118 protein-coding genes, 1 tRNA gene and 1 riboswitch (1 of these 120 only partly in view) are annotated in these 115343 nt (G+C 32.1%); of the genes, 19 read left to right on the top strand and 100 right to left on the bottom strand.

The window, feature by feature from the left end:
* The 16 genes from HMPREF9943_RS06925 to HMPREF9943_RS06850 all read right to left on the bottom strand — a co-directional run.
* Positions 1-194: the 5' portion of a prealbumin-like fold domain-containing protein gene (locus HMPREF9943_RS06925; RefSeq protein WP_425244743.1), read on the bottom strand. It extends 145 nt beyond the left edge of the window; only the first 194 of its 339 coding nucleotides appear in the window; the start codon lies at positions 192-194; its stop codon lies beyond the left edge, outside the window.
* Positions 195-910: 716 nt separating this feature from the next.
* On the bottom strand, positions 911-2341 hold the full coding sequence (gene glgA, locus HMPREF9943_RS06920) for a glycogen synthase GlgA (protein WP_004803382.1): 1431 nt from the start codon (positions 2339-2341) through the stop codon (positions 911-913).
* The gene (gene glgD / locus HMPREF9943_RS06915; RefSeq protein ID WP_004803381.1) at positions 2341-3456 is read right to left on the bottom strand and encodes a glucose-1-phosphate adenylyltransferase subunit GlgD; all 1116 of its coding nucleotides are present in this window, start codon (positions 3454-3456) and stop codon (positions 2341-2343) included. The genes glgA and glgD overlap by 1 nt, the downstream gene beginning before the upstream one ends.
* Before the next feature lie 13 nt (positions 3457-3469).
* Complete coding sequence (locus HMPREF9943_RS06910) at positions 3470-4597, bottom strand: glucose-1-phosphate adenylyltransferase (RefSeq protein WP_004803380.1); 1128 nt, start codon at positions 4595-4597, stop codon at positions 3470-3472.
* Positions 4598-4739: 142 nt separating this feature from the next.
* The gene (locus tag HMPREF9943_RS06905; RefSeq protein WP_004803379.1) at positions 4740-5951 is read right to left on the bottom strand and encodes a bifunctional folylpolyglutamate synthase/dihydrofolate synthase; all 1212 of its coding nucleotides are present in this window, start codon (positions 5949-5951) and stop codon (positions 4740-4742) included.
* Positions 5951-6607 carry a uracil-DNA glycosylase gene (locus tag HMPREF9943_RS06900; RefSeq protein ID WP_026624551.1) on the bottom strand — a complete coding sequence of 219 codons (657 nt, stop codon included), beginning with the start codon at positions 6605-6607 and terminating at the stop codon, positions 5951-5953. The genes HMPREF9943_RS06905 and HMPREF9943_RS06900 overlap by 1 nt, the downstream gene beginning before the upstream one ends.
* Positions 6594-7427, bottom strand: a complete 834-nt coding sequence (locus HMPREF9943_RS06895) for a Cof-type HAD-IIB family hydrolase (RefSeq protein WP_004803377.1) — start codon at positions 7425-7427, stop codon at positions 6594-6596. The genes HMPREF9943_RS06900 and HMPREF9943_RS06895 overlap by 14 nt, the downstream gene beginning before the upstream one ends.
* Positions 7417-8247: a Cof-type HAD-IIB family hydrolase gene (locus HMPREF9943_RS06890; protein ID WP_004803375.1), complete on the bottom strand. Its 831-nt coding sequence runs from the start codon at positions 8245-8247 to the stop codon at positions 7417-7419. The genes HMPREF9943_RS06895 and HMPREF9943_RS06890 overlap by 11 nt, the downstream gene beginning before the upstream one ends.
* A 2-nt stretch (positions 8248-8249) precedes the next feature.
* On the bottom strand, positions 8250-8546 hold the full coding sequence (locus HMPREF9943_RS06885; protein ID WP_004803373.1) for an FtsB family cell division protein: 297 nt from the start codon (positions 8544-8546) through the stop codon (positions 8250-8252).
* Positions 8521-8808 (bottom strand): RNA-binding S4 domain-containing protein, encoded by a 288-nt coding sequence (locus tag HMPREF9943_RS06880; RefSeq protein WP_004803370.1) that lies wholly within the window; start codon positions 8806-8808, stop codon positions 8521-8523. The genes HMPREF9943_RS06885 and HMPREF9943_RS06880 overlap by 26 nt, the downstream gene beginning before the upstream one ends.
* 9 nt (positions 8809-8817) lie before the next feature.
* Positions 8818-9501 (bottom strand): glycerophosphodiester phosphodiesterase family protein, encoded by a 684-nt coding sequence (locus HMPREF9943_RS06875; protein WP_004803367.1) that lies wholly within the window; start codon positions 9499-9501, stop codon positions 8818-8820.
* A gap of 265 nt (positions 9502-9766) precedes the next feature.
* Complete coding sequence (locus HMPREF9943_RS06870; RefSeq protein ID WP_004803365.1) at positions 9767-11407, bottom strand: putative manganese-dependent inorganic diphosphatase; 1641 nt, start codon at positions 11405-11407, stop codon at positions 9767-9769.
* Between the two features lie 13 nt (positions 11408-11420).
* A complete protein-coding gene (locus tag HMPREF9943_RS06865; RefSeq protein WP_004803363.1) occupies positions 11421-12086 on the bottom strand; it encodes a helix-turn-helix transcriptional regulator in 666 nt (221 codons plus the stop codon).
* Between the two features lie 510 nt (positions 12087-12596).
* On the bottom strand, positions 12597-12950 hold the full coding sequence (locus tag HMPREF9943_RS06860; protein ID WP_004803361.1) for a zinc-ribbon domain-containing protein: 354 nt from the start codon (positions 12948-12950) through the stop codon (positions 12597-12599).
* A gap of 2 nt (positions 12951-12952) precedes the next feature.
* Positions 12953-14344 (bottom strand): NADPH-dependent glutamate synthase, encoded by a 1392-nt coding sequence (gene gltA / locus HMPREF9943_RS06855; protein ID WP_004803360.1) that lies wholly within the window; start codon positions 14342-14344, stop codon positions 12953-12955.
* Position 14345: 1 nt separating this feature from the next.
* The gene (locus HMPREF9943_RS06850; RefSeq protein WP_004803358.1) at positions 14346-15197 is read right to left on the bottom strand and encodes a sulfide/dihydroorotate dehydrogenase-like FAD/NAD-binding protein; all 852 of its coding nucleotides are present in this window, start codon (positions 15195-15197) and stop codon (positions 14346-14348) included.
* A 410-nt stretch (positions 15198-15607) separates the two neighbouring features.
* Here HMPREF9943_RS06850 and HMPREF9943_RS06845 point away from each other — a divergent pair, with 410 nt between their 5' ends.
* The 3 genes from HMPREF9943_RS06845 to HMPREF9943_RS06835 all read left to right on the top strand — a co-directional run bounded on the left by HMPREF9943_RS06845 (position 15608) and on the right by HMPREF9943_RS06835 (position 20032).
* Positions 15608-16396: a Cof-type HAD-IIB family hydrolase gene (locus HMPREF9943_RS06845; RefSeq protein WP_004803357.1), complete on the top strand. Its 789-nt coding sequence runs from the start codon at positions 15608-15610 to the stop codon at positions 16394-16396.
* Between the two features lie 70 nt (positions 16397-16466).
* A complete protein-coding gene (locus tag HMPREF9943_RS06840) occupies positions 16467-18971 on the top strand; it encodes a ribonucleoside-diphosphate reductase subunit alpha (protein ID WP_004803354.1) in 2505 nt (834 codons plus the stop codon).
* Positions 18972-18985: 14 nt separating this feature from the next.
* The gene (locus tag HMPREF9943_RS06835) at positions 18986-20032 is read left to right on the top strand and encodes a ribonucleotide-diphosphate reductase subunit beta (RefSeq protein ID WP_004803352.1); all 1047 of its coding nucleotides are present in this window, start codon (positions 18986-18988) and stop codon (positions 20030-20032) included.
* Positions 20033-20064: 32 nt separating this feature from the next.
* Here HMPREF9943_RS06835 and HMPREF9943_RS09735 read toward each other — a convergent pair whose 3' ends face one another.
* The 11 genes from HMPREF9943_RS09735 to HMPREF9943_RS06785 all read right to left on the bottom strand — a co-directional run bounded on the left by HMPREF9943_RS09735 (position 20065) and on the right by HMPREF9943_RS06785 (position 28687).
* Positions 20065-20706 (bottom strand): VanZ family protein, encoded by a 642-nt coding sequence (locus tag HMPREF9943_RS09735; RefSeq protein WP_004803350.1) that lies wholly within the window; start codon positions 20704-20706, stop codon positions 20065-20067.
* Between the two features lie 309 nt (positions 20707-21015).
* Entirely contained in the window at positions 21016-21666 is a 651-nt protein-coding gene (locus HMPREF9943_RS06825) for a cell wall hydrolase (RefSeq protein WP_004803349.1), read from the bottom strand.
* Between the two features lie 233 nt (positions 21667-21899).
* Positions 21900-23180, bottom strand: a complete 1281-nt coding sequence (locus HMPREF9943_RS06820) for an aspartate aminotransferase type Ic (protein ID WP_004803348.1) — start codon at positions 23178-23180, stop codon at positions 21900-21902.
* Positions 23181-23216: 36 nt separating this feature from the next.
* Positions 23217-23582, bottom strand: coding sequence for a hypothetical protein (locus tag HMPREF9943_RS06815; RefSeq protein ID WP_040402729.1), 366 nt, complete (start codon positions 23580-23582; stop codon positions 23217-23219).
* Positions 23583-23945 carry an alpha/beta hydrolase gene (locus HMPREF9943_RS06810; RefSeq protein ID WP_004803344.1) on the bottom strand — a complete coding sequence of 121 codons (363 nt, stop codon included), beginning with the start codon at positions 23943-23945 and terminating at the stop codon, positions 23583-23585.
* A gap of 8 nt (positions 23946-23953) precedes the next feature.
* Positions 23954-24106 (bottom strand): hypothetical protein, encoded by a 153-nt coding sequence (locus HMPREF9943_RS10090; protein ID WP_155957285.1) that lies wholly within the window; start codon positions 24104-24106, stop codon positions 23954-23956.
* 123 nt (positions 24107-24229) lie between these two features.
* Complete coding sequence (locus tag HMPREF9943_RS06805; protein ID WP_004803343.1) at positions 24230-26152, bottom strand: ATP-binding response regulator; 1923 nt, start codon at positions 26150-26152, stop codon at positions 24230-24232.
* A gap of 15 nt (positions 26153-26167) precedes the next feature.
* The gene (locus HMPREF9943_RS06800; RefSeq protein WP_004803342.1) at positions 26168-27490 is read right to left on the bottom strand and encodes a response regulator; all 1323 of its coding nucleotides are present in this window, start codon (positions 27488-27490) and stop codon (positions 26168-26170) included.
* Positions 27491-27665: 175 nt separating this feature from the next.
* Positions 27666-28028 carry a desulfoferrodoxin family protein gene (locus HMPREF9943_RS06795; RefSeq protein WP_004803340.1) on the bottom strand — a complete coding sequence of 121 codons (363 nt, stop codon included), beginning with the start codon at positions 28026-28028 and terminating at the stop codon, positions 27666-27668.
* Positions 28029-28118: 90 nt separating this feature from the next.
* Positions 28119-28388 (bottom strand): helix-turn-helix domain-containing protein, encoded by a 270-nt coding sequence (locus tag HMPREF9943_RS06790; RefSeq protein WP_004803338.1) that lies wholly within the window; start codon positions 28386-28388, stop codon positions 28119-28121.
* A gap of 5 nt (positions 28389-28393) precedes the next feature.
* On the bottom strand, positions 28394-28687 hold the full coding sequence (locus HMPREF9943_RS06785) for a hypothetical protein (protein ID WP_004803337.1): 294 nt from the start codon (positions 28685-28687) through the stop codon (positions 28394-28396).
* 65 nt (positions 28688-28752) lie between these two features.
* On the opposite strand from HMPREF9943_RS06785, the gene HMPREF9943_RS06780 reads away from it, so the two are divergent.
* A complete protein-coding gene (locus HMPREF9943_RS06780) occupies positions 28753-28968 on the top strand; it encodes a hypothetical protein (RefSeq protein ID WP_035582166.1) in 216 nt (71 codons plus the stop codon).
* A 236-nt stretch (positions 28969-29204) separates the two neighbouring features.
* On the opposite strand, the gene HMPREF9943_RS06775 is transcribed toward HMPREF9943_RS06780, so the two are convergent.
* On the bottom strand, positions 29205-32384 hold the full coding sequence (locus tag HMPREF9943_RS06775) for a DEAD/DEAH box helicase (RefSeq protein ID WP_004803335.1): 3180 nt from the start codon (positions 32382-32384) through the stop codon (positions 29205-29207).
* Between the two features lie 75 nt (positions 32385-32459).
* Positions 32460-33638 (bottom strand): phosphoribosylaminoimidazolecarboxamide formyltransferase, encoded by a 1179-nt coding sequence (locus HMPREF9943_RS06770; protein ID WP_004803333.1) that lies wholly within the window; start codon positions 33636-33638, stop codon positions 32460-32462.
* Between the two features lie 40 nt (positions 33639-33678).
* Positions 33679-33759: riboswitch (ZMP/ZTP riboswitch) on the bottom strand.
* 189 nt (positions 33760-33948) lie between these two features.
* Here HMPREF9943_RS06770 and HMPREF9943_RS06765 point away from each other — a divergent pair.
* Positions 33949-34353 (top strand): Hsp20/alpha crystallin family protein, encoded by a 405-nt coding sequence (locus HMPREF9943_RS06765; protein ID WP_004803331.1) that lies wholly within the window; start codon positions 33949-33951, stop codon positions 34351-34353.
* Positions 34354-34364: 11 nt separating this feature from the next.
* Positions 34365-34763 (top strand): Hsp20/alpha crystallin family protein, encoded by a 399-nt coding sequence (locus HMPREF9943_RS06760; RefSeq protein WP_004803329.1) that lies wholly within the window; start codon positions 34365-34367, stop codon positions 34761-34763.
* Positions 34764-34777: 14 nt separating this feature from the next.
* Here HMPREF9943_RS06760 and HMPREF9943_RS06755 read toward each other — a convergent pair whose 3' ends face one another.
* The 16 genes from HMPREF9943_RS06755 to HMPREF9943_RS06680 all read right to left on the bottom strand — a co-directional run bounded on the left by HMPREF9943_RS06755 (position 34778) and on the right by HMPREF9943_RS06680 (position 48897).
* On the bottom strand, positions 34778-35584 hold the full coding sequence (locus HMPREF9943_RS06755) for a hypothetical protein (protein ID WP_004803327.1): 807 nt from the start codon (positions 35582-35584) through the stop codon (positions 34778-34780).
* A 192-nt stretch (positions 35585-35776) separates the two neighbouring features.
* Entirely contained in the window at positions 35777-37114 is a 1338-nt protein-coding gene (gene mgtE, locus HMPREF9943_RS06750) for a magnesium transporter (RefSeq protein ID WP_004803325.1), read from the bottom strand.
* Between the two features lie 82 nt (positions 37115-37196).
* Positions 37197-38348: a cation diffusion facilitator family transporter gene (locus HMPREF9943_RS06745; RefSeq protein ID WP_004803322.1), complete on the bottom strand. Its 1152-nt coding sequence runs from the start codon at positions 38346-38348 to the stop codon at positions 37197-37199.
* A gap of 33 nt (positions 38349-38381) precedes the next feature.
* A complete protein-coding gene (locus tag HMPREF9943_RS06740; RefSeq protein WP_004803321.1) occupies positions 38382-38735 on the bottom strand; it encodes a hypothetical protein in 354 nt (117 codons plus the stop codon).
* A gap of 36 nt (positions 38736-38771) precedes the next feature.
* Positions 38772-39557, bottom strand: coding sequence for a histidinol-phosphatase HisJ family protein (locus tag HMPREF9943_RS06735; RefSeq protein ID WP_004803320.1), 786 nt, complete (start codon positions 39555-39557; stop codon positions 38772-38774).
* Positions 39550-41022, bottom strand: a complete 1473-nt coding sequence (locus HMPREF9943_RS06730; RefSeq protein ID WP_004803319.1) for a UDP-N-acetylmuramoyl-L-alanyl-D-glutamate--2,6-diaminopimelate ligase — start codon at positions 41020-41022, stop codon at positions 39550-39552. The genes HMPREF9943_RS06735 and HMPREF9943_RS06730 overlap by 8 nt, the downstream gene beginning before the upstream one ends.
* Positions 41023-41040: 18 nt before the next feature.
* A complete protein-coding gene (gene ndk / locus HMPREF9943_RS06725; protein WP_004803316.1) occupies positions 41041-41445 on the bottom strand; it encodes a nucleoside-diphosphate kinase in 405 nt (134 codons plus the stop codon).
* Between the two features lie 79 nt (positions 41446-41524).
* A complete protein-coding gene (hisIE, locus tag HMPREF9943_RS06720; RefSeq protein WP_004803315.1) occupies positions 41525-42166 on the bottom strand; it encodes a bifunctional phosphoribosyl-AMP cyclohydrolase/phosphoribosyl-ATP diphosphatase HisIE in 642 nt (213 codons plus the stop codon).
* Between the two features lies 1 nt (position 42167).
* Entirely contained in the window at positions 42168-42926 is a 759-nt protein-coding gene (hisF, locus tag HMPREF9943_RS06715) for an imidazole glycerol phosphate synthase subunit HisF (RefSeq protein ID WP_004803313.1), read from the bottom strand.
* Positions 42895-43635: a 1-(5-phosphoribosyl)-5-[(5-phosphoribosylamino)methylideneamino]imidazole-4-carboxamide isomerase gene (gene hisA, locus HMPREF9943_RS06710; protein ID WP_004803309.1), complete on the bottom strand. Its 741-nt coding sequence runs from the start codon at positions 43633-43635 to the stop codon at positions 42895-42897. The genes hisF and hisA overlap by 32 nt, the downstream gene beginning before the upstream one ends.
* A complete protein-coding gene (gene hisH / locus HMPREF9943_RS06705) occupies positions 43629-44237 on the bottom strand; it encodes an imidazole glycerol phosphate synthase subunit HisH (protein ID WP_004803301.1) in 609 nt (202 codons plus the stop codon). The genes hisA and hisH overlap by 7 nt, the downstream gene beginning before the upstream one ends.
* On the bottom strand, positions 44234-44821 hold the full coding sequence (hisB, locus tag HMPREF9943_RS06700) for an imidazoleglycerol-phosphate dehydratase HisB (RefSeq protein WP_026624532.1): 588 nt from the start codon (positions 44819-44821) through the stop codon (positions 44234-44236). Before hisB ends, hisH begins: the two co-directional genes overlap by 4 nt.
* Positions 44822-44823: 2 nt before the next feature.
* Positions 44824-46122, bottom strand: a complete 1299-nt coding sequence (gene hisD / locus HMPREF9943_RS06695; protein ID WP_004803296.1) for a histidinol dehydrogenase — start codon at positions 46120-46122, stop codon at positions 44824-44826.
* Entirely contained in the window at positions 46122-46745 is a 624-nt protein-coding gene (hisG, locus tag HMPREF9943_RS06690; RefSeq protein ID WP_004803295.1) for an ATP phosphoribosyltransferase, read from the bottom strand. The genes hisD and hisG overlap by 1 nt, the downstream gene beginning before the upstream one ends.
* A complete protein-coding gene (locus HMPREF9943_RS06685; protein ID WP_004803291.1) occupies positions 46738-47700 on the bottom strand; it encodes an ATP phosphoribosyltransferase regulatory subunit in 963 nt (320 codons plus the stop codon). The genes hisG and HMPREF9943_RS06685 overlap by 8 nt, the downstream gene beginning before the upstream one ends.
* 258 nt (positions 47701-47958) lie before the next feature.
* Positions 47959-48897 carry an AEC family transporter gene (locus tag HMPREF9943_RS06680; RefSeq protein WP_004803290.1) on the bottom strand — a complete coding sequence of 313 codons (939 nt, stop codon included), beginning with the start codon at positions 48895-48897 and terminating at the stop codon, positions 47959-47961.
* Positions 48898-49043: 146 nt separating this feature from the next.
* Between HMPREF9943_RS06680 and HMPREF9943_RS06675 the strand changes: the two genes are divergently transcribed.
* The gene (locus HMPREF9943_RS06675; RefSeq protein ID WP_004803288.1) at positions 49044-50495 is read left to right on the top strand and encodes a sucrose-6-phosphate hydrolase; all 1452 of its coding nucleotides are present in this window, start codon (positions 49044-49046) and stop codon (positions 50493-50495) included.
* 54 nt (positions 50496-50549) lie between these two features.
* On the opposite strand, the gene HMPREF9943_RS06670 is transcribed toward HMPREF9943_RS06675, so the two are convergent.
* From HMPREF9943_RS06670 to HMPREF9943_RS06660, 3 genes are all read right to left on the bottom strand, one after another.
* Positions 50550-51143 carry a hypothetical protein gene (locus tag HMPREF9943_RS06670; protein WP_004803285.1) on the bottom strand — a complete coding sequence of 198 codons (594 nt, stop codon included), beginning with the start codon at positions 51141-51143 and terminating at the stop codon, positions 50550-50552.
* Positions 51144-51404: 261 nt separating this feature from the next.
* Positions 51405-51617 (bottom strand): hypothetical protein, encoded by a 213-nt coding sequence (locus tag HMPREF9943_RS10085; RefSeq protein ID WP_155957284.1) that lies wholly within the window; start codon positions 51615-51617, stop codon positions 51405-51407.
* Positions 51618-52027: 410 nt separating this feature from the next.
* Positions 52028-52101 (bottom strand) — tRNA-Trp (locus HMPREF9943_RS06660).
* A 91-nt stretch (positions 52102-52192) separates the two neighbouring features.
* Between HMPREF9943_RS06660 and HMPREF9943_RS06655 the strand changes: the two genes are divergently transcribed.
* The 6 genes from HMPREF9943_RS06655 (at position 52193) to HMPREF9943_RS06630 (ending at position 56747) form a co-directional block, all read left to right on the top strand.
* Entirely contained in the window at positions 52193-52564 is a 372-nt protein-coding gene (locus HMPREF9943_RS06655) for a rhodanese-like domain-containing protein (protein WP_004803282.1), read from the top strand.
* Positions 52557-53351, top strand: coding sequence for an HAD-IIB family hydrolase (locus HMPREF9943_RS06650; protein WP_004803280.1), 795 nt, complete (start codon positions 52557-52559; stop codon positions 53349-53351). Before HMPREF9943_RS06655 ends, HMPREF9943_RS06650 begins: the two co-directional genes overlap by 8 nt.
* Positions 53344-53595: a hypothetical protein gene (locus HMPREF9943_RS06645; RefSeq protein ID WP_004803278.1), complete on the top strand. Its 252-nt coding sequence runs from the start codon at positions 53344-53346 to the stop codon at positions 53593-53595. Before HMPREF9943_RS06650 ends, HMPREF9943_RS06645 begins: the two co-directional genes overlap by 8 nt.
* Positions 53592-54545 (top strand): dipeptidase, encoded by a 954-nt coding sequence (locus tag HMPREF9943_RS06640; protein ID WP_004803276.1) that lies wholly within the window; start codon positions 53592-53594, stop codon positions 54543-54545. Before HMPREF9943_RS06645 ends, HMPREF9943_RS06640 begins: the two co-directional genes overlap by 4 nt.
* Positions 54546-54714: 169 nt before the next feature.
* On the top strand, positions 54715-55776 hold the full coding sequence (locus HMPREF9943_RS06635) for an NAD(P)-dependent alcohol dehydrogenase (protein ID WP_004803270.1): 1062 nt from the start codon (positions 54715-54717) through the stop codon (positions 55774-55776).
* 47 nt (positions 55777-55823) lie between these two features.
* Positions 55824-56747 (top strand): GTP-binding protein, encoded by a 924-nt coding sequence (locus HMPREF9943_RS06630; protein ID WP_004803269.1) that lies wholly within the window; start codon positions 55824-55826, stop codon positions 56745-56747.
* 66 nt (positions 56748-56813) lie between these two features.
* Here HMPREF9943_RS06630 and adhE read toward each other — a convergent pair whose 3' ends face one another.
* The 38 genes from adhE to HMPREF9943_RS06445 all read right to left on the bottom strand — a co-directional run bounded on the left by adhE (position 56814) and on the right by HMPREF9943_RS06445 (position 97029).
* Positions 56814-59552, bottom strand: coding sequence for a bifunctional acetaldehyde-CoA/alcohol dehydrogenase (gene adhE, locus HMPREF9943_RS06625; RefSeq protein WP_004803268.1), 2739 nt, complete (start codon positions 59550-59552; stop codon positions 56814-56816).
* A gap of 156 nt (positions 59553-59708) precedes the next feature.
* Positions 59709-62984: an ABC transporter ATP-binding protein/permease gene (locus HMPREF9943_RS06620; protein ID WP_004803266.1), complete on the bottom strand. Its 3276-nt coding sequence runs from the start codon at positions 62982-62984 to the stop codon at positions 59709-59711.
* A 595-nt stretch (positions 62985-63579) separates the two neighbouring features.
* On the bottom strand, positions 63580-64320 hold the full coding sequence (locus HMPREF9943_RS06615) for an alpha/beta hydrolase family protein (RefSeq protein ID WP_004803264.1): 741 nt from the start codon (positions 64318-64320) through the stop codon (positions 63580-63582).
* A 98-nt stretch (positions 64321-64418) separates the two neighbouring features.
* Positions 64419-65165 (bottom strand): triose-phosphate isomerase, encoded by a 747-nt coding sequence (gene tpiA / locus HMPREF9943_RS06610; RefSeq protein WP_004803261.1) that lies wholly within the window; start codon positions 65163-65165, stop codon positions 64419-64421.
* Between the two features lie 16 nt (positions 65166-65181).
* A complete protein-coding gene (locus HMPREF9943_RS06605) occupies positions 65182-66369 on the bottom strand; it encodes a phosphoglycerate kinase (protein ID WP_004803260.1) in 1188 nt (395 codons plus the stop codon).
* 112 nt (positions 66370-66481) lie between these two features.
* Positions 66482-67375, bottom strand: coding sequence for a DUF7916 family protein (locus HMPREF9943_RS06600; protein ID WP_004803257.1), 894 nt, complete (start codon positions 67373-67375; stop codon positions 66482-66484).
* 154 nt (positions 67376-67529) lie between these two features.
* Positions 67530-68348, bottom strand: a complete 819-nt coding sequence (locus tag HMPREF9943_RS06595) for an RsiV family protein (protein ID WP_004803256.1) — start codon at positions 68346-68348, stop codon at positions 67530-67532.
* Entirely contained in the window at positions 68338-68823 is a 486-nt protein-coding gene (locus HMPREF9943_RS06590; RefSeq protein ID WP_004803255.1) for an RNA polymerase sigma factor, read from the bottom strand. Before HMPREF9943_RS06590 ends, HMPREF9943_RS06595 begins: the two co-directional genes overlap by 11 nt.
* Positions 68824-68924: 101 nt before the next feature.
* Positions 68925-69956 (bottom strand): D-alanine--D-alanine ligase family protein, encoded by a 1032-nt coding sequence (locus HMPREF9943_RS06585; protein WP_004803254.1) that lies wholly within the window; start codon positions 69954-69956, stop codon positions 68925-68927.
* Complete coding sequence (locus HMPREF9943_RS06580) at positions 69956-71302, bottom strand: UDP-N-acetylmuramoyl-tripeptide--D-alanyl-D-alanine ligase (protein WP_004803253.1); 1347 nt, start codon at positions 71300-71302, stop codon at positions 69956-69958. Before HMPREF9943_RS06580 ends, HMPREF9943_RS06585 begins: the two co-directional genes overlap by 1 nt.
* 9 nt (positions 71303-71311) lie before the next feature.
* Entirely contained in the window at positions 71312-72736 is a 1425-nt protein-coding gene (locus HMPREF9943_RS06575) for a DUF5050 domain-containing protein (protein WP_004803252.1), read from the bottom strand.
* Positions 72736-72984, bottom strand: a complete 249-nt coding sequence (locus HMPREF9943_RS06570; protein ID WP_004803251.1) for a hypothetical protein — start codon at positions 72982-72984, stop codon at positions 72736-72738. The genes HMPREF9943_RS06575 and HMPREF9943_RS06570 overlap by 1 nt, the downstream gene beginning before the upstream one ends.
* Positions 72985-72996: 12 nt before the next feature.
* Positions 72997-73209, bottom strand: a complete 213-nt coding sequence (locus HMPREF9943_RS06565; protein ID WP_004803250.1) for a helix-turn-helix domain-containing protein — start codon at positions 73207-73209, stop codon at positions 72997-72999.
* Between the two features lie 3 nt (positions 73210-73212).
* Positions 73213-74151 (bottom strand): DNA-binding protein WhiA, encoded by a 939-nt coding sequence (gene whiA, locus HMPREF9943_RS06560; RefSeq protein WP_004803249.1) that lies wholly within the window; start codon positions 74149-74151, stop codon positions 73213-73215.
* An 11-nt stretch (positions 74152-74162) separates the two neighbouring features.
* Positions 74163-75011: an RNase adapter RapZ gene (gene rapZ / locus HMPREF9943_RS06555; RefSeq protein WP_004803248.1), complete on the bottom strand. Its 849-nt coding sequence runs from the start codon at positions 75009-75011 to the stop codon at positions 74163-74165.
* Between the two features lie 105 nt (positions 75012-75116).
* Positions 75117-76175, bottom strand: a complete 1059-nt coding sequence (hisC, locus tag HMPREF9943_RS06550) for a histidinol-phosphate transaminase (RefSeq protein WP_004803247.1) — start codon at positions 76173-76175, stop codon at positions 75117-75119.
* Positions 76144-76914, bottom strand: a complete 771-nt coding sequence (locus HMPREF9943_RS06545) for an HAD family hydrolase (RefSeq protein WP_040402724.1) — start codon at positions 76912-76914, stop codon at positions 76144-76146. Before HMPREF9943_RS06545 ends, hisC begins: the two co-directional genes overlap by 32 nt.
* A 29-nt stretch (positions 76915-76943) precedes the next feature.
* The gene (locus HMPREF9943_RS06540; RefSeq protein WP_004803245.1) at positions 76944-77450 is read right to left on the bottom strand and encodes a DUF6568 family protein; all 507 of its coding nucleotides are present in this window, start codon (positions 77448-77450) and stop codon (positions 76944-76946) included.
* A 38-nt stretch (positions 77451-77488) separates the two neighbouring features.
* Positions 77489-78103, bottom strand: coding sequence for a C39 family peptidase (locus HMPREF9943_RS06535; RefSeq protein ID WP_051053887.1), 615 nt, complete (start codon positions 78101-78103; stop codon positions 77489-77491).
* A 93-nt stretch (positions 78104-78196) separates the two neighbouring features.
* Positions 78197-78370 carry a hypothetical protein gene (locus HMPREF9943_RS10080; protein WP_004803243.1) on the bottom strand — a complete coding sequence of 58 codons (174 nt, stop codon included), beginning with the start codon at positions 78368-78370 and terminating at the stop codon, positions 78197-78199.
* A gap of 187 nt (positions 78371-78557) precedes the next feature.
* Positions 78558-80105: a 2,3-bisphosphoglycerate-independent phosphoglycerate mutase gene (gene gpmI / locus HMPREF9943_RS06530; RefSeq protein WP_004803242.1), complete on the bottom strand. Its 1548-nt coding sequence runs from the start codon at positions 80103-80105 to the stop codon at positions 78558-78560.
* Positions 80106-80194: 89 nt separating this feature from the next.
* The gene (locus tag HMPREF9943_RS06525; RefSeq protein WP_040402722.1) at positions 80195-80590 is read right to left on the bottom strand and encodes a hypothetical protein; all 396 of its coding nucleotides are present in this window, start codon (positions 80588-80590) and stop codon (positions 80195-80197) included.
* Positions 80583-81155, bottom strand: a complete 573-nt coding sequence (locus HMPREF9943_RS06520; RefSeq protein ID WP_004803240.1) for a CDP-alcohol phosphatidyltransferase family protein — start codon at positions 81153-81155, stop codon at positions 80583-80585. The genes HMPREF9943_RS06525 and HMPREF9943_RS06520 overlap by 8 nt, the downstream gene beginning before the upstream one ends.
* Positions 81156-81159: 4 nt before the next feature.
* The gene (gene ftsX, locus HMPREF9943_RS06515; protein ID WP_004803239.1) at positions 81160-82068 is read right to left on the bottom strand and encodes a permease-like cell division protein FtsX; all 909 of its coding nucleotides are present in this window, start codon (positions 82066-82068) and stop codon (positions 81160-81162) included.
* Positions 82065-82748: a cell division ATP-binding protein FtsE gene (gene ftsE, locus HMPREF9943_RS06510; protein ID WP_004803238.1), complete on the bottom strand. Its 684-nt coding sequence runs from the start codon at positions 82746-82748 to the stop codon at positions 82065-82067. The genes ftsX and ftsE overlap by 4 nt, the downstream gene beginning before the upstream one ends.
* 69 nt (positions 82749-82817) lie before the next feature.
* Complete coding sequence (locus HMPREF9943_RS06505) at positions 82818-83696, bottom strand: YitT family protein (RefSeq protein WP_004803237.1); 879 nt, start codon at positions 83694-83696, stop codon at positions 82818-82820.
* The gene (gene prfB / locus HMPREF9943_RS06500) at positions 83689-84804 is read right to left on the bottom strand and encodes a peptide chain release factor 2 (protein WP_004803236.1); all 1116 of its coding nucleotides are present in this window, start codon (positions 84802-84804) and stop codon (positions 83689-83691) included. Before prfB ends, HMPREF9943_RS06505 begins: the two co-directional genes overlap by 8 nt.
* Positions 84804-87446: a preprotein translocase subunit SecA gene (gene secA, locus HMPREF9943_RS06495; RefSeq protein ID WP_004803235.1), complete on the bottom strand. Its 2643-nt coding sequence runs from the start codon at positions 87444-87446 to the stop codon at positions 84804-84806. Before secA ends, prfB begins: the two co-directional genes overlap by 1 nt.
* A gap of 114 nt (positions 87447-87560) precedes the next feature.
* Positions 87561-88202: a ComF family protein gene (locus HMPREF9943_RS06490; protein WP_004803234.1), complete on the bottom strand. Its 642-nt coding sequence runs from the start codon at positions 88200-88202 to the stop codon at positions 87561-87563.
* Positions 88148-89296, bottom strand: coding sequence for a DEAD/DEAH box helicase (locus HMPREF9943_RS06485; protein ID WP_004803233.1), 1149 nt, complete (start codon positions 89294-89296; stop codon positions 88148-88150). Before HMPREF9943_RS06485 ends, HMPREF9943_RS06490 begins: the two co-directional genes overlap by 55 nt.
* Before the next feature lie 374 nt (positions 89297-89670).
* A complete protein-coding gene (locus tag HMPREF9943_RS06480; RefSeq protein WP_004803232.1) occupies positions 89671-89910 on the bottom strand; it encodes a DUF1292 domain-containing protein in 240 nt (79 codons plus the stop codon).
* A gap of 76 nt (positions 89911-89986) precedes the next feature.
* Positions 89987-90475 (bottom strand): hypothetical protein, encoded by a 489-nt coding sequence (locus tag HMPREF9943_RS06475; RefSeq protein ID WP_004803231.1) that lies wholly within the window; start codon positions 90473-90475, stop codon positions 89987-89989.
* 658 nt (positions 90476-91133) lie between these two features.
* The gene (locus HMPREF9943_RS06470) at positions 91134-91637 is read right to left on the bottom strand and encodes a hypothetical protein (protein ID WP_004803229.1); all 504 of its coding nucleotides are present in this window, start codon (positions 91635-91637) and stop codon (positions 91134-91136) included.
* Positions 91638-91640: 3 nt separating this feature from the next.
* Positions 91641-93074: a 6-phospho-beta-glucosidase gene (locus tag HMPREF9943_RS06465; RefSeq protein WP_004803228.1), complete on the bottom strand. Its 1434-nt coding sequence runs from the start codon at positions 93072-93074 to the stop codon at positions 91641-91643.
* Positions 93075-93273: 199 nt separating this feature from the next.
* On the bottom strand, positions 93274-93558 hold the full coding sequence (locus HMPREF9943_RS06460; RefSeq protein WP_004803227.1) for a hypothetical protein: 285 nt from the start codon (positions 93556-93558) through the stop codon (positions 93274-93276).
* A 19-nt stretch (positions 93559-93577) separates the two neighbouring features.
* On the bottom strand, positions 93578-95161 hold the full coding sequence (locus tag HMPREF9943_RS06455) for a DUF438 domain-containing protein (protein WP_004803226.1): 1584 nt from the start codon (positions 95159-95161) through the stop codon (positions 93578-93580).
* A 463-nt stretch (positions 95162-95624) separates the two neighbouring features.
* On the bottom strand, positions 95625-96371 hold the full coding sequence (gene aroD / locus HMPREF9943_RS06450) for a type I 3-dehydroquinate dehydratase (protein WP_004803225.1): 747 nt from the start codon (positions 96369-96371) through the stop codon (positions 95625-95627).
* Complete coding sequence (locus HMPREF9943_RS06445; protein WP_004803224.1) at positions 96352-97029, bottom strand: alpha/beta fold hydrolase; 678 nt, start codon at positions 97027-97029, stop codon at positions 96352-96354. Before HMPREF9943_RS06445 ends, aroD begins: the two co-directional genes overlap by 20 nt.
* 84 nt (positions 97030-97113) lie before the next feature.
* Between HMPREF9943_RS06445 and HMPREF9943_RS10375 the strand changes: the two genes are divergently transcribed.
* A complete protein-coding gene (locus HMPREF9943_RS10375) occupies positions 97114-97584 on the top strand; it encodes a methylated-DNA--[protein]-cysteine S-methyltransferase (RefSeq protein WP_004803223.1) in 471 nt (156 codons plus the stop codon).
* Here the strand turns inward: HMPREF9943_RS10375 and HMPREF9943_RS06435 are convergent.
* A complete protein-coding gene (locus HMPREF9943_RS06435; protein ID WP_004803222.1) occupies positions 97568-98131 on the bottom strand; it encodes a GNAT family N-acetyltransferase in 564 nt (187 codons plus the stop codon). The two genes, HMPREF9943_RS10375 and HMPREF9943_RS06435, sit on opposite strands and share 17 nt — an antisense overlap.
* A 104-nt stretch (positions 98132-98235) precedes the next feature.
* Here HMPREF9943_RS06435 and HMPREF9943_RS06430 point away from each other — a divergent pair, with 104 nt between their 5' ends.
* Positions 98236-99432, top strand: coding sequence for an OFA family MFS transporter (locus tag HMPREF9943_RS06430; protein WP_004803221.1), 1197 nt, complete (start codon positions 98236-98238; stop codon positions 99430-99432).
* 2 nt (positions 99433-99434) lie between these two features.
* Here HMPREF9943_RS06430 and HMPREF9943_RS06425 read toward each other — a convergent pair whose 3' ends face one another.
* Genes HMPREF9943_RS06425 through HMPREF9943_RS06380 form a run of 10 tightly spaced genes read right to left on the bottom strand, consistent with a single transcriptional unit; the run spans position 99435 to position 108476 of the window.
* Entirely contained in the window at positions 99435-100007 is a 573-nt protein-coding gene (locus HMPREF9943_RS06425; protein ID WP_004803220.1) for a uracil-DNA glycosylase family protein, read from the bottom strand.
* 34 nt (positions 100008-100041) lie between these two features.
* Positions 100042-100656: a V-type ATP synthase subunit D gene (locus tag HMPREF9943_RS06420; protein WP_004803219.1), complete on the bottom strand. Its 615-nt coding sequence runs from the start codon at positions 100654-100656 to the stop codon at positions 100042-100044.
* Positions 100656-102095, bottom strand: coding sequence for a V-type ATP synthase subunit B (locus HMPREF9943_RS06415; protein ID WP_004803218.1), 1440 nt, complete (start codon positions 102093-102095; stop codon positions 100656-100658). The genes HMPREF9943_RS06420 and HMPREF9943_RS06415 overlap by 1 nt, the downstream gene beginning before the upstream one ends.
* Positions 102096-102105: 10 nt before the next feature.
* Positions 102106-103851 (bottom strand): V-type ATP synthase subunit A, encoded by a 1746-nt coding sequence (locus HMPREF9943_RS06410; protein WP_004803217.1) that lies wholly within the window; start codon positions 103849-103851, stop codon positions 102106-102108.
* Between the two features lie 11 nt (positions 103852-103862).
* Positions 103863-104453, bottom strand: a complete 591-nt coding sequence (locus HMPREF9943_RS06405; RefSeq protein WP_004803216.1) for a V-type ATP synthase subunit E — start codon at positions 104451-104453, stop codon at positions 103863-103865.
* A gap of 9 nt (positions 104454-104462) precedes the next feature.
* On the bottom strand, positions 104463-104771 hold the full coding sequence (locus tag HMPREF9943_RS06400) for a V-type ATP synthase subunit F (RefSeq protein WP_004803215.1): 309 nt from the start codon (positions 104769-104771) through the stop codon (positions 104463-104465).
* 9 nt (positions 104772-104780) lie between these two features.
* A complete protein-coding gene (locus tag HMPREF9943_RS06395) occupies positions 104781-105203 on the bottom strand; it encodes an ATP synthase subunit C (protein WP_004803214.1) in 423 nt (140 codons plus the stop codon).
* 10 nt (positions 105204-105213) lie between these two features.
* Positions 105214-107127, bottom strand: a complete 1914-nt coding sequence (locus tag HMPREF9943_RS06390; RefSeq protein ID WP_004803213.1) for a V-type ATP synthase subunit I — start codon at positions 107125-107127, stop codon at positions 105214-105216.
* A gap of 13 nt (positions 107128-107140) precedes the next feature.
* Positions 107141-108166: a V0D/AC39 family V-type ATPase subunit gene (locus HMPREF9943_RS06385; protein ID WP_004803212.1), complete on the bottom strand. Its 1026-nt coding sequence runs from the start codon at positions 108164-108166 to the stop codon at positions 107141-107143.
* Position 108167: 1 nt separating this feature from the next.
* A complete protein-coding gene (locus HMPREF9943_RS06380; RefSeq protein WP_004803211.1) occupies positions 108168-108476 on the bottom strand; it encodes a hypothetical protein in 309 nt (102 codons plus the stop codon).
* A gap of 177 nt (positions 108477-108653) precedes the next feature.
* Between HMPREF9943_RS06380 and HMPREF9943_RS06375 the strand changes: the two genes are divergently transcribed.
* From HMPREF9943_RS06375 to asd, 3 genes are all read left to right on the top strand, one after another.
* A complete protein-coding gene (locus tag HMPREF9943_RS06375) occupies positions 108654-109397 on the top strand; it encodes an HAD-IIB family hydrolase (RefSeq protein WP_004803210.1) in 744 nt (247 codons plus the stop codon).
* A 68-nt stretch (positions 109398-109465) separates the two neighbouring features.
* The gene (locus HMPREF9943_RS06370; RefSeq protein WP_004803209.1) at positions 109466-110620 is read left to right on the top strand and encodes a homoserine dehydrogenase; all 1155 of its coding nucleotides are present in this window, start codon (positions 109466-109468) and stop codon (positions 110618-110620) included.
* 9 nt (positions 110621-110629) lie between these two features.
* A complete protein-coding gene (gene asd, locus HMPREF9943_RS06365) occupies positions 110630-111727 on the top strand; it encodes an aspartate-semialdehyde dehydrogenase (protein WP_004803208.1) in 1098 nt (365 codons plus the stop codon).
* Positions 111728-111837: 110 nt separating this feature from the next.
* Here the strand turns inward: asd and HMPREF9943_RS06360 are convergent, their stop codons facing one another.
* The 3 genes from HMPREF9943_RS06360 to HMPREF9943_RS06350 form a co-directional block, all read right to left on the bottom strand.
* Complete coding sequence (locus HMPREF9943_RS06360; RefSeq protein WP_004803207.1) at positions 111838-112800, bottom strand: helix-turn-helix transcriptional regulator; 963 nt, start codon at positions 112798-112800, stop codon at positions 111838-111840.
* A gap of 7 nt (positions 112801-112807) precedes the next feature.
* Positions 112808-113395, bottom strand: a complete 588-nt coding sequence (locus tag HMPREF9943_RS06355) for a hypothetical protein (protein ID WP_004803206.1) — start codon at positions 113393-113395, stop codon at positions 112808-112810.
* A 125-nt stretch (positions 113396-113520) separates the two neighbouring features.
* Positions 113521-114381, bottom strand: coding sequence for a DegV family protein (locus HMPREF9943_RS06350; RefSeq protein WP_004803205.1), 861 nt, complete (start codon positions 114379-114381; stop codon positions 113521-113523).
* A 113-nt stretch (positions 114382-114494) separates the two neighbouring features.
* Here HMPREF9943_RS06350 and HMPREF9943_RS06345 point away from each other — a divergent pair, with 113 nt between their 5' ends.
* Positions 114495-115088: a YigZ family protein gene (locus HMPREF9943_RS06345; RefSeq protein WP_004803204.1), complete on the top strand. Its 594-nt coding sequence runs from the start codon at positions 114495-114497 to the stop codon at positions 115086-115088.
* Positions 115089-115343: the final 255 nt, after the last annotated feature.

Genomic DNA, 115343 nt, shown 5'->3' with positions numbered 1-115343 from the left:
TCTCTCATAATATATGTTGCTGCTCTTAATCCTTTGATATTAGCAATTCCATCTTTATCTGTTGTTAGTGTGATAGATTTTCCTTTATTTACAAAAGTATTATTTTCTTTTACCTCTATATCGCGATTATCTTTTCTTTCAAGAATAAACTCTACCACTTTGATTGGTATATTTTTATTTTCAATCTTCTTAATAATTTTTAATTCACCTGATTTTCTACAACTCTTATTCCATTACCGCCTAATTTTACATTAACCGGAAAATGCTATCCTTGCCTGATCTCTGTTCTATCAACAAATAAATCACTAATAATATTTTTGTGCATGCACTGTTTTATTCATTCCTGCTATCCCTATGAAACTGCTTAATGCCATTAATAACATTAAAAGAATAAAACCGGTTTTTTGTATTTTATTTTTCACTATTCATTTCGCCTTTACTCTGTTATCTTTGTTTTTCTGTTCTTTAACAAATAAAGATATTCTATAGATAATTCGCTTACCATAGCCATATAACATAGTCTAATTAACTTAAAATATCATAAAATTATATTCTGTCAATTATAATTGCAATACATTCGCATTTTAGAATAAAAGAGTTTTAGCTATAATCGATCAAGAAACATATTTTATTGTATAGTGCTCCTTCATGAAGTTTCCAAACTCCAAACATATAAATATTATTCCCTAACTAAAACATATTACTTTGATCATTACTGCATATTTATCATAATTTTTTACTAAGCCATTGTAAAAACAGAATGATTTGATTTAAAAACACAAAAACAATACTCAATTTTTTTAACTTTAAATCTCATATTCATATAAAAAAGCAGATTCCGAGTGTCTTCCGAAAAAGTCCTCAGAATCAGCCTTTTTTGTTTTCTAAACATGAGTCTGATAAATTCAATTTAATATAGTAATGCATTAAATACATTAATGTATTCATCGCTTGAACGATCCCAGTCAAGCTTAGCCTTCATAGCTCTTTGTACCATCCGATCCCAAGCTTCTTTATTATTGTAATAAACACTTAAAGCATAATCAATAGTATGCTCCATTTCATGAGCATTGTAATTAGCAAAACTAAAGCCGGTGCCTGTATCTTCATATTCATTATAAGGCTCTACTGAATCTTTTAATCCGCCGGTTTCCCTAACAATAGGTATTGTCCCATAACGTAATGACATCATCTGTGATAAACCGCATGGTTCAAATAACGAAGGCATCAAAAACATATCACAAGAAGCATAAATACGACAGCTTAAGCCAAAATCATATTTTAATTGTAGACTAATTTTCGGATTATCAATACCTGCTATTTGTTTAAGAGGTTCTTCATATTTTGCATCTCCGGCCCCCAAAATAACAAGCTGAACTTCTTTCTTAAGCAATTCTTCAAGCCTGTTAATAATAAGATCTAAGCCTTTCTGCCATGTCAGTCTTGTTACTATTCCGATTAAAGCAACATCAGGATTCTCCGGTAATCCGACCTCTCTTTGTAAAGCAAGCTTATTTTCCATTTTCTTAGCTTTAACATTAGAAACATCAAAGTTAACAGCAATATTTGGATCAGTAGCCGGATCATTTACATCATAATCAATACCATTTAAAATACCGAATAAATCATGCCTTCTCATATTAAGAATAGACTGCAGTCCTTCACCATAAGCATCTGTCAATATCTCATTGGCATAAGTAGGTGAAACAGTCGTAATAATATCACTATAAACAATAGCAGCCTTCATCATATTCATACATCCGTCATTACGACAGTTACCGTTATAATAAAGATAATTATCTAATCCAAATAAATCCTGAAGCAAATTAGGATCACATTTTCCCTGATAGGCAATATTATGAATAGTAAAAGTAATCTTTACATCTCCATAAAAATCATAATAGCAATATCTCTCTTTATATAACGGTGCAATCATAGCTGCCTGCCAATCATGAAGAGACAGAATATCAGGCATAATATCTAAACGAGAAAGACATTCTAAAACCGCAAAATCATAGAATGCAAATCTCTCATAGTCATCATCATAGCCATAAAGTCCAGGTCTTCTGAAATATTGCTCATTATCTACAAAATAATAAGTTACGCCTTCATAAACGGCTTTAAAAACACCACAATAGCATCTTCTCCAGCCAACCCAAAGATAAAAATTAGTGACATACTCTAATGTATCAGAAAGCTTAATATCTTCATATTTTGGCAAAAAAACATAACATTCATGTCCTTTTTTAGCTAATTCTTTTGGCAAAGACCCCAATACATCAGCCAACCCTCCGGATTTAATATAAGGAAGTGCTTCACCTCCTGCAAAGGCAATTCTCATCAAACAATATCTCCTTCTTTAATAAAAGTCGGGCTCTTTGAATCACCGATAAGAGTCTTAATATTTTTAACTCTGGCTTCTTTATCCACAATAACATTTTCAACATGAGCACCCGGATCAATGACTGAATCAGACAGAATAATACTATTTTTAACAATAGCTCCCTTACCAATCTTTACATTACGTCCTAAAATACTATGCTCTACCGTTCCATCCACAATAACACCGTTTGCTATAAATGCACTTACCACTTTTGCATCATCAAGATACTTAGTTGGCGGTGTATCATTAGTGTTAGTAAATATAGGCCAATTAGATTTAAAGACCTGAGTAGAATTCTCAAGAGACAGGAAGCCCATTGAAACTTCATAATATGATTCATAAGAATTAATTGCTTTCGCAAATCCTTTATAATCATAAATATTAATACTTCTTTCATTGACGCTGTATGCAAGCATATCACGAAGATCAAAGAAAGCAGAAATTTTCTGAGCATCCTTTAAGAACTTAGCAAATACCTTAGCAGAGAAAACATATGTTTCTAAAGATACAACTCTGTTTTTAGCAGTTCCCATATTCTTCTCAATGCCGACAACCTCTCTCGTATCACTATCTATCTTAATATAATCTCCACCAATAAACTCTTCATGTGCATTCTTTGTTTTCATTGCAACAATAGTAATATCCTTACCTGAAGCAATATGATTTTCAACAAGTTCGCTATAATCCATAGTTGTTACAATATGATTCGGTGCCACAACAACATAATCCGGATTCTCTTTTTCAAAGAACTTAATATTTTCAAGAATATTATTAATATCATGATTATACATCGTATTAACATGCTTCTCATTATAAAGCAGATTAATACCGCCATTTTTAGAATTAAAATTCCATGCATTTCCATTACTCATATGCTTTAATAAAGATCTTGGCTTCTCTTTAATTAAAACACCAACACTATCAATCATTGAATTAGAAAAATTCGATAATACAAAATCAATAATGCCATAACGACCCAGGAAGCTGACTGAAGCAACTGGTCTTTTCTCTGTTAATCCATTAAGCGATACATCTGAATGTAAATTGACATATCCGATTACTTTATTAGCCATTTCTTCATCCTCCCTACTTTATATTTTTCGCAACAAGTGCGACCTCTTTGGCATCTTTATTTACAACGGCACCGGCTTTAACAGTAATGCCTTCATCAACAATAGATTTATAAACTTCAGCACCTTCCTCAACTAAAACTCCCGGCATTAAAACTGAATCAATAACTTTTGCATTCTTTCCCACTGATACATTATTAAATAAGACAGATCCCTGAACAGTTCCATCAATAATACATCCTTGATTAATCATAGAATGTTTAACAGAAGCATTCTCACCAAGAAGCTGCGGCTTACTTAAAGTATCTTCAGAATAAATTTTCCAATCCTTCTTAGTATTATAAAGATCCAACTGACGATCATCTAATAAATCCATATTTGCTTCCCATAGACTATCTACTGTTCCGACATCTTTCCAATAGCCTTTAAATTCATAAGCAAATAAACGCTTATTGTCAGCAAGCATATCCGGAATAATATTCATGCCGAAATCATGTTTACTGTCTTTTTTCTTAGCATCAGCTATTAGATATTTCCTTAATTCTTTATAAGTAAAAATATAAATACCCATAGATGCCAGTGTAGACTTCGGCTCTGCCGGCTTCTCTTCAAACTCATAAATAGATAAATCTTCATTTGTATTCATGATCCCAAAGCGGCTTGCTTCTTTTTTAGATACATTTAAAACTGCAACCGTTAAGTCAGCATTCTTTTCTTTATGTGCAGCCAGCATTTCCGTATAATCCATTTTATAAATATGATCACCTGATAAAATAAGAACATATTCAGGATCATACTGATCCAAGAAACTGATATTCTGATAAATAGCATCAGCGGTTCCTGCATACCATGTAGCGCCTACTTCACCTCTCTCACGAGCCGGTAAAATAGCTGCCAATGAGTTATTTCCATCAAGACCCCACTTGCTTCCTGCACCTACATATGCTCCTAATAAAACTGACTCATACTGTGTCAGTACACCAACAATATCAATGCCCGAATTTGCACAATTACTTAAAGGAAAATCGATAATACGATATTTTCCCCCAAAATATACAGCTGGTTTAGCGACTTTAGCAGTCAATTCTTTTAAACGTGTTCCACGTCCGCCGGCAAGAATCATTGCTACTAACTCTTTTCCCATATTTTATCTCCTCCTTCTATATGTAATCGCTTTCTATGTTTCTATTTTATCATAATAAAGAGAGGAGTCATAGTAAAATTTTCTCTTTTTTATTTTTCTTTTAATTTATTTGTATATCTAAAAAACAGGAGAAGAAATAAACTCATTTTCCCTCCTGTTTTTGTATTAATTTTCTAACTGCTGAAATAAAATGCAATGATCCTGTAATAAGAATTTCATCATATTTCAGATAGGCGGTTTTAATAGCCTCCTGATAATCCTTAATATATTTCATATGATCGCCCATTACATGATCTTTCAGTTCCACGCTTCTTTCATCCTGAAAAGATGTAAGAATGACAGGATAAGGTGTCAAATCAAGAAGCTCTATCATCTCAATATCATCTTTGTCTTTTAAACATGCAAAAATAACTGCTAAATTTTCATGAGGCTGTGAAGTAATAGATTTCATTAAAGCTGCTAATCCGGGCTTATTATGTGCTCCATCAAGAATAATCTTTTTTCCTTTATATTTCATGACTTCAAAACGTCCGGCCCAATGTGTATTTTCAATAGCTGATATCGTTTTCTGGGAATTCAATTTAATAAACTGATTACATATGGTTAAAGCTAATCTGGCATTAGAAACCTGATAAATGCCTTGATCAATGAGCTTAAAGCACATATCGCGATAATAAAACTCATATGGATAGTGAGTAACCAGATATTCCGGTACAACAACCATTTTTGTTTCCATAACATCACATTGTTCTTGCAGACGTGCTAAAAAGGTACCGCTTGTCTCACTGGTAACAAATGTCTGGTGAGGCTTAATAATACCCATTTTCTCATTAATAACATCATAAATGCTAGGTCCAATCAGATTCAGATGATCATCTCCAATATTAGTAATAGCCGACAAAATAGGATCAATTACATTTGTCTTATCATTAAGTCCGCCAATACCGCATTCAATAATCCGATAATCCAAAGGCAGAGAAGAAAAATAATCAAGCATAATTAATACATCTATCTCAAACATCGATAAATGCTTCTCTTTAATAGTCTGATAATGTTTATTAATATAAAATAATAAATCTTCATCACTGATTGGCTGATCATCTATCCGAATACGATCATTATGACTGACTATATAAGGTGAAGTAAAGGTACCTGTTTTATAACCATGCGCATTTAAGATGGCTCTAATATAATTTACTGTTGATCCTTTCCCATTAGTCCCTGCAATATGAATCATATTCTTTTGTTTCATAGGAATATGCAAATGTCTTAAAATCTGTCTAAACTCATCTACAGTATGCTTAGATCTCTGTGATTCAATATATTGTATGGCTTCATTAATATTCTTAAACACTATTTAATCCTCCAGTCAATCGGATCAATACCCCGACTTTCTAAAAAAGCATTAGTTTTAGAAAAAGGTCTACTTCCAAAAAAGCCTCTGGACGCACTTAAGGGTGAAGGATGTGCACTTTTAACAACAAAATGTTTTGTTGTATCTATCATCTCTTCTTTATTTTGCGCCTGTCTGCCCCACAAAATAAATACCAGTGGCTTATCTCTTTGATTCATTGCTTCAATAATATGATCAGTAAAAATTTCCCAGCCCTGCATCTTATGAGAATTTGCAAGTCCTTCCTGAACAGTTAAAACAGTATTAAGAAGTAATACTCCCTGTCTTGCCCAGTCGCTTAAATCACCATGTGAAGGAATATCTATTCCAACATCATCATGAGCTTCTTTATAAATATTTCTTAATGATGGAGGAATTATAACACCTTTATTTACCGAAAAGGCTAATCCGTTAGCCTGATGCAGTTCATGATAAGGATCCTGCCCTATAACAACAACTTTGATATCTTCATAATCACAGAAATTAAAAGCATGAAAAATCATTTTATAAGGCGGAAAAACAGTATATGATGCATATTGTTCATCTACAAAGCTATGTAATCTCCGATAATATTCTTGCTTGCTTTCTTGTTCTATAATCTCTCTAAATGTCTTCATGATAAATGAACTTTCTAATAAGTTCTGCAACAACTCCTTCATTATTATTTGCCTTAGTAGTATAATCACAGGCCTTCTTAACATCTTCAACCGCATTACCGGCTGCAACAGATAAGCCGGCCATATCAAGCATAGTTAAATCATTATAGTTATCTCCAACAGCTATAGTTTCCTCAATAGAACATCCTAATTTTTGAGCCAGATTTTTTAAGCCGGCTCCTTTATCAACACCTAAAGCATTAAATTCCATATAACGATTACTAGAATAACTAACTGAAACACACCCATCTGTAATATCTTTCAACTGATCTTCCAAACTCATCAGATAAGGAACATCAATATTCTGATATAGTATTTTAGCAATAGGTTCATCCTTTAAAAAATCAACACTATCTTCATCAGGATAAATAGCTTGAAGCTTCTGATGCTTGATACGCTCTCTTTCACTCTCACTTAAATGATAGATATATAATACGGTATTTGTATAAACATGTATACAGACATCCTGTTTTAATCCAAATTCAAATAATTCTTTCATCTTATTAAAATCTAAGCCATGCCAGTCAATCAAATGATAATCTTTATTCTCAGTTAAAGCCCCGCCATTAAAAGAAAGAACATATTCATCTTTTTGCTTATCAAGACCCAACTGCCGTAATTCAGGAAGAATCTGCATATATCCCCTGCCTGTTGCCGGCACAAATTTAATATTATGTTCTTTTCTTGCTTTCTGAATCCAGTAAATATTACTTTCAGGTACAATATGATCATCATTGAGTAAAGTCTCATCAAGATCACAGGCAATTAATTTATAGTTCATTTGTTGTCTCCTGTAAAATAAATTTTTCAATCACTTCTTTAACAGCACCATCTCCATAATCATGTCTGCATACATAATCACTGATGGCTTTAACATCATCACGACTACTTCTTACACAGCATCCAAGCCCTGCTTCTTTGATCATAGACACATCATTATAATTATCACCAATGGCGATAGTTTCACTCTCTTTAATTCCTAAATAATGACAAAGCCAATGTAATCCTACACCCTTATTAACTCCTTTTGCATTCATTTCAATATAACGATTACTTGAAAAAGCAAATGAAACATTTTCAAAAACAGTCTCCATCCGATTTTTTAATTTCATCAAAAAATCCATATCTCTCTTCATAAAAAGTATTTTAGCAATCTGATCACCCTTAAGAAAAGACATATCATAATTTTCTATTATCTTAAATGGAGCTTTCTGAGCAGTTTTTCTCTCCACTTCATCACTATCTGCATGAAAGATATAACAACAATCTAAAGTAAATATCAATACACAAACATCCAAAGATCTTCCATATTCAAATAATTTGGAACACAGATCATAATCCAGACCGTTAAAATAGATAATATTCTGATCCTTATGTTCAACAATCAAAGCACCATTAAAACAGATAGAATATTCATCTTCTTGATTATATGTTCCCAGCTCTTCTAAAATTTCAGGAATCATATTAAAAGCTCTCCCTGTAGCAACCGCAAACTTAACTCCTTTTTTCCTTGCCCGGGATATTGCATTTCTATTAAAATCAGGAACATGATGATTAACCAGTAAGGTTTCATCTAAATCAGATAATATCAGTTTGTACATATTTATTGCTCCTTATTACCATCAGGCAGTACAACCGCTTTTTCTCCATCTTTAGAAAAAATATAATGATCTCTTGCATACCTGACAATATAATCATCTTCTTCTAATTCTTTAACCTCTTTATTTAAAGAAGCCTTTTCCTTAACCAGCTTTTGCCGCTGTTTTTCTAATACTGCAAGCTCTTGTTTACGATGATGAATTCTTATCACCTGTGAAACAACACTAAAAATAAGACCACATGAAACAGCAATCGCAATTAAAGATAATATTACATTATATCTGAGTTTCTTCTTTTTCATAATCTTCCTCTTTCTTTATTTCTTCTATAATCTCATAAAGACTGTCTGCTTCTTCTTTTAAAACATGCTCTTTCAAACACAATACTTTCACTTTAAGTATACTTCTGCCAAAAGCAATTTCAATAATGTCGCCTTCTTTTAATTTTGTAGAAGGCTTAGCTGTCTTATCATTAACCTTAACCCGACTTGCCTGACTAATTTCTTTAGAAAGCGTCCTTCTTTTTATAATTCTTGATACTTTTAAAAATTTATCTAAACGCATACCAATCCCCTATTTAAAATATCTATTTGTGAATATAAACATAATATCCTGTTCTTTAAAATAATCAAAGTCTTTCTGATTCTTTATTGTCCATGCACCTACCATAATATTATGTTCTTTAAAATACCGAATTTCATCTCTTGTTAAATCTGTATATCTGGCATGAATACCATTTAAATGATATTTAACAATCATTTGCTTATACCATGGATAATCATAATCAGATATCAGTGCACAATAAGAATCAGGCAATAATTTCTTTATTAAAAGCATTTGTTCTAAAGACGTTGAAGAAAAATAAATCTGTTCCAGAACATCGAATGTTTTTACCATTTCTACTGTCTTTTCAACAGTTAAATTTAATACATTCTCTTTAATTTCCAAATTAGCAATCTTGCCGGATTCCTTTACCAACATCAACAGTTCTTCTAAAGTAGGTATTGTTGCCTTAATCTTAAATTTACCATGAAAATCATACTGCCTAAGATCAGAATAATTATAATCCTTCAAATATCCCTTTCCATTGCTTGTACGATTAATCTTATAATCATGCAGCAAGACCAGCTTGCCATCTTTTGTCTGCTGAATATCCGTTTCTATCCCATCATAATCCTTCTCCAAAGCATATCTAAAAGCTATAATAGTATTTTCAGGAAAACAGTCGCTATATCCTCGATGAGCCAGCTGATACATAGAAATCCCCCATTTCAATGATCATTATACTACAAATATTTAAAAACTCGAATATATTTCTGGATAATAAAATAGAACAATAAATTATAAAAGTCAAATACACGAACTACTATAAGAGTTATAAACAAATAATATGAAACGTCATCACTCTCTGTTATTGTTAGAAAATATTTGGATTAACGAACTCTATTTATTTTACTTATGTACAAGTTTAGCCTCAATATTATTAATCATTCAGTATATATAAAAAGAGGTCGTATGACCTCTAAGCATTATTAATTGCATTAGTAATAGCCGGTACAACCTGTTTTTTTCTAGAGATAATACCTGGTAAGGTTGCCTGTGAATCATCTAACTTAACATGAAAAGCCTCTTCTACAAATTCTTGTCTAGGTCCTGCCGTAAAGACTTCACTATTAGCATTGATAACATCTGTCAGCAATAAAACCGCAACAGAATACTGATTCTCTTTAACAACCTGATCCATATATTGAAGCATTTCCTTTTTATAAGGAGCAAATCCGTCAATATCCATTGTATTGACCTGAGCAATACCTATCTTGGTATCTCCAATATTAAACTTCTTATAATCCTGATTAAAGATTTCTTCCACTGTTTTTCCAGATAATGATGTTCCGGCCTTAAACATTTCCATTCCAAATTCTTCAAGGTCAACACCAGCTATTTTTGCAAGTTTATACGCTGTTTTCTTATCTACATTTGTACATGTAGGTGATTTAAAAATCAAAGAATCAGATAGAATAGCCCCCAACATAATACCGGCAATTTCCGGCGGTATTTCAACATCCTGCTCTTCATAAATCTTATTGATAATAGTACAAGTACATCCTAAAGGTTCAGCTCTAAAGCTCAATGGTCCTATTGTCTGAAAATCAGCAATTCTATGATGATCTATTACTTCAAGTATTTCCGCTTCCTCAATACCATCTACCGCTTGTCCTCTCTCATTATGATCTACCTGAATAATCTTCTTTCTCTCTCCATTTAACAGTTGATAACGTGATATTGTTCCCACCACATTATTATTTAAATCAACTACCGGATAACTACGATATCTTGTATGACTCATTACTTCTTTGAGATATTCAACAGTATCATCAGTCGAAAAGACGGTCAGATTCCCTTTCTGCATCACATATTCTACAGGAATAGACTGAACAATCTGCTGTGATGTCATAAATGTGGTATAAGGAGTAATAATAAGAGAAACACCTTTCTCTTTACATAATGCTATAATCTCTTCAGAAGGATAATGCATACCGGTCAAGACAATCAGACCTGCCTGAATTTCAGCAAGATACTTAATCATCTCAAGACGATCGCTGCCTATCAAAACAACGTCATCTTTCCTAATATATCCCTTGGCTTCACTATCCATTGCAATAATATGAACCGTTCCATTAATAGTCAGAAGATTCTTATCCAAGTAAATAACATTTGCACGTAATGTATCAATCACATTCTCAATAGGTGTATGAGCTTTCTTTAAAACATCAGCATCCCAATGATCCAAATAGCCCTCCAAAATATTTGTTGATGATAAAAGCCCCAGCAATTTGCCATGATCATCCAAAATAGGAGCTGATTTTAAATTCTGTTGTTTCATTAAAGACCACGCTGTCTTTAAAGTCAGCTCTTTAGAAAAAACAGTCACCTTATCATAATCAAGGTCTTCTACTTTCTGTTTAACAGTCTTCAATAAAACCGGACTCTCCTGATTAAATCTCTTTAAAATATACTCTGTTTCACGATTAATCTCACCTAATCTAACCGGTACAGCATGATATTTATTTGTCTTATTTAATAAATAAGAATACGCAATAGCCGAGCATACAGAATCTGAATCAGGATTTTTATGCCCGCTTACATAAACAATATCATTCATATACTTTCCTCCTTTACATTTTCTTTAAATAACGATAAATAGTTGGTTCAGAAACACCAAGTCTCTTAGCCACTAAGGCAATAGCTCCTTTAACCTTAAAAGTATTCTTATCCTGAAGATACTTTACAACTTTAATCTTCTCATTTACCTTTAATCTTTCAATTAATACATAAGACGGTATGCCCATTTCTGATAAACATTCCTTTACATATTTATCTACCATCTCATCCAATGGCGAAGATAATATCTCTATCGGATTTTCTCTATTAAATTCTACTTCATCATCCCCTTCTTTCTTAATACCTAATATCCTCTTCATCATTTCCTTTACATAATCATAATCAGAAATATTAACATTTACACAAAGCATTCCAACAGGATACTCATTATTATTTTCCTTAATAAATAATGTAGCTGACTTTAAAAGCTTTCCACCATTGCCGGTAGTTTTATAATTCACTACATAATCATGAGTAAGATACTGCTTATTTTCTAAATAATGCCTTGATAAATTAGATAACTTTGCACCAATGCTTCTACCGGAAATATGCCCATTACTGATCGCCACAATCTCCTGCTCCGGGCTGCTTAGATCATGCAAGGCAATTTCTACATTTTCTCCTAAAGCTTTTCCTAAAAAATCAATCATGCCTGCATAAGACTCTAACAATTTATTCATTATAACCACTCCTTGATTAACATAATTTTATCATGATAAAATTATGTTAATCAAGTTTTATTCACTTTTATTAAAAAAAGATATAAGTTATATTTTTCAGTAATGAATTTCGAAAAAGATATAAAACGAAATCAAAAAAAACGACTTTAGAATCAATGATATTTTACTTAGCTAATCTAATATGTATTATTATTTTTAAAAGATCGTTTGGTTTATAATCAATGGAAAACTAAATATACTGATATTATTACAAACTCACCAAGAGAAATAATCGGTATTTTTATTGCTTATACTATTTCAAAACTATCAAGATAAAATATGGAGATATGTTTTATCTTGTGAGTAATGATAAAGTAGTTGAAAGCGAAGACTTTTATACAGAAATAAAAAAAGAATTATCTCATCATTTAAGATATTAAATAAATATGCATGAGATGAGTGAATATTTCTTCTTATACATACTTTATATTACCCATAACTAACAAAAAGCCCTTTCGTATAGAGAAAGGGTTAATTAACACTAAAAACAATAATAAGATTAATCAAAAAGCCAATAAGCGCAGCTATGCCACAGGCTTGAGCACGATTAGGATAGTTTCTCTTAAAGAGAAAATAAAGTATAATTCCTATTATTGGAACGAAAACACTTATGATTGAATATCCTATTGAAGGTGCATCATCTCCATTCACATGGCTATAATCCGGCCGATAATTATAGTTAGGATTGCCTGCTGAATACTGTCCCTGATACTGAGGTTCAGTAACTGTATAGCTAGGCTGCTGATCAGAATTTAACTGTTTGCCGCAATAGGGACAATAATGATCATTCACAGTAATCTGTTTTCCACATCCCGGACAATACATAACTAACCTCCTAATTTTTCATCAATGGATTGAGCTGCTTTTTTACCGGCACCCATTGCCAGAATAACAGTCGCCGCCCCGGTAACAGCATCACCACCGGCATAGACATTTTCACGAGTTGTTTCATTTGTTTCTTCATTAACGATAATACCGCCCCATTTTTGGGTATCTAAGCCAGGGGTTGTTTGTCTAATTAATGGGTTTGGAGATTGTCCTATCGCAATAATGAATGTTCCTGTTTCAATCTCAAGTGTTGCTCCTTCAATTGGGACCGGTTTTCTTCTTCCTGATTCATCAGGTTCTCCTAATTCCATTTCCTGACATACCAGACTCTTAACCCAACCGTTTTCTCCTTTTACTTCAATTGGATTTGTTAAGAATTTAAAGATAATACCTTCTTCTTTTGCATGATGAATTTCTTCTTTTCTCGCAGGAGCTTCTTCTTCACTACGACGATAAACAATATAAACATTTTCCGCTCCTAAACGTTTTGCAGTTCTGGCAGCATCCATTGCAACATTACCCGCACCAACAACGCAGACAGTCTTAGATATTTTAACCGGTGTAGGTCTATCCGGGAACATATAGCCTTTCATCAAATTAACACGTGTCAAGAATTCATTAGCTGAATATACTCCATTAAGATTTTCTCCGGGAATTCCCTGAAAACGAGGTAATCCTGCTCCGGACCCGACAAAGACTGCATCATAACCTTGTTCTTCTAGCTCATCAACAGTAATAGTACGTCCAACAACAACATTTGTCTCAAAATCAACACCTAATTGAGCTACTGTATCAATTTCAGACTGCACCAAAGCTTTAGGTAAACGAAATTCCGGAATACCGTAAGATAATACACCGCCGGTTTTATGCAATGCTTCAAAGACATGAACATCATAGCCTTTTTTAGCTAATTCACCGGCACATGTAATACCTGAAGGTCCTGATCCTACAACAGCAACCTTCTTGCCATTCTTTTTAATCTCCGGAACCTTATGTTCACCATGTTCTCTATGATAATCAGCAACAAATCTTTCCAGTCTGCCAATTCCAACAGGTTCTGCTCCTTTAGCACGTCCTCTGATACATTTACCTTCACACTGACTCTCTTGTGGACATACACGTCCGCAAATTGCCGGCAAAGCATTTTCTTCAGTAATGATATCATATGCTTTTTCAAAATTCCCTTTAGCTACTTCCTGAATAAATCTAGGAATCGGTACATTAACCGGACATCCCTCTACACAAAACGGTCTCTTACAGTTTAAGCATCTTGATGCTTCTTCCATTGCCATTTCAGGAGTATATCCTAAAGCAACCTCTTCAAAATTTTTGTTTCTTACATTTGGATCCTGTTCAGGCATTGCAACCTTTACTTTTGACATATTAGGCATATTATTCAACCCCTCTCATCAGATTACAGATTCTATCTGCATGTTCATCAACATAGTGTTCTTCTTCCTTAAACATTCTCTGTCTAGCCATCAATTCATCAAAATCAACTGTTAATCCGTCAAAATCCGGTCCATCAACACATGCAAATTTAATCTTTCCATCTACTGTTACACGACAGCATCCACACATACCTGTTCCATCAACCATAATAGGATTTAAAGAAACAGATGTAGGAATATTATAAGGTTTTGTTACTCTGACAACATTCTTCATCATAATAACCGGTCCAATCGCAATAACTTCATCAAACTGTTCACCATCATCAATCAGTTTTTGTAAAACATCAGTTACAAATCCTTTTGTTCCTACTTCACCATTATCGGTAGCAATATAAACATGATCACAGAATTGAGCAAACTTGTCTGCCCATAAGACATACTGTTTTTCACGTCCGCCAATAATAACATCTACTTTTACACCCAAATCTGCCAATTTCTTTAACTGAGGATAAACCGGAGCCGAACCAATTCCTCCGGCCACACCAATGACATGTTTTTTATCAGCAGTCAAATGAGTAGGTACACCTAAAGGACCTACAAAATCAGTCACGCTATCACCGACTTCTAAAGCTTCTAACTGTTTAGTAGAAAATCCTACTGCCTGCACCACAATTGTTATTGTTCCCTTTTGAGGATCATAATCACCAATTGTCAAAGGAATACGCTCACCATCTTCACCGACTCTTACAATCACAAACTGCCCGGGTTCAGCCTTTTTAGCAACCTGTGGAGCATAAATGTCCATTTCATAAGCAGCGTCATTTAACACTTCTTTCCTTACAATTTCATACATTTTTATTCAACCTCTTTTCTAGTAGAAATTTTATCATATTTTTAATAATGAAACAATCCATTTATAATTCAAAAACAGTCACTTTTTATTGTTCATAACATAAAAACTCTTAACAATTAGCCTATTTAAAATATGACTTATTTGATTATATTTACAGTCTATAATAAAGAAGTCAAAACCAAAAAAACATAAAATAATACATCTTTTTGTTTTGAGACTATTTTTTATAAGCATCAAAAAATAGCTTTAAAAGTATACAAATAAGTTCTACTGTCAAACAAAGAAAATAAAACAAATCTGTGTTTTCTGACCTTAAATTGAATTCTTCTTTATTATATAAATATCAAGACATTAAGTCTCATTGATTTTATAGATTGAATATGTTAAAAATAGAAACAAGGAGCTTACATATGAATAAACAAATAATATTCTTTGATATTGATGGAACTATCAGTGATGAAAAAACATTTGAAATACCTGAAAGTACTATTAAAGCAATGCATCTTGCTAAAGATAATGGTCATATTCTTATTATTAATACAGGAAGAGGATCTTCTACAATTGAAAAACAAATTAAAAATTTACCTGTTGATGGTTTTATTTGCGGCTGTGGTACAGAGATCATTTATCATAATAAGCAGATTGTTTTGCATCAGTTATCTGATAATTTAAAAGATAAGATTGTAAGAGAAACTTTTAACTGTCATTTAGAGACTGTTTTAGAAGGCAGTCATGCAGTTTATTTCCCTAAGAATCTGAGAGATCCAATGGTCATAAATACTAAAAGCCATTATTTAAAACATCATTTTAATGTAAAAGAATATAATCATAAATCTCATCCTTTATTTGAAAAAATGGCTTTATGGTTCTTTTTAGACAGTCAGATAGATCGTTTTATAGAAATTTTTAAAAATGATCTATCCTTTATTAGAAGAGATGCTAACTTTTATGAGGTTATTCCTTTAGCTTACTCTAAGGCTACCGGAATAAAAGAACTCATTGACTTACTTAATATTCCTCATCAGAATACTTATGCAATTGGTGATTCTGCCAACGATCTGACAATGCTTAATTATGTACATACTTCTATCGCAATGGGAAATAGTAAAAAAGACTTATTTCCATTAGTAGACTATATTACCTCTGATATTCATGATAATGGCATCTATCATGCTTTAAAGCATTTTCATATTATTTAAAGCATATTCTTTGCTTTCATGTAAGAGCCCTCATACAATACTCTTATTATTACGAAAGGAAAGAATACTATTGAAAACTATTATTAAAAGAAATTTAGAAAATGTTCCTTATAATCGTATAAAGATTAAAGAAGCTATGAGAAAAGCATTAAATTCATTAGAAAGTGAAGATATTCTTGAACAATTATTAATACAAATTGAGTCTTCTTTCAAAGATAAAGAAGAAATATCTGTAGAAGAGATTCAAGACATTGTTGAAAAAACACTAATGAAGAATGAATACTATGAAGCAGCTAAAAATTATATTCTTTATCGTGAAAAAAGAAATCATGCCCGAAAAATAAGAAAAGAAATTATTCTAGAAGTTAATGATTCTTCATTACAGTCTTTACTTACTGATATAGAAAAAGAGTTTCCTTTATCCTCTATGGAAACCTTACTTACTAAATATCGCACTATGAGTAAGCCGCAAATGTCACAAAATGAAAAGCTTCGATTACTTGTTCGCAGCGGGGCTGAACTGACAACTATACAAGAGCCTTATTGGGAATATGTTGCCGGCAGACTATTATCTTATACTTTTCATAAAGAATTAAAAGTAGTAGAAAAAAACTTACATCTTGATAATTTATATGAAAAACTTTCTTATCTAACCAAAGAGAGATTATATGGATCTTATATCTTAGAAAACTATTCTTCAAAGGAAATAAAAGAAGCAGAGAAGATGCTTGATCAAACTCGTAATCAGCTTTTCACTTATGCAGGATTGGATTTGCTTATTCAGAGATATCTGATTAAATCTCATAATCATATTATTCTAGAATCAGTTCAGGAAATGTTTCTAGGTGTTGCACTGCATTTAGCTATGAATGAGAAAAAAGATCGTTTGGTATGGGTTAGAAAATTCTATGATATGTTAAGTCTTCATCAGGTTACTATGGCAACACCTACCCTTTCTAATGCTCGTAAGCCATACCATCAGCTATCAAGTTGTTTTATTGATACTGTTCCTGATTCATTAGATGGTATCTATCATTCTATTTCAAGCTTCGCTGATGTTTCAAAGTTTGGCGGAGGCATGGGAATGTATTTTGGTAAAGTACGTTCTCGCGGAGGAAATATTCGTGGCTTTAAAGGTGCATCCGGCGGGATTATTCGCTGGATTAGGGTTGTTAATGACACTGCCATAGCGGTAGATCAGCTAGGTATGAGACAAGGTGCTGTCGCTGTTTATCTTGATGCATGGCATAAAGATCTTCCTGAATTCTTACAGCTTCGTACAAATAATGGTGATGATCGTATGAAAGCTCATGATGTTTTCCCGGCTATCTGTTATCCTGATTTGTTCTGGAAAATGGCTAGGGAAGATCTCAATCAGAACTGGTATCTTATGGATCCTCATGACATTCTAATAACTAAAGGCTATGCATTAGAAGATAGCTATGGTGAAGAATGGGAAACTAAATATTGGGATTGTGTCAATGATTCAAGAATCTCTAAACGTATCCTTTCTTTAAAAGATATTATTCGTCTGATATTAAAATCAGCCGTTGAAACAGGTACTCCATTTGCTTTTAATCGTGATACTGTCAATAAAGCCAATCCTAATAAACATCAAGGAATTATCTATTGTTCTAATCTTTGTACTGAAATTACACAAAATATGAATGCTTCAGAACTTTCTACTGAAATTGTTAAAACAGAATCAGGGGATGAAATAGTAGTCACAAAAGCAAAGCCCGGTGATTTTGTAGTATGTAATTTAGCTTCATTATGTCTGGGACATCTTGATGTCACAAATGATGAAATGATAAATGATATTACCGGAACTGTTGTTCGGGCATTAGATAATGTTATTGATCTTAATTTTTATCCTTTACCTTTTGCCGAAATCACAAATAAGAAATACCGTTCTATAGGCTTAGGAGTAAGCGGGTATCATCATATGCTTGCTAAAAATAAAATCAGATGGGAATCAGAAGATCATTTAACGTTTGTGGATGATGTCTTTGAAAGAATTGCTTATGGCACTATTAAAGCAAGCAATGAGCTTGCTAAAGAAAGAGGAAGCTATCAGTTTTTTAAGGACAGTGAGTGGGATAACGGTAATTATTTTAAGATACGCCACTATCACTCAGATAAGTGGAATAATCTCAAAAAGGATATTCAGCTTAATGGCATGCGTAATGCTTACTTGATGGCAATCGCTCCTACCAGTTCTACTTCTATTCTGATTGGTTCAACTGCCGGATTAGATCCTGTCATGAATCGTTATTTCTTAGAAGAAAAAAAAGGAACTATTCTGCCAAGAACTGCTCCCGAATTATCACCGGATACTTACTGGTATTATAAACAGGCTCATCAAATTGATCAAAGTTGGTCAATAAAAGCTGCAGGCATCAGACAAAGACATATTGATCAATCACAGAGTGTTAATTTATGGATCACAAACGAATATAAAATGAGTCAGCTTCTAAATCTTTATATACTTGCCTGGGAAAAAGGTGTAAAAACAATCTATTATGTAAGATCACAGGCATTAGATCCTGAAGACTGTGAAAGCTGTAGTGCTTAAGGAGATTAATAAATATGACTAATACATTAAAAAGAAAACCTTTATTTAATCCTGAAGGTGATACTGATATCAGGCATAAACATCTTATTAATTTTAATACAACTAATATTAATGATTTTAATAATATGAAGTATACATGGGTTTCAGACTGGTATCGTCAGGCAATGAATAATTTCTGGATTCCGGAAGAAATTAATATGGATAAAGATAAAAATGATTATCAAAAACTAAGTCATGCTGAACGCATGGCTTATGATAAAATATTAAGCTTTTTAGTTTATCTGGATTCTCTCCAGTCAGCTAATCTTCCTAATATTAATCAGTATGTTACTGCTAATGAGATTAATCTTTGTCTTTCTATCCAGACTTTTCAGGAATGTATTCATTCTCAAAGCTATAGCTATATGCTAGATACTATCTGTAATCCTACTGAAAGAAATAATATTCTCTATCAGTGGAAAACAGATCAACATTTACTAAAAAGAAATCAGTTCATTGGCAATCTCTATAATGAATTTATTAAAAACGAAAATAAAATAAGTTTTTTAAAAGTATGTGTTGCTAATTATATACTGGAAGGTATCTACTTCTATTCAGGATTCATGTTCTTCTATAATTTAGGCAGAAATGGAAAAATGCCTGGCAGCGTTCAAGAAATCAGATATATTAATAGAGATGAAAATACGCATCTATGGCTATTTAGAGAGATACTGATGATTCTTCAAAATGAAGAACCGGATCTTTTTACAGATAAAAATAAAGAAATGATAGCTGATATGATTAGAGAAGGTGTTAAACAAGAAATAGAATGGGGACAATATGTAATCGGTGATCAGATTCCCGGTCTTAATCACCGGATGGTAGAAGACTATATCAAATACCTAGGTAATCTAAGGTTTAAATCTATTGGCTTAGGCATCTTGTATGAAGGCTATGAAAAAGAACCTGAATCTATGCACTGGGTTTCTCAGTATTCTAATGCAAATATGGTAAAAACTGACTTCTTTGAAGCAAAATCTACCGCTTATGCTAAAAGCAGTGCTATTGAAGATGATTTATAAAAGTGACCGAAATTAAATTCCGGTCACTTTTCTTATTTTTTAAAGTCTATAGACATCTTCTCCAGATATTTTTTAAATAGAGGAAACTTAGTAAAAATAAAGAAGATAATAACACCTGTCATATTTAAAATAATATCATCTATATCACCCGTACCTATCCCGAAATAAACCTGAATCAGCTCTACACTCATAATAACTACCAGTGTGACATATAGATAAAAAAGAAAATGACGACATCGTTCAAAAAATATATAAAGAAAATACCCTAAAGGTATAAATAAGATAATATTACCTGCTAAATTTAATACAATTGCACTTAAAGAAAGAGTATTTACAGAATTAATAAATAACTTAATCGTATGAAAAGGTATAATATTAACTTTATAAGGCATTGTTGAAGTTCTAAATGCCGGATTTATAAATAGTTCATAACATAAATTAATAAAATATACCAAGCATAGTACAATCTGTATAATATCAACAAACTTCTTTACATTCTTTACTTTGCTGGTATGAAGGTATGTAAATATAAGCAGTGAAGTAACCTGTGTTACAAGGAGAAGAACAGTAATACTAATGGAAAAAGCGAAGTCCTGTGAAATAATATCATAAATTTCTAAAACAAAAGAAGCACAGGCAGCTATTAAAAATATATATTTTATTTTATCTTTCATAATTCCCTCCTTCTCTTTATATTCTATCAGGAAAATCAAATGAATAAAATAAAAAAGATGCCTTATCCAAAATCCTTACTACTCTTCTATAAACAAGATCTTTAAATATATGTGAATAAATAAGATTTATGATCCTATCTTGTGTATATAGATTTATAGTAATTCATTAAGATAAAGCACCTTTTTCTTAAACACGCTTTCTGCTTCTATGATCATATCCCCCTTTCTTCATCTCTATTATAACATATCTGTAATCGCTTTCAAGTGAAAACATAAAAAAATGACTTCTTTTCAGAAGTCATGCATGCTTTATCTTAAAAATATATGTGAATTATATTTTTCTACGACTGATAAAGATTTAAACCAGCCGCGGTAAGAAGAACTCTCAATAAAATAATAAGCATTAAAGTTCTTATATGCTCCTCTTAATATCTGGTTTAAAGCCTGTTTTGAAGAACCATTAGGTACCCTTCTGCTTAAAGCACCATTCTTAACAACTGAGAACTGACCGGGTTCATAAATAACACTTCTTATGCTCCAATGTTTTCTCTTTGCTCTATTAAGAACAACCTGACCTACTAAAGCCATTCCTTTAACGCCCTGATTACCTGCTTCAGAAAGCATTAATTTCTGTAATAAGACAGCATCACTTTCACTTATTGAATAATACGATGAAGAAGATAATGGCGAATAGCTCTGTGTTCTTTTACGAGCCGTTTCAGCTTTTTTTCTTTCCTCTTCCTGTCTTCTCTTTGCTTCCTCTTGTTTTCTTTTTTCTTCTTGTTTCTTCTTTAATTCAGCTTCTTGCTGTTTAATAATTTCTATCTGATTATCAGTTACTTTTTCCGTTTCTTCCATTAGATTAGATAACGATAACTGAGGTCTTTGTATTACTATAGGATTGATTTTTTCCTCTGCACGTACCGGCAATGGTTGATGACTTGACACAACAAGGAACATTGCCATAACCCCTGCAAGTTTCTTTCATTTAAGTATCATTCATATGCTCCTTTTCTGTAAATTTATCAAATTTATGTAATAAACAAATTATTTGACTGCTACACTATAACATATTTTTTTTAAATGTCAAATTTATTGCATTAAATCATCAAAATATTTATTTCTTAATTTTTTCTTAAGTTTGTCTTATTCACATAAAAAAGAAACTGAGATCAGTTTCTTTGATTATTCTTTTAATTATTAAGCAGTTTCTCTAAGCTTACTAATCTAACACAGATAGTAAAAAGCTTAGTCGCAGTTTTTAATTCTTTTAATGGCGGAAGAGTTGGAGCAATTCTAATATTTCTATCTTTAGGATCTTGGCCATATGGATAAGTAGCACCGGCATTTGTCATTATAACACCTGCTTCTTTTGCTTTTAAAACAATCTTTGAAGCACACCCCTCTAAACTATCAAAGCTAATAAAATATCCCCCTTTAGGAAAATTCCATGACCCTATCTCTAATCCATCAAGCTCTTCTTTTAAAATTATATCTACCGCTTCAAACTTAGGTCTGATAATAGCTGCATGCTTTTTCATATGTGTCTTTATTCCTTTAATATCCTTTAAGAATAAAACATGCCTTAACTGATTAAGCTTATCATGACCAATTGTCTGATGTGTCATATAAGAGAGTATCTCTTCCTTATTATTTAAAGATGATGCTAATGCAGATATACCTGCACCGGGAAAAGTAATCTTGCTGGTAGAAGCAAACATATACACCATATCAGGATTCCCTGCTTTTTCACACTCATCAAGAATATTCAAGATTTTTACTTCTTCATCATAAAGATAATGCTGACAATAAGCATTGTCCCAGTAAATTCTGAAATCTTTTGCTTTTGGTTTTAATGAAGCCATTCTTCTTACTGTTTCATCACTATAGACTATTCCTTCCGGATTAGAGAATTTAGGGACACACCAGATTCCCTTAATACTTTCATCTTCACTTACCATTTTTTCTATTATATCCATATCAGGTCCCTTAGAAGTCATAGGAATGGTAATCAATTCAAACCCAAAGCTTTCAGTAATGCCAAAATGTCTATCATATCCGGGAGCAGGACATAACCATTTGATTTTCTCTTGCTTAGAAAAAGGAAGATTGCCGCCTACTCCAAAAATATATCCTCTTGCAATCGTATCATACATCACATTTAAAGATGAATTACCATAAATAATAATCTGATCTGCATGAACTTCCATCATATCAGCCATTAAAGCTTTGGCTTCTGATAGCCCATCCAGTACACCGTAATTACGGCAATCTGTATTATCTAAACTATATAAATGACTATGACTGTTTAAAATATCCAGCATATCATTAGATAGATCCAACTGTTCCTGTGAAGGCTTTCCTCTTGCCATATTCAATGATAAATGCATATCAGTATATTTCTGATACTGTTCTTTTATCAGATCTAACTCATTTAATAACTCTTCTCTATTCATTTCTTTATATGATTTCATCTCTATTAACTCCCCTCATCAGTATTTTACCTAAATTCATTCATGAAAACAAGCACACCAGTAAAATGAGCGTATTCCATAATAAAGATAAGGATATGACTGCCTAAAACCATGATGCCTTCCCTGCCACTGATGATAAGAAAGATTATGTCTGTCAAAATAATGATAATGTAAAGCAAGCGTTTCCGCCTGATTTTTTGTCTGTGGTCCCATATAATCATTACTTCCTGTTGATACATATATCTTATAATCTTCCTTGTGATAATGAAGACTCTTAATTTTATCAATAATTTCCTGACTTGTTTTTTTAGCTAATGTCTTATCCGTTTTAGCAATTAAAAGATACATTGAACAGCTCATTGGTAAATAGTATTTTGCATATTCTAATCCTTTTGAAAACAATCACCATACCTGTAATCCTCCTAATGAATATCCTGCAAATATCCTATACTCCCTTGACTTAATCAGTTCCTCTTTTTTAACATCTAAAGCATATGTTTTATATTTTGATTTTGCTGCGGGTATTAGATCATTCAGTATTTCATCTGTAAAATCCTGAATACTGTTTTCACTATTTTTACGATTAAAAGTAATTGTCGGTGTAACCACAATCATATCTTCATTCATATAATCTAATATATATTTAAAATCTCTAGGCTGATTTATCGTTCCTAAATAAGTATTTTCATTGCCTCCATAGCCATGAAACAAATACATAATTTTATATTTCTTATCCGGACGATAGCCATAAGGCAAATAAACCATTGCTTTTTTTAAACAGTTTTTTTCTGTCTTCTTAGATATGTCTTATAACTTAATTCTTCAATACTGCCCTGCTTAGTTATTCTTTCAACATATTTATCAGGAATATCTTTTGTTTCAATAACTGACTTTAACTGAATACCATCTTTTTTACACTCTGACAACCGAATAATAATAACACAAATACAATAAAAATCCTTTTCATCTTACTCTCCTATCTATTCCTATATTACAAGCAGTCTTATCAAAATAAAAAAGATACTTAATCTACATTAGTAGATTAAGTGTTAAAAAATATATTGAATAATTGTCTGAATCAGCTGTTTCTGATTAATAGGCTTTTCAATATGATCATTCATACCTGCCTGTAAAGCTTTCTTTTTATCATCTTCATAAGCATTAGCAGATAATGCAATAATAGGAATTTCCTGATCTATTTCTCTAATTTTTCTCGCTGCTTCAAAACCATCCATAACCGGCATTCTTAAATCCATTAAAATAACATCATAATTATTATGAATATGAAAATCTACTGCTTCCTGTCCATTTAAGGCACTATCAGATGTTGCTCCATATTTGCTTAAAATACTTCTAATAATAGCTCCATTAATTTCTACATCTTCGACAATAAGAATATGAAGACCTTTAAGAATATCCGTACTGATATTCTTTGATTTCGTTTTTTTAATTGCTTCATTAGAAGCAGTCATCGGCAAAGTAATAATAAATGAAGTTCCCTGTGAGATATGTGATTGACATTCAATTTTACCGCCAAACATCTCTACTGCATTCTTAACAATATTCAGTCCTAACCCTGTTGATGTCTTAGAACGTGAAAGTCTTGTTCTTTCCTGAGTAAAAGGTTCATACATCTGTTTTTGAAATTCCTCAGAAATACCAATACCATTATCTTTAATAACGTGTTGATTATAAAGCTGATCATTTTCTATAAAGAAATAATCTTCCCAGGTAATAATGCCCCCTTTAGGTGTATACTTAATAGAATTATTTAGTAAATTAATAATAATTTGATTGACCCAGTGCTGATCTGTAATCACATACTTATATTCTTTATTATGAGAAATATATTTAAAAATATGATGTCTTTGATTGGCATTGGGTTCAATAATATCCAATATTCCCTGAATCAGATGATCATAAGCAATACGCTTATTATAAAGCTCCATTTTACCGGACTGGAATTTCTCAACCTCCAATAAATCATTAATTAAAGCTAATAAATATTTACCGGCACTTTGTATCTTTTGAAATGTCTGTCTGGTTGAGTCATCAATATCATCTTTTAAAGACAGTTCGCTTAATCCCATGATTGTAGTTAGAGGCGTACGCATATCATGACTCATTTGAGCCATAAAATCACTTTTTATCTTGTCTGCTTTAGTCTTTACATCTAACGAATCTACTAAAGCATTATTTAAGTCTTCTATCTTTTTTTGAGCATGTATTTCTGATGTAATGTCAACAATACTGCCCACTAAACCGTTAATTTGTCCATGAATATATAAAGGTGATTTAAAAGTTTTAATATCTCTTAACTCATTATTAATAAGACATTGATCCCTTTCCTGTGTATTCTTACCGCTTTTTAAGATAGAGATTTCATCTTCGATATTCCTTTCAGGATATTTGTGCCAAATGAGATCTTCTTCTTTTTTCCCTAGAATATAATCAAGTGACTCAAACTTAAAATAATTCAGAAAAGCTTGATTGGCTCCAATAAAACATCTATTCATATCTTTCCAGAAAATAGGTGTTTGTGCATTAGCCAAAATACCATCCAGTAATTCCTTAGCCTCCTGAGCATCATCCAGTGTTTCCGACAACAAGTGATGCTGATAATCAATATTATTTAAAAAAACAAATAGTAACCCTTCTGTAAAAAAGCCCTCTAAAAAATACCAGTGATAATCATCTTTTGGTGAAGTTCTAAATCTTACCATAAGATGTCTCGCTTTATTTTTCTGATTCTCCATCAAGCGATAAATATTACCTATACTTTCTAAATCTTCATAATAAAGAAAATTCTCCGGATGAGAGTTAAACAAATGAATAGTTTCTCGCTCATCTTCTATTTTTAAATGTTCTTTTAATCCCTGAGAAATAGCTTTTAAAATAAATTTATGTGTCTTTTTCTCAAAGATAGCTAAGGGGATTAAAAATGACTGAATCAGTGAAAAATCGGTAAGCATCTCATCCCCTCCTTATTAAATATGAATTGTATTGGTAAGTACTATATAAAGATCATCAGGATTAATAGGCTTAACAATATGTCCATTCATACCTGCTTCCTTTGTGGTTGTACTGCTGGCATCAAAAACATCAGCAGTCATTGCAATAATAGGAATAATTGAAGCCTCAGGATGAGTCGCTTCTCTAATAGATCTGGTCGCTTCAAAGCCATCCATGACCGGCATTCTTAAATCCATTAGAATTGCATCATAAGTATGAGGCATCGCATGAGTAAAAATAGAAACAGCCTGTTTGCCATCACTGGCTAAATCCATAGTAATTCCTTTTTTAGAAAGAATAGCTTCAATAATTTCAGCATTCATTAAATCATCTTCAACCAATAAAATATTCTTTCCCTTTAAAACAGAAAAATCAAAAGAAGTATCAGGAACATTACTACGATCACTATAAACCCAATAAAAAGAAAGAATAAACTCTGTTCCCTCTCCCGGCTTGCTGTGACACTCTATTTTACCATTCATCTCATCTACAATAGTACCCAACATTGCCAGCCCCAGCTCAAAATGAGCTGTATCAGAAGGCTTATGATAATCCTTATTATAAAGTGAAGAAAGCTCTTCTTCACTGATGCCGTTACCATTATCCTTAATTGAAATAACAACACCAATCCCATTACTCTTCTCCTCACCGGATACTCTCATTTTAATTAAGCCTCCATCCTTAGAATAACGGCTTGCATAATTTAAAATATTAGTCAGAACTTGCTGTAATCTTGCTTTATTTACTAAGATATATCTGAATTTATCAATATTTCTATATTTCAAATCAAGTTTCTGATGATGTTCTTTCATCCGTGGTTCAATAATATCCGTTGCCCATGAAATACAGTCATGAATTGTTTCTACGCTTTCACTTAAAGAAAGTGTTCTATTACCAATATTAAAGACTGCCATTAAGTCATCAATCAGATTCATCAGAATTTCTGAAGAACTATTAATCTTTGCCAGTGCTTCTTTCAATTCTTTAGGATTATAATCCTGACTCATAATAGGACTTGAATAATTCAATATATTATTCATTAACGTTCTTATATCACGGCTTCCCTGTGATAAAACTGTTTTTTTGTAATGAGATTCTTCTTTTGTTTCATTTATTTTCTGATATAAAAGATAATGCATAAAAGAAATAAGACCGATAAAAAGAAAGAATAGTAAAATAGTCAGCAAATACATATTCCTGTCGGCATGATAGATATTCAGTAAATAAAGCAATAAAATAAACAGACCTATTATAAATAAGCTTATTATCATAAATTGTATTTTCAGCAGTTTCTTCATTGTCCCACCCCTCATAAAATCATCCCTATAACTATTAATATTAGTTTATCACATTTTTGCTGTAATCGGTACCAAAAAATACTTGATTTAATAAATAATCTTTTATTATCTATTTGAAAGGAACATTTATACACTTATAAAAAATCACCTCATATGAGGTGATGAGATTCTTTATTTATGCCATCCATAAACCATGTAAATTACAGAATTCATAAGCATGAAGCACTTCTTCACCTTCATCTAATACGAATTTTGCAACCGGAGCTTCGCCAGGCTTTAAAGTCTTATAGTGGACACCGGCAGTTGTTTCTAAGGCAATAAATTCAATATAATGTGCTTCCAACATAGGATGTTCTACACTTCCTACCTTAACAGTAACAAGATGCCCTTCAACACTTATTTCCGGAACATGCTTTTCAGTAGCTGCATCAACGGTATTAGCTGTCAGCTTTTCTAAATTTTCTCCACAATGAGCACCTTTTCCTTCAGTTACCTTAACTACAATACTTCCACATTCTTTACAGCGATAAAATTCCATTACAAAAACCTCCTTTTCATATAACCATCTTTATATTATCATATTATATGTTTAAATTCTATTCATTTGCACCCACAATAAAAACTCTCATTACTGAGAGTTCGCTTCTTCATTCTTTTTCTTTTCCTGCTTCTCTAATTCATCAAATAATGGTGAATCAAAATAATCTACCAAACGTAATCCCATCCCGGCAGCAATTCGAGAAATAGTAATGACAGTAGGATTTCTATGACCATTCTCTAATGACACAATATAGCTGCGATCTAAATAACTCAATCTTGCTAATTCTTCTTGAGTTAGACCGGCTTTCTTTCTTAATTCTTTTACACGCATCCCCATCAATTCTTCGGGAGTCTTCATTTTAATCACTCCTTATACAATTCAATCACTTCAAACACATATCGATGATTCTTTGTAGTTAAATATATCAGCCCTTTTTCATCTCTTGTAAGTATACCGGGTGTTGTCTTAATATAATGATATGGAGTAGTAGCTCCTTTAAAAACTGCAAACACCTGAGTATAATGACTACTTCGACTATAGAGAATATCTATCATACCATATAATCCAATAAATTCTGATTCTCTTATAAAAGGATTTCTACTTTTGCTGGTAATGTCTTTAATAATACCCGAGAATCTCATGTATAATCTTTGCATGACATCCTTTACCTTCCATCATTTTCATCAATATGCATTATAACATAGTAAAATCATACAACCAAATGGAATTTTATGTTAATATCTTACAAAAGGAGAAAATTATACTTTGTAAAATAGATAATCTCTCTTATTCCATAGGAGAACGTATATTATTTAAAAATATCAGCCCTATTATTGAAGAAGGTGAACAGATTGAATTGGTAGGTATTAACGGTACCGGAAAGTTCACCTTTTTTAAAGCTGATTACTTCTTTTTATCAGCAGATTACTTATTATAATAACGGCTACAGCAAAAAATCTCAGTCTGATTGAAAAAAGAGAAAAAAGAATAAACCTAAAAAACTTACTTTCAGTCAACAAAAGCAATTAAAGATATTGATAATCAAATGAATGTTCTATCTGATTTCAGCTTACTCTTAGCTCTTTCTAAGCAAAGAGAATAAACTTGAAGATATGAATCATCGTTACTTAGAATTATTAGAAATACAAGAAGGTCATCAATAATACTGATGGCCTATTTAAATAGACTCATAATCTCTTCTGAAGTCATATTGGTGATTGCTCCTTCATTACCTTCTACAAAAGTGTCGGAAAGCTGTTTTTTCTGATTCTGAAGCTCTTGAATCTTTTCTTCTAATGAATCTTTCATAATCAGCTTATAGACAAAAACAATATTTTCCTGACCAATACGATGTGCTCTATCAGTTGCTTGACTTTGTGCACTCATATTCCACCACGGATCAAAATGAATGACGCCTTCAGCAGCAGTCAGATTAAGACCTGTTCCACCGGCTTTTAATGATATTAGAAAAACTGTTGAATCATCTTTTTGATAAGCATCTACTATAGGCTTCCTTTTAAGCGATGGCGTAGCTCCTGTAATCATATGATATTTAATATGTCTTGCCTTAAGTTCCTTCTCTAATAAGCCTAAAACACTTGAAAACGATGAAAAAATAATAAGTTTCTTATGACTCTGATAGTAATTATCTATAATCTCTAAGCAGGCATTCATCTTAGAAGATAAATGATTAATATTATTAAAAAGCATTCTAGGTTCACAGCATATCTGTCTTAATCTGGTCAACATCGCAAGAATCTGAATACGGTCTCTATTTGTATCCAAGGCTCTTAATTCTTTATTTACTTCTGCCAGATGAGCAAAATAAAGTTTCCTTTCCTCTTTCGTAAATTCAATAGAAATATTATTTTCTATCTTATCAGGAAGTTCTTTCAATACTTCCTTTTTTGTACGCCTTAATATAAACGGAGCAATTAATTTCTTTAATTCCCTCTGTTTCTTTTCATCATGTTCATTAACGATCGGTGACTCATAATGTTCTCTAAAATAATGATAGTGAAAGAGATAATCCTTATTTAAGAAATCAAAGATACTCCATAGTTCAGCAAGACTGTTTTCTATAGGTGTTCCTGTTAAAGCAAACTTATGATAGCCATTTAATTTCTTAACACTTAAGGCATTCTTAGTGTTCTGATTCTTTATATACTGTGCCTCATCTAATATAATAAAATCAAATTGTTTATCTTTATATAAATCGATATCTCTTCTCATTAAATCATAGGATGTAATAAGAATATCATAATGATCTGAACTTGCAATTTTCTCTTTTCTCTCCTGCTTTGTTCCGGCTATACACAACGGCTTTAAAGAAAATGAAAACTTTCTAATCTCATCGGCCCAATTTAAAACAAGCGTACTGGGACAAATTACAATACTATAATGATTCTGCTGATTCTCTAATAAAGAAATTATTTGTAGTGTTTTTCCCAGACCCATATCATCAGCAAGAATACCTCCTAAATTTAAATCAGTCATCGTTGAAAGCCATTGATATCCTTGTTTCTGATAGTCTCTTAAGATATGTTCATATCGATTATTTAAAGAATAATGATGATTCTGATAGTTCTTTAACCGATCGATAATATCATTAAATAATGAAGATCGACTAACCTTTAAATATTTTATATCCTGAGCACTGTTTTCTAATGCATAAGCTCTATTTAAATTCATGTGAATCTGACCATCATTAATATCTTTAGATACTAAATGATAACGATCCATTATATTGGATAATTCTTCTAATTCATTAGAATCTATATAAAGCATTTCTCCGCTTTTTAATTTATGATATTTCTTCTTAGACTTATAGCTTTTAATGACACCGGCAAGCTCTTCTTTTGGTATCCCGACAGCATCTATGTCAATAGATAAAAGCCCGTGACTGATACCAATTCCTACAGATAAGCTCATTTTTGATTTCTTACCATACTTCTTAATATTTTCAGATACATAAATATCTGCATACCGAGTTAAAAAAGCAATACCTTCATTTAAAAAATCAGATGTTTCTTCAGAATGAGTATCAAAATATAAAGACTGATTATCATCATTTGTACAATAACGTTTCATATAATCAATCACAAGTGAAGCAATGACACTATGGGACTTATCTGATTCTTTTAACAGGTTCACTTTCTCATCATCATATAATCCGTATATCTGAAACACAGCCTCTTCTACCTCATTAATATCACCATAAATCTCTATTTTATCTTCTTCTATCTCTACCGGAGAATTGTCTATCTTCAGATAGTTTCTTATAGGAGAAAGAATATAATGATAGAAATCATTCTTTTCATTATTAGGGATATAAAGAGATAAATTATGCTCATGAAGAGTCCGTAAAAAGGATGCAAGTATTCCTTTCTCATCACCATGTGATACCTTGATCTGATTATCTTCTGCCTGATAAATATGATAATTGGCAATCTTATAAGCATTCAATTGATCTAAGCATTCTATATGAACATTTCTTTTTGTTTCATGAATATGAATATGAGGCTTAATATTGATATTTTCTATATGTAGATTAGAAATATACTCTTTAGGAATATCGCTCACAAGCTTATAGAAGGCATCCAGATTATTCTCATTAAGAAAAATAGAATTAGAATAAGAATCATGATAATATGTCTGAATGAAGTCATAAATCTTCTTTGAATAATCATCAAGATTTTCATATTTATGTAAGAAGCGAAACATCTTCCCATAGCTTATTTCATTATTCTCTATCATGTCTTTTACAAAATTATTTAAATTTTTAATTACATAAAATCTATCATTCCCTATTTTAAACTTAATAAAAGGAACATATTGATATTCATAATATATTCTAAGACTGGCAATTTCACTTTTTGCATTACTGAAACTCTCTAACCAGTTATTTTTAATTCGGTTAGTCAAATGAGTACCAATAGTTTCTAAGTTATGAATATGTATTTCTTCCCATTGTTTCTGTAATCTTTCCTGATAACTTAATTTTCTTTTTTGTGTTTTAGCAGGCGTCTCTGATTTATATTCAAAAGGAAAAGTATCCGGAGAAAGTTCCTGTACTTTTAAAATTACCGCTCCGGCGTGTGCACAAGTTGTATAAGCATCAGAAAAATTACAGTCACAGTGTGTACTGATAATTTTTGAAAACTGATTAGCTATAATTCTAGGCGTATATAAAATACCATTTACCATAACTGTACCATCAATAATATATTCATCATTCCTATATTCTATTCTTATTCTTGTTACACAGTGATAAGAAAAATAACGATAAGCAATTTGTCTATTTCTAAATCTTGAAACAATTCTCTCAAATTCTGCATCTGTAATAAAAAGCATTCTTTGAATCCTCCATTTTGATATTATAACATAATCAATAGAATTGATTCTATAAAAAAGGTGACAAAGTCACCTTTAATGATGAAATAAACGAAGATGTGTGAATATTAAGACCATGTTATGTTTATTGGCAGTTTCTATCACATGATCATCTCTAATAGATCCCCCTGCTTCACCAATATACTGAACACCGCTCCGATAAGCTCTTTCAATATTATCTCCAAATGGAAAGAAAGCATCACTGCCTAATACAACATTCTTATTTGTTGCCAACCACTCTATCTGTTTTTCCTCTGTAAAGACTTCCGGTCTTACTTTAAATGTTTGCTGCCAGTTATCATCTCCATTGACATCTCTCCAGTCTTTAGATAAATAAATATCAATCGCATTATCTCTTTCAGCACGTTTTAATCCATCCGCAAACTGAAGATTTAATACCAAAGGAGATTGTCTTAAATACCATTTATCAGCTTTATCTCCTGCCAATCTGGTACAGTGAATACGTGACTGCTGACCTGCACCAATCCCAATAGCTTGCCCATCTTTAACATAACAGACAGAATTAGATTGTGTATATTTTAATGTAATCATTGATACAATAAGATCTCTGAGTGCCTCTTTAGGCAGATCTTTATTATCTGAAACAATATCTTTAAATAATTCTTCAGTCATTTGAATATTATTTCTTCCCTGTTCAAAACTTACACCAAATACTTCTTTTGTTTCAATCTCTTGCGGTATATATGAAGGATCTATTTCAATAACACAGTATGTTCCACGACGCTTTTTCTTTAAAATTTCTAATGCTTCCGCTGTATATCCCGGAGCAATAACACCGTCACTTACTTCTCTATTAATCAATCTGGCAGTCACTTCATCACAGATATCTGATAAAGCACAGAAATCTCCATAAGAACTCATTCTATCTGATCCTCTTGCTTTAATATAAGCATTTGCAATAGGAGTCAGTTCTTCCGGTAATTCCTTTACAAAATACATCTGTCTTTCTATCTCACTTAACGGTGTGCCAATAGCGACACCGGCCGGAGAAACATGCTTAAAACTGGCAGCACATGTCTGACCTGTCGCTTCCTTTAATTCCTTAACCAGCTGCCAGCTATTAAGAGCATCCAACAAATTAATATAACCCGGTTTCCCATTTAAAACAATAAAAGGTAATTCCCCATTTTTCATATATACTCGTGCTGGTTTTTGATTAGGATTACATCCATACTTTAATTCTAATTCTTTCATATTATCCTCCTAAAATTTGAAAAAGAGCCTAATCCAGGCATCTATCAGCCCAGACGGTCGGCTCTTTAAATGATTATACTTCATGTGGTTGATTCCACTTCCGTCAGTCGTATAACTACCTACAATATACTGAATTCTTTTTTATTTGACAAGATAAATTCTTTTTTTTAAATATTTTAGCACTCTATTAAAATATTTGCTAAAAATTAGCACTCAGCTATTGACTTTGCTAAAAAGAGTGATAATATATAGTTGTAGCAAGGGTGGCTACATGATAGTAATTCAATTCAAAGAAAAAGGAGATGTTATTATGAGATTACTACCTAGTATGAATAATTTATTTGATGATTTCTTTGATGACAAGTTTTTTGCACCTAGCACAGGCATGCGTACTGATATCAAAGAAACCGATGATTCTTATGTATTGAATATGGAATTGCCAGGATATAAGAAAGAGGATATTCAATTATCTATTAAGAACGGCTATTTGAATATTCTTGCTAAAGCCGATACTTCTAAAGAGGAAAAAGATAAAAAAGGCAATCTCATTAGAAGTGAAAGATATCATGGACAGTGCTCTAGAAGTTTCTATATTGGAGATCAGGTATCTGAAGAAGATATTAAGGCATCATTTGATAATGGTGAGTTAATTATCTCTTTTCCTAAAGAAACTAAGACTCCGGAAATAGAAAATCACTACATTACGATAGAATAGGAGATATGATGATGAGTTATTTTGATTATATGCTTGATGATTTATTTAATGACCGTTTCTTTACACCGGCTAAAAAAGCGAATGTAATGAAGACTGATATTAGAGAAATCGATAACAATTATGAATTAAACATTGAACTGCCAGGATATTCTAAGGAAAATATCAAATTAGGACTTAAAGATGGCTATCTGACTATTGAAGCTGATCAGTCATCAGAAAGTAACGAAGCCAATGGAAAACTTATTCGTAAAGAACGCTATAAAGGACATGTATCCAGAAGCTTCTATATTGGCAAGAATTATACTCATGAGAATATTCAAGCTAAGTTCAATAATGGTGAGTTAATCATTACTTTACCTAAGGAACTTCCCGAAAAAGTTCAGCAAAACCATTTCATTACAATAGAATAATCAAGAACCGGCATTTAGCCGGTTTTTTTATTACTCATCTTCTGTGCCATCTTCATAAGTGATTCTTTATTAAGATTAAACTTATTACATAAGTCATCAACCATTTGATTCAATTCGTCCGGAGATTTATTTTCTAAATCATCCAAATTGAATCCCATTATATTTTCTAACTGATCTTTATTTTTTAAATACATATTCTGATACTGATTAAACAATTCTGATTGTTTCTGCTGTAAAATATTATTAGCCTTTTCTAAAGCATCTATCTCTTCACTGTCAATTTCTAATTCTTCTACAAGGGACATCATTTTATCACCCATAAATTCCATTTCTATGCGATAGTCAGCCTCAGTGAAGTCACCTGATAATATTTCTCTATAAGTTTCTATTTGATCTTCCTGCAAAGATGTTAGAGCTATATCTTCATAATTATCTTCTTTGATATCCTCTAAAATAATCTTAGAATAATAATGAATAGAATCCCATGGATTCATGTCTAAGATAATATCTACTCTTATTAATTCTTTTAGCTCATCAAATAATGCTGAAATATCTTCTTTAATAATAAAATCATCTAATGAATGAATAATATACTGGTCATTCCGATTTCTTTGCTTCTTTATCGTAAGAGATGTAATTTCTTGTAAAGAAATTATATTTTTTTGATCAAATGAATAATACAACTGATCAGATGTCAAAATATATCCATGCTCCTGATCTATTTCCCCATAGCTTATAACTGTTCTAATATGTTCATCACCATAATGATATATAGCCATACCAATAGATGAGGGCAAATTATCTGTATGATAAATATTCATAACTAGCCTCCTTATTTATAATAATCCAAGTCTTACTTTCATGAAATAAGGTTTCCATATAGGAAAAGCCTACTTCTTTTAGATACCGGTAGAGCTTTTTGATTTCCTATATTATTTAGAAAATTATTGAAAAGTCTCATTTTTCTTCTCTTGCTTCACAGTAGATTATATAAAAACATCACTTGAGTGATGTTAACGTAATAATGGCAAAAAAAGCGTTGCCAGTCCTAAGAAAAAGAAAAAACCAAGACAGTCAGTAACTGTAGTAACAAAAACGCCCGAAGCAAGAGCAGGATCAATATTCATTTTTCTTAAAATAACCGGTACAATAAAGCCTGCCAGATTAGCAGCCACCATATTTAAAAGCATCGCAAGTCCGGCAACAAGCCCAAAGTAAGGATTTCCGGCAAAGAACATGGAACCGATTGCCACAATAACACCGATGATCACTCCTGTCAGTACTCCTACCATAATTTCTTTACAGAAGATTTTAAAGGCATTACTATGATCAATTTCTCCCAATGACAATCCTCTAACCAGAATAGTAAGTGACTGTGTACCGGCATTCCCCCCCATTCCTGTAACAATACTCATAATAGCAGAAAGAGACACAACCTTAGCAATTGTTGCACTAAACTGATTAACAACCGCAGCTGCCATAACTGCTGTAAATAAATTGACAATAAGCCATGGTGTACGTGATTTAAAGGATTCAAGGACTGTGGAATCTACACGTTCTTCACCGCTAACACCGGCAAGCAAGTTAATATCTTCAGTTGTTTCATCTTCCATAACATCCATAACATCATCAACTTCAACAACACCTATAAGATGATTTTCTTCATCGACAACAGGCATCATTACAAAGCCATATTTAATAAATCTATTAGCAACCTCTTCCTGATCATCTTTATAAAAAAGCGTTTTTACATTTGGATTTGTAATATCGATAATCTTTGTACCAAAGCTTGAAGTTACAATATCTCTTAAAGCAATAACTCCTTTTAATACTTTACTCTTATCAACAACATACAAATAATATTTAGCATCCTGCTCAGCATATTTCTGTAAATACCATAATGTTTCTAAAACAGTATTATTAGAATGAATAGAAATAAACTCAGTAGACATCAGACCTCCTGCTGTATCAGGCTCGTAAGATAAAAGCTGCTTAACATTATCCTGATTCTCGCTATCCAGATTATCTAAAACTTCCTTAATCTGTTTCTCATCTTCCAATTCACCAATTAGGTCAGCTATCTCGTCATCACTCATTTCTTCTAAAATCGCTTTTTGACGTTCCTTAAGAAATGGCTCTAATAAATTATACTTATCCTCATCTTCCTCTTCTTCAATAATAGAAGCAATAACATCATTAGGAAGCTTAGGAAGAATAATATTTAGATCTTCTTCACTATTATTAATAATATCTAAAATATCAGCCGGGTGTATATTATCAATCGCATCCTGAATCTGCTCAGGAGTGCCTTCAATCAATAATTGTCTTAACTGCTCATTTGTCATACTCATAATACACCCTCCTCTTGCTTTACTATTCTACCACCAACAAGACATCAATGTAAACAATAAGAAAAAGCAAAATCCTTATATTCTATCCGCTAAAACTATGCTCTACTCTGATCATATATTCATAGTTTTTATCCATTAAATCTAATATTTGATTTTTAATAGATTCAGTTGATAAATGATCATTTTTAACCTCTACTTCAAAAATAATCTTAATTTTTCTACCTCTAATAACTCTAAAATCATGGATTGTATAATCCTGATTTAAAGATTTTACTGATTTTAAAATCTTCTGATAAAGATCAATAGCCTGACTATCTTCCAGATCCACCGGATCAATATGAATAGTTGTTAGAATAGAATATTTCTTTTCAATCTTATTTTCCAGTTCGCTCGCAATTTCATGAGAATGATCAAGACTCATTCTATGATCAACTTCTACATGAAGAATAAGAAATCTTCCTCCGGCTCCATAATCATGAAGCATAAAATCATGATATCCCAATACTTCCGGATGACTTACAATAATAGATTCTATTGAAGAAACAAGAGACGGATCAGGGAGCTGCCCTAAAAGAGCATTTATCATTTCTTTAATTGTTTCTATTCCATTCTTCAATACAATAATTGATACAATAACGCCAGCCAATCCATCAAGAGACCAAGATACAAAATTTGAGCATAGAATAACTATTAATGAAGCAACTGATGTAATCACATCATTAAGACTGTCTTTACCAACCGCAATTAACGTTTGTGATTCAATTAAAGTTCCTGCATAATGATTAAAACGATACATCCACAATTTAATCATAACAGAAATAACCATAACCAATATAGCCGGTATGCTGAAAATAATATCCGCAGGATGAATAATCTGTTTTATTGAAGAAATAAGGCTTTCGGCACCTGCCAGAGTAATAAGTATTCCAATAATAAATCCTGCTAAATATTCATAGCGTCCATGACCGAAAGGATGCTTTGTATCAGGATATTTGGATGACAGCTTAAAGCCGATCAGGCTGGCAACATTGCTGCCTATATCAGACAGATTATTAAGACCATCAGCTATCATGGCATAAGAATGAATAAAATAACCAAATATTATTTTAAAAATAACACAGATCAGATTACATAGAATAGAAAGAATAGAGCACAATATACCATATGATGTTCTAATTCTGCTGTCATGATAATCTTCACTTTTAATAAATATTTTTGATAGTATCTTAAACATAATCCCTCTCAAAAAAGCAAGCTTTTCGCTTGCTTAAAAAATATCCGTTATTCTCTTTAAATACACATTTCTCTGATCTCTCTTAATCAAAGAAGCGTCTTCTAATTCATTAAGATATCCCTTAATCTTATCTTTATCTACTTCTTTATTCGCAATCTTCTTTAATGTTTCAATAATCATAGGAGAATCGTCCTTAATATAAGCATTATTCTCTTTATCATAATGAGGCTTATTCAGCATAACATTTAAGCATGCAACATAAGCCCATTTTACTTCTAATCTTACCAGTTTATATTGCATACCATCAAATAATTCAGCCGGTACATAATATACAGAATGGCTTGAATCTTTTAATTCATTGATATCTTCCTTATTAAATAAATCCATATGTTCCTCCACAAATCACATTATATCATCTATCTTTCAATCTTGCATCCTTTTTGAAAAAGTTGTCACATCTTCAAAACCAATTTTCTGATACTCTTTTATAACCTCTTCAACATGTTCTCCTACTCTTTCACCGGTATGTGCATCACTGCCTACAGTAATAATAGAACCACCTAATGCTTTATATCTTCTCACGATATCAAAAGACGGAAATCCACAACTTCCATTTACTTTATAGCCGCTGGTATTCACTTCAATACCTTTATTTTTCTGAATCAACGTTTTTAATATCTGATCAATTAAATCTTTATATCTTGAATAATCAATACTTTTATCTTCATATGGTCCATAACGGCTAATATAATCCATATGTCCCAATACATTGAAACAATCAAAACTCTTAACACATCTTAATGTTTCTATAAAAAATTCTCTATGAGCCTGATCTTTTGTTTTATTATTAAAGTATTCTCCATAATAAAAGTCCGTATTCCTAATAACATGAATGCTCCCTATCACAAAATCATAATCATCAGCATTCACAAAATCATTAATCTCTTTAAAATGATTCATATCCAGTCCTATTTCAAGACCTATCTTAATACTTATCTTATCCTGATATTCTTTTTGCAGATCTTTTAATTCTTTAAAATAAGAAACTGTATCCAATTCAAAAGGATCTATTGGATAATTGAAATCACGATGATCAGTAAAACATATTTCATCTAAATTTTTATTAAGAGCCTCTTTAATATGTTCTCTTGGATCAGCATTACTATCAAAAGAGAAATGAGTATGCAGATGATAATCTATTTTACGCATTCTTATGATCCTTTCTATAGCTTTCTACAGATTCTTTATCACTATAATGAACTTTTACTTCATTTTCTAAAACCATATGTGTTTCATGACCTTTTCCAAGAATTAATATCACATCATTCTTTAACGCATGATCTAACGCATAGTAAATAGCTTCCTTACGATTTTCTACAACCGTATAATGATCATTGCTTAAATGACCCATTGCATGAATTATTTCTAAAGCAATATCACTCACTTTTTCATCTCGCGGATCATCAGCCGTTAATACCGCATATGCATGATGTCTGGCAATCGCTTCTCCACTTTCTATCCGTCTGACCTTAGAGCGTTTACCGGGCATTCCATAAACACAAATCACCCGATTCGGCTTATATTCTTCAACAGTATTTAAAATAGATTCAAAAGCTGCTCCGTTATGAGCATAATCAATGATGACAGTATAATCATCACTTACATGAATAACTTCTCCTCTGCCGGCAATATGAACATGAGCTAAAGCTCTTTTAATATCTGCATGATCAATTCCTATCTGACTACAGATAAATAAAGATACTAAAGCATTATATACATTAAAACGTCCCGGCATGTCTAAAGTATAAAAGTCTTTTAATAATCCTCCTGTTTCAAAACGAATACCCATATGTCCGGGTTCCTGATAAAGATTTATATGCTGAGCATATAAATCTGCTTCTTTTAAAGTACTGTATGTATATATTTGACAAGCTGCCTGATTCATCATTTCTGATGCATGACTATCATCAAGATTAAATAATCCTATCTTACATAACTGAAACAGCTGTTTCTTACAGTCTCTATATTCTTCAAAGCTGGCATGTTCATTAGGTCCAATATGATCAGGAGATAAGTTAGTAAATATTCCATAATCAAAATCAATACCATCTACTCTATGCATTTTAAAGGCCTGTGAAGAAACTTCCATTACACAATAATCACAGTTATGAAAACGCATCAGTCTCATAATTCTATTAAGTTCATATGATTCGGGTGTAGTATTATGAGTTTCTTCATAAAAGTCATTAATATAAACACCATTCGTTCCAATCACTCCTACTTTCTTTCCAGCCTCTTTTAAAATAGAATAAATCATTAAAGCAGAAGTTGTCTTCCCCACAGTTCCGGTTACACCGATAACTGTTAATTCATGACTCGGATGAGAAAAAAAGGAACAGCTCATATGAGCAAGAGCTGATCTTGTATCACTTACTTTAATATAAGTAATACCTTTTTGCATACAAATATCTTTTTCTAAAACAATGACCTGACAACCTTGTTCAACAGCATCATTAATAAACTGATGACCATCAGCATAAACACCATCCATAGCTATAAAAACAGTATTCTTAACAGCTTTTCTAGAATCATAGATCAAAGCTTCTATCTTATGATCCAAATTTCCTTGCAGCAATTGATAATCTATATTCTTCAGTATTTCCGTTAATCTCATTTTTATCACCTAAATATCTTACTTAAAAAATCTTTTTATTTCTATTTCCGCATTCTCTAAAGAATCACTGCCGTGAATAATATTGTGAGTAGTATCAAAAGCATAATCTCCTCTAATAGTCCCCGGCTTGGCATCACCAAACTTTGTTGGTCCCATCAATAAACGCATTCCTTCTACTGCACTTTCTCCTTCAACAATCATTGCCAGTACCGGACCTGATGTCATATATCGAACTGTTTCAGGGAAAAAAGGCTTATCTGTAATATGAGCATAATGTTCTCTTAATATAGGCTCATCCAACATCATTGTCTTAGCTTCAATAATCTGATAGCCTCTTCTTTCTATCCTTGATATCACTTCTCCTATAAGTCCTCTTTGCAGACAGTCCGGTTTTAACATAATATAAGTTCTTTCAATTGCCATAATATCCTTCTCCTTTTTATGTATTATATCAGATTCTTCAATTTAAAACAAAAAACTGTACTTTATTATTAAGTACAGTCTAATAATCTCCTTTAGTATGAAAAGCTTTCTTGTTTCCTGATATCTGATGTCTTTTCTTTAATAATTTTTCAATATCCTTAGGAGTAATTCCTTTCTTAGCCATAAGTACCAATACATGATAATAAAGATCTCCAATTTCACCTATCAAATCTTCCTTATTCTCATTTTTAGCAGCAATGACTGTTTCAGTAGCTTCTTCACCTACTTTTTTACAAATCTTATCAATTCCCTGATCCAATAAATAATTAGTATAAGAATTATCCACCGGATGTTTTTGTCTATCAATGATTGTCTTATAGACACCATCAGCTAAATCACTCATATCATAAGGAATAATATCATTAAAAAAGCAAGAATAGCTGCCTGTATGACAAGCAACACCTGTCTGTCTTACATCTATTAGTAATGTGTCCAAATCACAATCAAGGCTCATTCCTACAATATCCTGATAATGACCGGAAGTTTCTCCCTTATGCCATAATGACTGACGACTTCTTGAATAAAAATATGTCTGCTTTGTTTCCATCATTTTCTTATAAGCTTCTTCATTAACATAAGCTAACATTAAAACTTGTTTAGTCTCAATATCCTGGACAATAGCAGGGACAAGTCCATTCATTTTCTTAAAATCCGGTTCCATTTTATACTCTCCTCACTGGAATATGGGCTTTTTCACATTCCTCTTTAACATCCTGAATAGTAGCTTCTTTATAATGAAATAATGAAGCAGCTAATGCTCCGTCAACATTTGTTTTCCTAAAAACTTCAACAATATCTTCCTTGTCTCCGCATCCCCCTGAAGCAATAACCGGAATAGAAACAGCCTGACATACAGCATTTAACATATCAATATCATAGCCATTTCTTGTCCCATCAGCATCCATACTGGTTAAAAGAATTTCTCCGGCACCCAATGTTTCACATTCTTTAACCCATTCAATAAGATCTTTATGAGTATTGATACGTCCTCCGGAAATATAAACATCCCAGCTATTCTCTTTTCTTTTAGCATCAACAGCAACTACAACACACTGTACACCAAACTCTAAAGAAGCTTCTCTGATAAGCTTAGGATTTCTGATAGCTGCTGAATTAACGGAGACTTTATCTGCCCCTTTAGAAAGAATCATACGGAAATCTTCTATACTGCGAATCCCTCCTCCTACACATAAAGGTATAGAGAGTTCATTTGCGGCTCTTTGAATAATTTCATACATAATGCCACGTTCCTCATAACTTGCTGTAATATCTAAAAAAACTATTTCATCAGCACACTGCTTATCATATTCTTTAGCAAGTTCCACAGGATCTCCAACATCTTTTAATCCTTCAAAATTAATCCCTTTCACAACCTTTCCCTGTTTAATATCAAGACAGGGTATTATTCTCTTGGCTAACATTCCTAATAACCTCTCTTAAATCAATATGTCCTTCATAATATGCTTTTCCTACAATGCACCCATAATATCCTTGCTTAGCTACCTGATAAATATCTTTATCATCTTTTATTCCACCACTAACAACTAATGAAAGAGAACTATGAGAAGCAATCGTTTTATAAAGTTCAAAGTTCGGTCCCTGTAAAGTGCCATCTTTTGAAATATCAGTACAGATAATTGTTTTTATGCCGATTTCAGCAAGCTGATCAATAAATGTCAAATAAGACATAGCACTTGTCTTAAGCCAGCCTGAAGTAGAAACAAAACCATTCTTGATATCTACTCCTACAATAATTTTATCTGCTCCATAACGAAATAATGCCTCCTTTAGAAAATCAGGATGATCTAATGCTGCTGTCCCTAAAATAACTCTATCAATACCTATTGTATCTAAATAATAAGAAACAGTTTCCATATTACGAATTCCTCCACCTAATTCAATAGACATGGATACAGTCTCCCTTATCTTTTTAATAATCTTTTTATTAACCGCCTGAGCATCCTTGGCTCCATCTAAATCAACCAGATGTAAATAAGATACTCCCATCTCTTCAAACTGTTTAGCCAGTTGTTCCGGAGCTGTACTATAAACAGTCTTCTTCTGATAATCTCCTTTATATAACCTGACAGCTTCGCCATTTTTCAAATCAATTGCCGGTATCACTAACATTCTGTCATCTCCTTAAATCCTAATAATATCTTTTCACCAATCTGACCACTTTTTTCCGGATGAAACTGACATCCTATAACACAATCATTAGCTACAACTGCCGGAATAACTGTATTTCCATAATAACAGACAGAAATCAGCTGCTCAGGTAAAGGATGTGCCATAAAAGAATGAACAAAATAAACATAATCATTCTCTTTAATATACTTTAGGATAGGATGCTTCTGTCTAATCTCCAACTGATTCCATCCCATATGCGGAATCTTCTCTTTAATATCCATATATTCTACAGTTCCTTTTAAAAAGCCTAAACCTTCTGTTTCAGTCACTTCTAATCCTTTTTCAAATAGAACCTGCATGCCTAAGCATATTCCTAAAATTGGAATATGCTTATCTTTCATTTCATTTAATATCTCAACAAGTCCATAATTCCTTAAATGCTTCATTGCTACCGGAAAAGTTCCTACTCCCGGAAGAATAATCCCTTTTGCCCGTCTGATAATAGCCGGATCTCTGGTAATTGTTACTGCCATTCCTAATCTCTTTAAAGCATTCGTAACGGAACTAAGGTTCCCCAGATTATAATCAATCACGCAAATCATAAGACACCTTTTGATGAAATTATTTCATCTTTTCTTTGCCGATCTATCGAAACAGCTTCTTTTAATGCTCTTGCAAATGCTTTAAAGCAGGCTTCAATAATATGATGCATATTCTTTCCGTAGTGTTCATTAATATGTAAAGTCATACCTGCATTAAAAGCAGTTGCTCTAAAAAATTCTTCAGTCATTTCCGTCTGGTAATTACCTAACAAAACATTATCTAAACAAACATTAAAAACTAAATAAGGACGATTACTCATATCTAAGCAAACACTAAGCAATGTTTCATCCATTGGAATAGTGAAAGAACCATAACGATGAATTCCTTTTTTATCACCTAAAGCTTCTTTAATAGACTTTCCTAAAGCAATTCCAATATCCTCTATAGTATGATGAGAATCAACCTGCAAATCCCCATGACAAGTAACTGATAAATCAAATTGACCGTGAAATGCAAACAATTCAAGCATATGATCTAAAAATCCTACCCCGGTATTAATATCACTGATACCCTTTCCATCTAAATCTATACTTACAAAAACATCCGTTTCTTTTGTTTTTCTTTTTATCTGTGCCTTTCTCATCATTAATCCTCCTTAAATCTAACCTGAATACTATTCGCATGTGCCTGCAATCCTTCTCTTAATGCAAAATCTGTGACATCATCTTTAAATGTTTTTAAGATTGCTTTTGGATAATAAGAAAAAGCACTACGTTTTATAAAGTCATATACACCCAAAGCACTATAGAACTTAGCAGTTCCTCCGGTTGGCAAAACATGATTAGTGCCGGACATATAATCACCCAGCGGTTCAGGTGAATAAGCACCTAAGAAGATTGAACCGGCATGAGTAATAAGAGGAAGCTTTTCAATAGGATCTAAAGTAAGAACTTCTAAATGCTCAGGAGCTAATTCATTAGCAACAGTAAAAGCCTGATCTAATGAATCTACTAAGATAGCTCCGCCATAATTTCTTAAAGACTCTTCAATAATATCCTGACGCGGTAAGCTCTGAATCTGTTTACTGATTTCTTCATTAACTTCTTTAATGAGATTTTCACTTGTTGTGATTAAAATCGCACTGGCCAGTCTGTCATGCTCTGCCTGACTCATTAAATCAGCAGCTACATAACATGGATCAGCTGATGAATCAGCAATAACCAATATTTCACTGGGACCGGCTATCATATCTATGTCCACCATACCATAACAAAGCTTCTTAGCAGTTGCTACATAGATATTGCCCGGTCCAACAATCTTGTCTGCCTTTTTGATGGTTTTTGTACCATAGGCTGCTCCGGCTATTCCCTGAGCACCTCCCGCCTTATAAATTGTCTCTATCCCACAGACATAAGCAGCTGCTAAAATAACATCAGATACTTTACCATCTTCTTTGACCGGTGTCATAATATAAAGATTTTTAACACCTGCTAATATAGCCGGAACAGCATTCATCATAACAGTAGAAGGATAAGTAGCTGTTCCTCCGGGAACATAGAGAGCAACTGTTTCTATAGGTGTTACTTTACTTCCCAAAATAACTCCATCATCTTTGGTAATCATCCATGATTTTTCAATCTGATTCTTATGATATTCAATAAGCTGTTCTTTAGTACGTTCTAAAATACGAATAAAATTATTTCCTACTGCCGTCACAGCATCCATAATCTCCTGTTTAGTAACTACCAGTTCTTTATAGGTGTTAACTCTAAAACCATCAAACTGTGCACAATAATCTACAACAGCCTTATCTCCTTTAATACTTACATTCTTAATAATATCTAATACCGCTTCATTTACCTGCTGTGATATTTCTGTTTTACGTCCATGAAGTTTTTCTTTAATCTCATTAATATGTCCATCATATATTATTGTCTTAAGCATTATTCTTTTCCCCCCTGCAATGCTTTAATAAGATCTAATACTTCCTTTTTCTTATATTTTAAAGCCACTTTATTCACAATCATTCTGGTCGATATTTCTTCTATCTTATCAATAACTTCAAGACCGTTAGCTTTTAAAGTGTTTCCTGTCTCTACAATATCTACAATCGCATCACTGAGCCCAACCACCGGTCCTAACTCTACCGACCCCTCTAATTTAATAACTTCAACATCTTCTTTCCTTTTAGCAAAATATTCTTTTGCGGTTTTCGTATATTTAGAAGCTATTCTCTTTCTTCTATTAAAGCTTTTTGTTTTATACAATGGATAAGCACATAAAGCAAAGAAACATCTCCCTATTTCTAAATCCAACATTTCATAATAATCATGATAATCAGATTCCATTAAGGTATCCTTACCAACAAATCCCACATCAGCAATACCATGTTCTAGGAATGTTAAAACATCATTGCTTTTCGCAAATATCATTTGAATACCATCTTTTGTTTCTATCAAAAGCTCTCTATTCTTGTTAAAAATAGGATCCATATCAAATCCTTGTTTTTCTAATAACCGGCAGACCTGTTTTTCTATACGTCCCTTAGTAATCGCAATCTTAATCATGATCTTCACGCTCCTTTATAACAGCTTTTGTAAGTGTATTCATATGATAAGAGAAGCCGACAGAAGGCGTATGAGAATCAAAATAACTTAATAAATGATCATACCTTCCTCCTGATAAGATGAGATATGGACTATAAGAAGAATATCCCTTAAACATTACACCGGTATAATAAGACTGTGTAGGTACCATAGCCAAATCAAAAATCATTTGTGATTTCATAGCGCTTATTTCATAAAGCTCTTCCAGCTCCTCAATAGAAGCAAGTAATCTTTTATCACTTACATAAGATTTAATAGTCTTTAATTCATCAATTGTTCCAAATGATACTAAAAGCTGTGATAAAAGATGATTCAAATCATCCGAATAGCTATGAGAAGCAATAAACTGTTCCATATCACTGACAGACTTCTTTTTTAAAATACTAATAAGTCTCTGATCATCAGCTAATTCTAATAAACGATGATAAAAAGAAGCACTTCCCAACTCAAGCTTTAAGCTCTTCATATTTAAAGAAAGCATGGTTTCTTCAATAATTCTTAAACATTCCTGATCTCCCTTTCTTCCTTCTAATCCCATCAGTTCAATACCCGACTGATACAATTCTGTATGTCTTCCTTTATGTCTTTGCTGAGATCTATAAACAGCTCCAAAATAACTATAGCGTTTAATACCATTTCCTGAAGCATTGTAAAGTCTTGCGATAGGAACGGTAAAATCCGTTCTTAGAGTAATTCTCTTACCTTCACTTCCAACAAATAAGAACATACTTTCTTCATCTTCATTACGAACTGTCTGATAAAGATCAGCATATTCAAATGCCGGTAACATAAGTTCCTGATAATTATGATGATTAAAGATATTTCTTAGTTTTCCTTCAATATTTCTTAATAGCTCTGCATTTAGGCTTGTTGCATCAGCACTTTCTTCCGGAATCAGATATTTAAATTCATCCATTCTTTTTCCTCCTCTATAATAAAAAACGAGGTACTAATAACCTCGTTTCTAGTGTTATTAGATTGACAGCCTTGCTTAATTGTAAAACAAAACGGGCTGTATCAAATGATATAACCCTAAATACGCCAATGGTGATGATGAAATTGTTTAACTGTATAGTTTTGCATAGTAATCACCTCATTTTTCAAATATTAACATACTTTATATAAATATGTAAAGTTATTTTATGAAAATGACGAAATAATAAATATTATTTTGTTATAATCTAACTAATGATGTATAAATAAAATTTAATAATGGCATAGTAATAATACAAAGAAGTACCGTAATCGTATTAATAACAGATGAAAAAGCAGGATGATTATCATAAATAGTTGCAAACTGGGTAATACTGGATGCACTTGGAGCACTAGCCGATAACATAGTAATCATTAAAACAGCTGATGCACTAGGAAAAAGTTTATAAACTCCACTTAAATAAATAACCAGCATTGTTATCAAAGGATAAGCAATTAATCTAAAAAATGCAGTCAGATATGCTCTTTTATTAGAAAAAACTTCCTTTAAACTCATCTCTGTTAAAAGCATTCCTACCACTAACATAGATAATGGTCCTAGAGGAGCCTGAGCACCGGATAAGGCACTACTTAATAAAACCGGAAGCTGAATATGAAAAACACATAAGAGAATCCCTAAAGCTATCGCAAGCATATTCACATTACCTAAAATCTTTTGAATACTGATCTCTTTTTCTCGAGAAATTGTCATTTTACAGTGTGTCCAAAGCAAAACTGTCTGTACCATCATATAGGCTGATGCATAAAAAACCATCTTTTCCCCTAATACTGCTAATACTAAAGGAATAATCAGATTCCCACAGTTAGAATAAGTAATACTAACTTTTTCTATGTCATTTAAAGAAAAAAATTTAGCCAGTATTTCACTAAAAACTATATAACCAATATGAATAATGATTGCAGCAATAATCGCAAGCATAAATCCATGTAATCTTTCACTTGTGAGTTCTATCTGAAATGATTTGATAATAGCGGCCGGTGCACAAACATATAATGTTAATTTTGATAAAGCTGTTGCATCTGATATTGCAAGTACATTCTTTTTAACAAGAATATACCCTATACCAATAAGAATAAATAATGATCCTATCTGTGTAATCAATGATATACTTAATTCCATAACTATGCCCCCAAACATCTGCATTCTAACAAAAAGAATACATAATAATTTTTATTTTCCGAATCAGAAACTATTTATTTTAAATTCTTTGATTTTCTTGAATTCAAATTTTATCTCTTTCATAATATAACCAGGAGGATTATATTATGAAAGAATGGACAAAAGAAGAAAGATATAGGCATTTTAATAATAAGAATGAGATCAGTAATCTTTATAATAAAATACAAAATTCTAAATACAGACAAGTTTTCCATATTCAACCGGTAACCGGTCTGCTTAATGATCCCAATGGATTTGTCTATCATAATAAGACATGGCATCTTTTTTATCAGTGGTTTCCTTTTGGTGCAGTTCATGGATTAAAGCACTGGTATCATGTTACCAGTACTAATTTAATTACATGGAAAAATAAAGGAGTATGTATTTATCCTGATTGTATTTATGATAATAAAGGTGCCTATTCCGGTTCTGCCTTAGTTACTGATCAATCAATATATCTTTATTATACAGGTAACCATAGAGATGAGAACTGGCATAGACATTCTTATACCTGTTTAGTTAATCTAAGAGATGATGGTACTGTTCATAAATATTCAAAGCCTCTTTTTGGTCCGCATCCTTCTTATAGTGAACATCAGCGGGATCCTAAAATCATCTATCGTCAAGAAGATCAGACCTATTATTTATTAATCGGAGCACAAACATTAAATAAAAAAGGCTGTGTTATTATTTATAAGTCATCTCATCATAATAAAGACTTCTCATTTGCAGGTGAACTTAAAGTACCAGGATTTGAAGATTTTGGTGATATGTGGGAATGTCCATCTATTGAAACAATAGATAATCAGGATATTCTGATTTTCTGTCCTCAGCATATCTATTTAATAAACAGAGAACAGGAATATAATCATAATGGATATTTGTTAGGAAAAATGGACTGGAAGAACCTGATCTTTACTCCATCAGGTCATTTCCATGTATTAGATTTTGGCTTTGATTCTTATGCCGCTGAATGTGCAGCTAATATTAATGATTCTAAAAAAGCTATCCTGATTGCCTGGATGGGACTCCCCGATTCTTCTTATCCTTCAGATAATGACTGCTGGCAAGGCTGCCTTACCATGCCTAGAGAATTATGTATTGAAAACAGACGTTTACTGCAAAAACCATTAGAAGGATTTAAAATATTAAGAGATCAGAGAATTGATACAACTACGCATAAGCTTCCTCAAGCTTGTGAAATAGAAATCCATTGTCAGGGTAACCTTAACCTTCTTCTTTTCTCTAAAAAAGATCAGACCGGAGGTTTAAGAATACAATACACTCATCATACATTAACCGTTGACAGAAGCCGACTTCATAATCATTTTAATAAAGAGCGTGGTGAAATACGCTCAAGAGTTTTAGAAAATGATCTCTATCATTTAAGAATCTTTATTGACACAAGTTCTATTGAAATTTATGTTAATGACGGTGAATCCCTATTTACAAGCAGAGTTTTTCTTGAAGAAGATGAACATTATATTTATTATCAGTATCAGGGAAGTATTCAAATATGGTCATTAAAACCTGCTGTTTTCAATGAATTTATTGTATAATAAAAGGAATTTGGTAAAACCAAATTCCTTTATCAATATATAAAGGAAATACAGTTATTTTTCATAAGTATAGAATCTAGTTTTAAAAGTCACCTGATGAAATTTTTGAGATGGCTTATCCCACTCATTCTTAACTGTTATAGTGGCTTTATCTTTATCCAAAATAATCTTTTTACTGATAATATCAAGCAATATAGGTTTTTTAGTTTTAGCATCAGTTTCTTTAGAATAGAGATACATAACTGATTCTCCTTCACATATTCCTGATGCCGGTTTTGCTTTTACAATATCCAGAATAATGGTCTGTTCATCGGTTGCCTTAACATAAGTATTATCTTTATAATTATTAAATATTTTAGCATCTTCATTCTTTTTAATACTTATAGTCTTTATAATGTCATCTTTATACTGATCTTTACTAAAAGAAAGTATAGATATACTATTATGATCTAAAGCCCTTATAACTAGCTTATCATCCTGATAGATATCTATCAGGTTCTGACTTTCATTAGTAAATTCTAATATTACCTTATTCTTTAACTGATACTTTTCAATATTTACATTATCTTTTTTAATAGGAAAAGTTTTATTCTGACAGCCATATAAAATTAAAGAAACTAATAGTATAGCCATAAATAATTTTTTCATAATTTTTCCTCTTATTTAATTAAATCCCCCAATCCGGGTATTTTATCCATTATTCGGTTCTGACAAGTAAATCTCCAAGACCCTGTCCCTCTTTTACAAGTAACATTCATCTGTGGTGCCAATAAAGAGCCTATAATATCTTCGACATAATCTTTAAATCCTGTCTTATATGTAACTGTATTTGAAGAAGGATATTTATAAGCAGTTTGCTTCTGATTTGTTATTGACTGACAAGTATAAGCTACTCTTCTATTTGATAGTTTAATTTGATAACTGTGAACTCCACTCAGCTTTAACTTTTGTTAGAAGAATACGTCGTTGATAATAACCTGTCTTATTAATTTTTTCGTAATATAAAGTTATTCTACCCCAAACATATGTACCATCATCATCTTCACCTACAGAAATAAATCTTGATTTTAACTCATTTTCATGTGAAAACATAGATTTCTTTAAAGCATATACACATGTCACTTCATTGTCACCTTTCCTATTATTTACTGATTTAACAAGATATACAGGAACACACTTCTTTTCACCTTTTTCGTCAACTAATTCACCCCATATATTAGGAGCACGTAAGTTGAGTTTTTCTGCTTCTAAATACAATTTTTTGAAATAGATTGATCTTATTTGTTTTTCGTATAATTATTCAATTGATTTAAAAGCATATTACTCATATTGAAATTGTAAAAATATTATTAGGAATTTTTCAATTTTTATCTCCATTTTTATATCTTGATAAATTAAACAATAACATAGATTCTCTCCCTCCCTTTTTATTTTATGTAAGCGTTTTACTGATTAAAGTATAAGTATTGCCATATCTCATGTCAATAATTCAAAAAAAAAAAAAAAAAACACCCTAGGTGTTTCAATATTACTGGCAGGGGCTGCAGGAATCGAACCCGCATCAACGGTTTTGGAGACCGATGTTCTACCATTGGACCAAGCCCCTAAATCGCTTTATTATATTATCATAAGAATCTTATAAAAGCAATAGATTAAATAAGAGAATAATGCTAAACTAATACTAATGAGGGATGAATATGTTATTTGGAAAAAAGAGTATTATAAAAGAAAAAGAAATTAATCAGGCTTATAAAGAATTCCTTAATAATGAAGATATTATACTATTATGTGTGGATGAAGCAAAAGATTTTGATATTATGCATTTAAAAGAGGCACAGTGTTTTCCTTTAAGAAGAATATCTAATGAATCTCATCTATTACCAAAAGATGCTGTTTATTATGTCTATGCCTTTAGAGAAGGGATTGCTTATCAAGGAACTAAAAAACTCATTAATAAAGGATTTAAAGCTTATAACTTAGGCAGTCAGGTTCATTTTAAAGGATACTTTGAAGGTCTTGCCGCTCCTAAAAATAGAAAGCTGAAAAGAAAGAAAAACAATTATGAATAGTAAATTGCTATGTTTTGATGTTGACGGTACATTAAGAGATAATACTGTTCATAAGATATCTATGAGTACTTTAAATTCTATTAAACATTTAAAAGCACTGGGACATAAAATGATTATTAGTACAGGCAGAGGCTATGACTCATTAAAGAATACTCAGATATTTGATATTTTAGAATGGGATGGATATGTTTTAAATAATGGACAGCTTATCTTAAATCAAGATCAATGCGTTATCAAGGAATATCATATGAATCCTCAAAGCGTTATGAAAACAATTGCTACTGCTAATCAGCTAGATATGCCTGTAGTCTTAAAAATGAAAAAAAGATTAATTACCAGAAAACCAAATAAGTATGTTTATCAGACACAGAAATATTTTGATAATGTTATTCCTGAAGTGAGAGATTATAATGGCAAAGATAATGTTTATGCCATGATCTTATATTCTTATCCGGGAGATCAATATGAAGCATTTAGAGATATTAAAGGTATTCACGTAGATCCCGGTAAATCCGCTTATGCTGATGTCAGTATTGAAGGTCTTTCTAAAGCGACCGGTAATCTTTTATTAGCCGATTTGTTTGGTTATAATAATTATATAGCCTTTGGTGATAGTCAAAATGATTTGGAAATGTTTAAATATGCTTCTTTATCTATATGTATGGGAGATGGAGATCCTGCCGCCAAAGAAAAAGCTGATTATATTACTGATACTTTAGCTAATGACGGCATTTATAATGCCTGTGTATATTTTAACTGGTTTATAGGAGATGAAAACAATGACTAAAAAAGAAGCTTTTTTGACAGGTCAAGAACTGGATGTTTATCCTGATAGTGAAATGGCTGATGAACAAACTCATAATTTTGATGACTTATGGCAGTCTATATATGATATTGTTCAATTAGGAACATATGGCATTGTAGAAGAAGATGCTGATGAACTCAATAAAGCTATTCAATGGCTTAAAGATACTCAGTCTATAACTGATCAGTATCAGACATTATCTTTAGATTTTGAGGTAAAATCATGAGATTCATTGATATGCATTGTGATACCCTTTATGCTTTAGAAAAGCATAGAGACTATCAATTAAGATCTAATAATCTTCATATTGACTTATTGAAAATGAAAGAAAGTCATTATCTTTTACAAAACTTTGCGATTTTTACAGATATTGCCTCTGATAAAGATCCTGAATTTCATGTATTAAGATGTATTGATATTTTTTATCAGGAAATGGAAAAGAATAAAGATCTTATTGCTCCTATTACTTCCTATGCACAGATTATAGAAAATAATATGCATAATGTTATGAGTGCTATGCTGACATTAGAAGAAGGTGCTGTCATCAATCATGATCTTGCTTTATTACGTAATTATTATCGCTTAGGCGTAAGAATGATTGCTTTAAGTTGGAATCACGAAAATGGCATTACCCATCCTAATTTTAAAAATAAAACAGGCTATCATACTTTTAATAATGAAGGTCTAACTGATTTTGGTAAAGAGTATATAAAAGAAATGAATCGTCTGGGAATAATTGTTGATGTTTCACATATGAGTGATGGATGTTTTTATGATGTTGCCGATATTATAAAAGGTCCTTTTGTAGCCAGCCATTCTAATGTTCGTTCTTTATGTGATCATGCTCGTAACTTAACTGATGATATGATTAAAGTGATAGCTGATCATAATGGTGTGATTGGTATTAACTTTGCTGATGGCTTCTTAGCTGAGAATGCTTCTCAATCCTTAATTGATGATATGATCAGACATATTCTTTATATTAGAGATTTAGTCGGTATTGATTACATTGGACTGGGCAGTGACTTTGATGGCATTTCATGCCCTTTGGAGATTAAAAATGCTTCTTATATGCCTTTGCTTTACCAAAGACTTAAAGAATATCTCAGTTATGAAGATATTCAAAAAATACTTTATAAGAATGTTTTAAGAGTCTATCAGGAAGTTCTTAAATAAACCATTTAACAGTCACAATGAGTTTAAAAGACCTTTAAGAGGTCTTTTTTATGACCATCAGTCATTTTGATAAAACTTTAGCAAAACAATGTAAAACGATTGACACTCAGCGAAATACTCATGTATACTTTTATTATAAGTAAAACAATTAAATAAAAGGAGGTACTTTATGAAAGGCTATGCAATGCTAAAAATTGGCGAATCTGGATGGATTGAAAAGGAGAGACCTGCCTGCGGTCCATTAGATGCAATCTGTAAGCCCCTTGCGATTGCAATATGTACATCAGATGTACATACTCTTTGGGAAGGTGCTATTGGTGAACGTCATAATATGATTTTAGGACATGAAGGATGTGCTGAAGTTGTAGAGGTTGGAGAATGTGTTAAAGATTTTAAACCGGGTGATAGAGTTTTGGTCCCTGCTATTACTCCTGACTGGAACTCATTAGAAGCTCAAGCCGGATATTCTATGCACTCAGGCGGTATGCTTGCCGGATGGAAATTCTCAAACTTTAAGGATGGTGTATTCTCTGAATTTTTCCATGTCAATGATGCTGATGGAAACTTAGCATTATTACCGAATAATATTAATGTTGTTGATGCATGTATGCTATCAGACATGGTTCCTACCGGTTTCCATGGTGTTGAACTGGCTGATGTTCAGTTTGGTGATACAGTATTGGTAATTGGTATTGGTCCGGTAGGATTAATGTCAGTTGCCGGTGCAAACTTAAGAGGTGCGGCTAGAATTATTGCGGTTGGATCAAGACCGGTCTGTGTGGAAGCTGCTAAAAAATATGGTGCTACTGATTTTATAAACTATAAGAACGGTCCAATTGAAGATCAAGTTATGGCTATGACAAATGGCAGAGGCGTAGATAAGATTATTATTGCCGGCGGTACTGTTGAAACATTTGATACAGCTGTAAAAGTTTTAAAACCGGGTGGTAAGATTGGCAATGTCAACTATTTAGGCAGTGGTGATGTTATCAATATTCCAAGAGTTGAATGGGGTGTTGGTATGGGTCACAAACAGATTAATGGCGGATTAATGCCAGGCGGAAGATTAAGAATGGAGAAATTAAGTGCTTTAGTATCAAGCGGAAAGCTTGATTTAGCCCCTCTTTCAACTCATGTCTTTGAAGGATGGGAACATATTGAAGAAGCTCTCTTCTTAATGAGAGATAAACCAGCTGAGCTAATTAAACCGGTTGTAAAATTTGCTGATTAAAATAAAGGCAGATTAGTTAAGCTAATCTGCTTTTTTAGGAGCTGATTATGAAAATATTGGTTGTTTCAGGATTTCTGGGAGTTGGAAAAACAACATTTATCAAAGAAATGATCAGGAGATCCAAAAAGAAATTTGTAGTCTTAGAAAATGAATATGGAGAAGTAAATCTGGATAGCCAGCAGTTAAGAACTGTCTCAGAAATGAGCATTTTTGAAATGACTGAAGGATGTGTTTGCTGCAGTATGAAAGATAGCTTTGTTAATTCTATTCTAGCTATTTCAGGATCTTTAGATCCTGACTATCTGATTGTTGAACCGACAGGTATTGGTAAACTAAGTAATATTATAGAAAATATTAAGAAAGTAGAATATGAAAAAATTAAGTTTGTAGGCAGTATTGCTTTAATTTCTCCACAAACACTATTAAGATTAGAAAAAGATTATCAGGATATCTATTTAGATCAAATGAAAAACGCATCACATATTGTTTTTTCTAAATGTGAACATGAAGATTCAGCTTTTTTTGATCAGGCAAGTGAACAAATTCATACCTATAATCCGGATATTTCTATTTATAAAGGACATTACAAGAATTTAAATGATCAGTGGTGGGATGATTTATGGCTATCACATGATGTCAAGATCATTAAAGACAATTCAGAGAATATATCTTTAGATACTTTAACACTTTATCATCCTAAAATGACTCATATTGGTGAATTTGTCTTTTTCTTAGAAGAAATGCTGAGAGGAAAATATGGAAAGATTATTAGAGCTAAAGGGTTGGTTCAATGTCAGGATATTATTTTAAGATTTGATCTTGCTGATAAACAGTATGCAATCATTGAGTCTAATATACAGGATAATATTCAGTCTGTCTTTATAGGCAGTTATTTAAACAAGATTGCCCTTTCTACAAAGCTAAAAGCTTCATTAAATTCTTCTCCTGTAAAAAAACTAATTAGAAAGTAAAACCATTTCAATAAGAAATGGTTTTTTACATAAACAAAAAGGATTGGAAATCCAATCCTTTAGTTATTATTTCTTTTTAGCTGTTCTGGCATCTCTTTCTTTTGCAAATTCCGGATAAAGATCTGCATATGGAGTCTCATAATCATAAATACGAGTCATAATGTCTTCCATATCTTTAACCATAGGCATTCTAGGGTTAGCCGGAGTACACTGGTCTTCATAAGCATTCATAGCCATTCTATGTACTGATTCCATCCATGCATCTTTATCAATACCCTGAGATTTAACATTAGTCGCACCGCCGATTTTTACCCATAGCTGTTCTACTGCTGTTGCAAACATTTCTACACCTTCAGCATCAGTTTTTGGCTTTAATCCAATTAATTCTGCTAATTCTCTGTACTTCTTATCAGCTTTATAATTTTCAATCTTTGGCCATACATTTAATTTAGTAGGTACTGTCCCATTATATCTAATAACATGAGATAATAAGATACCATTTGTTCTACCATGGGGAATATGCCATTCTCCGCCAATCTTATGAGCCATTGAATGGTTTACACCGAGGAATGCATTACCAAACGCCATACCGGCTATAGCAGCTGCATTATGCATTTTAATTCTGGCATCGGGATCAGCAGTTAATACTGATTTCTCTAAGTTTTCAAAAACCAGCTTAACAGCTTGTTTAGCCCAGCCATCAGTAAAGTCACTAGCTAAGATAGAAACGTATGCTTCCATCGCATGAGTCAGTACATCAATACCGGTATCAGCAGTAATCGTAGCAGGTACAGTTAAAGTAAATTCAGGATCCACAATAGCTACTGTTGGTGTTAATGAATAATCTGTTAATGCATATTTAACATTATTTCTTGTATCAGTAATGATTGCGAATGGTGTTACTTCTGCTCCGGTACCTGATGTAGTTGGAATCGCAATCAGATTAGCTTTCTTTCCTAATTCAGGGAACTTAATCGCTCTTTTTCTAATATCCATGAATTTCTGTTTGATATCATCAAAGTTTACTTCCGGATGTTCATACATCAGCCACATAACTTTAGCAGCATCCATAGCTGAACCGCCGCCTAAAGCAATAATAGTATCAGGCTGGAATCTTCTCATCAGGTCAACTCCTGCATTTACAACTTCTAATGTCGGATCTGACTGTACATCAAAGAATAACTCAATGTCTACTTTATTTCTTCGTCTTCTAATAACATCCTCAATCTTAGCAACGTATCCAAGGTTATACATACCTCTATCAGTAATAATCATAGCCTTTTCCATTCTTCTCATATCTCTTAGATATTTGATTGAATTACGTTCAAAATAGATTTTTGGTGGAAGTTTAACCCATTGCATATTATTGTTACGTCTCCCTATTCTCTTAATATTTAATAAATCAGCTGTACTTACATTGTTAGATACTGAATTGTGTCCATAGCTTCCACATCCAAGTGTAAGTGAAGGAAGGAAAGCATTATATACTGAACCAATTCCGCCAAATGTAGAAGGTGCATTCTCAATTATACGAATAGCTTTTACTCTCTTACCAAATTCAACACTAATACTATGATCCTGTGTATGAATAGCAGCTGAATGCCCTAATCCATTAAATTCTACAGAAGCAGCAGCTAAATTAATACCATCTTCAGTATTCTCAGCTTTCTGCATTGCTAGTATTGGAGATAACTTTTCTCTTGTCAGCGGTTCATTTACGCCAATCTCTTTTGTTTCAACAACAATACACTGAATATCATCAGGAACAGTAAATCCTGCCTGTGCAGCAATCCATACAGCTGATTTACCGGCAACTGCACCATTTAAACGAGCATTTTCTACACCTTCTTTATATGCTTCTACACCAAACATATATTTTTCAAGCATCGCTTTTTCCTGTGCATTTGCAAAGTAAACATGATATTTACCTAGTTCTTTTTTAAATTCTTTATAGACTTCTTTATCTACAATAACATTCTGTTCTGATGCACAGATCATTCCATTATCAAATGTCTTTGATAAATAAACATCATTTGCTGCCATAGCCAGCTTTGCTGTCTTTTCTACATAAGCAGGTACATTACCGGCACCTACACCTAAAGCAGGCTTACCACATGAATAAGCAGCCTTTACCATGGCATTTCCGCCGGTAGCTAAAATAGTAGCAATACCGGGATTATTCATTAATGAGCTGGTAGCGTACATTAATAAATTATTTCCTTTAGGACTGGTTCCTTCAGTATTCTGTAAGCTCATAGGAAGCCACTGTATGCAATCTTCAGGAGCTCCTGCAGCAACAGCTGCATCTCTCATAACTTTTGCAGCAGCAATTGAACAATCATGTGCTCCTGGATGGAATGAAAAAATAATAGGATTTCTTGTCTTCATTGCAATCAATGATTTAAAGATTGCTGTTGAAGTTGGATTTGTTACCGGAACAATACCACATACTACACCAACCGGTTCAGCAATTTCAGTAACACCGGTTAATGAATCTTCATTAATAATACCTACAGTTTTTGTATGACGCATATTGTTTGTTACATATTCACAGGCAAATAAATTTTTGACTGCTTTATCTTCAAATACGCCTCTGCCGGTCTCATTAACTGCAAGTTCTGCCAGACTGCCATGATGATCTAATCCGGCAACAGACATTTTGGCAACAATATAGTCAACCTGCTCCTGAGTAAATCCTTCAAATTTATCAAGAGCTACTAAAGCCTTCTTCACCAGTTCATCGACAGTTGCATCGATTTGTTCCTCAGTAGACCATTCTTTTACTAATTTTTTTTCTTTAGCCATTTTCTTTCCTCCGTTAGTCAAAAAAGATTTTTTCTTTTTATCTGAGATTAATATACATGACCTTTTGTGAAAAATCAATCAAGTATATAAAAAACTATTGATGTAAGCGTTTATAAATTTTTAAATATTGTTAATAATATACAATTAATATATATACTATTCAGTTCGTAATGCAGTAACAGGATCTTTTTTAGCTGCTATTCTGCTTGGTACAAAGCCGGCTATTAAAGTTAGAATCACACTGATTATAATCAGAATGATACTGTATCTTATAGGCAGCACCATAACATTAGGAACATTTTGCGTCCTTTCCACCCATTGACTAATAGGAACAGAAATGAGCAAGGTTGCAATAATCCCAAACAATCCTGCTAATAATCCTTCAATAAACGTTTCAGCATTAAATATCTTGCTGATATCTTTCTTAGATGCTCCCATTGCTCTTAGAATACCTATTTCTTTAGTACGTTCTAAGACCGATATATAAGTAATAATAGAAATCATAATACTGCTTACTATCAAAGAAATAGATACAAAAGCAATGAGAACTAATGAAATTGTATCAATAATAGAAGTAATAGAATCAGTAACCGTTCCAATAATATCAGTATAAGTAACTTTATCAGTGTCTTTACTAGCCTGATTATTATATTTCTTAATAAATGCTTCTACATTCTCCTTAGCAACAAAACTGATAGAATAAAAAGAAATACCTGAAGGTTTGTCTATTGTATAATAACCCAGCTTATCCATCACTTCATCATAATTAGCTGGTGTAGAGGATGACATCTGAGCCAGCATAACTTTCAGCTGATCATTCGATAAATCAAGATTCATCGATGATTTTATCTTATTCATATATTCTTTCTGATATGTCTTCATATAATTCTCTAGATATTTTTTCATCTGACTATTCAGGTTTTTTGAATTCATATATTTTTTTGCATATTCATTCATATACTGATCAATCTGCTGTTGTGACAGCTGAGATTTCATTTGCTTATTAATATACTTCTTTAATTCTTCCTGCTGCTGTCGGGTAAGATTCTCAAAATTAAAGTTTTTAGATGATGTCTGTTGCTTAATATAGCTCTGAATATAACTGTCTAATCTTTTCTGTAAAGCATCTCTGGTTTGCTTAGGAAGTCTATTTAAATAATCACTAATCTGCTGATCAGATATCTGACTAAAATCAGACGGAAGCTTCTCTACTGCTTTATTAATCTGAGATTGAATATCGGCGGCAGTTGAAGATGAAACAAATAAAGCAATATACTCTCTTGATTCTGTAACTTTTTCCTGTCTTATCTGATTTGTAGTTAAAAACTGGTATTTATTATCTTTATGATAAATCCATCCTACAAAAGTATAACTTATACTATTCTGAGATGTTCTTTGCGGATTATCAGTAGGAATATTAGTAATCTCAGCATTTTCACTATAGTTTGTACTCTGACTTAATAATGTTCCATCATAATTCTTAAAAACAATCTGATATGTCTTTGGTGCCTCTTCTTGCCTTAAAGATAGATAAGGTGTATAAGAAAGACTCATCAATCTTCCGGATTGTATGCTTGTTCCATTAATATTGACAAAAGGATTTGTTTTTGTCTTTGCTTTTTCATTAAAATTTTTACCTGTTAAAATATTGATTTTTGTATTCGACAGTTGTGCTCTAACAACAGAACTTTGCTCTGTCCTATCTAATAAATACCGAGTTAATGAATAGTCATACCCTACACCGCTTTTAATAGATGATTTATCATTAGATTGTAAAATAGCCGTAATCTTTACTTCTGCTCCATCTTTTAAATGCTTCTTTAAGTAATCTTTATTATCACTTTGATCTACATAAGCCTGACCGCTTTTAACATATAAATCACTAGGTGCAAAGACTCTATAAGACTTTCCTATTGCTTCACTATAATCAAATGATTTTACTACATCTTTAACTTTCTTATTATTTTTAATTTTTTCTATCATATCATTCATTGCATGATAATCCATTAATCCTAAAGTATAAAGACTATAATCTGATATCTCATTATTTTTGTTAATAATTAAAGCTGCTTCATTATACTTGGAAGGCCATTTTCCTTTTAATAATTTATACTGCTGATCTCTTAATTTCTTATTAGAAACCAACTGCGTCCATGAAGCGGAAATACTATTTGCTGAGAACATAGAACTGATTGAAGACATTCTCTGACTATTATTGTTAGATAGTAAAGAAGCCGGACTTGTCTTAACCACCCCTTCTTTACTATCTAAGCGATAAACCTGTGGGTTAATTGCATATTTATATTCAATAGATATAACATCCTTATCTAAATCTGATTGATGTTGATCTAAATATGTTTTAAATTTTTTCAAATCATTTGTCTTAATCATTTCCTGAGTTGTCTTAACTGAATCAGAAACAATATTATTAGAATAAATCCTGGCATCTGTATGCCGGGTATTATTTTTCTTTTCTGATCTGCTCATCATTGATTGTAAATCTATTGCTTGCTTCTCTAATTCAAGAGGATAACTGCCCAGCATATCCGTTTCCTGTTTTGCGATATACTGATTAACTCCACTACTTAAAGCAAGAATAGCAGCTATCCCAATAATACCAATAGAACCGGCAAATGAAGTTAATGCCGTTCTTCCTTTTTTAGTCATTAAATTATTAAGTGATAAGCCTAAAGCTGTTGTAAACTTCAGCTTAGTATATTTCATCTTATCTTTACCAAGTACTTCATGACTCTCTTTAAAAGGATTACTATCATGAACAATATGACCATCTTTTACATTGACAATTCGTGTAGCATACTTTTTTGCTAATTCAGGATTATGAGTTACCATAATAACCAGTTTTTCACCGGCTGCTTTTTTTAATAAATCCATCACCTGAATACTGGTATTGGAATCCAATGCTCCTGTTGGTTCATCAGCAAGAATAATATCCGGATTATTAATCAATGCTCTGGCAATCGCTACTCTTTGCATCTGTCCGCCGGAAAGTTGATTAGGTCTTTTATGAATATGATCCTTTAGTCCCACTTTTTCTAAAACTTCTATCGCTCTCTTTTTTCTTTCTGATTTGGAAATACCTGATAATGTAAGTGCCAATTCTACATTTGCAAGCACACTCTGATGCGGAATAAGATTATAAGATTGAAAAATAAATCCGATACGTCTATTACGATAGGCATCCCAGTCTTTATCTTTATACTTCTCTGTACTGATATTATTAATGATCAAATCTCCGCTGTCATATCTATCAAGACCACCGATAATATTTAATAATGTTGTTTTTCCCGAACCTGATGGTCCTAAAATGGCTGCAAATTCATTTTCTCTAAAACTGACACTGATATTATCTAATGCCTTTTGTATGTAATTATCTGTCTTATATGTCTTCGTAATATTTTTAATCTCAAGCATAACTATCCCCCCGTTTCTAGCTATCCTATCACAACTTTATATAAAAAAAACTTATTTACTTACTATATAAAGAATTTATATGTACTTTATATGAATAATTCCTAGTTTTATATTTCTATAGACATACTATTAATCATATTTCTTTTGAAACAAATGCCTTAAGCATAGAGATCCAAAAAGGAACTAAGAATGAATTACATTATCAAGGTCCTAAAAATAAGATTTTGAAATATACAATAAATAATCAGACTCTTATCATAAATGTAGCAAAGGTTATACATTATTTAATTTTAGAAGATCAGGAAAAGTAAACTGTAAAGCATCTATTCTTAAAAAACAGATATCAATATAAATACCGGCAGTATCTATATTAATTCTTCTCATTTAAGTTTTCTAAATATAAACAATAATGCCGAAAGTATTGATATTCATTCAGTCAAAAATTAGATGACTATTATTTTGATTTAAAAGTCAATGATCAAAAATATACTAAATCTTATATGAAAACATCCGGAAATTATTCTATTGAGGCAGCCATTAATGTCGGTAACTTAAAAATCAGATATTAAAAAGAATCCTTAGATAAGGATTCTTACTATATAGTCTGTCTTAAATAATCAAGAATATATTCCATACATTCTATTTTTTCTTTACCATGGAAGCCATGTCCGGCATCTTTAATAGTTTTTAGTTTAGCATGATCATAAACTTTAATAGCCCGTTCACTATAACTGATTGGTACAATACGATCTTTTGTACCATGAATAATTAGAACATCTCTTGTATATCTTCCTATTTCATCATAAATATCAAATGATAAAGCATCTTGAATATAAATGCTTCCTACAGTAATTCCAAAGACATCATAGGTATCTTCTATCTGATTATAATCAGGTGTTCTTCTTCTGGCATCATGCTGTAACACAAAAGCAGGATAAAGCAAAATAAGACCTTTGATAAGATCCGGAAGTCTTCCTGCAACATAGCTTGCAACAAAACCTCCCTGAGAAGCTCCCATCAGATAGATTGAATCCTGATCTATATCAGATCTTTGCTTCATTGTTTCAATAACCTTCATTAAATCTTCAGCTTCTGTTAGCACAGACATATTAAGCATACTTCCTTCACTCTTAATATCAATACCTCCACCAATAAAATCAAAGATAAAAGCTCCATATCCATTATTTACTAATGTCATTGCATAATCTCTATTTAAATCCATATTACCGCCAAAGCCATGACATAATATAACTAAAGGATATTGTTCTATACCTTTAGGTGAATAAAGTTCACCGGTCATATGCAATTGATCTCTTTTAATAATAATTTGTTCCATTTTGTCACCTCATCTTTATTATATGTTAAGATATCTAAGAATTAAAGAGGGAATAGTATATTTGTCCACATAAAAAGGACTCAAATGAGTCCTTAAGATTAATCTAATGCAGATACCATAGCAAGATAAGAATCTTCTACAAGTGAAGCTCCACCTACTAAAGCTCCATCAATATCCGGCTGTTCCAATAAAGCTTTTAAGCCTTCCGGTTTAACTGATCCGCCATACTGAATTCTTACTTTATCAGCAGTTTCTTTATCATAGCATTCAGCTATAACAGTTCTAATATAGCCACATACGTCCTGTGCAATTTCATTAGTTGCGGTTTTGCCGGTTCCAATTGCCCAGATTGGTTCATAAGCAATGACTGTCTTTTCAACATCTTCTTTCTTGACATCATTATAAGCAGCTACAACTTGTTTCTTTACTACATCTTTTGTTTCATTAGCTTCATATTGTTCTAATGATTCACCAACACAGACAATAGGATGAATATTGTTGTTTAAAGCCTGAAGCATTTTTAAGTTTACTGTTTCATCAGTTTCACCAAAATACTGTCTTCTTTCAGAATGACCTAAGATTGTCCATTCAACGCCAATTTCTTTTAACATTTCAGCAGATACAGCACCGGTATAAGCACCACTATCTTTAAAATGCATATCTTCAGCAGCTACAATCAGATTCTTAGCAGCCTTAGCAGCCTGTAAATCTAAATATGGAACTGCAATACCCCAGTCAGCATGATTTGTATTGACTTTTACATCTACCGCTTCAACAAATGCTTTTGTCTGAGCAATAGTCTTATTCATTTTCCAGTTTCCTACAACAATTGGTTTTCTAGTCATCTTCTTATCTCCTTTATTATTTATCATCTACAGCATCAATACCAGGCAATACCTTGCCTTCCATATATTCAAGTGAAGCTCCTCCACCTGTAGAAATATGAGATACCTTATCAGCATAACCTAACTGTTTAACAGCAGCGGCAGAATCTCCTCCACCAATAATAGTATTAGCATCTTCCAATTCAGCCAATGCTTTACATACTTCAATTGTACCCTTAGCAAATGTAGGCATTTCAAATACACCCATAGGTCCATTCCAGATAACTGTCTTAGCACCTACTAATGCTTTTTTAATATTCTCTACTGATTTAGGACCAATATCTAATCCCATATATCCATCAGGAATATTGCCTTCAACAACTTTGATATCTCCTTCTTCAGCAAATTGAGTATTTACAACAGTATCAACAGGAAGTACTAATTTATCTCCGCCTTTTTCAATATAAGTCTTTGCTAAATCAATCTTATCCTCTTCAAGCAAAGAAGTTCCGATTGTACGTCCCTGTGCAGCAGCAAAAGTATATGCCATACCGCCGCCAATAATAATCTTATCAGCAATACCTAAAAGATTTTCAATAACACCAATCTTAGAAGATACTTTAGAACCACCTAAAATAGCTACTAAAGGTCGATCAGGATTAGAAACAGCTTTTCCAATATAAGCAATTTCTTTTTCTAATAAGAATCCTGCAACAGCAGGCTTTAAATAAGATGGAATACCTACTGTTGATGCATGTGCTCTATGAACAGAACCAAATGCATCTTCTACAAATACATCACCAAGCGATGCCCAATATTTACCTAATTCAGGATCATTCTTAGTTTCACCAGGTTCATAACGTGTATTCTGAACTAAAATAACCTGTCCATTACTAGCATTCTTAATAGCATCTTCTAATTCAGCTCCACGAGTTGTATTGACAAACTTAACATCTTTTCCTAATAATTCAGCTAATCTGGGAGCAACAACTGCCATGTTATTTTTAGCTTTATCTTCCTCGGTCTTTATCTTTCCTAAATGTGAGAATAATACAACTGCTTTAGGATTATGTTCTAATAAATAATTAATAGTTGGTAAAGCAGCAACAATTCTGTTATCATCAGTAATTGTTTTTCCTTCATCTTTCATTGGTACATTGAAGTCCACACGTACCAATACAGTCTTGCCATTAACATCAATGTCTCTAATCGTTTTTTTATCCATTATTTCTTTCCTCCATATCCAAATTATAACACTTGATTATAGCCTTTTCAATTGATTTTCCCTGTTCATAATTTTTATAAATACTTGTTAAATAAAAACCGGCAAAGCCGGTTTAACGTTTAATAGAAGAAGCCATTCTGTGATAAGTCCATCTTCTTCCTCTAATAGCAACAGATAAAGCCATAATATTCTCCGGAATCGCTACACCATTCCATCCGGCATCTCCAATATGCTGAATATCTGCTCCACATCTCTTATTAACAATCGCAATTTCTCTTATTGTTTCTTTATCTGCACCTTCCTGTGATGTTCCAATAGCCGTTAATGCAAGAGCATTATGAGCATGAATATATTCACAGGCTTTGGTAAGCGTTTCCTCTGATAACCCGGGTACCGTATTAACTGCAGGCATTAAAATAACATGTGCTCCGGCATCAATAAATGCTTTAATGACTTTTAAATCAATAATCGGTTCATTAACACCTGCACCATGCATTTTACCGGCAATAATAAGACCTTTAAAATATTTCTTTGCTTCTTTAATAGCATTTATAATAGCACTATTTGAAACTCCTGTTCCCGGATTCCCTGTTAAGCAAATGAAATTAAAACCTAATTCTTCTGCTTTTTTATAAGTATGTTCAATAGCTTGTCTTCCTGTAGGAATCTCTAAGCGTGTTTCAAGCATCTGAGCCTGTAAATCAACAGGTTCCAAATTACATCCCACAGGTCTTCCTGTATACTCCTGCAATTTAGCAACCGGATTATCACATTCTTCAATACCTCCAATAAAAGGATGATCACAGTCAAATATATTCAGCAAGATCATATCACTGCCAAAAGCAGAAGCTAATTCTCCATTTGTAATATCACTTAACAATGGTTCTCTTGCAACAACTGTTTCCGTTAAAACAGTCCGTCCTTCACTGGCTAAAATAGCCTGTTTTAACATTTCTCCATTCATTCTCATCATGTCACTAGAATAACAATTTAATAATCTCTTCATATACTGCTCCTTATATAGAATTTCTTTCTTTTATCTTACTTATCTATTTCTTCAAATACAATATTTTTTCATAAAATGAAAAAAGGTGAATTGCTTCACCTTCCACAAAGACTATATCTATTTGTAAATGTGTGGGAATAGGATAAATAATATATTACAATAGATATTTATCAAATATAGATTTTTTAATTGTAAACTGAGGATTACCCATATAATAAGGAGCAACCTCACCTTTATCAAAACAAATCACAATATTACCCTCATTATCAAAATAAAAGCTCTGATTCTTTTTTATATGCTCAAAATTTTCAGCAATATTATCATCTAACCAATAAATCTTATTGGTGTCCTTTTTCATAGCTTCTTCCATTTGTTTAATGATATTTTCACTAAATATCTTCTTATAATCATATGACTTATCAAATAGATAAGATAATTTAATATTTTTTCCTGTCCTTTTATCAATATGATAATAACGATGTCTATTAAAAGAATCAGCATATGTCTCATAAATAGAGACTTGTAAAGTAAACCATTTTTCACTATTTGTAATAACTTTATAGTCTAATCTTAAACGAGCTATATGATTATTTCCATAATCTTTTTTAAATTCAGATATTGCCTGACCGGTCCATTGATCTACACTTTTATTCATATATGTGACAGCCTTTTCTGATTTCTTATTTCCTTTTATAATCGGTTTCTTTTGTTCTATATTCTTTTCTTTGTGATGTATTGAGGTTACCTCAAATAATGGCCCAATAATTGGAAGATCTTGCAAGGCATAAGATAATTGCGGAGAAACATTGGGCAGAATAATAAATGCAGCAGCAAGAAATACAAATGCATACTTTAAATAGGCATGATGCCTTTTCCGAGGAAAATATTCTTTGAATAAAGCTTCTGTATTTTTATTCATAGAAGGAGCACTCGCTTTAAGCATACTTGTAATTTTTCGATCGTCAGCGCTCATAACAATCTCCTTTCTCCATATATTTTTTTAAGAACATTCGTGCCCGAGACATTCTTTTTTTGACATTATCTGATGATATGCCAAGGGTGGATGCAATATCCTTAATGCTTAGTCCTTCATAATAATATAAAATAATAACACTACGATAGATTTCATCAAGAGAGTTTACATAATCCCAAATTGTCATTTTCATTTCGTTACTTAATCCCTTTGACTCTTCGGTGATTGTTTCTTCGTCAAGACTGTATTCTCTCTTTTTAACAATCTTATAGCATTCATTCTTAAGTATTCTTAAAATCCACGGTTTAAATTTATCTTTGAATCTTAAATCATCAAGATGCTCATAAGCTATCATGAGGGTATTCTGAATAGCATCTTGAACATCACTTTCATTCTTAAGAATAGACATAGCAAGAACAAACATTGTATCTTTAATGTGATCGAGCTGCTTACAGAACCATCTCTCTTTGAGCATAAGCAGCCCTCCTTTCTAATGGCCATAAAACAAGTTTCCTTGTTTCATTAATAAGAGATTTGAATTATCTAATAAGTGACAAAAAAAGACGAAAAATCGTCTTATCTTTGTTTTGCCAGATCTAACAGTCTATCAATCAAATCCGATGTATCCACTCCGGCATCTTTTAGAAGCATAGGATACATAGAAATATCAGTAAAACCGGGCATTGTATTGATTTCATTCAAATAAATATCACCTGTCACATTATCTAAGAAGAAATCACAGCGAGCAAGTCCATGCCCATCAATCGCATGAAAAGCTTTCTTAGCATTTTCTCTAATATATTCAGCCTGTTCATCAGTGATTCCAGCCGGAATACATGTTGATGACTGCTTATCTTCATATTTAGATTCAAAGGTATAAAATTCACCATGAGGCATAATCTGACCTACTCTTGAAACCAAAAGATCATCATTTCCTAATACTCCTACTTCCAGCTCAGTTGCCTGAATAGCTTTTTCAATAAGAATCTTAGAATCATAATAAGAAGCTTCTTTTAAGCGAGGAAGAATATCTTCCTCTTTAGTAACTTTATAACACCCTACAGAAGATCCTGATCGACTGGCTTTAATAAAGACAGGTAATCCCAGTGTTTCTTTAACCTCACTCACAATATCTTCTGTCTGTGTTTGATCATCTCTAATGATTACAACTTTTCCATCATATCTTTTATAAGCAAATAATGAAGGCGTGGTAGGAATATTAGCTAAAGTAAAAACTTTCTTTGCTAAAACCTTATCCATAGCTAAAGCACTATCTGCTACGCGACAGCCCGTATAAGGTCTATCAGCCATTTCTAATAGTCCCTGAATTGTACCATCTTCACCATATAAGCCATGCAGACATGGAAACACAACATCAAATGATTTCAGATATTCAAAAACATTAGTAATTAACTGACTTTCATCAAGCCAGCAATCCTCGGCATAATCTTTAATCTGATCATTAATCTGATACCATATACCTTCTTTTGTAATTCCGGCCATTTTTACTTCATAACTATCTTTGATATGTTTTCTAATATTAGATGCAGACATTCTTGAAATAATATGTTCACTGGATTGTCCGCCACATATAAGTAATACTTTCATTATATATTCTCCTCTAAACTCTTAACCACTTCTTTTAGATACATTCCATTAGAACCTTTAATTAATACGACATCATTAGGATGAATAATATTCTTTAAATAATCAATAAGTTTTTTATTATTCGCAAAATGATAGGCTTTTTTCCCTGCCTTAATCACTTCATCATAAATATAATAAGCTCCCTTTCCAACTGTTAACGTAATATCAATATTCTGATCAGATAAATAAGTTCCTACTTCTCTATGAAGTCTTTCTTCATAATCCCCAAGCTCAAGCATATCTCCTAATACTGCAATCTTTCTATCTTTATGTTGGGATAATACATCAATAGAAGCTTTCATAGAATCTACATTAGCATTATAAGTTCCATCATAAATACGAACATGCTGAGCTGTTTCAATCATATCAGCTCTATTCTTAGTTAATTCAAAACAGGCTACACCTCTAATACAGTCTTTTATATCAATAGACAAAGCCAATCCTGTTTGAATAGAAATTAAAGCATTATAAACAAAATGTTTTCCCGGAACATTTACTGTTACCTGATATGGTTGATTATGATAATCAATCATAAAAGTGCTTCTTGTTTCTTCTAAACAAATATCATACGCATTTAATGATGCCGGATTATCAATTCCTATTGTTTCTAAAAGAAAATGATCTTCCTTAATTGTCTGTAATAAATCATTATCACCATTCACAATCAATAAACCATTCTCATTTAATCCATGAGTAATTTCCATTTTAGCTTCTAAGATCTTTTCTCTTGATCCTACTTCTCCAATATGTGCAGTTCCAACATTTGTAATAACTGCAATATCAGGCAAAGCAATATGAGTCAGATAATCAATTTCTTTTAAATGATTCATTCCCATCTCTATAACCATCACTTCTTCATCCTGATATCTTAATATTGTCTGAGGAAGACCAATATCATTATTATAGTTGCCAATAGTCTTTAAAGCTTTATATCTAGTAGAAACAACACTATAAATCATATCTTTAGTACTTGTTTTTCCAACACTTCCGGTAATTCCAATAACTTTTGCATGAGAATTTATGCGTACCCACCGAGCCATATCTCCTAAAGCTTGATGAGTATCTTTTACTAGAATAATATTATGCGTATCATCACTCATTGGCAAAGATGTAATAATAGATGAAGCACCTTTTTCAAATGCCTGATTAATAAACTGATGTCCATCAAATACTTCACCAATAATAGGTATATACATATCTCCTTGTTTGATTGTTCTAGTATCATGACTGAAACTATTGACTTCATCATTTAAGTTTCCACAAAGCAATGTTCCGCCGGTAGCTTCAACGATTTCTGATATTTTCATATTAACCTCTTATTCTTTATATACTTGAGTATATTGCTTACTTTTAGCATCTACAATAGTCCATCTTTTATTATCTTTAAACAGAATCTGATTATTAATAAGATATATATTATAGTCACTGGAAGACATCGAAATTAATTTATGAATAAGAACTGTTGCTTTTGTATTTATATCATACTGATAAAGAGAGCCATTACCTGATACATAATAAATATACTGATCATTCATAACAAAAGAATAAGCTGACCGAATAAGCGTTAAAGTCCGCTGAGTCTGTTTATCATATACTATTAATTCCCCGCTCTTATTAAGATAATATATTTTATTATCTTTATATATTAATGAAATTGCACTCTCTTTTACTAATAATGTATCTTTCTTATCTGTTAAATGATAGCTATAAACAGCATCAGAAGTTAGGTAATAAATCATCTGATCATGAATATTCATAGCATAAACATGTCTGTTTACAAGTATTTCACTCTTTTTAGTATTTATATCATAAACAGCTAAGGATTCATTCTGTGAATCATTCTGATAATAAATCTTATCGTTGACAGGATGAATATAAAAACATTTATCAGCAACTAAAATCTGTTTATTTGATCCATCCTTATTCATTGAACATAACTGATTAGAAGAATTTGTATAATAAAGAGTTTCTCCGGATAAATAAATATAAGACACCCTTTCATCAGCTAATACTTTCTTATTAGCAAAATGATTATCCAGACGAACTAAATAACCATTATTATCCGTCATATAAATATTCTTTCCATCCGAATCAATAAGTCCGTCATTATTATTATTAGAATATTTTTCAATTTCTTTTAATTCTGATGCACTGAATTTTGAAAGATCTCCTTTTTTAGAAGACACTCCATCTGTCTGATTAAGCTTAACCGGTCCGGAATGCATCAGATAATAACGTGACCCTAATGTAGCAGCAATCAAAATAGTACAAGCAATAATTACTTTTTTCCATTTAACACGCTCACGGGGAGGTACATAAGAATTATTCTGATAATCATTAAAAGCATTATCTACATAATTACCGGAATAAGTATTCTGATGAGAAGGATTCTGTATTTTTGTAAAAGCATCATCAAAATGAACATTATTTTCAAATGTTCTAGACTCCTGATTTACAGTTTCTTTAGGCTGATTATGAACAGTCTGAGTATTTATAACTGTATGTTCCTGATTCATTGATGAAAGCTGCCTATTATAAGCATCTTCAGGATATCCGTAAGGATTCAGACTTGGTTCTACCCTCTTCTCAATAAAATTCATAGACCGACCGCAATAAACACAAAAGTTTGATCCGCCGATATTTACTCTTCCACAGGAAACACATTTTTTTAAAGCTGTACCGCAATGTGTACAGAATCTAGCATCATCAATAACATGATTGCCACATTTTGGACATATCATTATTTATCTTCCTCCTCTTCTTTTACTGTATAATCAACATCAATAATATCTGAATCATCCTGTGAATAATTATGATCCGTGCTATTATAATCATCAGAATCATGATTATAATCATTTTTATTTATAAATAAACGATAAACAGCTAAAGCTCCTAAGATAATTAAAATAACCGGAAGAAAATAAATAAATACTCTTAATATGATTAAAATAATTAGAAATACAATAATAAAAAATATAATACCTTCCATAACGGTTCTCTCCTATTTAAAAAGTTCTTTTACTTCTACATTCAATCCATTCGCAAATTTCTCTATTGATCTCAAAGAAACATTTCTTCGTCCTCTTTCAACATCAGATACATAATTTTTTGATAACTGGCAGCGAAACGCAAGTTCTTCCTGAGAAATATGTTCAAGCATTCTCAATTCTTTTACTTTTAAGCCAAATTTCTGTTCTATTGTTAAAGTATCCATAATTTACTCCATTTTCCTGAGTCTATCCGCTTCTTCTTTAATTTTCTTAAAACGATGATGCAGACCGCTTTTACTAATAGACTGTCCTGTCTTTAACATATAAATTTCAGTTAATTCATTAAGTGATAACTCAGGATTCTCTAACCTTATTTTTGCTGCTTCCTGAGTCTTTGAATCCAGAATTTCCAGCCCTGCTTTTTCAACCACATAAGCAATATCTTCAATCTGCTTTTCAGCAGCACTCATAGCTTTCATCTCATTCGCAATATCACAGTTATTCCATCTATTGACAGTATTAGCCATTGAACGATCTATTCTCGTCATTTCAAAATCTAATACTGATTGGGCAGCTCCTATAGCTCTTAGAAAATCACCTATTTTCTCTGCTGATTTCAAATAGACAACATATTTATTTCTTCTCTTAATGATTTTAGCATTCAGATCATACTCATTTGTAAGCTCTTGTATAAAACGAGCATGTGTAGAACTTAGAACACTCATTTCTAAATGATAATTGCTTGTATCGGGATTATTGACACTTCCCCCCGCAAGAAAGATACCTGCCAGATAAGCTCTTTTGGTCATAGTATCTTTTAACAAAGTATCTGAAGGAATCTTAGAAACTCCTAATCCATCCATTAACTGTAAATCATCTAATATTTCTTTTGCCTTAGAAACTTTTAAAATATAGATATTATTTTTATGCAGTTTCATTTTTCTTGAAACCATAAATTCCAACTGAGGATTATAAAGTTCTTTTAACAGTTTATGTGTCTTAGAAGCTATCTTAGCATTTTCACTGCGAATAGTCAGACTCATTCCATTACCTATATGCAATGTTCCGGTCACTTTAATAAGTGCAGATAATAAAGCTTTACTGCAAGAACGATCAAAATCATTAAATACAATTTCCTCTTTAACTTTACGAGAAAATGATAACATAAGCTTTCTCCTTAATGATCAGCATCTCGATGATATTTATAACATTGATAATAAGATGAATAATGCTGATAAAAATAATTTGTCAGAGTTACAGAGCGATGCTGTCCTCCCGTACAGCCAATTGCTACTGTAACCTGCATCTTACCCTCTTTTTCATATTCTTTCAATAGATAATCATAAAAAGGCGTAGCCTTTTTAATAAATATACGGGTCTCTTCCTTATCCATAACATAATCATAAACAGCCTGATCATTCCCTGTCAGTGATCTTAGTGATTCATTATAAAAAGGATTTGGTAAAAAACGTACATCTAAAACAAGATCAGCATCTTTAGGTATTCCATGTTTATAGCCAAATGAAACAAAGGTAACTCTAAATATTTCTTTAGGCAGTCTATTGAATTTAGATTCTAATAAATCCTGTAAGGATTTATTTTTTAGAAGTGTCGTATCTATAACCAGATTTGTACTTGATTTTAAATATTCAAATTTTTTTCTTTCCAACTGAATAGCTTCCGTAAGAGTAGAAGCTTTCCCATTAATAATAAGAGGATGAGAACGTCTGGTTTGTTTATATCTTTTAACAATTTCACTGTCTTCACAGTCTAGGAATACAATATTCAGATTGATTCCATCAGCATTTGATAAAACTCTAATAGCTTTCATTGCATCATCTAATCTAACTGCCATAGCTACTTTAATAAAAGGAGATTCTTCTTTTAAATAGTCTGTAAATGCCTCTAATAAAGCTACCGGATAATTATCCATACAATAATATTCTAAGTTTTCAAATACAGCCATAGCCTGTGTTTTCCCGGCACCGCTCATTCCTGATACTAATACTAATTCTATATCATCCATACTCTCACCTCTCAACCACTATACGTGTACATTGTACTATATGTGCTATCATATCGCAATCACAGGAAAATGCAAATAAAAATAGTTCAAATAAAATAAAATGAACTATTTTCTTGCTAAAATATCTTTAATTGTATTTAAAAATTTATTCATTTGTTCATCAGTACCGATAGTAACTCTTAAATAATTATCAATACGAGGACTATTAAAGTATCTTACAACTATTCCTTCCTTTCTTAATTCATCAAATAGATATGATGCTGAAAGAGTATTGTGACTGATAAATAGAAAATTAGAATAGCTATGAGGCATAGAAAAGCCTAATTCTTTTAATTGACCTGATACCCTTTCTCTTGTATTAATAATTTTTAAAGCATTCTTTTTGATAGAATCACTGTCACGTACACTGGCATAGCCAATAGCCTGTGCTAAACGATCGACAGGATAGGAATTAAAAGAATTTTTGATATCATATAAATAGCTGATTATTTCTTTATTGCCATAAGCCGCTCCTAAACGAATACCTGCCAGACTTCTAAATTTTGAAAATGTTCTAATAATAAGCAAATTATCATACTGTGATAATAAAGGAAGACAGCTTTCTCCGCCAAAATCTATATAGGCTTCATCCACTACAACAATACTTTCTTTATTATGTACTAAAATATCTTCAATATCTTCAAGAGACATAATAGCTCCTGTAGGTGCATTAGGATTCGGAAAAATAATACCTCCATTACTTCTATAATAGTCTTCTTTATTAATAGTAAAGTCTTCTTTTAATGGTATCTGCTGATAATTAATATTATAAAGCTTACAATAAACCGGATAAAAAGAATACGTAATATCAGGAAATAATAAATCCTGATCACCATTAAAGCAAGTTAAAAAAGTAAGTGCTAAAACTTCATCACTTCCATTACCAATAAAGACCTGATCATCCTCTAAACCATGGTATAAAGCAAGTGCATGTTTTAAACAGGATGCATCCGGATCCGGATAAAGCTTTAATGATTCACTATCAAAATCTTTAATAGCCTGTTTTACTTTTTCTCCCGGACCATAAGGATTCTCATTTGTATTTAACTTAATAAGATTCTGTATTTTAGGCTGTTCTCCTGCCGTATACGGATCAGTCTTTCTTAAATTCTTCTGCCAGCTCATATTTTTCCCCCTCTAATAATTCTTCTATTAACTCATAAACATAATGATATTTATACTCTGCATCTATAGAGGCATGATAAAATGTACATCCCTTATCAACAGCTTTTATCATAGGCAGATCATTATAAGAATTACCTATGCCGATCGTCTGATCTGCCTTTAATAATGTCATTAATTCTTCAATACCGCTCTTTTTTGAACAATCTCTAGGAACAATATCGATAAATAAATCATTCTGATGTATTGTAACTGTATTCTGATATTGATTGCAGTAATTCATTAAATCATCAATATGATTTCTTGCATAAATACAAATAATTGAGAATCCTTCAGATTGTCTATATTCATTTTGAAATGAGCTATCTATCAGATAAGGCTTATCAGTAATCTTATAAGTATGATGATCCTTATAACAAAACATACCTCTTGCATCACCAAAAAATAAATCAGAAGTTTTCATCATCAGATCATCAAGTATCTTTATTCCTGTTTTTTGATCAATCAAATGATTAAAAAGAATCTCTTTCTTATCTCTTATCTGTCCGCCATTACTTAATATAAGATAATCATAAGGAATATATCCTAATAATGCCTCTGTTTCATGATAAGTTCTACCTGTACATAATACAACTTTATGTCCCTCTTTTTGAAATTTATGAAGGGCTTCTATATCTCTTATATTAATAGGATCCTGATTATTCACCAATGTTCCATCTAAATCAGTAAAAAGTATTTTCATTATATTAAATCTTAATCTCCATTCGCTAATCATTTATTTTCAAAATAATCATTCATAAAATTTTCAAATGACTTTTCAAATTCTTTTCTTTTTTGAATCTGCTTATCTCTATCCTTAATAAGATAATAATCCTCATTTAAATACTGATAGGTCTTCTTAATATGTCCCTTACTAATAATTTCTATACTGGGTGTCCATTTAATAGAAAAAGTTTTTCTTAAGTCTGTATAGAATTTTTTCTCTTCTTCTGATGCCTGCTTACTCATTGCCTTATCACGGTAAGCCTTAATATTTAAATAATACAATCCTGCATTCTGATGCTTTTTCAAATATTCCTGTAATAAAGGTTCAAACTGCTGACAGTCGCCACAGTCAGGTCTACCAATATAAAGCATAAATTCTTTATTTTCCTTCATTAATTGACTAAGTGTTTGATAATCCGTTTCTCTTAGTCCTTTAATCTCTTCTCGTTTCACTTTATGAGTGCAGCCGAATATCAGAAGCATAGTTATTAATAGGATAGTTATTTTTTTCATGATAAGTACTCCTTTCTTAAAAAGAGCACAACTGTGCTCTAATAGATTGTCAGTGCAAACTTCATTGCATCATATGATTCTTTAAATTGTTCGGCATCAACACGTTTCTTTCCTTCTAGAGGATCCATAACAATAATAGTATCTGTAGAAGCTTTATAGCCGGTAAGAGTCACAACATGAACATTGCTGACAGCATTACCGAAAGAATATGTTTTCCACCGAGGTTTCTTAAATCCGCTTGTTACCCATACAACACTCGGTCTTCCTCTTGATAAATGATAAAGAAGTTCTTTAACTGTTGATCCGGAAGTATTCTTTACTATTCCATAATGCGATGCATAAGGTAATAAAGCATCCGGATAAATAACTGAGAATGCTTTATTCTGATAAGGAGATCCTGTAAATCCATGATGAGGATTCCCATCTTTAGTATAAGGCATTTTATCTAAGAATGTTCTATATTTAACAGAATAAGCTTTCCCTTTCCCTCTTAAAGCCATTAAAAGAGAAGCTCCTTCACAGCCATTAGGTGCCCCTTCTTCTAGCTGATTAATAAAAGGTGTCTCTATATTAATTTCTCTCTGATAAGCATAAGGTATCCCTAAACATAATACAAATATCATTAATATTGTCGGTACTATCTTTGTTTTCATTTTCATCACCATCTTTATCATACTACAAATTAAAGAAAAAGACAGTATATTTAAAAATATCAGTTATAGCCTACGCTATAACTGATACAAATATTATTTTACAGTGACTCTAATAAATACAATTAAAGTTACCCATATCGCAAAACTTACTGCTGCTAGAATATAACTATTCCTTATATTCTGATGTTTTTGAATATCTAACAAAAGAAGATAAGTATAATAAATAAAAGCTATTAATGAAATAATATAAAGTACAAATATAATCATGATAATACTCCTTCCTATAAGTTTAATTATATCTTCTAATTAAATAGTACAATATATATATATAGTTTTTCAAGATTTTTAGAAAAAATCTTGAAAAAAGTTAGCTGTATCTATCACAATTTCATAAATAAAAAATAGTCATAACTTATTAAATATTTAAAAACCGGAGATGAATATCTCCGATTTCTTATACTAAACAAGTTTCATTATTTAAGATTAAGCTTTCGCCATCCATTTCATTAGGAATAGGTAGTCCCAATAAATCTAGCATTGTAGGTGCTAAATCTCCTAATTTGCCACCATCTTTTAAAGCAAGATGAGTGTTTGTTAGGATTAAAGGAACAACATTTGTGGTGTGGGCTGTAAATGGATTACCTTCTTCATCTAAAAGTCTTTCAGCATTACCATGATCAGCTGTAATCAACATTGTTCCGCCCAATGAAGAAACTTTTTCATAAACTTCTCCTACACATTCATCCACTACAGAAACAGCTTTGATAGCAGCCGGAATAATACCTGTATGACCAACCATATCACAGTTAGCGAAGTTTACAATAACAACATCAAATTCATCTTTATCTAACTCTTCAATAAGCTTATCTTTTACTTCATAAGCAGACATTTCAGGCTGTAAGTCATAAGTAGCCACTTTTGGAGAATTAATAAGATCTCTCTTTGCTCCTTCAATTTCTTTATCTATCCCGCCATCAAAGAAAAATGTGACATGAGCATATTTTTCTGTCTCCGCAATTCTTAGTTGCTTTAATCCTTTAGCAGAAATATAATCACCAAATGTATTATCGAGCTTCATCGCACTGAATGCGATATCACCTTTTACTGAATCAGCATATTTCATCATGCATACAAATTGAATATTATTTCTTCTAACTTCCGGTACATATCCCTTATCACTATAGAAATCAGGATTGGTCATAATAGTTGCCATTTGGATTGCTCTATCCGGTCTAAAATTAGCAAAGATAATGGCATCATTATCTTCAATTGTACCATCAGTATTCCGATTTGATCCCGGGATCACAAATTCATCATAGACTTTATTGGCATAAGAATCTCTTATATATTGAACCGGATCAGTGAATGTTTCACCTTTCTTTTGTGTCATAACATCATAAGCTAAAGCTACACGATCAAATCTTTTATCTCTATCCATTGCATAATATCTTCCGGATATACTGGCAATCTCACCTACTCCTATTTTATCCATTTGTGCTGATAGATCCTTAATAAAATCAACACCGCTATCAGGAGCAACATCACGTCCATCTAAGAATGCATGAACATAAACTTTTTCTAATCCCTGCTCTTTTGCCAATCTTAATAAAGCATAGATATGTTCATTAGATGAGTGTACCCCTCCATTAGATAATAATCCCCAAATATGAAGCTTTGAATTATTTTCTTTCACATGATTGATTGCTGATAAGAATTTTTCATTCTTAACAAAAGTACCTTCTTTAACTGCTTTATTAATCAAAGTCAGTGACTGATAAACAACTCGTCCGGCCCCAATATTCATATGTCCTACTTCAGAATTGCCCATCTGTCCATCAGGAAGTCCTACCGGCTCTCCTGATGCATTAATAACTGTTGTTGGATAAATAGACATTAAATCATCTAAGTTAGGCGTATTTGCCAATTTAACAGCATTTCCTTCCACTCTAGATGTTAATCCATACCCATCCAGTATACATAAAACTATAGGTCTTTTCTTCATTATTCTTTCCACCTCTCATACATGAAAATAATATCATTATTGTTTTCATAATTCAATAATATCTAAAAAACTAAAGAAAAAGATACTCTTTAAAAAGTATCTTCATAACTATTAATAATAGACTGTCCAAAAGATAAGAGCTGATCTAAATGTATTTCTTCTCTTCCTCTTTGTGAATAGACAATAACTTCTTTATCGGTATATTCAAAGCGATTAGAATGAATAATTGAATTAATATCATCTCTCGTCTTTGAATTATAACTAATAAACTGATTCTCATGCATTTTCCTTAACAGTACACAATAGCCGGCTAATCCTAATTCTAAATTAAGCACTGTTTTTATACGATCTTTCTTTACTATTTTTTCACTGATTACATCATTATTATCATCAAGATGATACAGATGATTAATAATCATTTCAATGTTTGTCTTCGTTTCTTTTAAGGCTTCAACATAACAGTATTCTTTCATATCTCTACTCATATGCTTTAAGCCCCTGTTTATGCATCTTATGTAAATCTAGAGTATAGAAGATCAGAGCATTCAATAATGTCATAGCCATAACAATAATCATAATAAGTGAAATGACAGATGAAGATAAATCCCATAAAGTAAGAATAATTGTAAACACAAAGAATACAGCTGTTGCAATCTTTCCCGGTAATTTGGCTCCATTAATAAACATATGATATTTTAAATAAATATATCCGCCATAAAAGAATAAAATACTATTTTCAGCAATAATTAAGATACATACAACTTTCATATACTGATAATTAAAAGACAGAATAATAGCTAATATAAGCTGATAAAGCTTATCAGCAACAGGATCAATCAGCTTACCTAACTGAGTAACCATCTGGTATTTTCTAGCAATACGTCCATCTAAATAATCAGTCAGCGAACAGGCAATCAGCAATAATACAGTAAAATAATGTGTGCTTCCTGTTTCTATCACCAAATAAACATAAGCAAATACCGGTATCAATAATAATCGGATATAACTAATCAGATTTGGTATGCTAAAGATTTCTTTTTTTGAAAACATAGACTTAAAAATTCAGGAACTTTCTTACTGAGAAGAACGAACCTATCAGTCCTACTAAACCGCCAAGTAATAAAAGCATACCACTTAACTGCCATATTAATGGGAAAGGTTCTCTAAAAGCTAATAATCCTGATCCTACCACAGCTGTTAATTTTGAATAAGTAAATGTATATCCATAATAAAGAACTATAATAGGAAGAATAGATCCAAGCAGACCAATGAACGCACCTTCTAACATAAATGGAATACGTATATACCAGTTTGATGCCCCTACCATTCTCATAATCGCAATTTCTGTTGATCTGGCAGTAATAGCCATTTTAATAGTATTTGCAATCATAAATAATACTAATGCAATTAAAGCTACTACAAAGACTGCTCCTCCATTCCGTATACCTTCTAATATTTTAACTAATTTACTTGTTGATCCTCCACCATATGTCACTTCTTTAACATGTTCTATCTTTTCTATCTGAGAAGCTGCTTTTTCCAGTTTCTTAGCATCAGTGACTTCAACCACATAAGCATCTCCTAATGGATTATCTTTACGATAATTCTCAAATAGCTTCTTATTTTCTTTTTGCTGTGACTGAATTAATTTTTCTAATTCACTCTGTTTTGATGAATAAGTTATTTTTTTAATATTTGGTATCTTTTTTAATTGTTCACCAATCGCTTTACTTTGTTCATCAGTAGCCTCACGTTCTACTTTAACATAAATATTAAGACTCTTTTCAATATTGACAGTAATCTCATTGACATTAACGGCAATTGAACCAACAATAGCAATCAGCAGCAACGTAATAGTAACTGCAACAATAGACGAGAAAGACATAACGCCATTTCTCCAGATTGAGACCATTGCGGTTTTTGCGTGTCTAGGTAAATTTCTTATTCCTCTTAGAAAGTTCATGATAAATATCCTCCTAAGCTTGTATCTGTTTTAATACATCCATCTTCAATCAGAATCGTTCTTTTCTTATATCTCTGTACAATTTCTTTATCATGTGTAACCACAATGATTGTTGTCTTATTAACTTCATTGATTGTTTCCAGCAGTTCAATAATCCCTTTTGATGTATCCGGATCCAAATTCCCTGTTGGTTCATCAGCAATAAGCACTTTAGGACTATTCACAATTGCTCTGGCAATCGCAACACGCTGCTGCTGTCCGCCAGAAAGCTCATGAGGGAATGCATTCGCTTTATCTTCTAATCCTACCAAGCTCAATACATTTCTGACTCTGACTCTGATTTTTGATTTTGGTGTATCAGTTACTTCTAAAGCAAAAGCTATATTCTCAAAGACTGTCTTTTTAGGGAGCAATCTATAATTCTGAAAGACAACACCTATCTTTCTTCTAAAATAAGGAACTTTAGAGTTTTTTATTTTACTCACATCTTGTCCATCAACAATTACTTTTCCTGTTGTCGGTTTTTCTTCTCGATAAAGTAATTTAATAAATGTTGATTTCCCTGCTCCGGTAGGTCCAATACAATAAACAAATTCACTCGGACCAATTGTTAGGTTCATATTATTAACAGCTCTTACACCAGTCTTATAGACTTTTGTTACGCTTTCTAATTTTATCATTATACCACTCTCCTTTCCTTATTATAACATAATAATAATTGATGTCTTTATTTTTTATCATTTTAAAAATCACAAGTCTATACTTGGTAAAGTAAACCCTCTTCCTTTCACACTATGAACTTCACTCGCAATAATAAAAGCATTGGGATCTATTTCTTGAATATTTTCAGTTAATAATGCATACTCACGTCTGGATAAGACAACCATAACTGCCTTACCATCCTTTTTCATATAACCTGTTGTAATATTTAAAAGAGTACATCCCCGATCTATATTATTAAAGATCATATCTTTAATTTCCTGATAATATTCGCTAATAACAATAACCTGAATATTATTTTCACCAAAAATAGTAATCTGATTAATGATATAACCACATATTAAGACTTGAATAATACCATAGAGTATATTTTCAATATTAGAAAATGGTATTTGTCCAAGTAAAATTAAAACATCTAAAACATTGATTAATGTTCCTACAGGAAAACCTGTATATTTTGAAATAATAATAGGTGGAATATCCAGACCGCCTGTAGAATATCCTACTCTAAAAATAATACCCAGTCCCAATCCACATAATAAAGCAGAATAGATAGCTGCTAATAAAACATCATTTGTGAGATGTGATAAAACTGTATTTCTTTCAAAGAATTCCAGAAAGAATGGAAAAGCAAATGTAGATACTAAAGTTCCTAAAACAAAACTCTTACCTAGAAAGAAAAAAGCAACAACTAATGCAATAATATTAATCACAAGGACTCCCTGCGAAAGAGAAATAGGAATAAACTTTTGCATTACTAAAGTAAGACCGGAAGCTCCTCCTAAAATAATATGGGCCGGCACCGCAAAACAGGAAATACCGGCAGCCAGACAGATATTACCTATAATAACTAGAATACTATGAATCAGAAGCTTAGATGCTTTTGAATTTTTAATATAATTAGGCATCATTTTTCTCCTTTACATAAGATTTTAAATAAGCATAAATCATATCATCCAGATCACCATCTAAAATATCTTTAGGCTGAGATGATTCATAATTAGAGCGATTATCTTTAACTAAAGAATAAGGATGTAAGACATATGAACGTATCTGGCTGCCCCATTCAATAGCTTTCTTTTCTCCCTGAATATCACTTAAAGTCTGAGCATGCTCCTGAACCATCTGCAGATATAATCTGCTTTTTAACATTCGCATAGCTTCTTCTTTATTCTGTATCTGACTTCTTTGTGACTGACAGCTGACAACTGTATTTGTAGGAAGATGAGTAATACGAACAGCAGAATCCGTTTTATTAATATGCTGTCCTCCTGCTCCACTGGCTCTAAATGTATCAATCCTTAATTCGTTAGGATCAATTCTAACTTCCAAATCATCATCAATTTCCGGCATAACATCAACAGAAGCAAATGATGTATGTCTTCTTTTTGATGAATCAAAAGGAGAAATACGGACTAAGCGATGAACACCTTTCTCACTTTTTAATAGACCATAAGCATTGTATCCGGTAAAACGCAGGGTTACAGATTTAAGACCTGCTTCTTCTCCATCAAGATAATCTACAACTTCAACTTTCCAGTTCTTTTTCTCTCCATATCTTATATACATCCTCATCAGCATACTGGCCCAGTCTTGTGACTCGGTTCCTCCGGCTCCGGGATGAATATCTAATAAAGCATTATTATGATCATATTCTTCATCAAATAATAATGTCTTCTCGAATTCTGATAGTGCTTTTATAAAGATCAGATAATCTTCTTCTAATGTCTGCTGAAACTCTTTATCTTCTGTTTCCTTTACATATATATATACTTCTTCTAATTCATCATAGCTATTCTTTAGACTTTTATAATCAGTTGTAATTTTTTTCATGTCGGTAAGCTGATTATATATCTTAGCGGCACGGCTATGATTATTCCAGAAGTCCGACTCTTCTGTTTTAACAGTTAAACCTTCTATTTCTCTATTTAATACATCTATATTGGCAGAAATGAATAACTCATCTAATAATAAGCGAGCTTTTTCAAGCCCGCTTTTTATTTCATATAATTCCATCACTTAAATTCCAACTCTACTTTAATACGTGGAATATTCATTTCTGCTTCACTGCCAGGTCTAATACCCATATGAATGATTGTCTTAGAGATATCCTGAGAAATAGATTTAGTCATCTCTTCAAACATATAGAAACCTTCTTCAGTATATTCTTGTAATGGATCTCTTTGAGCATAAGCTCTTAAGTAAATGCCATTTCTTAATTTTGACATAGCGTCAATATGATTAATCCAGCTATGATCAATAACGCCTAACAGAACTCTTCTTTCATAATCTAATCTGACTTCATGAGGAAGATCCTTATTAAATCTATTTTCATACTGTAAAGCTACAATTTCAGCTAATGAGCTCGTGACTTTTTCCGGATTATGAACAGCCACTTCTTTATGAATTGTTTCAATCTCGCTTAATAACATATAATTCTTAGCAACATATTCTGTCAGCTTATCAATATCAACTTCAGGCTTTTTGCCATCATTCTTAGTAAATCTGGCAACATCTAATTCAATAGCTGTTTTAAACATCCCTTTAACAATATCAGATAAATCATCTGACAGCATAATATCATCACGTTCTTTATACATGATTTCACGCTGCTGTCTCATTACATCATCATATTCAAGAAGCTGTTTACGTGTATCAAAATTCTGTCCTTCCACTCTCTTCTGAGCTGATTCAATAGAACGGGAAACCATTTTTGATTCAATCGCTTCATCCTCTAAGAAGGCACTGGTGAAAGCCTGTACTTTTTCATTTGCAAATCTCTGCATCAATTCATCTTCAAAAGAAACAAAGAACATAGAACATCCGGGATCTCCCTGACGTCCGGAACGACCCCTTAACTGATTATCAATACGTCTTGATTCATGTCTTTCAGAACCAATAACCATTAATCCGCCAATTTCAGGAACACCTTCACCAAGCTTAATATCGGTACCTCGACCAGCCATATTGGTAGCAATCGTAACAGCACCTTTAACACCGGCATTCGCAATAATCTGTGCTTCTTTAGCATGATTCTTGGCATTTAAGACATTATGCTTAATCCCATGTTCATTCAGCATTCTGCTTAATAATTCAGAAGTTTCAACTGCAACAGTACCTAAAAGAATAGGCTGCCCATAAGCATGTCTTCTTTCCACCTCATCAATAATAGCATTGTATTTAGCTTTTTTAGTTGAATAAATATGATCCGGCTTGTCATCACGAATAATAGGTTTATTTGTTGGAATAACAACCGTTCTCATATTATAAATAAGACGGAATTCTTCTTCTTCAGTCTTGGCAGTACCGGTCATACCGGCAAGCTTATCAAACAATCTAAAGAAATTCTGATAAGTAATAGTAGCTAGAGTGACAGTTTCTTCCTTAATAGGAACACCTTCCTTAGCCTCAATAGCCTGATGTAAGCCATCACTATAAGCACGTCCGGGCATTACACGACCGGTAAACTGATCAATAATCATAATCTGAGCATTTCTAATATCATGACTGCCATCATCAGTTGCAATCATATATTCAATATCTTTTGTCATCGTATAGTTAGCTTTTAAAGCCTGATTAATATAATGAACTAAAGATGTATTCTTTGGATCAAAAAGATTATCTACTTTAAATGCTTTTTCAGCTTTATCAATACCTTCGTTTGTGAGTGTTACAGATTTGCTTTCTACATCTACTTCATAATCTTCTTTATTCTTTAAGCCTTTTACAAAAACATCAGCTGAAACATACATAGCTGCTGTCTTTTTCTTGCCTCCGCTAATAATCAATGGAGTTCTAGATTCATCAATCAAAATTGAGTCAACCTCATCGACTAAAGCAAAATGTAAAGGTCTTAAAACTTTTTCATCAAAACTTGTTACCATATTATCACGCAGATAATCAAATCCTAATTCTGCATTTGTTGTATAAGTAACATCGCAGTTATGCGCTTTTCTCTTATCATTCGCATCTAGCTCTCTCTTATTTAAGCCTACTGTTAAACCTAAGAACTTAAATACTTTACCATTCTCTTCACAGTCACGTCCTGCCAGATAGTCATTGACCGTAACAACATGAACACCTTTACCTTCTAAGGCATTTAAATATACAGGGAATACAGATGTCAAAGTCTTACCTTCACCTGTTTTCATTTCTGCAATATCACCATGATGTAAAGCAATACCGCCCATCAGCTGTACCTTAAAAGCTTTTAGCCCTAAAACACGATAAGCTGCTTCTCTGACAACTGCAAATGCTTCTACTAATATATCATCTAAAATTTCACCTTTATCCAATCTTTCTTTAAAGAAATCTGTCTGTGCAGCCAATTCTTCATCACTGAAACTAGCAACCTCTTCTTCCATTGCTAAAACTTCTTGAGCTTGTTTTTCTAATTTTCTAACAATTGAACTGTCTTGTGAGAAAAGTCCCTTAACCGCTCTAGCTAATCCTTTTTTTTCTTTTTGAGGCTTTGTAGAAAAAGGAAGCGGTTCTTTCTGGGAAATAACATTATCAAATGTTTCAACAACAATATCGTCACCCCTATGATCGCCTAAATCTACGATTTCAGCATCAAGGTTAAGTTTCTGATGTTCAGAACCTTCTTTTGCGATTTGTTTTTTTACTCTTTTTTTAATTTCTGCTTTCTTTTTAGGCATGAACATTCTCCTCTCGCAATAAAACAAGTGTATTATAGCATAAGTCCAATTAAAATCAAACACCATATATCTAACATTTCTATCAAAAAATAAACATAAGGAAGATTCTTATGCTTACTTATTTATCTTATCAAACACTTTTGTTGCTAAAATTAAGATTTCAATTTCTTCAGGATGCTTATCTCTTACTAATTCTAAGCATTTTGATAAAGTGCTTCCTGAAGTAATTACATCATCAAAAAGAAGCACTTTTTTATGATAAAGATTCTCCCCTCCTTTCATCTCTATAACATTCTTGATGCTTCCTCGCTCTTTGAAATCTAATAGGGCTTGTTTGTGTGGCTTATTTTTATAAAGTCCCATAAAGATATCAGAAGCAAATAAAGAAACAATTTCTTTGTTAGGAATAAATCCTCTAATCTTACTTGTTTCTTTATCACTAGGAGCAATAACTATAGAGAAATGTTTATATTTTCTTTTCAGCCGGGAATAATCCAACTGTAAAAAGACATCTTTTAAAGCATAATCATATTGTCCTTTATACTGAAACAATAATTTCTTAAAAAAGTCATTATAACGATAAATAATATGAATAGGTATGCCTTCAAAACTGCCATGATAATGAATAAATTCAAGTTTATTAATGCAACCGGGGCATATGCATACTTGATGAATCAGATGATAAAGAGATGGTATTTTTCTTACCGGTTTATGGCATATGAGACAGTATTGAGATATCTGATTGTTGAAATACACTGTTTCATCTCCTTTGTTATAGAATGATCAATAAAATAAACAAAACCATCCGGATGCCGTGGATTCCTGCCTACTCTTCCGGCAATCTGCATTAATGTTCTTTCATCATACAGGCTATGTGCAGCATGTAATACAGCTACCTGAACATTATCAATTGTGATTCCTCTTTCCAGTACTGTTGTTGTTATGAGACAATCTATATCTCCCTGCTTCAAACGATTTAATGAGTCATTAATATGAGGTGATAGAGATGAAACACCTTCTGCTTTAAAGATTTTCTTTAGCTTTCCAGTATAAATAGGAACATCTTTTTTAAGGGGCACATACAATAATAAGGGCTGATGTTTCCTCTTACACTTTCTAACAAGATAATAAATGACTAATATATCAAGACTATCAGGTATCCTTATGATCTTTGGCACGGGAAGCTGATGATTATGATATCTTTTATTCATCATCAGAACCTCATTTGTACCAATGTCTTCCTGTGTCAGTGTGGCACTCATTTTAATTGACTGTCTGCCACACTGATTAAATATCTCATTCAATACTTCATTTCTATAAAACGGGAAAGCATCAGCTTCATCAAGCAGAATAAGATCAAAGGGAATTGATAGAAAACGATAAAGCTGATGTGTTGTACATATCACAAAAGCCGAATTTTCATTCTGCTTGAATCCGCCATAAATCAGTCCTATATCTATACCTTCAAAACATTCTTTAAATCTCTGATAAAGCTCTTTCGCAAGAGCAGCACGAGGAATTGTAAAACAGACTCTCTGCTTATTATTTAAAGCTTGACATATGACTTCAAAGCACATTTCTGTTTTCCCACTGCCGCAGACTGCTAATACCAGACTGTTTTTATGCTGTCTAAAATTATCTGCAAGCTTATCTGAGATTACCTGCTGTCTTTGGGATAAATAAAAACTTAAATGATAACTAACTGGTTTTGATTCTGTCTTTTCTATTCTTTTTTCTAATAAATCATCTATAAAAACTCTTTGAAATGGAATACATTTACGACAATAATAACGATTATTAAGCCGATAAAAATACTTCTTATCTGTATTCTTGCATCTCGGACATTCCATTCTATCACCTATATTTATTATAGGTATTTTATTCTTTGATGTCGTCTCAAGTTCGTCTCAATTTTATCTCATAAAAAAGTTCACCTTAAAGGTGAACTAATGATATCTCAGAACTATCGTTCCTAATAACAAAATACCCATTAGTGATATCCATAACAGGAATACATTACGATCACTTGTATCCGTTTTTTTAGACTTAGAAGTTTGAGTATTTATAACTGTAAACTACCTAAAGATAAGACAAGAACTGATACTATTTTCAGTTTTGATTTCATCCTATTATTCTTTCTAAAATATAGTAATGCTTCCATCAAACAAATAACTCTCAGTCCAATTATATTCCAGTCTTTATTATCTTTTTTATCCAAACACTACTAGTCAAATAACTGATTCTCAACTATAAATTCAAATTCTTCAGCAACATCATCAAATATATCATCAGGAATATCAAACAATTCATAATGATTATTTTCTTGATAATATTCAAAAAGATAAACATCTTCTTTCTTATCATTTGTTAGTAAAGCAATATATTCTTTTTCTTCATATTCAAAAATACCAATAATTTCATATGTTTTATTATCAAAAGTCATTGTTTGTATCTGTTTTGGCATAGTAAGCTCCTTTTGGATACATTATACTATTCCGATCTCTTTTTGTATATTAATTAATATCCTTTTTATTATGTATCTACTCATCAAATGGATACCATTTTATGTCTACTTCTTCCCTGCTTTTTCCAAAGATAATAGAAGCACCATATTGATATTGATATTCTTTTTCTTCACACAATTTCTTTATTTTTTCTTTATCTTCAGCTTGCTCACTATTCCACCATGTTTTAAATTCTATGACTAATATATTATTTTTGTTTTTTCCTCTTTCGTGAAAAATAAAATCAGGAATTATGCAATCCTCGCCAAGTCTCTTTATATCATACAAATTTCTATTATATTCTACATCTATATTCAAATTATGATCCTTGTATTTCTCTTTATATAGTTCTTCAAAATAATAAGCAAACATGTGCACTATAGATCGTTCTGAATTATGGAGAACATCAGCATTTATAGGTTTTTTAATATTCTCTCCTGCTTTTATTAAATATATATCTTTTTCATATAACTTGTCTAAACTCAAGCCAATAATATCTTCTAAGTCTTTCTTCTCATTAATCATTTTAAATTCCTCTTTATATTGTACTAAATATCAGCAATATCTCTTAAATGAGTATACCTCTGATCATCCGGATGGTAACGTTCCCTATCTCTTTCAGTGTAATTTCTCGGAAACTCATTGTCTGATATAGTTGCTCACAGGCATTTATAATTTCTTCTCTTCGCTGTGTTATCAATTCCGGTGTTCCTTTAAACATTTCCTATCTCCAATCTCACATTCATGTCGTCTTTGGTTGACATTGTGTCAATTCTTTTTATAAAGATCTTTCCTCCCTCTGCATGACTGCCATGGTATAGATAGAGATAAGCCCGAAAGCAGTCGTCCGAATCATGAATTTTCCGCAATACGGAATCATTTCAAAAATAGGAGTTATTACAAATGTATACTTGCTAATGTCATTGAAATTTAGGTACATATCGACATTAAAACTATCCGTTGAGGATAAATATGTGGTTGTGCGGAGCCTATTTGAGCATCATAGATTTCTTTCTATCGTTTTTGAGTAGTACATACAAAAATAAGCATCGTCTGTCATAGAACTATCAATAAAAGATAAGTCCGACTTAACCTTCTAACTGCCTAAAAAAGAGACAGTCGAAACCGTCTCAAAAAAAGTCTAACTTTTGGAGGTCTCACCTCATAATACTACTTCTTTTTATTATATAACCTCAATAACCTCACCAATAAATTCATAATGGGGAGGTTTATCCAAATAAATATCTGATACAATCTCCGGATCAAGATGCTCTAAAGAAAACTGATCCCAATATATTTTTCTACATACAAATGTCAGCTTTGCTTCTTTAAATGTAACCCCCTGTGCTAAGGATAAAGGTGTTAATGATGTATGAGAGACCTTGTCCTCATCCCTGCCGCTGTGCCTGCCTAAATAAACTAAATCCTTTTTATATTCTTTCGGAAAAAAGCTGACTGTAAAATAATCATTATTTAGTAGATATTCACTGGTATATCTTAACGGATTTACATAAATAGTTACAACAGGTCTTCCTCTATTGATTCCTCGCCAAATATCTCCCAGGCTTCCCCAACCGATCGTACATGTATTAAAGTTATCAATGGTACCGGCAGTGGCTAATGCCCATTTCTTATCAAACATTGAAAAGACTTGATATTTCTCATTTTTATAATTTTGTTTGTCCATATCTTATAATTCTTCCCCATTACCGGCTATTACTTTCTTATACCAATCAAAAGAGTCCTTCTTAGAACGCGTCAGTGTTCCGCTGCCATCATTATTTCTATCGACATAAATAAATCCATATCTCTTTTTCATTTCACCGGTAGTAAATGATACACAGTCGATACATCCCCATGGGGTATATCCCATTAAATCTACTCCGTCTTCTTCTACTGCCTGTTTCATAGCTTTAATATGTTCTCTTAAATAATCAATACGATATGGATCATGACATGAACCATCTGCTTCTTTAATATCAATTGCTCCAAAGCCATTCTCTACAATAAATAAAGGAATCTCATATCTTTCATAGAAGGCATTTAAGGCATATCTTAATCCTTCAGGATCAATACCCCATCCCCAATCTGATACTTTAATATAAGGATTATCTACTGAATGAGCAGATGAACCATCATTAGACTTAGAAACATCTTTAAATGCAGTAGAATCTACCGTATTAGTCATATAATAAGAGAAACCGATATAATCAACTGTTCCTTCTTCTAAAGCCTTTTTATCTTCCTCAGTCAAATCCATATCCCATCCCTTTTGTTCAAACATTTTTAAAGCATAATTAGGAATATGCCCTCTTACCTGAGTATCACTCCAGAAATATCTCTGATGCATCATCTGCTGTGCTAAAACCTGATCAGATGGTCTGCATGAAAATGGATAATAAGGAACCATTGCTATCATATTACCAATTTTAAAATCAGGATTAATTTCTCTACTTGCTTTGACAGCTTTTGCACTAGCTACTAATTCATATAATCCACATTGATACATTGCTTTTTCCGGATCATCATAATCACCAAAATGAACACCGCTGTTTGTCCAGCCAAAGATATCATTGACATAATTCATCTGATTATTAATTTCATTAAATGTCATCCAGTATTTTACTTTATCTTTATATCTTTCAAAACATACTCCGGCAAACTTAACAAAGAAATCTATTGTCTTTCTATTTAAGAATCCTCCATATTCTTTTGCCAGATAATAAGGCATTTCAAAATGAGATAAAGTAATAACAGGTTCTATATGATATTTTAATAATTCATCAAAAACATCATCATAGAATTTTAATCCTTCTTCATCAGGTAATTCTTCATCACCTTTAGGAAAAATTCTAGTCCAGGCAATAGATGTTCTAAAGCATTTAAATCCCATCTCAGCAAATAAAGCTATATCTTCTTTATAATGATGATAGAAATCAATACCTATATGATTAGGATAATATAATCCTTCTTTAACACCATCTGTAATAACTCTAGGTGTATCCCTTGTTCCGGCAGTCATAACATCTGCTACTGATAACCCTTTTGATGTTTCTAAAACACCGCCTTCAAACTGATGAGCAGCTAAAGCGCCGCCCCATAAAAAATCTTTTGGTAAAGCCATATCTCTATCCTCCTTTTCTTTTTTATTATAACCTTTTTTAAAACCCAAACAATAAAACAATCAGTAAATGAAAAAATATTATTCCGCTTTATTTTTATTCAAAAGATTACTAAGTTAAAACAGCAGATCTATTTTGATCTGCTGCTTCTATCGCAATACACTCATAACTTTTGTTTTCTTCTTAAATATCAAGCAAAATTTATAATTTCTTTAGAATCAGTGTTACGAAAAATTCACTGTCTTCAATAAACTTTGTACTTATAGTACTACTGCCATCAAAAGATAGTATCTGTCCCGGAACTACATGAAATACCTCTTTTTCTGCAATTGTGACCTCCATATGTCCTTTTACAACAGTGAACAAAACATTGACATCAGGATGATTATGCTTTTCTACCGTATCACCTTTTTTCCCTGCTTTTTTAACTACCGTATAGTTGCTTCCCTGTAATACGACTCCTAAATCTTCTGCTACTTTTGTCATAACACTTCCTCCATTTCGTTTATACATTTTTTTGATTATCTCTTAATTCTTCAAGAAATTTCGTGAACTCTCTTTGTAAAACATCAAGAGAAAATCCTGTTCTTTTTGAAACATCATCAACTGTAGCTGTTTTTCTAACGAATTTAAACATCGGAGAATTCATCATTTTAAACTTATCAGATTTTGCAATCATATAATCTTTTAAAGTTGGATATGCATCTAAAATCGGTGCTATTTTCATATCAGGTTTTAGTAGTGTGATTTTTTCAGTATTTTCTACTTGGTTATCGCTTGCTATTGTGTCTGAATCATTTGCATTCTCTTTTTTATTCTCAGTATCCCAATCTAAAAGAGTCTGGCTTCCTTGTAGACTTCTTATATGTGTACAATCCTGCATCATTTCCATGACACCTTTGAAATGACCGTTTTCATCTCTTACTGCAAGATACAAAATATATATGAATACTTCCGGCTTATTGATCCAGAATTCTACCTTATCCTGCTCGCCGCTTCGGAATTTTTCAATAATTTCTTCTACAGTTTTTACTGAATTTTTAGGATGACAATTCTTTACATCTCTACCAATTACACCTTTACTTCTTGGAAATACTCTATGTTTTGTATCACTATAAAATGCTACCAGCTCATTTTCATCTACATAGGATATATCTACAGGAAGATGCTGAAACATTAAATTAATCTGATTTAGACTCAGAATCCCCTGCTTTACATTCATAGGTGTATCTTCTGTCCAGCCACCTTGAACTCCATACTTAGACAGCAACTGTGATAACTCATCTTTAAACCCGCTGAATCCATTTTTATTCAGTTTTTGTTCTTCTCTATGTAACTGAGTAAAGCTATTTTCATAATCATCTTTTGGACTTATTAGACAATATCCAATTTCCTTATCTCCTGAAATCATTTCTCTAAACTCATCATCATTAATCAGTTCCAGGGAAGTAGGATATAAAATAGTCTCTTCCTTTTCCATCAAATCAAGTATCAATTCTTTAAAACTATCAAAATGTTCTTTAATATCCTGTCTACCATTATCATCTTTGGACATTTCAGTTATACTCGTTATTTTATCTCTAATTTCATTATCATATAACCACATCGTCTCTGTCGGTCTATCAAATCCCTTTTTTTCAAGAAGCGTGTATAGCTGATTTTGTTTCCTGCTGAGATGTATTTTGAACTGATTTAATTTTTCAAACGCCTCATCCCATTGATTTTTAATGTATTTCTTTGTCAGCAAACTATCCAATTCTTTTATCACATCTCTAATAGCGATATTTTCATCTACATAATTCTTAATCGGATGACCATTCAATAAATCTGAAAACTTTTGTTCTTCAATAATAACCCCATCATAAATAGCCAGCATTTCATCAATCTTTTCAGAAATACATTCATCTTCCACTTTTTCCTGAAAATGCTGCTCCATATATGCCAGCTCAGCGGGTGTTAGTCTGCCTATATGAGCTTTCATCTGAGCATTCGCAAAATCCAAAGAAATCTCTCCCTTTATATAAGCATCTCTTATTTTAAATGCCTCTTTTAATTTTTCTTCATTAAAATTACTCATATACTCTTTCATTGTGCTCTCCTCTCCAAATTCCCTATTATCTCTTCCACGAATCTTTTATCGTATTTTAAAGCTTAAGCCTTAGATCCCACTTATAAACTAGGATGGTATTAAATGTTATCATTCCGTTTTAATACTACCAACTTCAAAGTTTTCGATTTATCAACCTTATTATAGCATAAGCTTTAAAAAATTATGAAAATATGCATATATATTATTGTCAAAGAACTGTTTTATATTATTTATTCTCTTCTTATATAAGAACTGCTAAAAACAACTCTAAGATATATTATAATGCTAAGATAAAAGATGATATTGTTAATACTGCGAGTCTATCATTGCTTGGAACTATTACATCTTTATCAAATAAAAAAGACACGATACTGAAATCGTGCTTTTTTGTTTGATTAATACTTTATAAGAAAAATAACATACATTTGTGAAAGCGTTAACAGATATTAATGATTTTATGAAATTATTTTTCAGAGAATATATCTAAAAGCTTTTTTACTGTTTCCAGATCTATCTGTCCCGGAGCACTTGACTTGCCCGCAGAAGCAAAAGTCATAACAGAACCGGTAATCTTACAGGCAATTCTAGAAATCATACCAAGTCTTCCCATAGACATAGTAATTAAAGGCTTTTCTAATTTAGAAGACATAACTGAAGAAAAATGCATAAATCGTGTTACATCTTCTTTACATTGAGGCATCACTGCCAGCTTAAGAATATCTCCCTCTAATAATTCCATTATTTTTAATAGTTCTTCTAATTCACTATAAGAAGGAGTTTTATAGAAATTATGAGAACTGATAATTGTCTTAATATGATGAACATGAGCAAGCTCAATCAGCCTCATTAAAGAAGGCTTATGATGACTAATCTCTAAATCAATGATGTCACATAGCTGATTCTGAATAATATTGCTTAATAAATACTCATATTCCTGATCTGTCATATCGGCTTCTCCTCCTTCATGACAAGTACGAACAGTAGCCAATATGACATGATTTGTATGTTCCTGTATATCTTTTAAAATAGAAAGACTATCGGAAAGAGCTTTGAGATAATCTAATCTTATTTCAATAAGATCCCATCCATTTAAGGTTTCATAATAATCTATTGTTTTTAATATATCTTCTTTATTGCTTTGGATAACCGGAAGACAGATTTTAATATTTCCTTCTCCAAAAACAATATTTTTAATTTTGATGGCACGCATATAAAAATCCTCTAATTTCTTTCAATACTTCCTTATAAGCATCCTCTAATAAAAAATGAGTACTGTTTAAACATTTTGAAACACAATATTTTAATGAAGATGAAAGATAATCTATATCTTCCTTTTTTATCATATCTCTTTCTCCTGATAATAGTAAAACAGGGATCATAATATGTTCCAGTTCATCTTGTGTAAAATGAGGCTCTTTTAACATAAACTGATTAAGTCTTCTGATTCTTTTTGCTTTCTTATTATAAAAAGTAAAAGGAATAGAGAGTAAGACATTCAAATGTATCATAAATCTTATATACCCTTTTAATCCTTTAGGAGAAGAATTAGGAGACATAAGCACCATATGCTTTAATCTTTGATCTAATAACGAGAGCGTTAATCCAATATTAGCTCCATCACTGAATCCAATAATATCATATTCATCAAATGATAATTCATCAGCTAATTCTTTAATATCTAAAGCAAACTGATGCAAAGATAATTCTCCTTCCTTCACTGATTTACCATGATATCTTGTATCTACCGCAATCAGCTGATACCCCTTAAGATCATGAATCAGCTGATCATATATCTTTCTATTTTCCTGATTGCCATGTAATAAGAAAACAGGAAATCCTTCACCATGTATTTCATAATAGATTTTCATTGTTATCACCTTTCAATTAGTTTAACTTATTCATTTTCAACTTACAAGTTCTATCTTATAATAAAGAAAAAGGGGTGGATGTAAATGATGTATGCTTATTACCGGTTTAAAGATCAATATTTTAAAATTTGTTACTGTCATGATAAACTGATATCATTATCTCTAGTTAATGATATTGATGATAAGAATATTCTTAATGATTTTAGTCATCATGTTTACTCTGAATTAAAGGAATATTTTTACCATCAAAGAAAGTCCTTTGATATTCCTCTATTATTAGAAGGAACTGCTTTTCAAAAGAAAGTATGGAATGCTTTATTAAGCATTCCATACGGTCATACTGTTTCTTATCAAGAAATTGCTTCTATGATTGGTCATCCTCAATCAGCAAGAGCGGTAGGTGGTGCTGTTCACAATAATCCGATAATGATCATTATTCCCTGTCATCGAGTGATTGGCTCTGATGGCTCATTAACCGGCTATGCCTATGGTCTTGAATTAAAGAAGAGGCTATTAGAATTAGAAGCTGCAAATTCAATTATTCTATTATCTTAGCAAGGTCATCATAATATGCCTTTAGCCAATCCTCTTTAGTAAGAAATTGAGTATGTCCTATTCTGACTTCATTCATTGCCGGTACAGGTACATGATTACAAGTATGATGAAAAACAAACCCCAGTTTCTCCTGAACTCTCTTTGATTTTATATTTCCTTCATAATAACCGCACCATATAATATTCATATGTAAATCTTCAAATCCATGACGAATCAGCTCTTTAGCGGCTTCAGTCACATACCCCTTATTCCAATAAGGCTTACCGATCCAATATCCTAACTCACATTCATCCTCTTTATCAGTCATATCAGTATAACCATTCAATTTTAATTCAATTGAACCGATAGCTTTATCAGATTTATCACATATCGCATAACATTCTTTCCCGGTTAAAACCTTTTCAATAATATCCAAACTTTGCTCTATGCTTTGATGAGGCGGCCAGCCGGCTATAGGACCGATATCTAAGTCACCGGCATATTCATACAAACTCATAGCATCTTCTTTTTTAAATGGTCTTAATATTAATCTTTCTGTACTAAGCATACTATTCTCCTTATGTTTTTTAGAATTATAACATATTTATTTTACAAATATGAAATTATATGTTTTTTATAAATCTATAAGATATAATAAAAGATGGTGATATTATGAAAAAAAGAAAACTTTACTTACTTAATGCATTTATTGTTTTATTATTTGTAGGACTTCCCTTCGCCTGGAGCTTATTTGTTGTACCACTGGAAAAAGCCTATGGATGGAATCGTTCTATGACATCTTTAGCTTTTACCGGAGAATTAATATTCTTTTCAATAGGTGCTATTGTAGCCGGAAAGTTATCAGAAAAAATATCTTTCTCAAAGATTGTTAAGTTATCAGCAATATTTCTAGGAAGCGGCTTTTTCTTAGCCGGCTTTGCCAGTCAATATCCTTTAATTCTCATTACATACAGTTTCGGCTGCGGAATCGGATGCGGCATGAGCTATAATACTCTGCTCTCATGTATTCCTTTATGGTTTCCTGAAAAGACGGCTACTATTAATGGTACTCTCTTAGTTGGTTATGCCTTATCCAGTGCTCTTTTAGGACCTATTATTACTCTTTTGATCAGTTATTTTAATGTTCAAATTGCTTTTCACATTATTGGTATAGTTTCTTTTATCGTTATCTTTTTTGGCAGCTATCAGGTTCAGAAACCTACACCTCAGGACTTAGATACATTACCTGCTATAAAAAATCAAAATCGTGGTATTTCTAAGGACTATCAGACAAAAGAAATGATAAAAACACCTCATTTCTATTTCTTATTTTTAGCTGTTGTATTTGCCGGCGGTACCGGCAGTGCCTTAATCAATCATGCATCTCCCATGATCCAGGAAGATTTTAAAATGACTGCTAAATTTGCAGCAATTATCATTTCTACTAATTCTGTTTTTAATGCGACAGGAAGAATTACTTGGGGAATTCTTTTTGATAAGATCGGGATGAAAAGAGCTGTTATATTAGATGGATTATTTCTAATAAGTTCCGGTTTATTCATAGTCTTTAGCTTATTTATTCATTCAATAGTCTTATTTATTCTGGGAAATTCATTACTGATGATTGGTTTTGGCGGTACTGCATCTAATATTCCTTCTATTATCAGAAAGTTATTCGGTGATCTTCATTTTGCGATGAATTACTCCATTATGAATCTTAATGCAGTTCTTGCTTCTTTTATTCCTTCAGTCATTGGTATTGCAAGATTTGCTTCTGTTGATTATATTACACCATCAGTTATTATATCTATTTTCATGATATTAGCTTTTATTCTATATTTTCTGCTTATTTCTATAAAAATGAAATAAGCTTATACTATTTCCCTGATTCTTTTTTGCAGTTCCGGCAAAACTTCACTTTCAAACCAGGGGTTTCTTATATGCCATCGGAAATTTAAAGGACTGGGATGAATAAGAGGAAAATACTCAGGAAGATATTCCTGATAGGATCTGACAGTTTCTGTCAGATTCTTTTTTCTGTCATCTTTCAAATAATATTTAATAGCATAATTTCCAATTAGCATAATAAGCTTTATATGAGACATCAAAGCCAATAACTGACAATGATACTCCTTGGCAATAAATGATCTGGGCGGTAAATCTCCTGTTTTAGCTTTACCCGGATAATAAAAATCCATTGGCATAATAGCTATTTTATCAGAATAAAATGTTTTTTTATCAATTCCCATCCACTTCATCAAATTTTCTCCTGATCGATCATTAAAGGGAATCCCTGCTTCTTCTGTCTTTTTTCCCGGTGCCTGACCAATAATTAGAATCTCAGCTGTTTCATTAATCTGAAGAATAGGAGAAATTCCTTTTTTAGTATACGCTTCATTTCTTGAATCTTCTTTAATTGTCTTCATAATATCTTCTAAAGTCATAAACTTCCTCCTTGATAAGCAATAAAGCACATAACTAAGTATGTGCCTTTTGTGATTTAATTACTTTTTGTGTTGAGAATGATTCTCTTTCTTTTTCTTCTAAAGATTCGGAAATCAGTTTCACTGTTTTCTGAAAATTTGGGATAGAGATATTCTTTAATGCATTTGCTCGAGTCTGAGTCTGTCTAATCGCATTTGCTAATCGATAGACTGAATTTTCTACCTCAGCTAACTTAACAGTTAATTCTTTTACCTCACTAAAGCAAACATAAGCGTAGTCTACTTTAGAATTTGCTTCTTCAAATCCATAAACTATATCTAAGCATTCTTTTTCATATTCTATACGTGGCAACTCTACCCCCATAACAGAACGATAACGTACTTTAATACCCTTATCAATAGGAACATCCTGAACAATATCAGAAATAATACCTAATGATATATTAGCATCCTGTAATGCATTATAAGCTTTCTGATAAGAGTTTGTAATCTGATCACGAATAAGTTTAACATCATCAATCAATCCCATCATTTCCTTAATTAAAACATTTCTTTTTTTATCCAAAAGATCATATCCCATCGCTGCTAATTCTAATGACTTTTTAGCCGCAATAAGATTTGTTTTTGTAGGTGTAACCTGTTTAGCCATTATTTCACTGCTTCCTGTAATTCTCTAATCACAAAATCTTCTTTTAAGCCAAACAGATTGACTGCTTTCTGATGATCATAGTACTGATCTAATAACTGATCATCTACTCGATCTAATGCATTTCTCGGTAAGACAGATAATAATGTCCATCCTAAATCAAGTGTTTCATTAATTGATCTATTAGTATCAGAACCCTGATTAAGAAAATGCTGTTCAAAAAGACGTCCAAATGTCATAAACTTTTTATCCGTTTCTGATAATTCATCTTCCCCAATAACAGATGTTAAAGCCTTAACATCCTGAACATGAGCATAAGCAGCAAATAACTGATTAGCTAAATCCTGATGATCACCTCTGGTATAGCCTTCACCAATACCATCTTTCATTAATCGTGAAAGTGAAGGCAACACATTAACCGGTGGGAAAATTCCCAACTGACTTAATTCCGGATCTAAAGTAATCTGTCCTTCTGTAATATATCCGGTTAAATCAGGAACCGGATGAGTTATATCATTATTTGGCATTGTCAGAATAGGAATCTGAGTTACAGAGCCTTTTGCTCCTTTAGCTATTCCGGCTCTTTCATATAATGATGCTAAATCTGAATAAAGATATCCGGGATAGCCTTTTCTCGCCGGGATTTCTCCTTTAGAAGATGAAAATTCACGTACTGCTTCACAGTAGCTTGTCACATCCGTATAAATAACTAAGACATGCATATCATGCTGGAATGCTAAATATTCAGCAGCTGTTAGAGCACATCTTGGTGTAAGAATACGTTCAATAATAGGATCATTTGCTAGATTTAAAAACATGACTACATGATCCATAATACCTGCTTCTTCAAATGATTTTCTAAAATAATTAGAAACATCATGAGTTACTCCCATCGCTGCAAAAACAACCGCAAAGCCCTGATCACTATCAGCAATCTGTGCCTGCTTAACAATCTGAACAGCCAATTGATTATGAGGCAATCCCGATCCGGAAAAGATTGGCAGTTTCTGCCCTCTAATTAATGTTGTTAAGGCATCAATAGAAGAAATACCCGTATTGATATAGTTACGTGGATAAACACGTGATACAGGATTTAATGGCAAACCGTTAATATCTTTGCTTTCTGTCGCATAAATATCTCCTAAACCATCAATAGGCTTCCCGGCTCCATTAAAAACTCTTCCTAATATTTCCATTGAAACAGGTAATTCCATGGGATGTCCTAATAAACGTGTTTTCGTATTTTTTAAAGATAGTGTATTGGTTCCTTCAAAAACCTGAATAACCGCTCTTTCTCCATCTATTTCTACAATACGACCTGAACGTGCTGAGCCATCCTGTAATGTTAATTCTACCATTTCATCGTATGATGCATCTTTAACATGGTCTAATACGACTAATGAACCATTAATATCATTTAATCCGACATATTGTAAAGTCATATTATTCCTCCTATTCTATCGATGCACAGATCTTATCAATCTTTGTATAATAATCATTAAATAATTCTAAATGATCATTAGGTACATCATATTTCATTTTTACTACTTCATCAAAAATACCTGTTTCAATAACAGTACGCATCGGTTTGCCTTCTGCTACAACTTCATTAGCTTTCTTATAAAGATAAAGAATGACTTCCATCATCTTAAACTGCTTATCTAATGGTACATAAGTATCATCTTTATGAAATGCATTCTGCTGAAGATATCCTACTCTAATCACTCTGGCAATCTCAATGATTAGTTTCTGATCATCTGGTAAAACGTCTGATCCCATTAATTGAACAATTTCCATAAGCTTAGATTCTTCAGCCAGAATAGAAGATAATTCCTGTCTATCATTCATAAACTGAGGATCTACATTCTTTATATACCATCTTTCAACATCAGGAATATATTCTGAATAAGACTGTGTCCAGTTAATCGCAAAATAATGTCTGGCATAGGCTAAAGCTTTATCCAGTGCCCAGAAGGTACGAACAAATCTTTTTGTATTCTGAGTAACCGGTTCAGAAAAATCAGATCCTTGAGGTGAAACTGCTCCAATAATAGTAACTGATCCTTTGGTATCATTAAGATTCTCAGTATATCCTGCTCTCTCATAAAAAGCAGCAAGTCTTGATGGAAGATAAGCCGGAAAACCTTCTTCTGCCGGCATTTCCTCTAATCGTCCTGAAATTTCTCTTAATGCTTCCGCCCATCTTGAAGTAGAATCAGCCATAATAGCACAATGATATCCCATATCACGATAATATTCTGCTAAAGTTACACCGGTATAAATAGAAGCTTCTCTGGCTGCTACCGGCATATTTGATGTATTCGCAATAAGAACTGTTCTATCTACTAACGGCTTATTGCTTTTAGGATCAATCAGTTCTGAAAATTCTTCCAGAACCTGAGTCATCTCATTCCCTCTTTCACCACATCCAATATAAATAATAATATCGGCATCACACCATTTTGCAATCTGATGCTGAGTCATTGTCTTGCCTGTTCCAAAACCGCCGGGAATAGCAGCTGTTCCCCCCTTAGCAATCGGAAATAAAGTATCTAATACTCGTTGTCCTGTTACCAAAGGCATTGAAATAGGAAGTCTTTTATTAACCGGTCTGGCATTTTTAATAGGCCATTTCTGACATAAGGATAGTTCCTGATCTCCATCCATTGTTTCAAGTATTACTACTGTATCATCAATCTTATAAAGACCGTTTGATTTTATTTCTTTAACAGTTCCTTTCATATAAGGAGGAACCATACATTTATGAGTAATCAAACCGGTTTCCGGAACAGTTGCATAAATATCTCCACCCTTTAAATAATCACCGGGCTTAACAGTAATTGTCACATCCCACAATTTCTCTTTATCTAAAGAATCTACATGACTGCCGGTAGGAATAAAATCTCCACTCTCTTTTGCGATAGACTTTAAGGGTCTTTCTACACCATCAAAGATATTTCTTAAGATACCGGGACCTAAGGTGAGTGAAATAGGATGTCCGGTTGAATAAACAGGTTCTCCCGGCTTTAATCCTGTTGTTGACTCATAAACCTGTATTGTTGTTTCATGAGCATTGACTGAAATAACCTCACCCATCAATCGTGTATTTCCTACATAGACCATTTCCATCATTGAAAATGCATCTGTATCTCTTACTTTTACAACGGGTCCATTGATTGAATAAACAACATCATTCATATCTTATCCCCCTATCTAATCACCAGTCCGGAATTCTTGTTAAACCATTCTTTCTGCGTTTTTAAAGCAAATTCTAATGTTTCATCAAGAACTAAATCAGACTGCTGATCTTCTATAATCATTCCGCCAATATGAATATTCTCACTTGATTGCAGTAGCACATTACGACCATATGCCTTCTTAATAAGATCAGTATACTGCAAATCTTCTTCCCTAACATAAATAACTGCATTCATAAATTGAGATTTACCGGCTTGTTTCGCTTTATTTTCTAAATATGCTCGATAATCTTTACTCTCTGTAAATAATTTTAATTCTTTTAATACTTCAGCAAAAATACTTTCCACATATTCATCTCTTTTTCTAATTAATTTCTTCATTCTTTGACTATTAAGTTCAGAAATCTCAGAAGCAGCCTGTGAATGAATATCATCAAGCTCCTGTTTCAAGCGCATATCCGCATTCTTCTTAGCTTCCATTTTAATAGAAGCCATTGCCTGATCCTCAATACTTTTTACTTCTGCTAAAATATCATTAATTGTCTGCTGAGATTCATTTTTAATTTCTTCACTCATAGTCATAAATATTTTTTCACTATCCATATATGACTCCTATAACTTAACCCCAATAGCCTGAGAAACATATCTATCAATAGCTTCTCCAATCTTTGATTCTCCATGACGATCAGGAATTTCAGTGATTAATGGCTTAGGCTGTTTTAATTTAATTTCAGAAATAACATTAGGCGCTAATTCAATCAGCTTGGTAGTTACTAGAATAATTGCCAGTGATTCATCTTTCATCTTATCTTCTAAAAGAGTTAAGAATTCTGCCCTAGTATGAACAACCTGACCTTCTATTCCCGCTAATCTTAAACCGGTTAAAGTATCAATGTTATCGCTGATGAGATAAAACTTCATGTCTGTCTCCTATAATGCATTAATAATCAGAATAGAGATTAACAAACCATAGATAGCAACACCTTCACCTAAGGCAACAAAAATCAGTGATCTCCCAAAATTCTCTGAATTTTCAGAGAAAGCCCCAATAGCAGCAGGAGCCGCACTGGCAACTGCAATACCTGCACCTAAAGCACTCATACCGGTAGCCAGGGCAGCAGCAATAAATCCTAATCCCTGAGCTAATGTACCGGCAATACTTGCTTCAGCGGCAAATACCGGTGATGATGATAATGACATAAATAATACTAAAGCAACTGCTCCAAAGAATCCTGAAACATGTAAAGCTAAACGATGCTTAGCAGAATCTTTAGAAACCTTTCCCTTAAAGACCTTTACTAAAGGTAATGTAAATACAATAACTACAACTGCTGGTAAAATAAATGTTAACATAATTTTTCTCCTATCTCTCTAATCTTTTTTTCATACTTACAAATGGTCTTCCGTTACCTTCATAATAACGAGAGAACATTTCATAAAACTCTAATCTTAAAACCTGAATACCCACAATCAGACCTTCCAATACCATCACAAAGATATTTCCTATCATTAATATTATAAAATATCCGGGTAATCCTAATGGCTTAATAACCATTTCCGCCAAAGTATAAACAACAAGCATCATACCGGCATGAGATAATACAAATCCGCCTACTCTTAAAAATGACATAGTATTAGTAATAAATGTAAGCAGGACATCAAATAATTCAAAGAATCCTTCTGTAAAGAATGATCCAAATCCTTCCGGAAACATTGGATATCCTTTAATCTTACGAGTTAATGGTTCTTTTAAAAACATTAATACTACCGGAAGCAGTAAGCCGATTAAGACAAACAGCACTCCTAAATGAAGCTTCAATCCTAATAAAGCATTCATCACAAATAAAAGGATACAGACATAAAAAACTAATCCTGATAAGCCATTCTGTGAAAAAGCATATTCACCAATATTCTTCTTTTTTATATTTGTATAAGTATTGAAGATAATTGAGACAATAATCAGAACTGCTCCAATCCCAATAGCTGTCCCTAGCAATGTCATAGTATTTTTAGCATCCATTGGTGTAAAAAATGGCACTAAAATCTTTTCACTGCCAAATACTGAACCAAAGAATATGCCAAAGATTATTGAGAATATACCAATTCTCATACCAATTTCTCCCAGCTTCATCTGTTTAAAATGACTAGCTAAGAACCCAACGATAATCAGAACCAGTCCCTGTCCTGCATCGCCAAACATAATACCAAATAAAAGACAGTAGGTAATCGCAACAAAATTTGTAGGATCCATATCAGTATAAGCAGGAACACCATACATCTCTACAAACATACCAAAAGGTTTTGAAAACCAGTTATTCTTTAATTGAGATGGAGGCTTTAAGCGATAATCACCTTGCGGCGGTGTTAAATCTACATGAACCATATTCATCTGTTCAAACTCATTCTTTATTTTTGTAGCATCGGCTACTTCAGCAAAACCATAGACAGCAGCACTCTTGCCAAAAACAACTACATATTTCTTAGCTTCTGTAATATCATCCAGAATCTGACAAGTATTATAAATAATTGATAATTCTGCAATATTCTGATTAATATGATCTCTACTTCTTTGATTTAATACACCTATATAATCAATACCTGTCCGGTTTTCTTTATTCAGTTCTTCAATAGCATCTTCAACTGTACCATGAACAAACTCAGGAACACGAATACGTTCAAAGAATAATGAAGAAAAAATATTATCAATTTCAGGGGCTTTGATACGGCTTGTTACATATAAAATATAAGCATCTTCACTACCTTCAGAAAAAACTCTATATAAGAACTCCTGTGATTTATAATATTCCAGTTTACTTAAATTAGCCTGCGGCAACCTGCCGAATCTCACCTGAAGATATTTAGTAGTGAAAAGCTGATCAAAATTAATATCAGAACCTTTCATATAACTGATATTCTTAATAGTTTCTTTATTCTCTTCAATCATTTCAGAAAGTTTTTCTCTAGTATCATTAATTGTTTCTATTCGTGTACTGAATTGTTCATAAAAATCAGCAGCACTGCTAACATCCATATCCTTATCAGCAATAGCATCTTTATTAAAACTGATATGATACTTCTTTGCGGCATCTTCTAATTTAACAATCAATTCATGATAAGGATTACTGGTGCTTAATACCTTAACATCCTTAACACTATCAGAAAACTTTGATGCCGGTTCTGGATGAAATATTTCACTTTTAATAAGCTTCGATAAAATAGTATCTGCACTTTCAACAGGAAACTCTATTTCTAAAAGCTCTAGTTTTGCGATTGACATGTGTCTCTCCTTCCTAATAGATTAATAATTTTCTTATTTCATCAGGACTTTCTCCATATCTAAGTCCTTCAATAATATGCTTTAAATTTTCTGTTTCCATAGCATGAATAAAAACATAAGTCATATAAACAAGCGGTGACTGAGAAGAAAATCTCATATGCCTTCTGGCAAGATTATAAACAATCTTCTGTGTATAGTACTCAATATAAACATATTCATTATCATCAACATAAAGCTTATAAGGCGACTTAGCAAGCTTTACCAATAATTCATCAGCATCTTTACTACTGATTAAATCATTTATCATCTTCTTGCTCATTCTCGAATGATCTAATAAAAGAACACTCTTAATATCCTGATCATTTGTCTGAAAATATTTCTTCAAGCGATAGATCTTAGTAATATTCTCCAGCTCCAGCTGTGTTTCTATCATTGTTAGTAATTCAGCTCTCTGTTTACCCTTGTAGAGATGATTAATAGTTTCTATATAAGTATCATAAAAAGCCCGTTTAAGCTCTAATTCAAGAGTATTCATGTTAAAACTTTTTTGCATACAGACCATCTTTAAAACACTCTGATACCGTGTCTTTTCTAATAAATAATAAAGATCTTCAAGACTTCTTACTTCTAATAATCTTTCTACCGGAAACGAAGCATATTTCTTTAAGTATCCCGGAAAAGAAAGATGAAAGTCATCTAATCGATTATTCATTAAGCTTCTAATACGATGAAGAATAATCTCTATTTCATTCTTAGTAATACCTAAAGAATAAAAAGACTGTTCTTTTTTAGGAGCATAACGAATCATCCGACTAACTCTAAAAAAAGATTCCTCATTTAAAATAGCCTCTAATCGTCCACGATGAATATCTTCTCTGATTCCCTCAAATACTTTTGCATAATCTGTATCAGATCTTAAATATGCCACAACATCAGCGATGCTTCTTCTTTCCAAAAGCTGATTATAATCTGCACCATCTAAATGATGACCATACATAGCTCTTGCTTTTGCGAGTATGGCTTTATCTGAAAGTCCCATCTTACTGCTTACATCTTTCTACCATAGTCTTAATCCACTCATTTTTATGCTCATTATAATATATAGAAAGACTATTTAGCTGTTCTTTATAAGTTTCTTCATTTTTTGCTTTTGTAGAAGCAATAGATGCTTCTAGCTCCGCTTTCTTTTTATCCAGTCTCTTTTGATATTCAGCTACAAATTCATTATAGATTTCTTTCTTTCGCTTATTCATATTAGCCTTTGATTCAGCTTTCTGCTTTTTAGCCTCTTCAACTGCCTGACTGCACTGATGATCTAAAGAGATAATATCGTTAATGAGTTTATCCATATCATTCACCCCTTATCTAAGAGTCAATACTACTCTTATTTTATTAAAATTCAAGCATTTGAAACCGCTTATCCCCTTGATTTTCTTTAATATACTTGATTTATATGATTATTATATCAATTAGACTATAATATTAACAGAGTTTGTCCTATAATAAATAAGTAATGGAGGATTATTATGTATTTACTTGCAAGTGATTTTGACAATACCCTATATTTTAATGGCTCATTTCATCAAGAAGATCTGGAAGCTATTAAAAGATTTCAGAATACCGGACATAAGTTTGGAGTCTGTACCGGACGACAGCTTAATGGCATTACAATACCAAGTATTGGCTATGATATTTCCTATGACTTCTATATTACCTGTTCAGGAGCTATGATTCTAGATAAGCATCAGCATATTATTTTTGAAAAAACAATTCCTTATCATTTTGTTAAGGAAATTAATCAGAAAATAAATGCTTGGATTTCTATTTCTTCTGATAATAAGGTATATGTCTGTGGAACAAATAAAAAACTTCCTCCGGATATGGGTACAAAAATTGATTCTTTAAATGATCTGAAGATTGAAGAAGTCACTGATTTTAATTTTCATTTTAAATCTTCTGAACTTAAAGAAGCTAAATTATGCTGCGATTATATTAATACTTACTATCAAGATTATATGATTGCTTTTCAAAATAATGAGCATGTTGATGTTGCTCCTGTAAACTGTTCTAAGGGCAATGGTTTAAAATTTATGGAAAAATACTATATGAGTCAAAAAACTATTGCGATTGGTGATAGCTGGAATGATATAACAATGCTTGATGCCGCTTCAATGGCTTATTGTTTTAATTATTCTCCTAAGGAATTAAAGAAGAAAGCTGATATGATTATCCATTCAGTTAATGAATGTATTAATGATATATTACAGTGATTTCTTAATGAATTGACAAAATAATTGACACATGATAAGTTTAAGTATCATAGAATAGGAGGACTCGTATGGTTATTGGTATAATAGGGCTGGGAACAGTCGGATTTGGAGTAGCCGATATCTTAACAAAAGAAAAGACAAGATTAGAAAAAACAATAAATGAAGAAGTCAGAGTCAAATATGGCTGTGCCTTAGAAAAAGTGAGTCTTAGTCCGGATATTATCTACACTGCTGATTATCATCAAGTTATCAATGATCCTGAAGTTAATGTTGTTGTGGAGCTGATAGGCGGAACAACAATCGCAAAATCTATTATTCTAGAAGCTTTAAATAATAAAAAGCATGTTGTGACTGCAAATAAAGCTTTACTTGCTCATGAAGGAAAAGAAATATTTGAAACAGCTTATGAGAATGGTGTTCATATTTTTTATGAAGCCAGTGTCGGCGGAGGAATACCTGTTGTAGTCAGTGAAAAAGAAGATCTGATTGCAAATAATATCAGTAAAATAGAGGGTATTCTTAATGGAACAACAAACTTTATTCTTTCTTTAATGGAAACAGATAATCTTGATTTTGATGAAGCTTTAAAAATCGCTAATGATTTAGGTTTTGTAGAAGCCAATGCTTCATTGGATCTGGATGGCATTGATGCAGCCCATAAGATTAAGATATTAGCAATGAATGCTTATCATAAGCATTTTGACTTTGATCTGATTACAACAAGAGGTATCCGTTCTGTTACTAAAAAAGATATGGATTATGCTAAAAAGCTTGGCTATCGCATTAAGCTGATTGCTAAAAGTGAATTATATGAAGATAGTATTGGCATTGATGTTTCACCTACTCTTATTCCCTTAACTGATATTGTTGGAAATGTTATGGGGGCTTATAATGTTGTTGAAATCACAACTGATTATTTAGAAAATGTTCTTTATTATGGTAAAGGTGCAGGACGCTATGTAACCGCAAGTGCTGTTGTAAGTGATATTATAAAAACTCATAATAAAGAAATATGGTCACATGATTATCCTGTTACTGATAAGATTAAGCCAATCACAAGATCTCAGTATTATATTCGCACCAATCAAATGCTTAATATTAGATATGAGTCCTATTTAGTTATAGAAAAAGAGCATATCTATATTACAGAAGAATATGATCTTAAAGAGCTAAAAGAATTATTAAAAGATACGGAATATCAATATTTCAAAGTAAGAAGCTAGGAGGCTATTATGAATAGAAAACTAAAAGTAGGTATTCTTGGAGCAACAGGAATGGTCGGTCAGAGATTTATTGTTCTCTTAGAGAATCATCCCTATTTTGAAATAAAGGCTATTGCTGCCAGTCCTAAAAATGCCGGTAAGACATATAATGAAGCTGTTAAAGGGAGATGGAAAATGGATATGTCTATTCCTGAAGCAGTTAAAAATCTTGTCTTATTAGATGTGAATGATATAGATACAATGGCTTCTCAGGTAGACTTTGTCTTTTCCGCTGTTGATATGAGTAAAGATGAAATCATGGCTATTGAAGAAGCTTATGCAAAGGCTGAAACACCTGTTATATCAAATAATAGTGCTCATCGCTGGACACCTGATGTACCAATGATTATTCCTGAAATTAATGATTATGCTACAGATATCATTCAATACCAGAAAGAAAGATTACAGACAAAAAACGGTTTTATTGCTGTAAAGCCTAATTGTTCTATTCAATCTTATACACCGGTCCTCACCGCATGGAAAGAATTTGAACCCTATGAAGTTGTTGTAACAACCTATCAGGCTATTAGCGGAGCAGGCAAAAACTTTAAAGACTGGCCTGAAATGAATAATAATATTATTCCATTTATTGGCGGTGAAGAAGAGAAATCTGAGCAAGAACCGCTAAGAATTTGGGGTCATATTGACCATCAGAAAAAAGTCATTGTTCCTTTAGATGAAAAAACAATTACTATTACTTCTCAATGTATCAGAGTTCCTGTTCTCTATGGACACACAGCTGCCGTATTTGTTAAGTTTAGAAAGAATCCATCAAAACAAGAATTAATAGAGAAACTAATCAACTTTAAAGGTACACCACAGGACTTACATCTTCCTCATGCCCCTAAACAGTTTATTCAATATCTGGAAGAAGACAACAGACCACAGGTATCTTTAGATGTCAATTATGAAAATGGATTTGGTATTTCTGTAGGAAGACTCAGACAAGATAAAATTTATGATTGGAAGTTCATAGGTCTTTCTCATAACACTATCAGAGGAGCTGCCGGCGGTGCACTCTTATGTGCTGAACTGCTTAAAGCTAAAGGATTCTTAAAAGAGAAATAAAGGATTAAATCCTGTAAGACAGGACTTAATCCTTTTTATGTGATTCTCCCAATCACATTTATCAGTTTTTATAATTTCATTCATATGATGTAAGTATAATCATTTATGAATTATTCATAGTGAGCAATACTCTCCTTTAATTCTCTAACAATATCTTCTCTTAAACTATCAGGAGCAATAACCTGTAATTTACTGCCCATCATCATAGCCCAAAACTTTAATCCCGCAGTTATTTTTAAATCAGATACTATTGCTTTATAATAATGATCTTTTAACTTAGTCAGATTAATACTCTCACCAAATCTGGAAACAGTTTCTCTCATAAGAGATTCATGAAAAATGAAAACAAAGTCTGTTTCTTTCCCATTAATAAACATATTAAAAGACTTAATATATTCATCTAAATCATACTGTTCAGTAATATCTATATAATGACTTCTGGAAGCGCTCATTACTCTTCTCATACGATCAATACGATAAGTGGAAAGCATATCTTTTCTCTTATGGTAGTAACCAATCAGATAATAATGATTATTATCAATGATAATCTTATAAGGAGATACCAAATAATCCTTAGAGGATACTTCTATAGGATGATGATTTTCTATCTTATAATCAACATATTTAAAAGAAATATTCTTATTCTGATCAATTGCATGAATAATATTAGATAAATTTAATAACAGAGAATGATTCTGTGATGATTCGACATGATTCACAGTTAATCTATTAAGCTGAATCAGAGATGATAACTGTCTTATCTTATCTATTAATAATTTCTTATCCTGATAAGATGCATCTTTATTAAAGATAACTGAATCCAATAACAGTTGTATCTGTCCATCTTCAAAAAATCCTTCTATAACATAATACCCATAGCTTTTTTTAGAAAGAATATATTTCTTTTGCATAAGCAACAAAAAGAAATCATTAATAATCTTAACGAGTTTGATGATTTCTTTTTTATTGCTTGTAAGTGAATAATCAGACTCTAAAATCTGAATAATCTGATAAGATGTTAAATGATGATGTTCTATCAGTATTTTTAATAAATAATAGATTTTATTTCCCATATTTCTCCTAACTATAAGATACCTCATACATTTTATGATTCTGATGATAATGTCTTAATAATTTATAAGTCCCAATTAAATCATAAGAAGAATATAAATCTAAAACTTTATCATGCGGCTGATCATTCATTGCATAGAGATAATAATAAGCTTTTTCTATTTGATTTTCAATAAGTGAAAAATAAGCTGCCTGTTCTTCATTAATGTAGCTTTTATGATAAAGGGTCTCAATAATTGTTTTTGTATCAATGTTCACTAGATGTCTTAATATTCTATATAAATTGATTTTATCCTCAATTTTTAATAATTCGTCTTTCAGATGAATTTTAATATAGTCAAATTCTCTTTCCTGTGAAAAGAAATAATTCATCATGATTAAATCATTTTCCAAGTCATCAAAATTATCTGTACTATAGAGATGCTTTATGCCCAGATTAAGATAATGCTGATGCTTTTTTTGAATCATAAGCTTTAACTGCTTCATAGTAAAGCACTGCTCAAGTTTTTTATTATAACCTTCTTTATCAATACTGTAGATATAATCCTTAGCATCCTCTAAATTAATAAACATTAAGTTTAAATAGTTTTTTAACATATATCATCTCTCCTTTTCTGATATAAGAATATCAGAAAACAACAGATAATGTCGTATTTTAACCATGACTAAGACCTAAATAAAGGACTATCTATACAATAACAAAAAATAGATGGAAAATCCATCTATTCCTGATAATCTTTTATAAATTGAACACCAACTCCACCAATACCCATATGAGCACCAACAACAGCAGGCAATTCTCTTACAATAACATCACATTCTCCCAGTTGTGATTCTAAATAGTCTTTCATAGTTAAAGCTGTCTCATTCGCAAGAACATGTTCAATCGCAAATTTATAGTCTTGATTGTTTACTCCTAACTCTATCATTCGATCAATAGGTACTTTAATAGCTTTTTTCATTGTACGTACCTTACATAATGTATCGATCTTGCCTCCCAGTTCATGATTTAATTCCATCACCGGAATAATCTTTAATAGTCCTGCCAGCATAGCAACAGCCGGAGTAATACGTCCGCCTTTTCTTAAATGTTCAAGATTAGGAACCATAATAATAGTACCTGATGATTGAACCATTTGATCTAAAATTTCTTTTATTTCTTGAGCAGTTTTATTCTGTTCTATTAGTTTTTTAGCAGTTTCTACTAAGACTCTCTGTATTCTTGCGGTTGCATGAGAATCAATTAATGTGATTGGCAATCCGGTTTCTCTAGCAGCAGCTTTCATTGAAGCAATTGTAGATGATAAGCCTGAGGCAATACTAATACCTATCACTTCATGATATCCATCTCTCTTAATATCCTGTAATACAGAGATCATTTCTCCTAAAGGAGGCTGTGACGTTAATACAATCTGGTCTTCTTTTTCCATCTCTTCAAATACATTAAGACTTGTGGTTTCAATCTGATCTAAATATGCATGACCACGCATTGTTATAGATAGTGGAGCTATATATATTCCTTCATGTTCATCTCTGATTTCGATCTGACATCCACTATCTGTAAATATAGCTATCTTATTCATATTAACCTTTTTCCTCCCTTTGCCTTATTATAGGACAATTTATTCATATTTACAAATTTTTCATTGTGAGATTTTTTAAAGCATGTAAAATAATATATGAAAGGAATCTCATAATGAAATCAGTTAAAAATTATACCAGATACAGCCGGACTATTAAAAAATCCGAATTTATAACCCATCTTATCCCTTGTAATCATTTAGAAGATATAGAACATCTTATTAATAAGTATTCTAAAAATGATGCCTCACATAACTGCAAAGCTTATATTATAGGTACTCATGAAAAAGCTGATGATGATGGAGAGCCAAGCGGTACAGCAGGATTACCTATGCTAAATGTTTTAAAAAGACAGGAACTGACAAATATTCTAGTAATAGTGACCAGGTATTTTGGCGGTATTAAGTTAGGAGCAGGAGGACTAACCAGAGCTTACACAAATAGTGTTGCTGATGCATTAAAAAAAGCGGAGATTGTTGAAAAAGAATTGGTAAAACTCTATCAGATTAATACTGATTACCATTTTTCTAAAAAAATTGAGTATATGATCCATACTGCCAATCTTCCTTTACTCTCTATCTCTTATGATACTCATGTTCATTATCAGATTTATTTAAAGAATCCTTCTTTCTTAGATCAGATTAAAGATCTGACTTCTAATCAATACAGTTACAAGATCATTGGTGAAGATTATATAGAAAAGTACTAACAGAGATATTTATCTCTGTTTTTATTTACATGATATAGCATTAAAAAAGGAAGATTCTTAAGAATCTTCCTTAATTTTTATATAGAAACTACATCTGAACCTAAAGGATTAGTATTAATTTTCTCTCAATCTTCTTCTCATCCTTATAAATTCAATAGCTCCAAATACCCCACCGGATGTGAGAAGCATAAGTGTATAGAGCATAATATTGCTGTTATCACCTGTTTCAGGTTTATCTGGTGTTGGTTTTTCAGG

This window comes from Eggerthia catenaformis OT 569 = DSM 20559 (genome assembly GCF_000340375.1).
Classification (GTDB): Bacteria; Bacillota_I; Bacilli_A; order Erysipelotrichales; family Coprobacillaceae; genus Eggerthia; species Eggerthia catenaformis.
This window is presented reverse-complemented; position numbering and strand designations above follow the sequence as displayed.

What these genes read in the sequence shown, in the direction of transcription:
- glgA (WP_004803382.1), bottom strand. Translation starts at nt 2,341, where the DNA reads ATGAGAATTGCCTTTGCAGGAGGTGAAGCACTTCCTTATATTAAATCC.
- glgD (WP_004803381.1), bottom strand. Translation starts at nt 3,456, where the DNA reads ATGGCTAATAAAGTAATCGGATATGTCAATTTACATTCAGATGTATCG.
- HMPREF9943_RS06910 (WP_004803380.1), bottom strand. Translation starts at nt 4,597, where the DNA reads ATGGGAAAAGAGTTAGTAGCAATGATTCTTGCCGGCGGACGTGGAACA.
- HMPREF9943_RS06900 (WP_026624551.1), bottom strand. Translation starts at nt 6,607, where the DNA reads ATGAAGACATTTAGAGAGATTATAGAACAAGAAAGCAAGCAAGAATAT.
- HMPREF9943_RS06895 (WP_004803377.1), bottom strand. Translation starts at nt 7,427, where the DNA reads ATGAACTATAAATTAATTGCCTGTGATCTTGATGAGACTTTACTCAAT.
- HMPREF9943_RS06890 (WP_004803375.1), bottom strand. Translation starts at nt 8,247, where the DNA reads ATGTACAAACTGATATTATCTGATTTAGATGAAACCTTACTGGTTAAT.
- HMPREF9943_RS06885 (WP_004803373.1), bottom strand. Translation starts at nt 8,546, where the DNA reads ATGAAAAAGAAGAAACTCAGATATAATGTAATATTATCTTTAATTGCG.
- HMPREF9943_RS06880 (WP_004803370.1), bottom strand. Translation starts at nt 8,808, where the DNA reads ATGCGTTTAGATAAATTTTTAAAAGTATCAAGAATTATAAAAAGAAGG.
- HMPREF9943_RS06875 (WP_004803367.1), bottom strand. Translation starts at nt 9,501, where the DNA reads ATGTATCAGCTGGCTCATCGAGGATATAGCGACTGTTTTCCTGAAAAT.
- HMPREF9943_RS06870 (WP_004803365.1), bottom strand. Translation starts at nt 11,407, where the DNA reads ATGAATGATATTGTTTATGTAAGCGGGCATAAAAATCCTGATTCAGAT.
- HMPREF9943_RS06865 (WP_004803363.1), bottom strand. Translation starts at nt 12,086, where the DNA reads ATGAATAAATTGTTAGAGTCTTATGCAGGCATGATTGATTTTTTAGGA.
- HMPREF9943_RS06860 (WP_004803361.1), bottom strand. Translation starts at nt 12,950, where the DNA reads ATGTATTGTCCGGGATGTGGAAAACAGATTACTGTGAATGATCATTAT.
- gltA (WP_004803360.1), bottom strand. Translation starts at nt 14,344, where the DNA reads ATGCCTAATATGTCAAAAGTAAAGGTTGCAATGCCTGAACAGGATCCA.
- HMPREF9943_RS06850 (WP_004803358.1), bottom strand. Translation starts at nt 15,197, where the DNA reads ATGTATGAAATTGTAAGGAAAGAAGTGTTAAATGACGCTGCTTATGAA.
- HMPREF9943_RS06845 (WP_004803357.1), top strand. Translation starts at nt 15,608, where the DNA reads ATGAATAAACAAATAATATTCTTTGATATTGATGGAACTATCAGTGAT.
- HMPREF9943_RS06835 (WP_004803352.1), top strand. Translation starts at nt 18,986, where the DNA reads ATGACTAATACATTAAAAAGAAAACCTTTATTTAATCCTGAAGGTGAT.
- HMPREF9943_RS09735 (WP_004803350.1), bottom strand. Translation starts at nt 20,706, where the DNA reads ATGAAAGATAAAATAAAATATATATTTTTAATAGCTGCCTGTGCTTCT.
- HMPREF9943_RS06825 (WP_004803349.1), bottom strand. Translation starts at nt 21,666, where the DNA reads ATGTTCCTTGTTGTGTCAAGTCATCAACCATTGCCGGTACGTGCAGAG.
- HMPREF9943_RS06820 (WP_004803348.1), bottom strand. Translation starts at nt 23,180, where the DNA reads ATGAAATCATATAAAGAAATGAATAGAGAAGAGTTATTAAATGAGTTA.
- HMPREF9943_RS06810 (WP_004803344.1), bottom strand. Translation starts at nt 23,945, where the DNA reads ATGGTTTATTTGCCTTATGGCTATCGTCCGGATAAGAAATATAAAATT.
- HMPREF9943_RS06805 (WP_004803343.1), bottom strand. Translation starts at nt 26,152, where the DNA reads ATGCTTACCGATTTTTCACTGATTCAGTCATTTTTAATCCCCTTAGCT.
- HMPREF9943_RS06800 (WP_004803342.1), bottom strand. Translation starts at nt 27,490, where the DNA reads ATGAAGAAACTGCTGAAAATACAATTTATGATAATAAGCTTATTTATA.
- HMPREF9943_RS06795 (WP_004803340.1), bottom strand. Translation starts at nt 28,028, where the DNA reads ATGGAATTTTATCGCTGTAAAGAATGTGGAAGTATTGTAGTTAAGGTA.
- HMPREF9943_RS06790 (WP_004803338.1), bottom strand. Translation starts at nt 28,388, where the DNA reads ATGAAGACTCCCGAAGAATTGATGGGGATGCGTGTAAAAGAATTAAGA.
- HMPREF9943_RS06785 (WP_004803337.1), bottom strand. Translation starts at nt 28,687, where the DNA reads ATGCAAAGATTATACATGAGATTCTCGGGTATTATTAAAGACATTACC.
- HMPREF9943_RS06780 (WP_035582166.1), top strand. Translation starts at nt 28,753, where the DNA reads ATGGAATTTTATGTTAATATCTTACAAAAGGAGAAAATTATACTTTGT.
- HMPREF9943_RS06775 (WP_004803335.1), bottom strand. Translation starts at nt 32,384, where the DNA reads ATGCTTTTTATTACAGATGCAGAATTTGAGAGAATTGTTTCAAGATTT.
- HMPREF9943_RS06770 (WP_004803333.1), bottom strand. Translation starts at nt 33,638, where the DNA reads ATGAAAGAATTAGAATTAAAGTATGGATGTAATCCTAATCAAAAACCA.
- HMPREF9943_RS06765 (WP_004803331.1), top strand. Translation starts at nt 33,949, where the DNA reads ATGAGATTACTACCTAGTATGAATAATTTATTTGATGATTTCTTTGAT.
- HMPREF9943_RS06760 (WP_004803329.1), top strand. Translation starts at nt 34,365, where the DNA reads ATGAGTTATTTTGATTATATGCTTGATGATTTATTTAATGACCGTTTC.
- HMPREF9943_RS06755 (WP_004803327.1), bottom strand. Translation starts at nt 35,584, where the DNA reads ATGAATATTTATCATACAGATAATTTGCCCTCATCTATTGGTATGGCT.
- mgtE (WP_004803325.1), bottom strand. Translation starts at nt 37,114, where the DNA reads ATGAGTATGACAAATGAGCAGTTAAGACAATTATTGATTGAAGGCACT.
- HMPREF9943_RS06745 (WP_004803322.1), bottom strand. Translation starts at nt 38,348, where the DNA reads ATGTTTAAGATACTATCAAAAATATTTATTAAAAGTGAAGATTATCAT.
- HMPREF9943_RS06740 (WP_004803321.1), bottom strand. Translation starts at nt 38,735, where the DNA reads ATGGATTTATTTAATAAGGAAGATATCAATGAATTAAAAGATTCAAGC.
- HMPREF9943_RS06735 (WP_004803320.1), bottom strand. Translation starts at nt 39,557, where the DNA reads ATGCGTAAAATAGATTATCATCTGCATACTCATTTCTCTTTTGATAGT.
- HMPREF9943_RS06730 (WP_004803319.1), bottom strand. Translation starts at nt 41,022, where the DNA reads ATGAGATTAACGGAAATACTGAAGAATATAGATTATCAATTGCTGCAA.
- ndk (WP_004803316.1), bottom strand. Translation starts at nt 41,445, where the DNA reads ATGGCAATTGAAAGAACTTATATTATGTTAAAACCGGACTGTCTGCAA.
- hisIE (WP_004803315.1), bottom strand. Translation starts at nt 42,166, where the DNA reads ATGGAACCGGATTTTAAGAAAATGAATGGACTTGTCCCTGCTATTGTC.
- hisF (WP_004803313.1), bottom strand. Translation starts at nt 42,926, where the DNA reads ATGTTAGCCAAGAGAATAATACCCTGTCTTGATATTAAACAGGGAAAG.
- hisA (WP_004803309.1), bottom strand. Translation starts at nt 43,635, where the DNA reads ATGTTAGTGATACCGGCAATTGATTTGAAAAATGGCGAAGCTGTCAGG.
- hisH (WP_004803301.1), bottom strand. Translation starts at nt 44,237, where the DNA reads ATGATTTGCGTGATTGATTATAATCTGGGGAACCTTAGTTCCGTTACG.
- hisB (WP_026624532.1), bottom strand. Translation starts at nt 44,821, where the DNA reads ATGAGAAAGGCACAGATAAAAAGAAAAACAAAAGAAACGGATGTTTTT.
- hisD (WP_004803296.1), bottom strand. Translation starts at nt 46,122, where the DNA reads ATGCTTAAGACAATAATATATGATGGACATATTAATGAGATTAAAGAA.
- hisG (WP_004803295.1), bottom strand. Translation starts at nt 46,745, where the DNA reads ATGATTAAGATTGCGATTACTAAGGGACGTATAGAAAAACAGGTCTGC.
- HMPREF9943_RS06685 (WP_004803291.1), bottom strand. Translation starts at nt 47,700, where the DNA reads ATGGATGAATTTAAATATCTGATTCCGGAAGAAAGTGCTGATGCAACA.
- HMPREF9943_RS06680 (WP_004803290.1), bottom strand. Translation starts at nt 48,897, where the DNA reads ATGGAATTAAGTATATCATTGATTACACAGATAGGATCATTATTTATT.
- HMPREF9943_RS06675 (WP_004803288.1), top strand. Translation starts at nt 49,044, where the DNA reads ATGAAAGAATGGACAAAAGAAGAAAGATATAGGCATTTTAATAATAAG.
- HMPREF9943_RS06670 (WP_004803285.1), bottom strand. Translation starts at nt 51,143, where the DNA reads ATGAAAAAATTATTTATGGCTATACTATTAGTTTCTTTAATTTTATAT.
- HMPREF9943_RS06655 (WP_004803282.1), top strand. Translation starts at nt 52,193, where the DNA reads ATGTTATTTGGAAAAAAGAGTATTATAAAAGAAAAAGAAATTAATCAG.
- HMPREF9943_RS06650 (WP_004803280.1), top strand. Translation starts at nt 52,557, where the DNA reads ATGAATAGTAAATTGCTATGTTTTGATGTTGACGGTACATTAAGAGAT.
- HMPREF9943_RS06645 (WP_004803278.1), top strand. Translation starts at nt 53,344, where the DNA reads ATGACTAAAAAAGAAGCTTTTTTGACAGGTCAAGAACTGGATGTTTAT.
- HMPREF9943_RS06640 (WP_004803276.1), top strand. Translation starts at nt 53,592, where the DNA reads ATGAGATTCATTGATATGCATTGTGATACCCTTTATGCTTTAGAAAAG.
- HMPREF9943_RS06635 (WP_004803270.1), top strand. Translation starts at nt 54,715, where the DNA reads ATGAAAGGCTATGCAATGCTAAAAATTGGCGAATCTGGATGGATTGAA.
- HMPREF9943_RS06630 (WP_004803269.1), top strand. Translation starts at nt 55,824, where the DNA reads ATGAAAATATTGGTTGTTTCAGGATTTCTGGGAGTTGGAAAAACAACA.
- adhE (WP_004803268.1), bottom strand. Translation starts at nt 59,552, where the DNA reads ATGGCTAAAGAAAAAAAATTAGTAAAAGAATGGTCTACTGAGGAACAA.
- HMPREF9943_RS06620 (WP_004803266.1), bottom strand. Translation starts at nt 62,984, where the DNA reads ATGCTTGAGATTAAAAATATTACGAAGACATATAAGACAGATAATTAC.
- HMPREF9943_RS06615 (WP_004803264.1), bottom strand. Translation starts at nt 64,320, where the DNA reads ATGGAACAAATTATTATTAAAAGAGATCAATTGCATATGACCGGTGAA.
- tpiA (WP_004803261.1), bottom strand. Translation starts at nt 65,165, where the DNA reads ATGACTAGAAAACCAATTGTTGTAGGAAACTGGAAAATGAATAAGACT.
- HMPREF9943_RS06605 (WP_004803260.1), bottom strand. Translation starts at nt 66,369, where the DNA reads ATGGATAAAAAAACGATTAGAGACATTGATGTTAATGGCAAGACTGTA.
- HMPREF9943_RS06600 (WP_004803257.1), bottom strand. Translation starts at nt 67,375, where the DNA reads ATGAAGAGATTATTAAATTGTTATTCTAGTGACATGATGAGAATGAAT.
- HMPREF9943_RS06595 (WP_004803256.1), bottom strand. Translation starts at nt 68,348, where the DNA reads ATGAGCGCTGACGATCGAAAAATTACAAGTATGCTTAAAGCGAGTGCT.
- HMPREF9943_RS06590 (WP_004803255.1), bottom strand. Translation starts at nt 68,823, where the DNA reads ATGCTCAAAGAGAGATGGTTCTGTAAGCAGCTCGATCACATTAAAGAT.
- HMPREF9943_RS06585 (WP_004803254.1), bottom strand. Translation starts at nt 69,956, where the DNA reads ATGAAAGTATTACTTATATGTGGCGGACAATCCAGTGAACATATTATT.
- HMPREF9943_RS06580 (WP_004803253.1), bottom strand. Translation starts at nt 71,302, where the DNA reads ATGAAAATATCAGAAATCGTTGAAGCTACCGGCGGAACATTGCTTTGT.
- HMPREF9943_RS06575 (WP_004803252.1), bottom strand. Translation starts at nt 72,736, where the DNA reads ATGATATGTCCAAAATGTGGCAATCATGTTATTGATGATGCTAGATTC.
- HMPREF9943_RS06570 (WP_004803251.1), bottom strand. Translation starts at nt 72,984, where the DNA reads ATGGAAGGTATTATATTTTTTATTATTGTATTTCTAATTATTTTAATC.
- HMPREF9943_RS06565 (WP_004803250.1), bottom strand. Translation starts at nt 73,209, where the DNA reads ATGGATACTTTAACAATAGAACAGAAATTTGGCTTAAAAGTAAAAGAA.
- whiA (WP_004803249.1), bottom strand. Translation starts at nt 74,151, where the DNA reads ATGTTATCATTTTCTCGTAAAGTTAAAGAGGAAATTGTATTTAATGAT.
- rapZ (WP_004803248.1), bottom strand. Translation starts at nt 75,011, where the DNA reads ATGGATGATATAGAATTAGTATTAGTATCAGGAATGAGCGGTGCCGGG.
- hisC (WP_004803247.1), bottom strand. Translation starts at nt 76,175, where the DNA reads ATGAGCTGGCAGAAGAATTTAAGAAAGACTGATCCGTATACGGCAGGA.
- HMPREF9943_RS06545 (WP_040402724.1), bottom strand. Translation starts at nt 76,914, where the DNA reads ATGAAAATACTTTTTACTGATTTAGATGGAACATTGGTGAATAATCAG.
- HMPREF9943_RS06540 (WP_004803245.1), bottom strand. Translation starts at nt 77,450, where the DNA reads ATGAAAAAAATAACTATCCTATTAATAACTATGCTTCTGATATTCGGC.
- HMPREF9943_RS06535 (WP_051053887.1), bottom strand. Translation starts at nt 78,103, where the DNA reads ATGAAAACAAAGATAGTACCGACAATATTAATGATATTTGTATTATGT.
- HMPREF9943_RS10080 (WP_004803243.1), bottom strand. Translation starts at nt 78,370, where the DNA reads ATGATTATATTTGTACTTTATATTATTTCATTAATAGCTTTTATTTAT.
- gpmI (WP_004803242.1), bottom strand. Translation starts at nt 80,105, where the DNA reads ATGAAGAAAAGACCTATAGTTTTATGTATACTGGATGGGTATGGATTA.
- HMPREF9943_RS06525 (WP_040402722.1), bottom strand. Translation starts at nt 80,590, where the DNA reads ATGAGTAGAGATATGAAAGAATACTGTTATGTTGAAGCCTTAAAAGAA.
- HMPREF9943_RS06520 (WP_004803240.1), bottom strand. Translation starts at nt 81,155, where the DNA reads ATGTTTTCAAAAAAAGAAATCTTTAGCATACCAAATCTGATTAGTTAT.
- ftsX (WP_004803239.1), bottom strand. Translation starts at nt 82,068, where the DNA reads ATGAACTTTCTAAGAGGAATAAGAAATTTACCTAGACACGCAAAAACC.
- ftsE (WP_004803238.1), bottom strand. Translation starts at nt 82,748, where the DNA reads ATGATAAAATTAGAAAGCGTAACAAAAGTCTATAAGACTGGTGTAAGA.
- HMPREF9943_RS06505 (WP_004803237.1), bottom strand. Translation starts at nt 83,696, where the DNA reads ATGCCTAATTATATTAAAAATTCAAAAGCATCTAAGCTTCTGATTCAT.
- prfB (WP_004803236.1), bottom strand. Translation starts at nt 84,804, where the DNA reads ATGGAATTATATGAAATAAAAAGCGGGCTTGAAAAAGCTCGCTTATTA.
- secA (WP_004803235.1), bottom strand. Translation starts at nt 87,446, where the DNA reads ATGCCTAAAAAGAAAGCAGAAATTAAAAAAAGAGTAAAAAAACAAATC.
- HMPREF9943_RS06485 (WP_004803233.1), bottom strand. Translation starts at nt 89,296, where the DNA reads ATGGAATGTCCGAGATGCAAGAATACAGATAAGAAGTATTTTTATCGG.
- HMPREF9943_RS06480 (WP_004803232.1), bottom strand. Translation starts at nt 89,910, where the DNA reads ATGCCAAAACAGATACAAACAATGACTTTTGATAATAAAACATATGAA.
- HMPREF9943_RS06475 (WP_004803231.1), bottom strand. Translation starts at nt 90,475, where the DNA reads ATGATTAATGAGAAGAAAGACTTAGAAGATATTATTGGCTTGAGTTTA.
- HMPREF9943_RS06470 (WP_004803229.1), bottom strand. Translation starts at nt 91,637, where the DNA reads ATGGACAAACAAAATTATAAAAATGAGAAATATCAAGTCTTTTCAATG.
- HMPREF9943_RS06465 (WP_004803228.1), bottom strand. Translation starts at nt 93,074, where the DNA reads ATGGCTTTACCAAAAGATTTTTTATGGGGCGGCGCTTTAGCTGCTCAT.
- HMPREF9943_RS06460 (WP_004803227.1), bottom strand. Translation starts at nt 93,558, where the DNA reads ATGACAAAAGTAGCAGAAGATTTAGGAGTCGTATTACAGGGAAGCAAC.
- HMPREF9943_RS06455 (WP_004803226.1), bottom strand. Translation starts at nt 95,161, where the DNA reads ATGAAAGAGTATATGAGTAATTTTAATGAAGAAAAATTAAAAGAGGCA.
- aroD (WP_004803225.1), bottom strand. Translation starts at nt 96,371, where the DNA reads ATGCGTGCCATCAAAATTAAAAATATTGTTTTTGGAGAAGGAAATATT.
- HMPREF9943_RS06445 (WP_004803224.1), bottom strand. Translation starts at nt 97,029, where the DNA reads ATGAAAATCTATTATGAAATACATGGTGAAGGATTTCCTGTTTTCTTA.
- HMPREF9943_RS10375 (WP_004803223.1), top strand. Translation starts at nt 97,114, where the DNA reads ATGATGTATGCTTATTACCGGTTTAAAGATCAATATTTTAAAATTTGT.
- HMPREF9943_RS06435 (WP_004803222.1), bottom strand. Translation starts at nt 98,131, where the DNA reads ATGCTTAGTACAGAAAGATTAATATTAAGACCATTTAAAAAAGAAGAT.
- HMPREF9943_RS06430 (WP_004803221.1), top strand. Translation starts at nt 98,236, where the DNA reads ATGAAAAAAAGAAAACTTTACTTACTTAATGCATTTATTGTTTTATTA.
- HMPREF9943_RS06425 (WP_004803220.1), bottom strand. Translation starts at nt 100,007, where the DNA reads ATGACTTTAGAAGATATTATGAAGACAATTAAAGAAGATTCAAGAAAT.
- HMPREF9943_RS06420 (WP_004803219.1), bottom strand. Translation starts at nt 100,656, where the DNA reads ATGGCTAAACAGGTTACACCTACAAAAACAAATCTTATTGCGGCTAAA.
- HMPREF9943_RS06415 (WP_004803218.1), bottom strand. Translation starts at nt 102,095, where the DNA reads ATGACTTTACAATATGTCGGATTAAATGATATTAATGGTTCATTAGTC.
- HMPREF9943_RS06410 (WP_004803217.1), bottom strand. Translation starts at nt 103,851, where the DNA reads ATGAATGATGTTGTTTATTCAATCAATGGACCCGTTGTAAAAGTAAGA.
- HMPREF9943_RS06405 (WP_004803216.1), bottom strand. Translation starts at nt 104,453, where the DNA reads ATGGATAGTGAAAAAATATTTATGACTATGAGTGAAGAAATTAAAAAT.
- HMPREF9943_RS06400 (WP_004803215.1), bottom strand. Translation starts at nt 104,771, where the DNA reads ATGAAGTTTTATCTCATCAGCGATAACATTGATACTTTAACCGGTTTA.
- HMPREF9943_RS06395 (WP_004803214.1), bottom strand. Translation starts at nt 105,203, where the DNA reads ATGTTAACATTTATTTTACCAGCAGTTGTAGTTATTGTATTTACATTA.
- HMPREF9943_RS06390 (WP_004803213.1), bottom strand. Translation starts at nt 107,127, where the DNA reads ATGTCAATCGCAAAACTAGAGCTTTTAGAAATAGAGTTTCCTGTTGAA.
- HMPREF9943_RS06385 (WP_004803212.1), bottom strand. Translation starts at nt 108,166, where the DNA reads ATGGGACTTTCAGATAAAGCCATACTCGCAAAAGCAAGAGCTATGTAT.
- HMPREF9943_RS06380 (WP_004803211.1), bottom strand. Translation starts at nt 108,476, where the DNA reads ATGGATAAACTCATTAACGATATTATCTCTTTAGATCATCAGTGCAGT.
- HMPREF9943_RS06375 (WP_004803210.1), top strand. Translation starts at nt 108,654, where the DNA reads ATGTATTTACTTGCAAGTGATTTTGACAATACCCTATATTTTAATGGC.
- HMPREF9943_RS06370 (WP_004803209.1), top strand. Translation starts at nt 109,466, where the DNA reads ATGGTTATTGGTATAATAGGGCTGGGAACAGTCGGATTTGGAGTAGCC.
- asd (WP_004803208.1), top strand. Translation starts at nt 110,630, where the DNA reads ATGAATAGAAAACTAAAAGTAGGTATTCTTGGAGCAACAGGAATGGTC.
- HMPREF9943_RS06360 (WP_004803207.1), bottom strand. Translation starts at nt 112,800, where the DNA reads ATGGGAAATAAAATCTATTATTTATTAAAAATACTGATAGAACATCAT.
- HMPREF9943_RS06355 (WP_004803206.1), bottom strand. Translation starts at nt 113,395, where the DNA reads ATGTTAAAAAACTATTTAAACTTAATGTTTATTAATTTAGAGGATGCT.
- HMPREF9943_RS06350 (WP_004803205.1), bottom strand. Translation starts at nt 114,381, where the DNA reads ATGAATAAGATAGCTATATTTACAGATAGTGGATGTCAGATCGAAATC.
- HMPREF9943_RS06345 (WP_004803204.1), top strand. Translation starts at nt 114,495, where the DNA reads ATGAAATCAGTTAAAAATTATACCAGATACAGCCGGACTATTAAAAAA.